Below are 109,969 nucleotides of genomic sequence, written 5' to 3'. Positions count from 1 at the left end.
CAGGCTTGAGCTGCCGGAACACCTTCGTCAACCTGAGAATAGAGAGCAGAGCGGATGCCTTGTATGCCAGTATGCCCAGGGGATGGAAGTACTTGCGGTCGAGGATTGTGAAGGGAACAATCTTGCACGGAATTCCTAATTCAGTCAATGAATCGACGAGCGGGCCTGGTTCAGGGACCAGAACGATGGGCTCAATCTCTTTCGAAAAAGATCTGATCAGATCGAGAAGGGACTTCTCCGCACCGTATTCACCCGCCGAGGCCGAAAGGAGTAGCACGCGTTGTCGAATCATCAGTTGTCCTGCTTTGTCTGCTTTTTTTCTTGAGCCAATATAATGTATGTCTATGGATAATGCCAACCCTCTCCAAATTTCGCTTTTTTCGCAACGTTTTCGTTCGTATATTTGACCCGAAATTGATATCAGGAACCGCGAAGGGAGCACGAGAAGCTTGAGTTCAGAAGCAGATGGAATGACAGCCAGCGGCACATTTCGCAGATCTTTCGACATCGTGAGAGAATTCGCGGTGGCGGACTTTCGTCTCCGATATCACGACTCCCTTCTCGGATATCTCTGGTTCCTCCTGAGTCCCGCCCTGATGTTTGGTGTCTACTATTTTGTTTTCACCAGCGTCATCTATCTTAGAATCCCGGACTTCGCTCTCTATCTGATTCTTGGTATCGTCTGCTATAATTTCTTCCAGGACTGCACCTACAGCGCCATGTACAGTCTCGCTGCGAAGGCGCACATCATCAAGAAGGTGTACTTTCCGCGCTATCTGATCATTATCGCTTCATCAGCAACAGCCGTTTTCTCTCTGATGGTCAATCTGGTGGTTGTTCTGATAGCCGTATTTGTTTCAAAAGGGATTCCAGATCTGCTTTGGCTGGTTCCGATTCCAATCCTCTGTCTCATGCTCTTCTCGACTGGCGCCGGCTTCATCCTTGCAGCCCTCTATGCCCGGTTTCGGGACCTGGGTCAAATATGGGGTGTGCTGGTCGTAGCGATTTTTTGGCTCACACCGGTAGTCTATGATGTCAGTTCGCTGCCGGAGGGGACTCAGATCACGGTGTTCCTGAATCCGCTCTCCCGTATTTTCATGATGATGCGACACTATCTTCTCTATGGGTTTTTCGATATGCAGTTTCTTGTCATTACGGTTGCGGCGTCGTTCTTCACATTCATTCTAGGATTGATCATTTTCCTGCGAATCCAGGACCAATTAGCGGAACAACTGTAGAGCGATGAACGTCATAAATCTCCATAATGTATCCAAGATCTTCTCCATCCCCCACGAGCGGAAACGTACGTTGTTTCACTGGCTGTCATCTCTCGGGAAGGGCCGATACGACTTCGAGCCTCTGTTTGCGCTCAAGGATATCAATCTCCAGATCGAACGCGGAGAATTTGTCGGAATCATCGGCCGCAACGGCTGTGGAAAATCGACGCTTCTGAAGATCATTTCCCGGATCTATCCTCCCTCGACCGGGACAGCGAAGGTGCAGGGAAGTATCTTCCCGCTCCTGGAGCTTGGAGTTGGATTCCAGCCCGAGTTCTCCTGCAAGGAAAACGTTTACCTGTATGGCTCAACCCTCGGGTTTACTCGAAAACAGCTGAGAGCGCGGCTCGAAAGCATAATAGCATTCGCGGAACTGGAGAGATTCATTGATGCCAAACTCTCCACGTTGTCGACAGGAATGATCGTCCGACTTGCCTTCGCGATCGCTGTTCAATCGCAGGCTTCGATCTATCTCGTTGATGAAGGATTGGCGGTTGGCGACAACGTATTCAAAGAAAAATGCAGAAACGAGTTCAAGCGGTTGAAGGAGGAGGGAAGGACCCTGCTGTTTGTAAGCCATGATATGCTTGAGATACAGACATTCTGCGATCGAGTTGTCGTGATGACGGATGGACAAATCATCAACACTGGTGGTGCAGCCGAAATGATTCAATTCTATCTCGAGAACAAACACAAATCTCCATCATGAGAGATCGCAGAACTATGAAGAGAATTACAGCGCCATCAATGCCTCCAGGTTATGAGCTTGATGATGATGGCAGCCCAATGCAACACTATCACGAAGAGCAACGAATTGCATCAAGTTTCGGTCGCATCCGGACGACTATCTGCAGAACATCCTGATCCAGTTTCTTTTTGTGCGCTCCTATGATAAGCTCGAATCCACAACGAAGGATATGCGCGTGGGAAGGGCCGTCGAGGTAGGGGAAGCGCAGCGTCGTTCAGCCGCGAGGTTACAGAGGTTTTCTCCCCCGTGGTCGAGCGTGTTTCGCCGAATCTTGTGCCTGAGCCTGCAACATTCATGAAGACAACCTGCCAATCTCGGGCTGGGCAGGATGCTCGACAGCTTGTTTCGTGATCAAGATCTGATGACGTCGGGGTCGCTTCGGAGGTGTGTGAGCATATCGAAAACCCTGCCGTGGCGCTAGGAGGGTCGGCCCGAGTATCACGCCAGCGCGCTACTATATCTGTTTCGTTCAAACCTTGGGGGCGAATCGACAATATCTTGCCGGGTTCTCGTTGAGGGATATGGGGAAACACCCCCATCCACTTCAATCATCGGGACAAGAGGAGATTTAAGAAGATTCTTTCGCGTGAGTTTCAGAATATGAAGGTCTGTAGGCATTTGTAGTCTTTCCCTGTATGTTTAGGCCTGCGAAGTGGGCGAACGCGTTACAACCAAATTATTCTATCGCGGCAACGGTCTGCGTGACATTCTGTATTGCTTGTGAGAACGTCCGTCGGGACTGAGATTGCATGATCTTTGTGAGGCGACAACAATGGATCCGTACAAACGCGATTTGATGGATAGGAAACTGGTAGAAGGTGAAGTGCATCCTCCAATGGAATTCGGCAGCCGCTGGTTCAAGCCCAAGGATTTCAAATGGCTGCCTTCGCAAAGTGAACTGCGGAAAGCAGGGCTCGATTCAATCATGGAAGGTTGGAAGCCCGCAGAACCGTTTATTCGTCCTGAAACAAAGGTCATTGCGCTGGGAAGCTGTTTTGCGAAGCACTTTGTGCTCTGGCTCGCTGACCATGGATTCAACAAATCAGTTCCCAAGTCGCCGTACAATGCAATCATTCGAAATGCTTTTTCGTTTGAAAGTGTTTCGGTGATCGCACAGCAGTTTCGTTGGGCCTTCGATGAGTTGGGTTCGGACAAGACGTTCTGGGTAGAGAAGAACAAGGAGATTTTCGAAGCGACAGAAGAGCGCCGCCGCCTGGTCAGAGAGACGTTTGAGAATATCGACGTTCTTGTCCTGACCCTTGGTTTGTCTGAGGTCTGGTATGATCAGGTCACGGGCGAGCCGCTCTGGCGGGCGATCCCTGAGAAGTACTATGATCCTGCCCGGCACGTGTTCAGAGTCGAATCGCTGAGCACCACGATAGGCTCGCTGGAAAAAATTGATTGGCTTAGGCGTCAGCATTTGCCTGATCTGAAGATCATATTTACGATTTCCCCGGTCCGGTTAGGTGCTACATTCAGGCCGGTGTCGGCTCTCACGGCAAACTCGGCGTCCAAAGCGGTCCTTCGTGCCGGACTCGACGAATTTCTCCGTTCGAGATGGGACGATGTGAATAAGACGCTGTTCTATTTTCCTTCGTATGAAATGGTCACCGATTACTTCAAAGAGCCTTTTCAGGAAGACAACCGCCATCTCTACGAGCACATACCACAGCAAATCCTCTCTGTCTTCGCGCGCTACTACACGGCCGGCGATCTCACCGATCCCTCGGAGCCCGTTGCCGTGGACGAATCCGGATTGCAGGAGCTTCATACGACCATTCGCCAGCTAGAAGTTGACAGAACCAAGCTGCAACAGATCTGCGATGAGCGGTTGCATGTGATCGAACAGCTCGACGCAGAGTACCATTCAATGACACGAGCGGCCGAAGAACGCCTCAGGCTGATCGAGATGCTTGATGCTGAAGTGAATAAACTCAAAGGAGGCGCTTAACGCCATGGGAGCAGTGCACTTTTCAGTGGATGTAGGCCTGATCGCGGCGCTCAAGAAAATCCTACCTCTTGACGTCTTCGTCGAAACCGGAACATTCGAGGGCGACACGATTGAACTGGTTCTGCCCCTGTTCTCGGCGGTCCATTCAGTTGAACTTTCCGAAGACTACTATCGCCAAGTTATGCTGCGGTTTGGGAAAAACCCTAAGCTTACGCTGCATCTCGGCCACTCAGCAGACATCCTGAAGAAGCTGAGTCCTGAGCTGGAGAGGGCATCGGCCTTGATCTGGCTAGATGCACATTGGTGCGTGGCTGACAAAACCGCGGGGGGAACTTCACAGTGTCCACTCCTCGATGAGTTGGATGCGATTGGAAGTCTTGGTCCCGACAGCGTTGTGCTGATCGACGATGCAAGGCTCTTCCTCTGCCCGCCTCCCTATCCCCACGAGGTCAGCCACTGGCCAAGGTTCCAAAAGGTCATCGAGAAGGTTTTCAGCCTGAGCAAAAGTCATGAGATTGCGATTGCGAACGATGTAATCATGTTCTTCCCATCGAAGGTCCGAAGCGAAGTAGAGGCTTATACCTATGCGCATTCGATCAACTGGCTGACTGTGCTTGACAAGTCGCGGGACTACGATGTTCTTCTAAAACAGTTGAAGGACAAGGAGAAGGAACTGGAGGCGTCTGTTGAGAAAGAGCGTGTCATCGATACACTTCAGCATACAGCGGAAGACCGTCTGAGAGAAGTCGAATCGCTCACGAGTGTCGCGGCAGAGCGCCTTCGAGTGGCTGAGGAAAGACTGCGGTTGATTAACAAAATGGACGAAGAACTCACCGCTATCAAGCAGCACATCATCTACCGTTCGCTCGTGAGGATCAAGCGAATCCTTGAATACATCGGCATCCCGAGAAGGCAGAATCAACAGTGAGCTCATCGCAGACACCATTGGTTACTATCGTCACCCCCTCCTTCAATCAGGGGATTTTCATAGAGAGGACGATTCAGAGTATTCTGTCGCAGGACTATCCATACATCGAGCACATCGTCGTTGACGGTGGCTCGACGGACGAGACTCTTGAGATCCTCAGACGCTACGAGGGAAGGTTACGCTGGATCTCAGAGAAGGACAACGGGCAATCTGACGCGATCAACAAGGGATTCAGAATGGCAAAAGGGGAAATCCTTAGCTGGCTTAACTCCGATGACATTTATCTTCCTGGAGCGGTGACAAAAGCTACAAGATTCATGGCCGAGCATCCTGAGGTGATGACGGTGTACGGGGAGGGGTATATAATTGACGAACTCGATAGAGTCAAGGAGAAATTCCCCTTTACGGAGCCCAAGTTCGATCTCACAAAGCTGATCTACAACGGCGACTATATCCTTCAGCAAACCTCGTTCTTCCGGAAAGCGCTGTTCGAAACGATCGAAATGCTCGAAGTACCCTATCACTACACGATGGATTGGGACCTGTTCATCCGAATCGGTAAGCGCTTCCCTATCGGATACTTGCCCGAAGACATCGCTTGCATACGGGAACATGGGACAGCTAAGACTACTGTGGGGGGGAAAGAAAGATTCCGGGAAATCGTCGGCATGCTTCGCAAGCACAGTATCATGAGATATCCCCCCGCGTATTTCAACTACATGTGGGACGCTTACGGGAAGGACATCTTTGACACTCCAGGAAGCGATGGTGGGGCCGGCTTTAAGGCTCGCATACTTAGCCTCGTGAAGCGTTTCGCACAGTACTTGTTTGATCGAACGGGATTGCAGCGTTACAATGGTTGGTATGCTGATGGTTGGATTGGGCGCAAAGGTTTGATTACCCTGCCCAACTATGAACCATCACAACCGAAGACCATGCTGTACATCCGCGGGAAAGCCGTTGCACCAAATGCCCCGATCAAGATCAAGGTGCGCGTCAATCGGAAGTACGATCATCGACTTCTCGTCAGTAGACCCGGAGTTTTTTCCACGGAGTTCACACTGCCCGAAGTCTTGCAGCGAGATGATGCATTTCATGTGGAACTCCTTAGCGACTCCAGCTACGTTCCTTCCGACTATGGCGTAAAAGAGGATTCTCGCAGGCTTGCGTTCATACTGGAGGAGCTTGCGATTCGATAGCGGAGAGAAAGCAGATCGGAAGTCGATGCTGATGATGAATCAAGTGAGGGTGGGATGAGGGGAGTTCGTCAGATGGATTGCGTTGCCGGATTCCGACGAAATGTACATCCGGCTTGTTCAAGCGATCACGACCGGGGGGGGGCGACGACATCCTGGTGCCAAACATCAATGACCAGGCAAACTGCTTCCTTGGAATCGACGGTGCGATTGCAGACATACTGTGCGTGTGCATCCGAAGTTTTTTTTTTGCATATTGCCACTTGAACAAGTTCATCCAGCCCCAAGTGCCTGAAATAGCTTTCTGATATCATGGGGTTGGTGCCACGGCGAACTAAACCAGAACTGGCCTCGGATCAGGAGATTCAGATGAACAAGAATTTCGCCATCACCGGAGTTGCCGGGTATGTGGCTCCGCGTCACCTGCGCGCAATTCGGGATACAGGGAACCACCTGGTGGCTGCGACCGACCCACGAGACTCCGTTGGCTTGCTCGATCACTACTCCTTCGACGTCAGATTCTTTCCAGAATTCGAGCGATTCGACCGGCATCTTGAAAAACTGCGACGCGGACCGGAAGATTACAGGGTTCATTATTTGAGTGTTTGTTCCCCCAACTACCTTCACGATGCGCACATTCGTTTGGCTCTGCGTACGGGCGCAGATGCCATCTGCGAGAAACCTCTGGTTATAAACCCGTGGAACCTGGATGTCTTGCAGGAACTGGAGAGGGAAACTGGCAAGCGCGTGTTCACGATCCTTCAACTTCGGCTCCATCCATTGCTCATTGAGCTGAAGCAACAATTGTCCAAGGACACCTCCGGACACCGACACAAAGTTGTGCTGACGTACGTTTCGGCGCGAGGTCCTTGGTATGATACGTCCTGGAAGGGAATTGAGGAACGTTCCGGAGGGCTGGCTACCAACATCGGGATCCATTTCTTCGATTTGCTCCTGTGGCTCTTTGGCGCGAGCCAGGGTTTTGAGGTTCATGTCAATGAAAGGAACCGCATGGCCGGTTCACTCGAACTGCGTAACGCGGATGTGTCGTGGTTCCTTTCCGTGACCTCGACAGATCTCCCGTTCGTCGCGGTGCCCGGGGCGAAGTCGACCTATCGGTCGATGCTGATCGATGGCAAGGAAATTGAATTCACCGAGGGATTCGGGGATTTGCACACTCGGGTTTATGAACAGACTTTGCGGGGTCAAGGGTTTGGCATTGATGAGGCGAGGGCCTCCATTGAGCTTGCGTACGCTATTCGCCATTCACCCGTGGAGGTCATGGGAAACAACACTCACCCGTATTTCCTGAAAGGAACACCAAAGGAGAGCGCCTGATGGCATACTTCAAACATGAAACTGCGGTCGTTGACGAGCCCTGTGTCATCGGCGAGGGGACGAAGATCTGGCACTTCTGCCACATACAGAAAGGGGTGAAAATCGGAGAGCACTGTGTGTTTGGTCAGAACTGCAATGTCGCCAACGATGTGGTGATTGGTTCAAACGTTAAGGTACAGAACAATGTTTCTATCTACACGGGCACCACTATTGAAGACGATGTTTTCCTTGGGCCGTCATGCGTTCTCACAAACGTTTCAAATCCGCGCTCGCAAATAAACAGACATAGCCTCTATGAAGGAACAACTCTGCGACGTGGTTGCACGGTCGGTGCCAATGCGACAGTGGTTTGCGGCGTGACGCTGGGACGATATTCGTTCATTGCCGCCGGCGCGGTTGTGACGAAAGCGGTACCTGACTATGGGCTGGTCGTCGGTGTACCAGGCAGGTTGATTGGCTGGATGAGTCGTCACGCCCACAGATTGTACTTTGATAAATCGGGAATTGGGACATGCCCCGAAAGCGGTTTCCGGTACAAACTGGGGACTGACGGCGTGAAATGTCTTGACTTGGTAGAAGACCAACCCCTTCCTACTGAACACTCTTTAGGTACCAAATCATACAGGGACTTCGCGACAAAGGGATAGATGCCACCACGGGATTTCGAACGCCTTGATTTCGCTAGCAACTACAGATCTGGTAACCCTGTCATACGGTTCCTGCTGAGCAGGTTCTACAAGAGACTTGAAACTCTGATTAACTCGCTCCTTGGGAACCTGGCTTCGATACTGGAAGTGGGCTCAGGTGAAGGTTATTCTACTTCCATTATTTCGAACCTCATTCGAGACAGAGGAATTGCTCTGTTCACGTCTGACCTGGTCCCTGAGCTTGTGTCTCGAAATAGGGAGAGGTCAGGGGAAAACAGACTGCTTGTTCAAGATATCACGGAGCTTGCGGTCAAATCAAAGAAGGTAGACATGGCGATAGCCCTTGAGGTTCTTGAGCACCTTCCTGAGCCCGAAATAGGAGTGAAGGAACTGGCACGCGTGGCTCGCTGCCATGTCCTGGTAAGTGTGCCTTTCGAACCGTGGTGGAGACTTGGCAACATCGCCCGAGGTGCATACCTGAGGGATCTTGGCAATACTCCCGACCATTTGAACCATTGGGGTAAAAAGGGTCTACGCAGGCTCTTGGAAAGAGAATTCACCAACGTGAAAATTTATACGACCTTTCCCTGGCTCCTTGCGGTATGCACGCACATACAACCCGAGTGAAAGCATGAAGAGGATCCTTGTAGCAATCCCGGTACTCAACGAAGCGGAGAGTTTGGGGGCTATTCTTGATCGAGTCCGATCGATCAAAATTCGCGGTGCGCGGCTTTCAGTCCTTGTCGTGGATGACGGCTCGACGGATGGTTCGGCGACGATTGCCAAAGGGCATGGCGCAGCATTGATCTCTCACGGCGCAAACCGTGGATTGGGTGCCGCCTTCCGTTCCGCTGTTCGCTATGCTCTCGCGTCCGGTGTCGATGTAATGGCCACTATTGACGGTGACGGGCAATTTGATCCGAACGATTTGCCAAAACTCATCAATCCAATCCTCGAGGACCAATCGGATTTCGTAACTGCCTCGAGATTTCGCACTCTGGAGTACGTCCCGGTCATGCCCAAAATCAAGTTCTGGGGGAATCGTCGCATTGCTCAGATTGTCAACAGGCTAGCGGGAACGGCACTTCATGATGTGTCATGCGGATTCAGGGCCTACTCGAGGGAGTCGCTTCTGGCGCTGGACCTTATCGGAGACTTCACGTACACCCATGAAGTCATCCTCACCCTGGCGTTTCGTGGAATCCGAATGATGGAGGTTGATGTGAAGGTACGCGGCAGCCGGGAACACGGAGAATCCCGTGTTGCAGGGAGCATCGTTCGCTACGCACTCCTTTCGAGCCTGATACTGCTTCGAAATTTCAGGGACTATCGTCCTCTCGCGATTTTTGGTATACCTGCGATTGTCGTGGCCGCGACCGGCATACTCTGTCTTTTCTATTTCTCGATTAGCTCGATCATTCTGCAGGAATTCTATCCGAAAGTCTTGGCATTCATCGGTGCGTTCATGCTTCTGTTCGCGACAATCTTATCTATTACTGCGCTGTTGGCGGATATGTTCACGCGTATCCGGATGCAACTGGAGGAGACGAAAAGGAATCTTCTCAGGTTGAAGCGATGAGGCGCACGATTGAGTGTAAGAGATCAACTTATCAATCGGTAATTGGCGCGCTATGATCGAGGTTCAGGATGTCCCTGAAGCGAGAATAAAAGAGTGGAATGATTTCGTCTTCTCGCATCCGGATGCAACTTATGTCCACCAGTACGGATGGGCTGCTGCGATCGGGCGATCCTACGGATTTCGAGTATTTCATCTCGCAGCTACAAAAGGCGAGCGAATTATTGCGGTGTTGCCCGCCGTAGCAATCAAGAGACCGTTCGCTTCGCCTTCTGCTATCTGTCTGCCTTTTTCTGGCTATGCCGGTCCGCTCCTCGCTCCGGACTACGATGTATACACAGTTTTGTCGATATTTCAGAGGTACCTTCAAATCGAGGGAATCCCGAGACTCGAACTCTGGCAACCGTGTGGAGAGGAAGCCGCGTTCGGTGAAGAGTGTACGCTCAAGCTGAGACTGCCCGATTCTGCGGAGAAGCTCTGGCGGAGCTTCGACTCCAAGGTGCGCAATCTCATCAGGAAGGGAGAACGCTCAGGTGTTACACTCCAGTGGGGCATCGAGCAGCTTGATGATTTCTACGAAGTGTACTCTCAGAACATGTCTCGCTTGGGTACTCCAGTACATTCAAGATTCTTCTTCTCAGAGATCTGTAGCAATCTAGAACAAGGAATTGATGTGCTGACTGTCCGAAAAGACCGACATGCGATTGCTGCGATGGTTGTCGCCAAGTTCCAGCGGAAGCTCGCAGATCCTTGGGCTTCGTCACTTCATCAATTCAACCATTTGTCGCCGAACATGCTTCTGTATTGGGAAGTTCTGCGATACGGTTGCGAAAATGGATACGAAGAGTTTGATTTCGGGCGGAGCAGAAAGGGATCAGGGACATTCAGCTTCAAGAAACAGTGGGGCGCAGTTCCTTTTTCTCTCGAGGTGATCCGGGTGACCGCGCAAGGCGCGAGTCGAACCGATGCAGCACAGATTTATAGGGGGAAGGCCGCGAGGGCGTTCAGTGCCGCATGGATGCTCCTGCCTCTTCCGATCGCAGGTTGGTTGGGGCCAAAACTCAGGAAATTTCTCCCGTAAGTATTACCATCTGTCATTTGCTCGCATATCCAGGAGGCTAGATCAGTAGAGTGCAGAAGTACGGTAAATGGCTCAAGCTTGTCGGGATCATACTGTGGCTGTATATCATACTGCAGCTCGATTTCGGGAAAGTCGTGAAGGTATTCAGTGCCATCGATTTCCGATGGTTCCTTGCTGCGACTGCCTGCTTGGTAGGCACTTACTGCTTCAAAGCACTGAGATGGCGAACCGTATTGACTCTCCAGCGGGTGCATTACGGCATTTTCAAAACGATAGGCATAACCTTCTTGAGCTCATTTTTCGGCCTTGTGATTCCAGGGAAATTGGGTGACGTCATCAAGCTGACTTATACAAAGAGTTCCGGCCTTCCTTTCGCACGAGGTTTGGTGAGCATCGTGCTCGATCGCATCTATGATCTGGCGGTTCTTCTGAGTCTTAGCCTTTTCGGCTTGTTCTATTTCTCAGGTGTTTTTATCTCTGAGGTTTGGGAGATCAGTCTGATTCTGGGAGTTCTGGCACTGATGACCCTGTTGGTTCTTACGCAGAGGATGCGGTTGTTCAAAATGATGAAGAAATTCCTCAGGTTAGTCCTCAGCAGTTCCTCATATGCCACCCTGTCAGAGGGATGGGAAGCGTTCAGGATGGATTTTGGCAAGGTTCTTGGGAAGACTTTTCTTCCTATGCTCGGCCTCTCGGTACTCGCATATTTCTGTATGTTCTGTCAATTCTACGCACTTGCGCGGGGGATCGGACTCAACCCGCCGTTTTCATATCTGGGCCTGAGCCTTGCCGTTGCAACCCTCGTTTCATTGCTGCCGATCTCTGTTGGGGGGCTGGGAACAAGAGAGGCGGTGTTCATCATAATGTTAAACAAGATCTCCATTACTTCGGAATCGGCCGTCCTCCTGTCTTTCATCGATCTTGCTCTTTTTGCAGTCCTCATCCCAGCACTTTTCAGTCTTCCATTTTGGCTGCGGAGGGAAGAATGAAGGAGTCCGCACCAAGGTCTTCCAGTTTCCTTTCCTTCGATGTCGAAGATTGGTACCAAGGATTCATTTACAGGAACATCTCCGGTTGGGAGAAGTATCCTTCTCGGGAAGAAGCAAGTGTCGATCACATTCTTAATTTGCTCAGTGAACATGGAGTGAAAGCGACGTTCTTCGTCGTCGGTCGATACGCCCACGCTCATCCAGACGTTGTGAAGCGGATCGCGGTGAGCGGTCATGAGATTGCTTCGCACGGGTATGAACATCAACCCGTCCCGCTGCTTGGTCGCACTGGCTTCCGTGAAGATGTGAGGCGCTCCCTGGATACCCTCGAGGTGATAACGGGCTCGAAAGTGCGAGGCTACCGTGCCGCAAGTTGGTCAGTCACACCCGAGTGCTCATGGGCGTTCGACGAGCTCGCAGAGATGGGTTTGGACTATGATTCAAGTGTATTCCCAACGAGATTCCACGCTTATGGCTTCCCGGGTGCACCGACGTACCCTCATAGGATTGTCGTACAATCCGGGAAATCGATACTGGAATTCCCGGCGCAGACCTGGTCGCTCGGGCCGCTGAAAATCCCCTCAGCCGGAGGTTTCTATTTGCGCGCCTTGCCTCTATTCATTTCACTTTGGGCTTTGCGCCAGTCCGTCAATAGAGGACGGGCTGGAATGGTGTATCTTCACCCCTATGATCTTGATGATGAGGTCCCGCGGCTGAAAACCGGGTTCGTTTTTCACATAATCCGGTATCACAATCTCGACAAGACCGAGGGTTACCTGAGGTGCTTGCTGAAGGAGTTCAAGTTTACTCCGATCCGTGACTATCTTGACAATCCGTCGGGAGCTATTACCGGCTGACAAGCTGAGCGAGGAGCGAGCGCGCTGCGCGACAGACGATCCATCTTATTTGCCAAGCCTTGGAGTGACCATATGTATAGGAAGAAATGTATCGCAGTCGTAGTTCCCGCCTACAACGAGGAAAAGCTCATTGGACGAGTCGTGGAGACGATGCCGAGATTTGTTGACCATGTCGTCGTCGTCAACGATTGCAGCACAGACCAAACGAGAGGGGTGCTTGAGAAGCTCCGGAAATCTCATCCAAAGCTCGTGCTCATTGACCATCAGCAAAACCGCGGCGTGGGTGGGGCCATCGCTACCGGTTACAAATGGGCAAGAGACAACCGAGTCGACGTCGCCGCCGTTATGGGGGGGGATGCCCAGATGGATCCGAGTGAGCTCGCGAAGCTGGTTGATCCCGTCGTCCGTGGTTGGACTGACTATGCGAAAGGAAACCGCCTCTTCTCCGGAGATGCTTGGAAAATCATCCCGAGAACGCGCTACATCGGAAACTCAATATTGTCATTCCTCACAAAGATAGCTTCCGGTTACTGGCATGTTGCCGACTCGCAATCCGGATATACAGCGATCAGCAAGAAGGCGCTGCAGATGATCGACTGGGACGAGATGTACCCAAGGTACGGCCAACCCAACGACTTGCTTGTCCGACTCAACGTATTCAATTTCAGAGTGGTGGATGTCCCCGTCACGCCGGTTTATAACATCGGCGAGAAATCAGGGATCAAGTTGGAACGTATCGTCTTCACGCTTTCCGTTCTGCTCCTCAGGCGTTTCATCTGGCGCATGAAGCAGAAGTACATCATTCGCGACTTTCACCCGCTCGTTCTCTTCTATGGTCTCGGATTCTTGTTGCTGTTTGTGGCCTTTCTCCTTGGAGTAAGGCTCCTCTTTTTCTTCTTTGCACAGAACTCAACACCAAGCATGAACGCGATGGCATTCCTGTTCACTGCGACGACGGGCTTCCAAAGCCTGTTCTTCGCAATGTGGTTTGACATGTTCTCCAATCGCGACCTGAAGGGAAAGACGTCGGATGAGTGACTCGACATCCCGGCTCGTGATTTCCGTCGATCTCGATGAGTGGTATCACGTGCGATGGGCGACCGGATCTGCGAACTCGCGCTGGGAGGAGCCCGCGGCTTTCTTCAAAGAAGTGTATGGATTGGATCGATGCCGTGGAGACATTGAACGACCGACGAACGAGATCCTCGATCTGTTCGACTCTCAAAACGTAAGGGCGACATTCTTCATCCTTGGCGAAGTCGGTCATGCTTATCCCCATCTCGTGAGGGAGATCGGCAACAGGAAGCATGAAATCGCGAGTCATAGCTTTCGCCATATCGATCTATGGATGCATACACGAGAATCATTTCAGCGGGAATTGAGAGATGCAAAATCCGTGTTGGAGGACCTGTCCGGACAACAGGTTGTAGGATTCCGCGCACCAAACCTTGTTATTGAGGATTGGATCGTGCCGATTCTGAGAGAGGAAGGCTTCCTGTACGATTCGTCGGTCTGCCCGTCGCGAAAGTTGATGGGGAAATTCAAGAATTCTCGAGAGCTCCCTTCGATTCCGTACAGGCTCTCGGCGGATTCTTTTATTCCGGGCGAGGGGTCTATGATTGAGATCCCGATCCCGACATTCCCTTATTTGAGGCTTCCGGCTGCGACCGGAATTGCAACTCGCGTGATTGGCCGGCCATGGACTTCGGTTGCATTGCGAAGTTCTCTGAGGGCCGGAGATTCATTGTACTACTTCCATCCATATGAGCTGACTCTCCCTCCAGCGATCGGAGGACTGACGGCGTACCAGAAGCTCTTCATGAGACGAACTGGATCATGGATGCTTCGAAGTGTGAAGAATCTGCTCTCCGAATTTTCGGGGGTGCGAAAAGCGACGTGCCGTGAAGTGGCGAGGAGCTTTGAACGTGCTCCGCTGTGATGAAGTCCTCTGAAGAAGTCGAAGCACTATTGTTGCTGAGATTTGTTTTGATTGTTCATGCCGGGATCCATGTCTTTGGCAGGATTTCTCGAATGCATTGTTGGTCCGAAAAGGTATCGTGTTGATCAGAGTCTGTGTTGTTACGACGTCATTCCCGCGTTGGAGTGGAGACTTAAGCGGCATCTTCATTGCGTCGCTTACGACAGAGCTCCATCAGGCAGGAACCGAGTTCGACGTCATAGCACCGTATGAAGTTGGCTGCCAGCACGATGAGATTCTCTATGGTGCCGCGGTCCATCGTTTTAGCTACTGGCTACCGGTTGCACGACAGCGGCTGGCGTCTGACTCGGGCATTCCGTCGGATCTTAAGTCGTTTCTGGGAAAGGTGCAGCTCCCGGCGTTTCTTATGATGTATGCCAGGAAGGCCATGAAGTATGCACGGATGTCCGATGTTGTGCACGCTCAGTGGATATTCTCCGGGATGGTCGGACTTGTTCTCGCGCACTTGTATGGAAAACCGCTCATCATTACCGTCCACGGCAGCGATGCAGCTCTCATGCGGAAGGGGAGAGTTTTCCGCTCTGTTGGTCGCTTCATACTCGATAGGGCAGCCAGGATTGTTGTCGTTTCGGACAGGCTCAAAAAGGATCTGATGTCGATCGGAATCGACGACAGGCAACTGACTGTCATTTACAACGGCGTGGACGGCAGGATCTTTTCGAAAACTTCCAAGGCGGACCACACCAAAGGGATACTCTGGGTTGGGAGGATGTCGGTTGAGAAAAATCTGCCGACACTCATGCGGGCGTTCGCACAGGTGGTACGTCAAATGCCTGATGCAACGCTCACTCTTGTTGGAGATGGTGATCGCAGGAACGATGTTGAGAAGCTGATCGGAGAACTCGGTATTACTTCAAATGTCAGATTGGTGGGGATGAAGACACAGGCTGAAGTAGCGGAATATATGAAGGCGTGCGATGTCTTCACGCTCCCCTCCTTGTCGGAGGGCTTTCCACTCACAGTGATTGAGGCGATGTCAATCGGGCGACCGGTTGTTGTGGCGGCCGTAGGTGCATTGCCCGATCTGGTGCGGCACGGCTCCAACGGGTATCTTATCGATCCGCGTGATGATGGCCAGTTGACGGCCGCACTTGTGAGCGTCCTGGCTGATCCGGGCAAGCAGCGCCAAGTCGGGGAAGCTGCAGCTGTGTCGGTTGGAGAACTGAGTTGGGATCGCATTGCGGAAAAAATGAATCAGGTCTACAAAGAAGTCCTGCGCCAGCCTGCAAGCTAGTGGTGTGGGGCGGACGGAGGTGGGTTGCGGTCGGAGAAACCTCGATTGTGCAGGAAAAAGGATCCACTCACCAAGATGTGAAGGAATCTCATCGAGGTCGCGTGGTTCAACGGGATAGCAATCAACTGCTGCAGTGAGGCGGGTACATAAAACATGTGCGGTATTTGCGGCGCGTATAGTATGGTCGGAAAAGCGGTGGACAAGACGATCGTCGGGAGAATGAACGATTGTCAGGCTCACCGCGGGCCGGATGATAGCGGGCTCTACGCTGAACCAACCGTTGCTTTGGGCCATAGGCGACTCTCCATTATCGACCTGAGCGTTGCTGGTCATCAGCCAATGTCGAATGAACAATGTTTCGCCCGACAACGGACCAGCGGTCGTGTTTGGTTTGTGTTCAATGGCGAGATTTACAACTTCCAGGAATTGCGCGCGGGACTGATCGACCGAGGCCACTTGTTTCAATCGCAGACGGATTCTGAAGTCATCCTGCATTTGTATGAGGAAGAAGGTGAACAATGCGTCGAGAGACTGAGAGGAATGTTCGCCTTCGGTTTGTGGGACGCGGGGCAGCAACGGTTGCTCCTCGCGCGAGACCGGAGCGGAGAGAAGCCCCTTCTCTACGGAATTCACAACAGCACTCTTTATTTTGCTTCGGAGATTCAGGCTCTTCTCAGCGTCCCCGGGTTCTCGAGGGAAGTCGATCCCACCGCACTGCGCCAATACTTCAATTTTCTTCACGTACCTCAGCCAGGTTGTCTGCTCAAGGCAATTCGCAAGCTCCCGCCCGCCACCACGCTGACAATAACGAACGGACAAATGAGCGAACGGTTGTACTGGAAGCCGTCGTACCGTGTGAAGTGGCAGAAGAGCGAGTCGGAGTTGGTGGAAGAGCTCCGCTTCCGACTTGACGATGTTGTCAAGACGCGCCTTGTAAGTGACGTGCCCATCGGCAGCATGCTTTCTGGCGGCATAGACTCAACCGCCGTGACTGCACTGGCTCAACGACATGTGGGGGGGCGCCTGCAAACGTTCAGTGCATTTTTCGAGGACGAAGAGGGGAGGGACCCCGATTGGAAGTTTGCCCAGCTGGCGGTGGACAGGTTGGGAGTCGAACACACCAACGTGTTCTATAACGCAGATGACTTGCTCAACATCCTTCCCGTCGCGGTCCGGCACTACGGCGAACCTCATGCCATTATCACAACGCTCGTAAGTCTCTTCTTGAGCAGGCACATCAAAGAGCACGTCAAGGTTGTTCTCTCGGGCAACGGCGGAGACGAAGTCTTCGGCGGATATCTCACGTACAAAAAAGTTCTGCAACTCAGCTCGCCTGCCGTCCAGCGGAGTCTTGACCTCATACCGCACTCACTCTTCCGATGGATGCGCAAACGACTCGCACATACTCATCGGGCAGTGAGTGGAGAGTTTGGGATGATTCTGTATGCGCTTTCTCTTTCGAATGAGATGAGAAGATCGTACAATATCGCCACGAGCGATATTTGGCTGACGACAGAGTTGTTTAGCCGGGGAGCCATGGATTCAGCGGGCGATCCGTGTTCCCATTTTCAATCTGTCTTTGCCAACGCAGATGCGGACCTTCATTTTGACGCGTGGCTGCATACGGACCTGATGTCGCGGATGCAGGAGTATACCGTGATTCAGCCCGACATCTCCGGAATGACGTACGGCCTTGAAATTCGAGCTCCTTTCTTGGACCACGAGCTAATCCAATTCGCGGGTGGGCTCACTCCGGACATGAAAGTCCGGAATGGCCAGATTACGAAGTATTTGCTCCGACGGGCATTGGAAGGCATCATTCCCGATGAGATTGTGAACCGAAGAGATAAGACTGGTTTCAGCGGTGTGACCTATGCCCACCTCATTGGACTGGCCCAGGGCCGCTGGGCTCCGTACTTCAAGGATTCATTGTTCAGCGGAATCCTGCAACATTGCGGTTATTTCCAACCCAGATTTATCGAGAGCACTTGGCGCACGTTGCTGCAGAGCGATCCCCGGAGCGCGAACGCAACCTTGCTGTTCCAGACCATCTGGTCGCTTGTGATCTTCGAGCACTGGTGGCGCGAAATAATGTCTTGAAACGCGAGTTGAACCATCTCACCGATTGACGCTGCTCAATCGGCGAACACGAACGACATGATAAGGAATGAAGTGAGAAGTTCTTGGACTGAATACTTGGCGGATCCCATTACAGGAGGCGCGTTGACACTTGTGGCTTTCGATAAGCAGGGTGATGATGTCGAGAGCGGCTACCTGGTGGAGGCGTCCGGGGCATGGTATCCTATCGTCAACGGTGTCCCCGTTTTCGTCCCAAATGCATTGGACCTTTATCCGGACTTTTTCCAGCAATACAAAGACCGGCTTCCAATTTCCAGCGAAGACAAGGAACGGACACGAAACTTCCGAAAAAAACACGGGCGGATACAAGACAGCTTCAGCTACGAATGGGGACGATACCATCGCTTTCTTCTAACATACGATTCACAGTATGTTTTTGAACCAGACCTGAAGCCATCTGATTTCGCGGGTAAGCTGGTACTGGACGCTGGATGTGGATACGGTCGTCATCTTAAGTTGATTGCCGATATCCCGGATACAAGGGTCGTGGGGATTGATCTCAGTCTTGCCGTGCACAAGGCGCGCGAAATCCTGAAAGGATACAAAAACGTCCTGATCATCCAGGCCGATCTTCATCATCCTCCTCTCAAGCCGGGTATCTTCGATTGGGTGTATTCGTGGGGAGTATTGCACCATACACCTGACACGCGTCGCGCTTTCGAGGGATTGGTGAAATTCAGCAAGGTAGGGGGGGGCATTTCGATCAAAGTATACCAGAACTGGTTCACTCCTGCTCACGTTGCTCAGCAACTCATTCGGCGCGTGACATGCCGTTTGCCCAGAGGATTGCTCTATTGGCTCTGCTATGCGGCCGTCCCGGTGAACAGCTTCTATCAGGTCCTGGGCAGACATGTGCCGGGGTTGGATGAGTTGATACGTTTTTTCATCAAGCCGAATCCGGATTGGAGAATCTGCCATACGGACACATTCGATTGGTGGCATCCGTTCTACAATCACTATCATAAGCATGTAGAAGTAATACGTTGGTTCGAAGAACTCGAGATTGGTGGTATTCACACTTATAAGCCTAACAATGTAGTGCGCGGAAACGTCACGTTGAATTCAGCATCAATCGCTGCTCAGCACCTTGCTGTCAACACGCCGGGGAGCAAATGGCTGTAAAGCCGACGATCCATTTCTTCTGTTTCTATTATCCGCCCTTGGCAAGATCGCGCAGCCGCCAGGTCTTCGCGCATACTCTCGCCAAGCACGGTTTTCCAGTAAAGGTCATTACCATCGCGAATCCTCACGGATTCTTCAACAAATTCGTCTTTGATCGATCGATGCCAGATGACCCGCCCGAAGTCGAAGTGGATCGCGTGCGGTCACGGAATTGGTGGGCGCTGGGGGAGGTGCTCTCGCAACTAGGGCTCTTGTCTGATGCCCAGATGAATTGGGTTTGGGCAGTGCGAAAGAGATTCAGGAATATTTCACAGCAACCCCGCGGTGTGTTGTTTGGACTGTATCCCCCGTTTGCAGATATCATGCTGGCCCTATGGGCCAAAGAACTGACGGGGTGGCCACTGATCCTCGACTTCAGGGATGAATTCCTGGAGGCGTCCGGAACTGGAACGAGTTGGCGCAAGAGGAAGCTGGCTGAGATGGAAGAGCGCGCATTGAAGGCGGCGGATCTTGTCTCTGTTGCTTCGACAACCCTGCAAAAACGGCTTCAGGATAGGTACAGTCTGCCTCCCGAGAAATTCATTGTAACCTACGGCGGGTATGACGATGAGTACAGGAACCTTCGTGAAAAGGGGAGTACCTCTGATGGAAACCTCATGCCCGGAACCGAAACGAGAGTTGTCTATGCCGGTGCGATCTCCCGGCACCAAAGACCCGAAGTCCTTTGCGAAGCATTTCGCCGGTTGTTCGACAAACACCCCGAGATGAAAGGCAAAATCAGCGCAACATTCTATGGCCCTGAAAACTATTACTACCGCCATTTCTTCCGACATCAGCTCAGCGAGGGGCTTCATTACGGTGGATTCCTGCCGTACGGCCAGGTTCAAAACGTAGTGTCTTCCTATGATGTCGGTTTCTTTTCTCTGGCGAGCGAGTTGTACGACTACGCATTGCCGCGAAAGCTCTTTGATTACATTCAGGATGAACTACCTATTCTGGCAGCACTGCCGGACGGCGAGGCGAGACAGTTTGTCGAAAGATACTCCTTGGGCAAAGTCTCTCATTACTCTGATATTGAAACTCTGGCCGATAACCTGTATCGGTATGCAGTCGACAACGGCGAGATTGCAAAGACCAAAGCGAATATCAGAAAAGTGAGAGCTGAGTTCAGTCTCCAAAACCAAATAGGCAAGTTTGCCCAAAGAATCACAGAAATGGTTAGTTGAAAATGGAGTTGAGACACAAACTCATGCAAAGCATCGGGAGGTCATCAAGCCCCCTCTGGTCATATGGCATTTCACTGGTTTGTCCGGGCTTGTATACGAGCGAACTGCATCGGCTTGCGGGACAACATGTATCTCTCTGGAACGGGAAGAGATGTGGTTTCTCGCTTTCCTTTGACGTCGACTTCGAGGAGGATGTCCGGGCGCTCCCGGCGCTTGTCGAGTTGCTTGAGCAACACGGGGTAAGGGCGAGTTTTGCTGTCGTGGGTATCCTGGTCGATAAATTCCCCGCCGAACACAAACTGCTCGCGGACGCCGGACATGAGATTGTGAACCATACTTACAGCCATCCCAATCACATTCTGCTCACCCCGAATCGGTACTTCGACAAAATCACAGTGCAGGAGCAGGAGGTGGAGATCCAAAGATGCGATGAAGTGATACGGAAGTATATCGGTGTCAGTCCAGTAGGATTCCGTACTCCACATTTCGGTAACCAGTACGCAACATCAATTTATGAGATTTTAGGAAAGATCGGGTACCTCTACTCCTCATCGACTGTTGCACCTCACACACCGAGCTTCGGCTATCCATTCATGGAACGGGAAGGGATTTGGGAATTTCCGGTTGGCACTTGTCCGGATCATCCCTTTACGACCTTCGATTCATGGCATGCGTTCCACAGAAAGCTCCCCTTCACAGGGCAAACCGGGTGGCATAGATCGGCCGCCTCGTTCAACAAGCTCTTTACCCGGCTGGTTCAGTTCGGAATTGACAATGGTTCATATGTCAATCTCTATCTAGATCCTCAGGATTTTGTGAAGGCTGATCTGGGAAAAGGGCTCCGATATCTTCAGAAAAGGGAGAGCGAATTGAGAATCCTTGCTTACGATGAACTGGTCAAACAGATCTCGGCGAAAGCGAAACCTGATGCTTAGACTTGCGGTCTTCACAAATGACCCGCTTGGAAGCTACTTCGCAAAAGGAGAAGTGAAGGCGAGGTATTTCAACCCTGAAAATCTATTTGGTGAAATCCATGTTATCACGCCGGCGGAGCAGGATGTCGATGCCGCGAAAGCTCAGGAGCTGGTTGGTGATGCGCGACTGACAGTCCATCCGCTTGGCCGGCCAAGTGCACTGAAACTGCCTGCACTTCTTGATCGGGCGAATCGGCTTGTGAAGAGTCTCAAACCCGACCTGATTCGCGGCCATGGCGTACACCTGGGGGGTCTTCAAGCCGTGTGGTCAGCTCGACGGAACAAAGTCCCTGTGGTCATTTCAGTGCATAGCAACCCCGACGAAGATTTTGTATCTTGGCTGAAGCAGGGACGTATTCGGCTTACATCCGGTTCCGTGCAGCAGTACATCTGGTACAAGCTGTTTCGGCGATACATCCTTCACAACGCTGATCACGTGATTTGTGCGTATCGATTTGCTGAGCGCTATGCGCGACGCCATGGCGCGTCACCAACAACCGTTATCTACAATCGGATTGACACTGACCGGTTCAAGCCCCTGGCTGCTCGATCAAAGCGGAAACGACCGGTTGTGTTGAGCGTGAATCAACAGATCGAAGTCAAGAATCCCGAACCGCTTATTCGTGCTGTGAAGAACCTGGATGTCGACCTCGTGCTCATTGGCGATGGAGTCCTCCACGGCCGAATGATAGAAATCGTCGACTCGTTGGGAATAGCGGGAAAAGTTACGCTGATCAAGGCCGTCCCTCATGCGAAGATTCACGAGCATTATCAGCAGGCGGACATCTTCGCAAATCCGATGCAATGTGGTGGTGTGTCGATGGGAACTTTAGAGGCGATGTCAACCGGGCTGCCGGTCGTACATGCGCGTCCATTGTGGGAAGAGAAGCCGGAGGTTCTTGATGATCTCGCCATCGTTGTCGATGCGTGTGAGGAGGGCTTTTCGGCTGGACTGAAAAGGTTGCTGGATGATCCGTCGCTGGCCCAAGAATTGGGTCGACAAGGTCGGAGGAGACTGCGGGAAATGGATGGTAAGATGATGGAGCAGCGAGAACGTGATCTGTACTCCTCGTTGCTCGGGTGAGTACCCGCGAAAACAGCAGAACCAGGAGTCAGATCGTGGCGCTGTGCCTAGACTGCAATCGTATCTATCTATGTACGCTCTTGCGCTGCCTCCGCGTGCGTCATCAGTGTTCAGATGCTTTCGTGCTCGGCCTGGCTGGCCCAATGCTGAGAGATCAAAAATCCCTCGCCACGTTTACAAATTATGGCTGCTAATCCGAGCTTGGTATTCCGCTTGGTGACACTCCACGTTTGACGATAGAAAAAAGGAAATCCCTCAGATGAAACAAAGCGGAAAGACACATTTGGACTACCTCAGTATCATTGGCGGGACCGCTGCGACTTACAGAAACTATGGCGAGAAGCGATGGAATCAGTACTATTTCAACACATATAAGATGATCGTCAGATGCATGCTAAAGAACGTGCCCCGGGACGAGGTTTTGGATGTTGGCACATCTCACGGCAACTGGCATAGATTCCTCAGAACGGCTGGCTTCAAGGAAGTGATAGGAGTCGAACTGGACGAAAAGCGAGCCGAAGAGGCAAGACAAACTGGTTACGATATCGTGTACAACTGTGACGCTGCGAATGTCCCGCGCGAGAGTTCGTCCTTTTCAGCAGCGGTCTCTAATGATGTCTTTGTTCATATTCTACAGCTGAGTGACAAGATTGCCGTGCTGAAAGAAGTGGAAAGATTGTTAAGGCCCGGCGGAGTGTTCATTCTCAATCACTCGATGTCCACGAGTATCATGAAAGAGGACTACCAGGTGGTTAATCATTGTTCGTTTCTTAGTCTAAACGACCTGATACGAATGATCAGTGAGAATACCTCGTTCAAGTTCATTGATATCAAACCTTCCTACTACCATTTCAGGAAAATGTCTGAGAACTTCTTTGTGAAATATCTGAGATCGGCATTGATCTATGTCCCATTTTCCGTGTCCATTTTCATCTGGTTGGATTCAATCATCTCGAGAAGCCATGCTATCGGAGAGTCTGACTACGTGTATGTGAAACTGCAGAAACCCCTGTAGCCGGTAACGCCGATGTCGCATGGATGTGATCGACAATCCGATTGTTGGGGGGGAGTGTCCAGAATCAAGTGGTGATAGGCCCAGCATCGCAGTGAGTGCCAACTCATTCGAACTGCTCGATTGTTAGAAGAGAATAAGACTGGATGGACTTGAAGCTGGTACATCATTCCCTCGTGGGATTGAAAGGTTTTGTTCTCGGGCTGTCTTTCAGCACGGTCTGCACCTCGGGTTCCAATGGCAATATTAATCACCGGAGAAGAGCATGCAACATCCAACCCGTCCCTGTTTGATGGAATTCGCGAAGGTAGGCGAATCCTCGATCGGGTACATTTCGATAGCTGAGGTCGGCCAGCACGTTCCCTTCGAAATCAAACGCGTCTTCTGGACGTATTTCACGCCAGAAAGCGTGGAGCGAGGAGGTCATGCACATCATTCGACGGAAATGTTGCTTCTCGCTGCGGCTGGCAGGATCCTCGTGAGAACGGAAATGCCGGACGGATACACAGAGTCTTTTCCATTGGATCAGCCTTTTCGTGGGTTGTATATCCCAAAGTACTGTTGGCATACGATGCGGTACTCACATAATGCCGTTCAGTTGGTTCTCGCATCATCGAAGTACGAAAAAGAAGACTACATCAGAGACTATGATGTGTTTAGGAAACTCTGAGGATTGTCACGTATGCTCCTCGAAGGGATGGTCCTGAATGGTGATTTGTGTCGCAGGTAAGAACGATATCGCGGTGGACGTACTTCATTTTCTTGTGGCAAACTACCCCAAGGAATCTGTAAGAGCTCTGCCCAACGGCACCGATAACGGAAACGACGATTGGCAGAAGTCGCTGCTTAAGGCAGCCAGGGCAATTGATGTGGGTGTGACAACGCTGCACGATCTGTATGATGTGGAGGATCTGTTGTTTCTATCGTTGGAGTACGACAGATTATTGGTCCCAACCTACTTCCGATCGAAGAAGCTCTTCAACGTCCATTTTTCATTGCTCCCTGAGTACAAGGGGGCCTTTACATCTGTTTGGCCCATACTCAATGGAGAAGATCACAGCGGTGTCACGCTCCACTTGATCGATCGAGGAATCGATACGGGGGATATACTGTTTCAGCGGCGGATCCAGATTAGTCCCACCGAGACCGCGAGAGATCTCTACTTCAAATATATCAAGGTGGGAACGAATCTGGTGATCGAGACTCTATTCGGGCTCATCAATGGTGACTATGAACCAAGGCAACAACCGTCTATCGGCTCGAGCTTCTATTCAAGGAAGAGCATCGACTTCGCGAACATCAGGATAGATCTGAACAAGACAGCTTTCGAGATTCACAACCAGATTCGTGGTTACAGTTTCAAGGAGTACCAACTACCGGAGTTGTTCGGGAAATCTGTTGCGATGAGCGAAATCCTGGCGGCCAGGTCTGACCAACGCCCGGGAACCCTTATCGCAGAAAATGATGAAGAGATAATTGTATCATCCGTCGATTATGATGTTCGAGCGATAAAGTATCGCGGGTAAGTGAAAACTGCGATGGAGTGCATGCTTGGCTGCTTCGACGAAATCGAAAAAGAATCCCTTGCCGTGCTGGGGCGGCGTGTGAATCATGTGCTTGCACTTCACAACCACCAAATGAACAATTTGGCTCCTCCTTGGGTGGTCCCGCACTATCACTCGATGTGACCCAACGCAATGAGACCGTGGCCGGTGAAAGTGCTTGGGTCAAGGCCCGTGAGTGGACGCACCAAGGGAAATAAGTACGTCGTTCAGCGTGGTACCTCCTTGTTCCGTCTAACTTGTAGACACTTGAACTGAGCGAGCCCCTTGGGAAAATAGAAACTCTTAACAAACTCCGGTAAAATGACACACCAAAGTCAGTCAGGAATAAACCTAGCATGGATTGGCAATCTCGGTAATGTTGGTTTCAATTACGTGAGGCTCCTGAACAGTAACAATGAAAACGCGCGATTGTATGTTCCTGATGATTATCTGACAAAGCTCTGGCCTGGCAATCCGGAATATGAATACAAGGGTGCATCTGGCGAGCAGTTTGTACGCAGGTTCAAGAGGTATGCGGTGCTGAACTTCTTTCTCAGGAGGATAAATCTGCAGATCCCCCTTTCAAATCTATTCTCAGAAATCTCACGAACCTGTAACATCGTTCAAGCGCAGACTGGGCACGAATCTGAAGCATATGAGATCTACAGACGGTTCAAGATTCCTTTCGCCGCTCTAACAACAGGGGCAGATCTCAGTGAATTAGCGTTCTCTTCAACGCGGGAAGGTAGGTTGTACAAGTCGGCGTTGAGTTGGGCCGGGCACATTTTCCTCGTTAACGTTGACCAATTCGACTATCTGGAGCAACTGCAACTTGACCATGTCCCGCATTCATTTCTGCCATTCAACATAAACGCTAACAGTTTTGTGAAATCCCTAAACATTATAAGAGACAAGGTTGTCTTTTTCTCGATTGCTCGATTGGATTGGAAATCGCGAAGGAGAAGGTCGGTGAAGCGAAACGACATCTTCTTTCGTGGCTTTGCGGAATTTGTGCATTCGCGTGGGATGCAGAACTATCAGCTGCAGATCGCCGATTGGGGCGTCGATCGAAAGGATACATACGCGCTCATAAAGGAACTCGGTATCGAGAAGATAACTGAATTCGTGCCCGTCGGAGACAAAAGCTACCTCTATCAAAGAATAGAAGCGTCAAATGTTGTCGTGGATCAATTCAATCTCGGTGCGATCGGTTTGGGAGCATTGGAAGCGATGGCATTGTCAAGGCCGGTAATTGCCTACTGTGCGGAAGACAATGCAAGGCGAGCGTACGGGGAGGCAATTCCTGTTATGAACGCGAGAGATGAAATTGGCGTGCAGAAGGAGCTCAACTCAATATCTCAAAACTATCTGCATGTCAAATCTGAACAATCTTATGATTGGGTGCGAAAACATCATTCAGAGCAGAACATCGTTTCGAAGCTAACAACGGTATACAAAGGTATCTTGAACAATTCAGTACGGCAAACGGCCAATCACGGCAATCGATAGCTTGATAATGAAAACGATTCCGATCAACGACCTTTCTCGCATCGATGACGCCGAAAAGAAGGCTGAGTTAGACGCGATCGCGAGAGTCTATAATAGTGGATGGTACATTTTAGGCCCCGAAGTCAGGAGTTTTGAAGATGAGTTCGCCTCATACATAGGTTCGAAACACTGCGTCGGCGTTGGCAATGGGACAGATGCGCTTGAGCTCGCTCTGCGATCGTTGGGTGTGGGACCCGGCGACGAGGTGGCAACTGTCGCTAATGCTGGAATGTACAGTACAGCAGCGATCTACGCCCTGGGCGCAAAGCCAAGGTACGTCGAGATATGCGCTGACACGATGACCATGGATCCGGAAGATGTCCGTGAGAAGATGGGTGAGTGCACAAGAGCGATCATCGTAACGCATCTCTATGGTCAGATGGCCGACATGCCTGCCATACTCGATGTGTCCAGGAAAACGAATTTGCCGCTGATCGAGGATTGCGCTCAAGCGCACGGAGCTGTACTGAATGGCACGAAGGCCGGGAACTGGGGTGATATCGGTTGTTTCAGTTTTTATCCAACGAAGAATCTGGGCGGGATAGGGGACGGAGGATGCTTGGTCACCAGCAGCGAAGAAGTATATTCGAAACTGATACAACTGCGTCAATATGGATGGAAGGGAAAGTACTGTTCTGAAGTGAAGGGTGGGAGAAACAGTCGCCTGGATGAGATCCAGGCCGCAATCCTAAGGTCGAGATTGCCTCTCCTGGATCATCTTAATGGTCGCAGGAGGAAGATCGCGAGGATCTATTCAACGAAGCTTGCTGAACTGCAGGACAGGCTGGTTTGTACTCAGAACTTTCAGCTGACGAACGTATCCCATCTGTATGTGATCCGCACAAGGGAACGAGAGAATCTGTCACGGTGGCTTATGTCAAATGGTGTTTCGACAGACGTCCATTACCCGATACCAGATCACCATCAGCCTTTTCAGAAATTCCTCCTGAAGGACATTTCGCTGCCCGTGACAGAGAACGTGTGCGAAGAGGTCCTGACATTGCCCTGTTTCCCGGGTCTTGCGGAGCAAGAAATTGACCAGGTTCTCTCGGCAATTAACAAGTATTTTGCGCAATCACGCGTCGGCAACACATCGTACTGATATTCACCCAGAGTCGTTTGCAGGATGTTGTTGGTTCACATTGACTGACCGAAATGGTATCTATCAAAGTATCTACGATCGATGAGGTCGTTGACTGGGAGAAGAATCTGAATTCTGCTGGACGCGAGGCTGGATACTGTCAATCCAGATGCTGGGCCCGGATAATTCAGAAAGTCGATCACGCAACGCCAATCTTCGTCGAGGTCAATGATGGAAACAGACTCATTGCATCTCTGCTGGCTTTTCACAAGATCGCTTGGGACCGACATCAGCAAAGGATCAAGCGAGGAGTCTACGAGATTCTTTCCGGGAGCTACAGAGGTTGGTTGCAGTGGATGGATGGCCCGGTGTTCCATACTGACAGCAAACCTGAGGTTCTCGAATCTCTGGAAGCCATCCTCGCGTGGGCCGACACGTTTCTCTCGGACAGGCATCTGTCAAAGATCATTGCGCTTGGTTTCCCGCCGACAAGTGTTTGGTCAGCCGATGACGATGTCGCGAGGCTCTTTAGGGAGCACGGGTACACTTCGCGGCAAACTGCGACATATCTTGTGGACCTGCAAGATGACAAGGACAAGATATGGCATAACTTGAAACATGCAGCAAGGCAAAGCATTGCCAAGGCTCGCAAGGCAGGACTCGTGATAACGAAGATCGCATCGTTGGAGCAATTCAAAGAAATGTACTACATACCGTACGTTGCCATGGAGAGATCATTTGGACGCACCCCAAACCCCTGGATAACAGAGAGAATGCAGTGGGAGGAAAACAAGGAAAACCTCCATCACTATTATGTTGCGCAGACCCCGGATGGCGAAGTAGTGGCAACGCTGGGGATGTATGTCTTCAATGATACAGCAACTGAAATCGCCTCCTCCATGAGCAGGAGGGCCTTTGAGGAGAAATTGCCCGCCCAGGATCTGATCCATTGGGAAATGATGTTGGAAGCCAAGAAGCTTGGCTGCCACACGTTCAATCTCGCTGGAGTTAAACCGCATCCGTCGAACTCCAAGGAGGCTGGGATCAGGAGGTTCAAAGAAAAATGGGGAGGGGTGTACAAAGAGTATCTGATCTATGAAAAACCGCTGCGCAGGCTCCAGGCTCGTACGGTTCATGCGCTGGAGAACTTATATCAAAAGATGCGGGATAGGTAAATCTCTTTCTGTTTGATATAGACGAGTCTGTCTATATGAACGACGAAGGGTGTCTCAGTCGGTACATAAAGGGACGGTTTGCGTTATGGATGCTACCCAGAAAAAGAAGGTCATACCTTTTGTCGAATACTATCTCAACCTCTTTGCCCTGCCAGGTCAGCGCATTTTGGATGTCGGATGCGGCACAGCTCAATATCGTCACTCTACCAAGGCAGCCTATGTGGGGTTGGATTACACCAATGATCCGTTCCCAGACGGTTTCGCGAGGGACGTCGATATCGTGGCGTTCGCGTCCTCCATCCCAGAACCCGATCAGAGCTTCGATCTAATCTTCGCGGTAGGGGCTTTCTATCAGTTTCCTGAGAGGGATGGGGCACTTGAAGAGTTTTACCGTCTTCTGAAAGTGGGCGGGAGAGTCCTTTTGTTCGACTACAATCGAAGAACACAGAAGCGACTTGAGGCTAGTGAGGCCGAGCAACGCCCTTGCTGGACACAGTGGGAACTTCGCAGTATCGTGGCGGCGGCAGGATTCAAGGACTGTGATCTCCTGGTTCCCCGCGTTTGCCATGAAGTTAACAGGGGGGAGAGATTTCTCCGATTGGTTGCGGAGGAGGCGTTCGGCATGTGGGCGATAGTCACTGGAGTTAGATAGCACTCGACTTACCTTGTTTACGTGAAAGAGACGGTCTTTTGATTCAGGCTGTCGTTTCGTTCACGACATTTTTCTGGCGGGAATCTCTTGTGCAAGTTCTCGACCGGAGTTTGTCCCTCTCAAGTAGCTTCTGACGGCTCGTTGGAAGTCCCTTGAGGAATGCACATTGAACTTAAGCGCGCCCCCGGGGCTCTTCATGGCTTGCTCTGAGGCACGAAGGATCTTTGATCACGCCAAGGCAACTGCTTGAAGAAAACGACTTTCTACCTGATCACTCCGGACAATACCGGTTGGTATACATTGGAGGCCGCATTGTGCGACTTGAATCTCAAAGCAACTGGATGCCCACTATGAAAACATTTGAATACGAGGGGGAGCAAAGGACAATCGAGCACTTCATTCGAGAGATTGAGAAATCGAAAGCAATTCTAAGTGCCAAAGGAGGTCGGCCACACAAGACGTTGAGGATGATAGATCCTGCCGAGGGAGACAAAGTGCTGGACGTAGGATGCAACTACGGGCCTTGGTCTTTCTTCCTGCACGAAAGAGGATTTGACGTCACGGGAGTGGACCTCTTTCAAAACCAGATAGATATTGCGAACGACCTCAAGGCCGAATTGAAGATTGATGCTGATCAATTGCGATTTCGTCAGATGGACTTCTTGAAATCCGATTTTGAGGATGGTTGCTTCGACTATGCATTATTTCTGGAAACTATTGAGCATGTCAAGAATCCCACAGGTTTTCTGGACGAATTTATGAGGGTTTTACGACCCGGGGGTTATCTCATAGTATCCACTCCAAATGCCCTCAACACCTACTACATACTCAAGCAGCTCTATCCGAATCTATCGAAACTGTTCAAGAGCATAGACAGTGAGGACGAGGACACTGGTACTCATCTGGATCACATATACGCTTGGGACATTTTTTCTTTCTATCGTCTCTTGCGCCGGAGTGGTTTCAACTATGTTCAACATGAGTTCGCGGGCTTTGAAGTGCCCTTTCTGCTCACCGTGCCCTTTAACATCCCGGTCCTATCCAGATTTTCGCGCACGATGATTTTCAAGGTGCAAAAACCAATCTTACCAGTACAAGTGTGAAATGGAACTTGACAGAGGCGATGAACACTGATCGGCATAAACTGTATCCCGGCTTTCGGCGGATAGTCAGAGTTACCTTCTCTTCCAAAGTGCTCGACTTGTGCACTCAGACTCTTGAGATCCCCTGACGCAAGACTGTTTGTGATGAGACGCTTGTAAACACCACAGGAGGAATTCCAAAAGTGACTGAGACCAGGCACTATGGTTCAAAAGTCTTGATCTATTCCTATGCAACTTTGGCTTTCTACTTGCTGAAGTTTCTCTTGGTCCCAGTTCTCGCAAGGAACCTTGGACTGGAGGCGTATGGTATCTGGTCTCAGATCTCAGCGGCAGTCGATCTGCTCGTGCCGTTTTGCCTTTTGGCGCTTCCGGACGCGTTCGTCAGGTTTTCGGCGGACAAGACTGCCAAGAGTGAAATCGCGGCAAACTATTACACCGTTCTCTTTTTCATCATCGCTATGGGAGCTTTGGTTTCAACGCTCTATTTGGTCATGTCGGGCTTCATTAGCTCCAATTTCATACGCGCAGAAGGAAAGGTACTCGCTTTGGTGCAGGCTTCATCCCTGGTTCTGTTCTTCAGTTGCCTGAGTCAATTCACGACAAACTTCTTCAGGACTTTTCAACGTGAATTTGCGTACCCACTGTTTCAGTTGTTCCAGGCTGGTTGCACGATACTCATTTTTCTCGTCATGCTCGGCCAGGGATATGGATTGTTTCAGACTATTCTTGTTCTTGCCCTGATGCACTCATCCATATTTTTGGTAGGACAATTCCTCATCCAGAAGGAAATAGGGTGGAAGTTACCAAATCCGAAACTTCTTAGAATGTTTCTGTCCTATAGTTTGCCACTTTTTCCTCTCTCTATATTGGACTGGTTCATCAACGTCTCGGATCGCTATGTGATCGGATATTTTCTTCCAATCACCGAAGTGGCCAAATATTCAGCCTGCTACACGGTCGCGATGGTTATTATGCTTTACTATACTCCTTTTTATGTATTCTTGTCCCCAAAGCTCGTGCAATTATGGCAGGCGGACGACCACCTCACCTTGAGAAAAGTACTGCGGTATTCCAACAAATTTCCGCTCATCCTTGGCATCCCGACCGTATTTGGGTATGCCTTCCTCTCTAACGAAATTCTCAGACTGTTGACGGGGGAGAACTTTTTCATTTCCCCTTGGATAGGGCCATTCATATGCAGCGGTTACATATTCTACTACATCGGATGGTACTATGTGCAGATTTTTGCGCTTTCGAAGCGTACGAAATACACAACCGTCGGCTACATTGTCGCGGCTATTGTCAATTTGGCCGGCAACATCGCACTCGTGCCTCAGATTGGAATCCTCGGGGCAGCATTCAGTACCATGATCACATTTCTGGCGCAGATGATCTACTACATTATACGGTCAAGAAAATTCTATGACATACAATTGAAGTGGGATTTTCTATGGAAACTCTTGGCTTCATCGTGCATCATGCTGCTCTCGATGATTCTGACAAAACCGCTTCTATCGTCTTTCGGTGACCTAGGATTCTTGCTCCTCTCAATCGCAGTGGGCTCTGCTACATACTGCGCCTGCATACTCTTGATGGGAGTAATCAAGACGGAGGAAATCAATTTAGTCAAGAGCCTGATTCGCCCTGGTTGACTTCATGTGACGGTTGTTTGGCACGTCCTGCGTATGTCTTTCCGATCAACCGTGCCTGGGTGGTACCATTAACCAACTAAATCAAATCCACACATGTTCTTGCTGTAGGTTGCAAGGCCGTTCCTCGAGGCCTTTGGTAACCTTGGTGCTGTTGCCACCCCAGTCGCGCTCGGTGTCACTATGTATGCGTCTTGCACAGTTGGTTTCAGGATCTTGACGAAGGAGGACTTCGAACTCGTGCGAAGCATGCCCCCAGCCGGCGTGCTTAGATTGAACGTGAAAGGCTGGTCTGGACGGTTGCCGACGGTACATGGCTGCAAGCCAAAACACCTGAGGTCCCTCGCTTCAGATGTGAATTGCCCGACAGCTGCCAAAGTCTCTGGTTGCTCAGAGCCTTCCAAATAGACGAAATTGAGATGTGAGGAGCCTGATGTCACCGAGGGAGGTCTGCGCGATTCGCCACAGGGCAATGCAAACACGGTTCTGTTTTCACCTCTGCTCGAGTCGTTTTTTTCCTGTAATAGCTCCCGATTTTTCACTACTTTCATAGCGCGGGATTTTGGTTTCCCAGAATTGCCCGGTAGCTCCCATCTCGCGAGTTGGAACATTCACGGTTGGAAGCAATTCAATCGGGTTTCTTTTTGACACACTAACTTGGATCGTTGATGCTTGTCATTCCACATGTGTTGATAGCTTTAGTAATTGTCTTTGTTTGCGGCTTTGGCCTTGTCGCCTTATTGCGTGTGCTCCACAAAGGGGAAAAACAACACTTGGAGGTTGCCCTTCTTGTCCCTGTTGTCGGTTACGCCGCATCGCAGATTGCCTTTTCCTACTTGTACGGCTGGCTCCTTAACTCGCAACGGGCTGCGATAGGCGTTAGCCTCATCGCAGCGTCACTAGGTATTGTTTGTCTCGTCATTTGGGTTTTTGCTCCTAGTCGCTTGCGCGATTCTTCGCGGTCACTGGTCCCATCGAAATCAGACCGGACGCTTCTCCTGGCGCTTGCAGGGATTGTGGTCCTCTCATCCTGGCTCTACATTTACCTTGGCGAAACGCATTACTACCATTCGGGCAATGAGGACTTCTTCGATGCAATCGAGGGAGGAGAGGCCTTTATTCAAAACCGGCCTCTTGAGCAGTTGCAGAATGACTACAAGGGAGACATCAGGCTACAGTATACCAGTCAGGCGTTTTGGCGTCTCGTGCTCGGTGTCAATGGCATGGATGGATTCGCACTTCAATCGATCCTGAACCTCCTTCTCACTGCAACATCCGTCTATTGGTTGGTCCGATATGTTCTCGGCGTCCTTCCCCGGGCTTCTTCTCTGCTGGCATTTTTGTCCGTCGCGGCCAATTTCTACTTCACCACGTATCTTGCTGGACATGTTGGTTCAATGATGTACGGCTCAGTCGCTCCGGTCCTCTTGGGACTGGTGCTGGCTTGGGGCCAGAGAAAATTGTCCGCAGTGTGGCTGATGATGGCGGCCCTTCTCTTCGGATTTCTCTCGATCACATATCCCGGTCCATTCACCTTTCTTCTCCTCCCGCTCATCGCCTGGCTCTTGCACGAGCGGCTATTCAAGCCTCTGGATTTGTGGCGACGGATTGCTGCGATCATCGGGATTGAAACTTCAACCCAAACGGGTTTTCGGATTCAACCGAGACACCTCTGGAGGCTCATCATTCTTGCAACACTCGTCGTGGTAGTCTCAATTGGCTTGGTTGATTGGGCGCGACTCTACCTCCAGGAACACAAACTCTATCAAGCGCTCGTGCTGAGAACACGAGTAACCTGGAGGATCGCATTCGAAAAGGAAATCTGGACAATCCTCTGGGGTCTCTGCCCATCCAATCTTGTGGGCACAGCTTCCTTTCTTCCTTTCTTCGTGCAGAATCCACGTCTTGGAGAAACGGCCCTCGCCATTGCCTTGATCTTGTCTGGACTCACCTTCGTCGCTGCCTGGTCGCTCAAATCCAAGACGGAGTTCCAATATTTTTTTCTCTATGTGTTCCTGATCCCAGCGTTCTATCTCATGATGGCGAACTTCTGGGGCTCGCCTTACTACACTTATAAGTTTCTCTATACAAATTTTTTCGTCGTGGTGATTGCCCTCGGGGTTTGGCTCATTGACCGGGTCTCCTCGGCGGCAGGATGGCGGAAAGTCTTGTGGCTTGCGATCCCGATCCTTGTCATCAGCGTCAATCTGCTCTGGGACGTTTCTAGGGCCGTCCAGCTCATTGAAAGGCCCTATCATCAGAGGGCGAAAATCGCCGATTTTAGATCCCAATTCAAAGATGACCGGCTTCGGACCGATGCAATTGATATTCCGGATCCGACAGATGCTTTGGTGGTTGGTTACATACTTCAGCGCCAGTGGTTTTCCACCCAGCCGCGCACGACGGCTCCTGAGCTCGTCCAACTCGAAAAAGAAAAGTCGGTGGCTTATTCCACCCTTGGACGAGATAGCGTTATCTATACAAATGGAATGCTGCGCATGATCAAGCGGCCTTCGTCGGACGACATCATTCTCACAAGTAATTATGGGACTGACCACTTCTGGCCCTGGAGAATTACCTGGGTGGGGAATGAGATTACCGATTTGTCCGTCACGTTTGGGCAGTTTGTCCGCGAAGCCGTAGACTTCGTCAAGAAATCCGGGAATGGGAATCAGACGTACGTTGACATGCGCATGCCACACATTTATGCTTTGATCTCGCGTGAAATCAAGAACCAAGGACTTGTTCTGCAGGATGATCCCATGAAAGCGATCTGGTTCCTGCGCCAGAAATTCACGCGGTTTTCTCCGGATTGGCAGGTCAGGACGCAGACGTACTTGAAGGCGACGGGAAATGAAAAAGTGGTTTATGAAAACAGGATGTTCGCGGTCGTGGAAAGGCCGCAAGGCCCACCGAGATTTTCACCTGTCGTGAGTCCCAATATCGAGGAGACCACCCTTGCGACCATGCTTCGTGCGATCAGGGAGAGGGGAAACGCCGTTTATATCGACATGCCGCCGAATGAACTCATCACCGCTTCCGTACGCCAATTCCTGCTTGACAAAGGAGTTTCGGTCGTTGAAGCGCACCGGACCACGTTATTCCTTCGGCTTTCAATACACTCTGGCCTTGAGAGCTTCCGCTTCAGATCCTTTATGCATACGAATGAAGAGACGATCTGGCTGAATCCTGACTGGGAGAATACATCGAGGAGAGTCACTGTGGGGTTGCGTTTGGTCAAGGTCCCGTTGGAAGGACGGATTCAAATGGACACGAGGGCACTCCAGTCCATCAGATACTGGTATTTGACCGCAGGCGGGGCGTTTGACTTCTGTGTCTCATTGCTGAATTTGTCTGATCGCGCACACTATCTTAGACTTCTGGTGGCTCCGGGACCTGGTATTGACTTCACCAGTTTTGATCTCCTTTTGCGCGCATCCGATGAGCGTATCTTGAAACGATGGCCCGTTTCCGGTGCGTCAGCCTGCATCGATGTGCGACTGGATGATTCAACGCTCATCTCGAGAAAAGCATCTGTGCTCAATTTCGAAGGTGAGAATCTGATCGGCCATTCGCTGCTGCCGTCGGATGAACGGCTGCTCAATTATGGTGTCCTCGCAGTCGAGCTCACCGATTCGATTGATCACTACTCCGAAGAGATGCTAGCTGCCCTCAATCCGAGGGTCCGACTTCATTTTGATGTCCTGCAGAGCAAGTTGGCGGCGTTGGACAACTACTACGACATCGTCGAGGAAAAGAGCAAAGAGAAGTTGTGGTTGGGTGTCGGATGGTATGATGTGGAGACTCAGAATGACAGACCATTTCGGTGGGTCGGCAGGAGCGCACAGTTTGTTGTCGTGAATCCCTCTCCATCCATGCGATTTCTGAACATAGACCTTGAGCAAGGTCCGTCCCTGAAAGGGAAGGAGACCTTGGTGGATGTGATTCAGGATGGAAAGATCATCGACAAGTTCTCCTTGACAGGGCGAATTACGAAGAAGGTGGAGCTCAAACGAGTCACTGGAAACCAGAGCCTTGTAGTCATCCAAGTGGAAGAATCCGGACGGAAGATCCCCCAGGATCCTCGTCGGTTGGATTTCAGGGTTTTTGAGGCCTCACTATCGCCGCAATGATCGGTTGAAGAGCAACCGAGCTCGCCAGAGGGGCAATGATTTGTCGGCAGGCAACTTCTTGGAGAATGGTCCAACAATGAAGGAACCGGCACCGTCTATCAGTATTGTGACCGCAGTGTTGAACTCGGTGGACAGGATTGGCAGGTCGATTGAGTGTCTTGCATCCAGTAAGCGGGATCAAGTGGAGTACATTGTTGTCGACGGAGGCTCGACGGATGGAACGCTGGATGTCGTGAGAGAGCATGGACAGCAGATTTCAGTCTGGCTCAGTGAACCGGATGAAGGAATAAGCCATGCATTCAATAAGGGAATTCGAATGGCGAAAGGGGAGATTGTTGGTCTCCTCAATGCAGGTGATTGGTACGAATCGGGAGCCCTCGTCGCTGTCGAGGACGCATTCGATGCGAATCCGGAGATCGAGATTCTCTGTGGCGCCATTCAGTTCTGGGAAGCAGGTTCCCGGACGATCGTAGGCCTCCCGGTACCGGACAGACTGGAGCAGGAGACCTCAGTATATCACCCGGCAGTTTTTGTGAGAAAGACAGCGTACATGAAGTATGGCGAGTATGATGAAACCTATCACTACGCGATGGACTATGAACTTTTGCTCAGGTTTAAACATGCCGGAGCCAAGTTTTTGGCAGTGGACAAAGTACTGGCAAACATGAGCCTGGATGGCATATCATACAAGAACTGGTACAAGGGGTTGAGGGAGGTGAGAGTTGTTAGATCGCGATACAGTTCGCCTATCAATGTCGCTTATCGTCATTGGTTTGCCGTGATCAAGAATTTGATTGCACGTGAGTTGAAGTGCCTCGGGTTGGTCAAAATCTACCAGTCCTACTGGCTTATGCGAAACAGGCGGATGGCGAACCAATCACCTTTGAAATGACGCAATGATTTCAAAAACCCTGGCGCTTCGCCTGTTACCGTTTGTGTATTTTCTCGGAGTCTCTTTCCCGCACCACTACGTTTCCGACTTGTTGGAGAAATACCTGTTAATTCCGTTCGGCATGGATGCTGTTCAAGCAGGGGCGAACTGTGCGACTGTCGTGCCGCTGTCCGTGCTTGTGCTGGTGGTTGGGCGCATCGTCTATGTGCAGCGTGCCCGTTCGAAGCAGTTCCTGTTTGCCTGCGTGGTAGCACTTGCTCTGATCTGGATCGCAGATCGTGACCTGCTCGTCAATAACATCGAGCGGATCCACTACGTGCAATATGCGTTGCTTGTTACTCTTCTCGCGTTTTCCTTGCGGGATGAGGTGTTGATCTTTCTCCTTTCTTGTTTTGCCGGCTTCATCGACGAATTGCAGCAATTTGTCTTGAAACCGAGTCACACGAACTACTTTGATTTCAATGATATTGTCTTTAATATTTTGGGAGCGATGTTGGGGATCTTCATCGTACAGAGTCTCTTCAGCCGGGGAGAGCGATCACCAACTGCGTACGACAGAAAAGTCCGGCTCGCTTTCGCCGGCACGGTTGCGGCGCTTGCTTTCGCCGTGATACTGGCTGCGAGCACAGGAAGGATCACACCCTACGCCGATGTGTCCCGCCCCGAGCGTCAGGTTTTCGCGTCGGTGAACGGCAAGATGAGTTTCATACTCTCTTTTGAAAAGAGCGAGAGCTTTTGGACTGTCGCAGACAACAAGAAGGAATTCCATACGCTTAATCCGTACGAAGGGCTGCTTGCCGTTGCGACGCTGTTGACGTTGGGGTGGTGCGGGGTCCGCTTTCTCAGGCGATCCTCAAGAGTAGACCCGTATAGCCAGCATTTCTTATCAGCCACCTGACCAGACTCATGGTATCCGAACAAGACATATTGGTGCTTATTCCGGCATTCAATGAGCAGGACCGGATCGGGGCTGTCATCGTAGATGCCCGTCGTGAGATGCCCAAAGCGAAAGTGCTTGTTGTCGACGACGGTTCATCCGACAACACAGCCGATGTCAGCCGAAGCGCCGGTGCTCAAGTCGTCAGCCATCCATTCAACCTGGGTGTCGGGGGAGCGCTTCAGACCGGATACAAATTCGCTGTCCAACGGGGATTCCGGTATGTCATCCAGCTGGATGGCGACGGGCAGCATTCCCCGGCCTTTCTCCGGACTTTCCTCTCTCAGCTCAATGAGACTGAAGCTGACCTGATTATCGGGTCCCGGTTCATTCGTGGCTATAGTGTGAAGGGCGGCTTTTTTCGCACAGCGGGGAACGCTCTTTTTGCCAAACTCCTTTCCGCGTTGATTCGCGAGAGGTTGACGGATCCCACCTCGGGTTACCGGGCATTGAAAGCTACCGTGCTTCAGTTTTGCGTCCAGGATACGTACGGCTTCGATTATCCGGATGCCGATTTCCTCCTCACCCTTCATCGGGCCGGCTTCAAGATGGAGGAAATACCTATTGAGGTTGCTCCAAGGAGCGGTGGGATGTCCCAGCACAGCGGATTGGCGCCGATCTACTACATGATCAAGATGTTCCTCTCCATATTCATCATCCTGCTGAGAAAAAGAACTGTGAACCGAACGTGATTGGAGGGATCCCATGTCCTTGAGATTGAAAATCTTCGTTACGGTGCTCGGCTTCATGATCCTTGTCGGAATTGTAGAGTTGGTCCGGAGGAGGAAACTCAAAGAGGAATACTCGTTCATCTGGCTCATGACTGGTCTCTTTTTCGTCGTGCTCGCGCTGGATGCGGATGTCCTGTCCTGGATCTCTGAACTCGTTGGAATCGCACTACCCGTCAACACCCTCTTCTTCATGGCGCTGATTTTCATTTTTCTCCTTTGTCTTTATTTCTCCCTTCGAATATCAGCGTTGACTACGCAGCTCAAGAACCTGGCTCAGCAGTTCTCGCTCCTCCACTCTGAACACACAGATGGCAAGAAGGAGAAGGACGCTTGACACGCCCGGGGGATAAGCGACGGATGATGAGGAGACATTGCTAGTGGGAAAACGACACAAAGAGGTGCGCGGGCCTGAAATACAGAAGAGGGGGGGGGCGTGGACCCTTTTCTCACTCGGTCCGGGCCTTCTCGTAATTGCCATTGCAGGCGTGATCGCCTATTCAAATTCCTTCCTGGCGACATTCCATTTTGACGATGAAGGATCCATCGTCAACAACCCGCTTGTTCACACCCTCAGCAACATCGGAGGGATCTGGCACAGGTATCCAACCCGGTTCTTGACCTACCTTTCCTTCGCATTCAATCATAGAATCGGTGGTCTAAATGTCCTTGGGTATCATGTCATCAACGTGCTGCTGCACCTGGGGTGCGGTTTCTTCGTCTTCCTTCTGGTGCGTCGGATTGTTGAGATCCTATCCTCCCAGGGGAGGCTCAGAGGAGACCTTCGCTACGCTCCTCTTTTCGCTGCCCTCGTTTTTGTGCTTCATCCTGTACAAACCCAGGCTGTCACGTACATAGTCCAGCGTGCCACTGTCCTTGCCGCCTTTTTCTATCTGGCGTCTGTTTATTTTTTTCTTGAGGGACGCTGGAGTCAGGTTGTCAGCGGAAAAGTCAGGAACAGAGTTGCCTTCTTTTGGCTTTCCGCTCTCGCCGGATTGATGGGACTCTTGTCCAAAGAGACGATCCTTACACTTCCGTTTGCTCTTCTTTTTGTGGATTCGTTTCTTATTGCTTCGGGTAAAACTTTCAACTGGAAGTTCGGGCTTGGGCTGCTCCTCTTATTCCTGGCGTTTTCGCTTGCCATGATTCGCCTCAATCTTGTCTCGCTCGAAGATGCGCCGACGATCTCTCAAATCAAGTATATCAGTACCCAACCTCAGGTAATACTGACCTATCTACGTCTCGCGATTCTGCCCTACAATCAGAACCTCGACTACGATTTTCGGATAGCACAGTCTCCCTTCGAGGTCGGGACATTGGTGAGCCTCGGTGCCATCATTTTCCTGGTTGTTCTAGCTGTCTGGCTCTTCAACCGCGAGCGGTTGATCTCGTTTGGCATCGCCTGGTTTCTGCTTGTCCTTCTCCCTGAGTCGAGCATCTTGCCGCTTGCGGACGTGATCTTTGAGCACCGGATGTACCTTCCGATGTTCGCGTTTTCCCTGGGGGTTGTTGTGCTGATGGCACGATTACAGCGCATCACAAGCCAGAACATGATCGTAATGTCTCTGATGGTGGTGGTCGTGATTCTTGGATATCTCACGTTCGAACGGAATAAGGTCTGGTCGGATGAGGTGACATTGTGGGGTGACGTTGTCTCCAAATCACCTGCGAAGGCACGTGGGTACAACAACAGGGGGAGAGCTCTCGCCGAAACAAAGAGGTTTCAGGAATCGCTGGCTGATTTCAACCGAGCGTTGTCGATTGACCCTGCAAATTCTGATTCCTATAACAACCGAGCCAACGTACTGGTCCAAAACGGTTATCCGGACCAGGCGATTGCTGATTGTGACAGCGCTTTGAGATATCCTCCACCGCTTGACTATCAACTTGGCATGATCTATTTCAATCGGGGAACCGCCTATCTTCGAAAGAACCAGGTTGAACGCGCGATCACTGATTTCAATGAAGCACTCGCTCTGAGCCCAGGTCACGAATCGGCTCTCTTCAATCGTGCAATAGCATTCGCTGCCATAGGCGATTACGAGCGGGCGATCACGGACAATACGTCCGTGCTTCAAATGAATCCTGGCCACGTCAAATCACTCAACAACAGAGGGATCGCGTATCGGGAACTTGGCAAACTTTCTGAAGCGTTGTCCGATTTCAACTCGGCGATTCGTTTGCAGCCGACCTATGGTCAGGCATATGTGAATCGCGGAATTGTCTGGACCCTCAAAGGAGATCTGCAGCGAGCTGAAGCAGATTTCAATTCCTGCCTTGCCTCGCTTCCGCGAAACGCAGAAGCGCTGTACCGGAGGGGAGTGGTCCGCTTCCGGAAAGGTGATCTGCAGAGGGCGGTTTCTGATTTTGATCAGGCTCTTTCGATTAATCCCGGTTTGACTTCGGCCTCGATCGAACGGGAGCGAGCACTCAAGGAGCTTCAGAGGAGAGGAAGAGTCAATTGACTTTGAATGTACCCGTTCTCGATTCCCTGACCAAAGGAGCCCGACCGCTCCACTTCCGCCTGGTGCTGCTCGTTGGCTTCGAAGTGGTTCTGCACGGGTTTGCTTGCTAAGATCTGGAAGCGTCAAATGCAGCGCGCAAGCCTCGTATTTGGAGGGGGATTCAGATAATTCGACCAGGCAGCGCACTGATTGATCCATCTCACATCTCACCGCAATACCCCCCTGTTTCTAAAAAAAAGCTTGACATTGGTCCTCCCTCCTAGTATCTTGGCATTACCACATTTATCGTGTCAAGTATCGACGTGGTTCCCCAAACCTGCCGTCGATAGAAGTATCAGAGAGTTTGCCTTTCCCCGGAGGCCAGACTCCCGCAACCGGCTTAAATGATATACCTAAACAGTCCCCCGGTTGAAAAAACACTTGACAACAATTCAGAATGTATCTATATTGACGCCACGTTAATGCATCGCGTCATCCTTCTGTACAGTCGCGGCTCTGGTCTGTACATGATGTGTGGAATAGGGAAATCACCAATTAACCATTCACTTTTCATCTAACAGAATCTCAATAGACACTTTGATACACATTCGCACTGTATACAGATACTTGTTGTTCCCCACTTTGAACAATTCACTCGCACTCTAAACTATCAAAGGAGCGTGATCAATGCAGCGTGCTGCTATCAACACTTCGTAAACTAGTCATGGTTTTCCTCGGCACGTCTGCAAAGTGCAGATGAGACGAGTGAATGAGGAAATTGTCTTCGTGACTCCCCGGCATGAGGACAAAGTGGGTAAGAGAAAGTAGTTGGGTAAAAAGTAAACGAGTAAATAAGCAAAGATGTGGTTTCAGAAGTTTTTGTTGTCGCTGTAAATCTAATTAATCTCTAATCGGAGGAACAATGAACACAAAGAACCTTTTTAAGCTTGGCGCGATGGTTGTTGTGTTGCTTGTGCTGGCCTCGGTAAGCGTGTTCGCTCAGCAGTTGTCGACGGTGTATGTCGATGTGACGAACGGCTCCGACACCTACACTGGAGCCAATCAAACCAACTCGCCGGCAGGCACCGGTCCCAAAGCAACGATTGATGGAGGCTTGAAAGCCGTTGCGAACGGTGGCACGATTGTCCTGTATGCGGGCACATATTCAGAAAGCGTCGATATCAAGACACAGACGTCTTATCCTGGTATGGTTGCTGGCAGCACGTTGACAATCCAGCTCGCCACTCTTAATTCCAATGGCGTGGTCTCGGTGACAGGCGCTAGCGGATTCATTTATGAAGTCTCAGGAGGCACGCTCAATATTACCACTGTATCAAGCAGTGAGTCCTTGACTCTTTCGCAAAACATGCAGCTCGGCAACAGCACGAACAATTCGACGATGAATATCGGCAATTCGAATTATTTTGTTTTGGCCAGCGGCAAGACACTTACGATGTATGGAACCTCAAGCTTGTCAAACGCTGCCCCGAAGAAGGGCACAAACCTCACGTTAGTGTACAACGGTGACGGCGATGTAACTGCTGGACCCGAAGCCAATTACGGTTCGTATGGCTCAGGTACTTTGACGTTTAGCAAAACCTCTGGAACAGTGACCATGCCCTATGCTATCACTGCGGCCGGTGGTGTTTCGGTAACCACTAATTACGGTGCGACTTTTAGCGGCACCGTGACGTTGGGAGCTAGCGACATAGTGAATGCCGGTACGGGTACTCTCACATTCAATGGTGCTCTGAACCAGAAACTGGCGTCAGCCGGTGTTGATGGTGACGATATCGGTACTATCGTGAACTCTGCCGCGGGCAAGATCTATGTGAATGCTGGTGCGACATGGACCAGCAGCTGGGGATCCTTGACGACGTTGAACAGCGTTGTCTATCCTCAAATCACATATCAGCGGATGATCGAGAATTCCTCCTCTGGAACGATATCATTTAGTTCCATTGGGCTTGTTTCTTATGATACCGTTGCCACAGTCGTGGTGACAGCTTACAACAATGGTGGTACTCTTACTCTGGGTACTGTGACAGCTACCGCTACTGCCGTTTATGGTGGCACAGTCAATCTTAATGTTAACAACAACGCCGCTGCGGGCACGGTGAATGTCGCGGGTGGCACGTTGCGTAGCTCGCTTACAAACGTAAGTAGCGCGACTGTTAACATGACAGGAAACACGACAGTTGGTGGCGCCGTTTCTAACAGCGGAACGATCGCACTTGGATCAAACACGCTGACGCTAACGGCGACATCTGGCACACAATCGTTGGGCACTATTACAGGAAACGGGACGGTCGCCGTGTCCAAAGCTGGTACGACTCTGAATGCCACGTCGATCCCGACCCTTACCATCGCGGGTAGCACGACGGCCAACGGTATTGCGTCGATGAACAGCTTGACGATTACGGCCGGTACGTTCACTGTTGCATCCGGTACTAATCTAGTGGTCACCTCTGGCTCGACAACGCTGAGTGGCTCTTCGACATGCGGATTGACCATCAACGCCGGTCAGACGCTTACGACTGGCGGTTTCTCGCAGACGAACAGCAGCAGCACTGTCACATTGAACGGAACCTTGGATGTAAAGGGTGATTTCAACCGGACGGTTGGAACCTTTACGGCGGCAGCAACTTCCACGATTTCCTTCACTGGCTCTTCTTCTCAGTCGGTCAATGGCGGAACACTGTTCACAGTTGGTATCCTTACCTTCACGAACACTTCCGGCACAGTTACTCTGGGTCAGTCAATTCGCGCCCAAGGTAATGTGACGATCAACGCCAATACGAATGTTGCACTAGGCACCTTGAACATCATCCTCAAGTCAAACAACGCAGGCATGGTCAATAGCGGCTCATATACTGCGAGCGGCGGTGGTGGTGTTATCTTTGGTGGTGCAACGACCGTCTCCAATGGCGGAACGGCCCCAGTTACTGGTCAAACATTCCGGGGCACGGGCGTCTACTCGTATATAACAGTTGATGTTGGCAATGGCACTGATGTCCAGGCTAATGCCACCGGCACTGATGATGCGAAGTTTAATGGAATTCTGACGCTCACTTCAGGCAATATCAAGATTATGGCAGGCTCGTTTGGCCCAACAGGAACCTCTGCGAAGGTCATTCGTGATATTACCACGGGCTCCGGTAGTGACAAGGGCGTTTATTATACCGCCGGCACGCCGTGGAATACTAACTCTCCTCAAAACTATGATTTGCAGTATACAGGCTCGTTGACGACAACGAACACTCTGAATACTGCCGGTTCGACAGGAGCAGAGCTGAGTCTCGCGTACGTCAACAACCTGACGTTCTCAACGACTCAGACTTCGACGACAACTCCGAACGAGACTCGGTTGGAAATTGCCAGCGCCAGCGGGATCACCATCAATGGTGATCTGACCTTAAGCGCACCAGGCAGCAACAAAGTCAACCAGGTCCTCCTGCCGGCCCAGGACGTCACCCTCAAAGGAACTCTGACGGTATCTTCAGGCGCATCGTTGGGCCTGAATGATAACACGAAGATTTTCTACTTGACGGGCAGCAACAAGACTCACGCAATCGCCGGAACTGTCGGCTTGTTCCATCTTACGGCCAATGGGCAGTACGTTGTGGAGCAGGGCAATAGTTGCGCGATCAACGGCTCGACTGGATCGTCGGATGCCGCAACGTTTGCAGGGATCTCTTTCGAACCTGCCAGCGACGGCTACACGTTCTCGTCAACCAACCTCAAGGCAATCAATGGTGATATCAACGTTCAGAACCTGGCGAATGGCGGAGCGATCGGATCGTTTTCAGGTCCATCCGTCAAGAGTGGCGCGCAAGCAACAATTTCCATGAACGCGACAGATGCCGCTCTGACTGGGAACATTAACGTTGGTAACACAACAGTAACGCCAGCCGTGACTGTCACGATTAATGGCAGCAACTCATCGAGCCATACGGGCGCTATCACGCTTACGAATGGAACGTTGACCTATACGGGTGGCACGGTCACTAGCACCGTAACGCTTAGCAAGGGCACGTTCACGCTTGGCAGCAATATTACTGCCAACGGCTTGGTGACCCTCACTGACGCTACTCTGGCTCTTGGTGCAAACAAGCTCACGGAGAAGGGTGGTTTCACCAGAAACGGCACCCTTAGTACTGTCACGGGCACGGGCTCACTGGTAATGGGAGCCGCAAGTACCCTGATACCCGGCACTACATTCTCGATTGCAAATCTCGAGTTAGCACCGGGCTCAAGTAGCACAGCGACGATCGCCAACTCAATGGAGGTCACAGGTACTCTTACGCACACCTCTGGTAATTTGACATTGAGCGCAGGCGATCTTACAATCTCTGGCAATACTTACACCTACAAGCCGGCCACAGCTACCACCTTCACAACTGTGTCGCTGATCTTCAAGGGTTCGGCCCCCACGCTGACGCTGTCTTCGAGCCCGACTATACAGAAGCTCGAGGTCAATACGTCAGGGACGTTCACTCTGGCATCCGACAAGACCGGATCCGCGAACGTTCGTACCCTTACCGTCGCGACAGCCTTGACACAAACGGCGGGGACGATCGCGATCGGTGACAACACCCTTGCGACATCGGGCACTGCGACGTTTACGTATACCGCTGGCGCGTGGACAATGGGTGCTGGTTACCTGATCTGGGGTGGCAGCGGAGTAGAGACGCTTGGAACTGGCTTCGCGGTTGACAATCTTAAGCTCGCAACGAACAGCAACCTCTCGGCATCCACTGCGTTTACCGTGAACAAGAAGCTCTGGCTGAATTCTGGTACGTTGACAAACTCTGCTGGCAAATTGACGCTGGGTGATGGTTGCACTGTACAGCGCGATGCTGACGGTGCTACGCTGTCCGCGGCGCCGACATTCGCTGGTGCCGTGAGTGTTAGCTATCAGGGCGTCGGCATTGCAACAGCCGCAAATTTCTATGAGTTGAAGTCGTCAGTGACGAACTTCTCTGTTGGAAAGAGCGGAACCACCACGCCTACCGTGACTTTGCCGAAGGCGGTGTCTGTTAGCGGAACGTTGACATTATATGGCGTTCTGAACAACACCTCCACGAACAACATCACGATGGGCAACAACAGCACGATTGCTCTCGGACAGAATGGTACAACAGTTATCAACTCCACGGCTTTGGTCCTCGGCACTGGCGTCAATATCAAGTATGACGGTGCCACGGCAACCACGATCCGTGAGTTGGGAGCCCTCAATTCGGGCAGCACTGCCTATGCGTCAGCGACTGGTAATCTGACCTTTGCTTCAGGTACAGTCGTACTCGACAAGATCCTGACGATCGGCGGCACTGTGACCTTTGATGGCGGTAACTTCAACATGAACGGAAACGCAGTGACAGTCCAAGGGGACGTCACGCAGACCGAAAATAACGGATTCTTCACGAATACCGGCGCAGCTAAGAAGTTGACGTTCGCTGGTGTTAATACTGCCCTTAATCTGAATGCTGCTTGGTCAGTGCCTTCCGCTATCCAGGTCGCGTTGAGTAAGACTGCCTCCTCGAACACCCTCACGCTGTCTGGTGGGAACCTTGATTTCGCGACCAATTCGGCAACCCTTTACTTTGTGAAGGGGCTGTTGGTCACAGGGAGCAAGGTTGTAACGTTGAAGCAATCCAGGTCTGGCGGACAGCCGACCCAGGGCTTTGACCGCTCGGGTGTTGCGACTGGCGACGCTAGTCACGTTGTAGGCAGCGTCACGAAGTTCATTGACAATACATCAACACAATCGATTGATATCAGTAAGGTCGACTTCCCGGTGGGTTCATCGGCAACTGCACCATACTATCGCCCGATGAGCTTCTACTTCAAGAACACGCCGGCAAGTTCGATCAATCTGACAGTCGCTCACTTTGATGTGACACCAGATGGGACGAACGGTATCCCGCTTACGTCGGGAACAAAGCTGATCACGAACTACCCGCCGTTCTACTGGTACGCCAAGACAGACATCGCTCTTGCGCCTTCATACAAGTATGATCTCGAGGCGCAGGCTCAGGGTTACTCAGACTACGCTTCGGATGGAATTCAGAACATCCGGTTCGTACGACGTGACTCTGGCAGCGTGAACAACCAGTGGGTCCTCCAGGGTGCAGATAACACCTATGATAACTCAACGATCGCGTCGAACTGGCCGGTTGTGAAAGTTGTCGATGCAACGGGTGGTATCACCGGACAAGGATCCAGATTCACTTATAGTCAGATGGACAAGCCGCCCGCAGTGGCGATCACCAAGGTCGTCAATGGCGTTACGGTCACCGCAACCAAGAACAACATGAACGAAGGTGACACGCTGCAGTACACCTACACTGCGACGGATCCCGATATCGGCCAGTCTGCAACGTTGAGCGTCCAGTCGACGAACATCACCGGCTATACGTTCAATACGACGACTGGTGTCTTTAAGTGGAAGGCTGGTCAATTCGATGCTGGCACAAAGTACATCACGATTCGTGGAACAAGTTCGAGCAGCACGTCCAGCTTCACGGACAAATCGGACACACTCGTGGTTGCAAATGTGCCTGTAGCGCCGACGCTGGCTGCAATCAGGGATACATCAATTGCCGCACGGCAATCGCTGGCTCTGACACTCGTCGGTGCATCATCTGATACCGATCGTGTTGGTCCTTCCAAGTCAACGAAACTGAAATACTGGTTCGTCAGTGCCTCTCCGGTTCCGTCAGTTGCAGCAGCAGTCGATTCATTGACTGGTGCCTTCAGCTGGACACCGGCAGTCACTGATACATCATCCGCTGGTTTCACATTCTCTGTGAAAGTGAATGACGGCATCGCGGACGTTGTACGCTCCTTCAAGGTTATCGTTGTGAAGGCAAAGCGCGTTCCTTACTATGCGACTGCAAACGTTCCGCCAGCCACTGTCACTGCTGACATGGGCAAGGCGTACAACTTTGCGTATGCAGCTGCTGACTCTGATGGTTTGTCCCTCACATACTCGATCGTGAAAGCCCCTGCAGCTGCGACGATTGCTGCCGGCGTGCTGAACTATTATGTCCCATTTGCAGCTCCCGGGACGTATGTGGACACGATTACGGTGAGAGCAAGCAATGGTACACTGTCAAAAGATGCAACGACACTTCTTACTCGCAACTACAAGAACGCTGCACCGAAGTTCACAGCAAAGATGTCAGACGGGACCCTCAACGTTGGTGACACCCTGCGGTTCACCTATGCAGCGGCTGATTCCAACGGCGACGCCCTCCGGTACTATGGAATTCAATACCCGGGTGGCGCAAAGGTCGATTCTGTCGCTGGTTCGTTCTTCTGGGTAGCAGCTTCACAGCAAACAGCTATCTACGTGATCAAGACCCGTGTTACAGACAACCAGGGCGGCGCCGACACAGTATCCGCACAGATCCTAGTGCAGGTTCTGCAGGTCAACGTCACCGGTTCTGTGACATACAACGGCGGTACGGTACCGGTTAATGGCGTTTCAGTGACGATTACTGGTGGCATCGCGCCTCAGGTCGTTACGACGAACACCAACGGTGCCTATACAACCGATCCTAACAAGCTGAACTCTGGTACCTATACATTCAGCTTCGCGAAGACCGGTGGACATCCGACAGTGTACACGAACGCTGCTGATGCTTTGAAGGCCGCGTTGTACTCAGTCGATGCCACGACGTATCCGCTCGGTGCAAACAATCTGTTGGCTGCCGACGTGAACAACGACGGCAATGTCAACTCCGCTGATGCGTTGCAGATCATGTTGCGCTACGTCGGTTCCGTAACATCCTTCGCCAAGGGCGACTGGATCTTCGTGCCGACAGTAACCAGCAAGACTCTGACAAACGCTGACTTCGTCAACAACGTGGTTGCAATCGCGGTTGGCGATGTCAACAGTGATGCACAGGCAGGTGGCGCATACTTCGCAAAGGTCGATGGTCAAGCATCGGTTGTTGCTGAAGCAGGCAAAGCTCTGCGTGTCAATAGCTCAGATGCGTTCGAAGTTCCAGTTCGAGTGAAAGCTGCAGCGAGCTTCGGCTCCATGTCGCTTGCGTTCCAATACCCGGTTGAATCCGCCACCTTCGTTGGTGTCCGTGGTCCAGAGGGTATGGTCAGCGCAGCGAACAATGGTATGGTCGCCGTTGCATGGTTCAACGCAGAAAATGCAATGAACCTGAAGGATAACGACGCGGTCGTAACACTCCGCTTCAAGCCGACAGCCAGCATTAAAGATTTCAGCTTGACGCTTGATCCGAACAGCCAGGTCACCGATGCCAAGGGCACAGTGCTCAGCGGTATTGGTCTGGAAGTTCCTGCGGTTGATGGTTCGATCCCGACTGCATTCGCAATCGGCCAGAACTATCCGAACCCGTTCAATCCTTCCACCACGATCCAGTACGACCTGCCGGTTGCCGGCCACGTAACATTGGTGGTCTACAACATGCTCGGTCAGGTTGTTGACAAGCTGGTGAATGATCAACAGAATGCCGGTTCATACAAGATTCGCTGGGATGCTTCCAAGATGTCCAGCGGTGTGTATCTCTACCACATCACTGTTGATGCTGGAAAGCAGACCTTCAAAGAGGTCCGTCGAATGGTCCTTCTGAAGTAAGTAAACCAAGCGTCCCGGCTCCAGCCTCGGCTGGAGCTGGGATGTTCTTGAGCAATGATTTTCTCATTATAGGGGAAGTTCAATCATGCGAAAACTTACGACAGTAGGATTGTTACTGTTGGTATTCGTGGGATTGGCGATGGGTCAGGTTACATTGAGCTTACCTACTCAGACGGCCGCTAACGGGACTGCGCTTGCGCTACCTGTTCAGGTGACGGGGTTCAACCACGTTGGCTCCTTTAGCTTGACAATTAGCTTCGACAAGAACGTTCTGACATACACCGGGACTGCGAATCAGCCCACCTTTGGTATTTTCAACGGAACACCGGCCGCAACGGCTAATACCAACGGCACTGTGAGCATCTCCTGGTTCAACGTCAGCCCTGCTCTGAATATTGGTAGCGGCACGCTTCTCAACCTCCTCTTTACATATAAGAGCGGGACGAGTGCGCTGACGTTCACCAGTACGACTCCGAGCAGTATCACGGATTCCCTCGGTACCAATCTTACAGCAACGTATACAAATGGGTCGGTCTCCGGACTCCCATCAACGATCAGTTTGGCCAGGGTTGTCGGTGATCCGGGTGATATCTTTGTCCCGGTTACCGGTGCAAACCTGAAAGGTCTTGGGTCTATTTCGCTCAGGATCGCATATGATACGTCAAAAGTCACGTTTGTCGGCCTGACGAATCCGGCGCTCCCGTTCAACGCGGGAACACCCTCTGCAGGTATCGTGGCGCTGTCATGGTTCAGCACAACACCATTCAGCCTCAACTCCGGCAAGCTGACTGATCTTAAGTTCACATTGAAAAAGGACTCTACGGATCTCACGATCCAGGGAACGAGCCAGGTCACCGATTCCGTTGGCAATAACGTATCCATCACGTATGTCAGCGGCAAAATCGTGAAGACTCCGGCTCCTCCGGTTGGATTAACGTTGGGTTCGGTACGCGGCGTTCCAGGCAAGGATGTTTCAGTCCCGGTAAGCGTCGTGCAAATGAACAACATTGGATCAATTTCGCTGAAAGTCACTTATGATCAAACGAAGCTGACGTTCAAGCAAATCTCCAATTTCGCCGGCAGCGGTTTTGTCACGAACGCCTCCAATGGCGTGTTGTCGTTTGCGTGGTTTGGGACTTCTTTCCTGAATATCGGTACCGGAAAGCTGATGGACGTGGTGTTCACGTATGCTGGCGGCTCGTCTGTGGTTGGCTTCAATGCAGCCCAATCCCAGGTATCCGATGGCGTTGGATCAAATCTGTCAGTGACATTCACAAATGGCTCGGTGGATCAGGATAACGTTCCGAAGTTCACTGTCATTGCAGCGAAGTCAGTTGCACAGGTTGATACACTCAGCTTCAGCGTTCTCGCAACGGATGCGGACGCAGGCGATGCCCTGACCTACACGACTGGGACTCTGCCGGCACGCGCGACGTTCAACGCGACAACGAAGACCTTCAGCTGGAATCCATCACTCTCTACCACACCCGGAGTCTACAACGTGATGTTCTATGTTGCTGACCCTGTGGGTGGAATGGATAGTCTTACAGTACCCATCACAGTCACTGCATCGAATCGGAAACCTTCGTTTGTCAACAAGCTGGCAGACGCCACTGCAACGGAAGGTGTTGCGTTGGCATTTACCTACACAGCGACCGATCCGGATGCCAACACGACGCTCACGTACACCCTGGTCAGTGCACCGGCCGGAGCGACGATAACGTCTGCTGGTGTCTTCGCATTTACGCCGACCGCTGCATCGCCGAGGCTGAGTGCGATTACCGCAGTAGTCAGTGACGGTTCACTCACAGATACGGCAAAAGCTGTGATCACGGTCAATCACAAGCCGGTGTTTGTTGCAAAGACGCCTGCAACGTTGACGACTGCTTCCCAGAATAACATCGTAGCATTTACCGCCCGCGGCAAAGATGTCGATGGCGGAGTGCTGCAGTATACCTGGAAAGTCAACAACGTCGTTGTGAAGGGCCCGGGCACGGACAGCACGTACAGCACCAGATTCACCGATGCACACGGCGCTGCCAAGAACGTCGTCGCCATCTACAAGACTGCAGCTGGCCTCGGCGACTCGACAAGCGCAACGTGGAGCTTCACCATCACGGATGTTGCAACTGATCCCGATGGTATCCCGAAGGAGTTTGCGCTCGGACAGAACTACCCGAACCCGTTCAATCCATCGACGACCATTCGGTATGATCTTCCGAAGGAAGCCCCTGTGACGCTGGAAGTCTACAACGTCCTGGGCGTCCGTGTTCGCACACTTCTGGCCGGTGAAACAGTCAGTGCCGGACGTCATACGATGATGTGGGATGGTCGCGACGATAACGGCAATGTAGCGCCGTCCGGCGTGTATCTCTACCGCGTCAACGCCAATGACTTCCACGCATCGAAGAAAATGACACTGGTGAAGTAAAGCTGTAGCAACACAGTATGATGTATCAGAAGAGGCAGTCCCGGATGCCCGGTACTGCCTTTTCTGTTTTTTGAAGGACCGGATCTGGTCTTTCCGCAGGCTCTGCCTGACGGCAGAGTTTTCGGAAGGGTCACCGAACTTTATGACAGCATCCTTCCGACATATCGTATTCTTTCTCCTGTGCGTGATCGCCGGCGGCCGTTCCTTCGCCCAGCTGACCACCGTATATGTCGACGCCGCAAACGGCTCTGACGTCTATACAGGCGCCAATCCCGCGAATTCTCCTGCCGGGACAGGTCCAAAATCCACCATCCATGCAGCACTGGGCACTATCGCTAACAACGGCACGCTGGTCATCCTGGCGGGCATCTACGCAGGCGATGGTGTTGACACGGACGGGTCGCCCTCTATTATTACAGACAATGCCGACATCGATATCAGCTCGGCAAAGTATCCCCGCCTGACGTCCGGATTGACCATTGAACTTCGCTCTCTCGGAACGAACAACGAAATCAGAATTCAGGTCGACGCCGGGTCTGTTCTCGCGGCAAACGGCGCGTTGATCAACCACGCGGCAGACGATTACATCCCAAGCTTCATTGTCAATATCCCCGGTGGAACCGTTCGGATTACCTCCGCCACGGGTACTGAATACCTCAACCTCGCTGCACAACATACGAGCGGCACTCCGACATCGGGCATCATCCTCAAAGCAGGCGACCTTGGATTCTCCGATAGCTCGCTGGTCCGCCTGAAGAACAATTCCGCGATAGCCCTCTACGGCACTTCAACCTTCACAGACAAGGTGCCTGCGAAACAGGCGAACCTCAGCCTTAGTTATTTTGGGGACGGGACATTCACGGCCGGTCCGGAGTCGCGCTACGGGAATTATGGCTCTGGGGTTCTGCTTGTCAACAAGACCGCGGGGTCAGGAGTGACATTCACGGCTCCGATGTCATTTGCCGGGGTTATCATCCCCACCGGTGGCATCGTTGGCCTCGTGCCGAACAAGGCGATCACTGTTTCCTCCGGCTCGGCGGTTTTTGAAAACGCCATTTCTCTGGGAAGTATAGGCTCATCGACTGCTCCGGCGACCGTGTCTGACATTCTCCTCACCGGTACAGGCTCTGCTACGTTCAACGGCACGGTTTCGCTCGTCGTTGGAGGGGGGGCTGTGTTCGCCGACTATTCTCTCTCTTCCATCGAGAACCAGGGGAGTGGTACCCTCCAGTTCAACGCTCCCGTCACATGGAGTGCTGCCTGGAATGCGGCCGGGTTGCCTCTCTCAAGCCTCACATTTGGGACGGGCTCGGGGACAGCGCTTGCCCGCAACGCGTCGGGCGGGACGATTCGTTTCGGCTCTTCGGTTACGCTGGCAACGAACACAATCGGCGCCCAAACGGGTGACGCATATTTCTCGGTCATCGTCGAGAACGATGGCGGCGGCACACTGTCATTTGACCAGGGCATCGCCGCGCCGAACACGCCGGGTGCGATCTCAGGAAACAGGAACTTCACTGTCCACGCGCTGAATGTCTCGACCGGAACAATGAACATCTCCGGGCAGATCCGGGGCAAACTCTCGAACACGGGAGCCTCGGGCGGGGTTATCAACATCAATGGCCCCACGACTGTCAGTCTCCTTCTGGAGAACACATCGGGGAAGAGAATTGCGCTTGGAACCAACACGCTTACACTCGCCCGGATTGTCGGGCCGCCGTTCCTGAATGATGGCAACGGAGGAACGACTACTCCGCTTACTGTGAACCACAACACGAGCGGTGGGTTGATCACAGGAACCATCGGCACGCTTCTCATGAGCCATGGATTGGGCATTGCCACATTCAATGGCGGTACATTCAGCAGCCTCACCTGCGATGGCATCGGGGGAACCACACAGCTTCTCAGTAATGGTTTCAACATCGACAACCTTCTTGTGACAGGGGGGACGCTCAACATCGGGGTCAACTCGCTCGTGAATCAGTCTGTGTCACTCAGCAATGGGCTCCTCACGCTCGCGGACGGAACGACGCTTCAAACAGGAGGGTTTGCTCAGACCGGCGGAACTTCCGTCATCGGCTCAGGTGCAGGCGGCAGCCTGAAAGTCACCGGGGACTTCACGAGGAGCGGCGGAGAATTCAACGCGAACAACGGATCCACAATCGAAATAGGGGGACTGCGTCCGCTCACGTTTGCCCCGGGATCATCGTTCCAGGTCTACGACATTATTTTCAACAATCCAGGAAGCTCAGTTTCGCTCGTTCAGTCGGCCCGCGTGTCGCATCTCCTTACAGTAAGTTCTGGCACAACTCTGAATCTCTCGTCTAGCGACCTGATCATCAACGGAGACAATGCAACCGTCAACAACGCCGGGATCATGACCGGCGAAAATGGATCATTGGTATTTGGCGGCGCAGCAACTGCTCAGGGGGGGAGATCAATCCCGGGGGCTGTTCTCAACTCGACGGGGCCGGGCCTCTATACTTCTCTCCGTATTGATGTTGGTTCTGGCAACAGGGTGCGGGGGAGCGGGACCATTCGTTTTTCCCGGCTGCTTGACATGACGTCAGGAGCGTTCGAGATTACATCCGGCGACATTTCTCCGTCGGCTGCCACTGCCCGTGTGGTGCGCAATGTTGTCGCCTCGCCGGGCATCATCGCGTCGGGGGGTGCTTTCAATTCTCTCGGCATTTCCTACGACCTCGAGTATACCGGAACGCTTAACTCGACTATTGCGCCCGGAGTGGACCTGACCCCGAGCGTGCGCAACTGGCTTGTCAACGTGAATGCCGACCCGAACCTTGACGGCGACAGCGACATCACGACCGGCACACGATACTATGTTCAGATTCCAGGAACGGCAGACTATAATTTTGACGGCACACTGACGATTGGTCCCTCGGCTGCAGTCCGGCTCGGATCGGGTCCGGGAGTCGCATCGCTACTCTTGAGCGCCTCAAACGCAACCCACACCGTGAGGGGAATTCTCACCACCTCAGACGTGCAAGACCAGATCGTCGTGTCAGGATCGAATGTGACGATTGCTGGAAGCACGGCATCGGCGGAGCCTGCTCTCCTGGGGAATACTACCATCTCTTCCACTTCCTGCACCATCAAGAACATCCAAGGCCTCGCTGGCAACCTGACGACAAATCCCGGAAGTTCTTTGGTCCTCGGTATGGGCTCGTCGACGAGTTCGTCAAGCAAGCTCGCCTCTGAGCAGATTATCGCCGGGGCTGTGACACTCAATGGTTCAAGCTTCACGCTTGCCAGCAACCTGGAAGTGCAAGCTGGTGTGGTGTTTAGCTCCGGCCTCTTCAATTTTGACATATTCAATTTGGCTCTCTCTACATCGGGCAATTTCGTGCAGAATTCAGGTGCAGCCGGATACAACTCAGCCGGCGGATACCTGGTTATGAATAGAGCGAATTCCTCTTTGACCATCGGCAACTCGATCGGCACCGCACTGCCGAATCTCCGTGTTCTGTCAAACATCATATTGGCCGCCCCGGGCAGGATCAACGGCAATCTCGATATCGGAACACCGGCGTCTGCCGGGATACCGGTTGTTCGCCTCGGATCTGCTGGCAACGACCTCACGTTGGCAGGCTCAGCCATCACGCTGTCATCTGATGGCACAGGAAACGCAGCAGCGATACTTTCCGATGGCACGTCGAACGGCACGGCAGGCGGCAAACTCGTCATCGTCAGTCAATCTTCGACCATCATCGCGAACTCCGATTTCAGCATCGAGGAACTGACCTACAATCCGGAGGGCGGAACCGGGACGCTCAGTTTTGTTTCCACGAGCGGTTCCCCGCGCACATTTACCATCAGCGAAATGCTGACGCAGATGGCAGGGGACATCAACCTCGGAGCCAATCATCTTGTGTTGCTTGGTACTGGCTCCAATGTGGGTGTCCGCTCATTCAACAGGACTTCAGGTTCCATACTCGCGACCTCAGGAGAAGTCCGTTTTGAAGGAGGAGCGTTGCAGCGATTCTCCCCCGGCAACGGCCTTGTGTTTCCGAATCTGAAGATCAACAACAGCATTGGCGTCTCAAGCAGCTCACCCGCACAGGCATTCGTGGTTTCCCGATCGCTCGACCTGGCAAGGGGAGCCCTCACCGTTGATCAGGGAGCCCTTCAGATGGCAGACGGCTCAACGATTATCAGGCGGCAATCAGGGGCGCTCCTGAGCTCAGCACCTGCTTTCGGTAACAGTGTCAATATCTCCTATCTCATCGATCCCGCGAACGGTAGTCTCACAACTTCGAGCGAAGTGCCGGTCCAGGGCACGATAGTTCAGCGATTGAGAATCAACAATCCCAGCCTTTCCGCAGGTTCAGCGGGCGTGATCCTTGGCCGCAGCATGAGTATTCGCGACACCCTGTTCCTCGAGGCTGGAGCGCTGGTCAAAGGCCAGAACGAAGTAACTGTTGGCAACGGCGGAACCATCCTCATGGGCGGTGGCAGTTTCGATACAACGGGGACCCGTTCCGGGGCTCCTGCGGTTTCGTCATACAATCTTGTGTACCGCACAGGCACGACCGTCGCGAGCACGGACCGGGACTTCCAGGCCGGCAACGGAATCCGAATCCTGAGCTTGTCCGTCCTTTCTTCGGCGGACAGCAAGCCAACAGTATTTGTGCTGCACGCGAATCGCTCGGTTGGGGATGTTACGATCAACTCTGAGGGGGGGGGATTGGCTCTTGGCCCCGCCGGGTCGCTGGCATCGCGGACGTTCGAGATCAGCGGAAACGTGATCGTGAGAGCCGGCGCGTTCCTCAGTTCAACCGGCAGAGCATCTCTGATAGATCTCGCAGGCACCGCGAAGCAGAGTATCACCGTCCCGCCGTCGGGGCTCCTGCTGACGGGAGGAACATCGTCCATCAACCTCCGCCTCAACAACCCGGCCGGTTTTGTGCTTCAGGGAGGTAACCTCGCGTTTGGCCCGAGTGCGGTTCTGTTCTTCGTCAAAGGTATCCTGCAGACGTCAGACAACGCGCTCGTTCTTTCCCAGACATCGGGCGGTCAGGGATTTGATCGATCCGGGGTTGTTAAGCCGTCTTTGAGCTATGTGCAGGGGAGAGTCAGACACAACGTTGTAGGCGGAGCTGGCAGTCCGACTGTCTATCCGAATGGGAGGTACGAATTCCCCGTGGGGACATCCTCGACGTATCGGCCACTGTCCATAGTATTTGGGACATCATACCCCGCTATCATAGCAACGACGATCGATGTGGAGCAGCAGGATGGGAATCCGGGCGGGTCATCCGGGCTTCCGTTGGACGGGGGAAGTGGGATCCGCATCGGCAACTATCCTTCCTTCTCGTGGGTCGTCACCACGGGGGCCAATGGATTTGCCTCGAACCAGCGTTACGACCTCGAAGTCCAGTCGCCCGATCCTGGTCTCCAATCTGTCCGCACACAGGATCTCCGTCTCATTCATCGGCTCGAAGCTGGGGGCGCAAGCAACCCCTGGTCGCTGCAGGGAGGCGGTTCGAGTTACTTCGGCAATGAAATGGTCACATCCGGTCAGGGTGATACCACGTACGTGGTACGGGCTGCGTTTTCTCTCGGCACTGTTACGATTCAGGGGCAGCGATTGACGCTTGGCGTTCCCACGAAGCCCCCTGTCTTTGTCAAATCTCTGGCTGATACGACGATCGCTGAAGGGCAAAGCCTCGAATTCACATTCGGCGCCGACCCGAAAGATCTTGGCGAGACGATCGCATTCAGCCTCATCAGCTCGCCGTCAGGCGCTTCGATCGATGGAGCCACGGGGCTCTTCAAGTGGCGCCCAAGCTTCGGTCAGGCGGGATCCTATTCCATTGTCGTGTCTGCATTCGACGGACAATTCCTTATCGTTTCGTCTGCCACGGTGACCGTGCGGCGCGTGAACCGTCCACCGGTTTTCACAAGTGTTTTGCGCGATACGACGATTCGCGACACGCGTGACACGCTCCGATTCACCTACGCTGCAACTGATCCCGAGGGGGATGCGGTGCTCTTCACACTCGTCAGCGGTCCCCCCGGCCTGACGTTGACCAATGCCGGTCTCCTCCGATGGGCCGCGACTTCGCAGCAGGCAAACCAGTCGTATCTTGTGAAAGTGATGGTTAGTGACGGGGTCCAAAGTGACAGCACAAGCGCCTTGGTGACCGTGACACGCAACCGGTCGCGCGGAGACGTGGACGGCGATGGGCTCATCACGGCGAACGATGCATCCCTTGTCCTTCGCCATGTCGTTGGATTGATTGTTCTGACCGATCCTGGCGCTCTCTTCGCAGCCGATGCGTCGCGTGACGGTACGATCACCCCGTTTGATGCGTCGTTGATTCTGCAAGCGGCGGCAGGATTGATCGTCATCCCGACGTTCTCGATCCAGACTGCTCCCCCCGGGATAGCGCCTCCGGCTTCTGCGGATGCGCAGAGCTCGACGGCAACGCTCGCCTGGTCTTTGACCCGTGACCCGAAGACTCCTGCGGAAGTTCACATCTCGCTGAACGTTTCATCCTCGAAGGCCGACATATTCGCCGTCCAGTGGAATATTCAGGGTGATCTCACAACGTGCCCGGTTAATGGAGTTCTCCCGACACTCCCCGAGGGTTGGCAGATGATTCATAACTCGACTGACCGCGAACTCAGAATTGTTGCAATCGGGACGACTCCCATATCAACGCGCCAGCTTGCGACTGTTACGCTGAAATTCGCGGGCGGCGCAGAACGGGTGACGCTGGCAGGCAACGGGTGGTTGAATGAAAGAACTCAGACTCTGAGCGCTCTGGAGGTCAGCTCCGTTCCGGTTTCATTTGCACTCGAGCAGAACTATCCGAACCCGTTCAATCCGGGGACGACGGTGAAGTTCAGGGTGCCGGAGAAGAGCCCCGTACAGATCGTCATCTACAACCTGCAGGGACAGAGAATCCGAACGCTCGTGGATGCCGTGCTTGAGCCAGGCTCATTCAATACGACCTGGGATGGCCGGAGTGATACAGGGGAATTGGTGTCATCCGGTATCTATATTTGCCGAATGGTGGCTCGGTCGTTTGTATCAACTCAGAAAATGATGCTCGTTCGCTAGCCGGAGCGTTGCTCTTGAGACAACTGTTTATGAAAAAAGCATCCCACATAACACGAACCGCAGTACTTCTTCTCCTGGCGGGGATATCTGTTTCCAACGCTCAGGTATCGTTGAGTCTGCCTGCGACCGGGGGGCAATCGGGTGCTTCCATGAACATCCCGCTCACGGTGGGATCGGTCACCGGCCTGGGTGTCACGGCATTTCAGTTTGTGCTTACCTACGATACGGCGATCGTCAATGTGACCGGCGTCGACGGATCCGGAACGCTGTCGACGAACTTCACAACTGTCACGAATACCACGTTTCCGGGTCAGTTGCGTGTTGCTTCCGCGGGCATCACTCCGATCGTTGGATCGGGGACACTTCTCGTGCTGAAGGCGCAGTTGAAGAATGCCGGGACGAGCGCACTGAATTTCACCGACTTCAGATTCAACGAAGGCTCACCGCTCGCGGCGACGGTGAACGGAAAGGTCGTCGTGCAGAAGTTGAATCGCGCCCCGGTTATTATCTCCGGAACTCCCGTGGTGAGTGTCGTTGCGCTTAATCTGCCCATCACATTCAAGGTGCGTGCCTCCGACCCGGATGGCGACACGTTGACATTTGCATGGAAGCGGGATGGGAACATCGTTCAGTCGGGGAAAGACAGTCTGTACACAACGACCTTTGGCGGCAAGTACGGCGATCCCCATACGGTTGTATGCGTTGTGTCGGATCCGGGCGGTTTGCAGACCACGACGAGCTGGGCGTTCACAGTCACGGCAGTTGAGAGGGAGGACGGAGCCACGCCGAATCAGTACGTTCTCAGCCAGAATTATCCCAATCCCTTCAACCCCAGGACGACGATTCAGTTTGATGTGCCAGCGACCTCATCGGTAACTCTCGAGATCTATGATCTCATGGGAATTCGCGTGCGCACGCTCCTTGGCGATCGGCGCATGAACCCCGGCCGGCACTCCGAAGTCTGGAACGGCCTCGACGACAACGGCTCGCCGGTCCCCTCGGGAACCTACATGTACCGATTGCGGACCGCGGATCGCTCCTTCTCTCGAAAAATGACCCTCTTGAAGTAATGGTACTTCCATGATCGCGGGTGCTCATTTCACCACGGAGTGGAACTCTCCCGGCTCGTCTCAGGTTTGACTATAAGTAAGATTCAGATTATCATACTGCCGCCGGTGCGGCCTCCCCTTATCAGTCACTTCCTTTTGACAATGTCCACACAAGGGTCCACACGATCGAACAAGCATGGCGAGATCAGGCGTCTCGAGGCGCTCATTCATGCCTCGAAAATCCTGAACTCCACGCTTGACCTGGACAAGCTCCTTTCATTGATACTCGATCTTGCGACGAAGAACCTCCGGGCAGCGCGCGGCACGATCTATCTCATCGATCCGGATCGCAAAGAGCTCTGGTCAAAAGTGCTCAAGGGGAAGAACCTTGTCGAGATCAGGCTGCCGATCGGCACCGGCATCGCCGGCCATGTGGCGAAAACGGGTAAGACGATCAACCTGAAGGACGCGTGGAAGGACAAACGGTTTTTCTCCGGCTTCGATCTGCGAACGGGATTCCAGACGAAGACCATGCTCTGCATGCCGATGAGGGACCGCAAGAAGAAAATCATCGGTGTTTTCCAGATCCTGAACAAAAATGCGGGAGCGTTTACAAAGGAGGACGAGACGTTTCTCGACGCATTTTCTGTCCACGCGGCGTTGGCTATCGAGACAGCGCGGTTGCACAAAGACATTGTCGAGAAGCAGCGCATCGAGAAGGAACTCGAGATCGCCGGTACCATCCAGCGAAGGTTGCTGCCGAAGGAGCTTCCTGCGATCGCCGGCTATCAAATTGACGCAGTTGCGCGCCCTTCAAAACTCGTGGGGGGGGATTACTATGACTTCATTCCTCTCGCAGACGGCAAATACGTCGTTGTGATGGCTGACGTGTCCGGCAAAGGAGTACCCGCGGCGCTGCTGGTGTCCACGTTGCACGCCTCTCTCCATGCGTATATCGAGGGAATAAGCAACCTGGCGAGCCTCGTCGGCAGGCTCAACAACGTCATCTACGGAAATACCGAGGCTGATCGCTACATCACGATGTTCATAGCGATCCTCGACCCGCTCGAAGGAACCGTGACGTATGTGAATGCAGGTCATTGTTTCCCATTTGTTCTGCGTTCGAAGCAGGTATCGATTACTTCGCTCCCCGCCACGGGGCTGCCGGTCGGAATGTTCGAAGGAGTAGCATTCGAGCAGGTCGTGCACAAACTCGAGCCTGCGGATTATCTGGTTCTTTACACAGATGGCGTCACCGAGGCGATGAACAAGTCGTTCGAAGAATACGGAGAGACGAGGTTTCACCAGGCGATGGTGGGCCACAGCAACCAGACGGCATCCGGGTTCCTCGCCGGCGTTGTGGCCGATGTCGAGAAGTTCGTGGCAGGGGAACCGCAATCGGACGACATCACAATGATGGTGCTCAAGCGCGTCTCCTGACGTCTCGTGGCGCTTCCCTTCCTCTCAGTCTTGACATTGAGCCGGGTTTGCTGCGCGAAATGGCGCTGCGTAGATCCGACCGCTGTTAAACCTTCCATACGCTGTATTGTCAAAACTGGGCGAGAATTCTGCCATAGATGACAGTTCGTAGCGATCTTGAATTAATCCAGCTCTTTCAGCAAGGTGATGAATCGTCGTTCAATCATCTCGTTGTGCGTTACCAGGAGAAGGTCTACTGGGTGGCGCGCCGGTTCATCAACGATCATGACGGGGCAGACGATATTGCCCAGGAAGTATTCTGCAAGGCATATGAATCGCTGAAGCAGTTCAGGGGAGAATCCTCACTCTACACTTGGTTGTACAGGATCACCGTCAACATCGCTCTGAACAGTCTACGGCGGCAGAAGGTGAGGGAGTTCTTCCGGATCGATGAGGTGTTCGATGTCGCAGACACCTCGGCCGTCGCTCCTGATGACGCGGTTGAAAAGAAAGAAGAGAAGCAACTGATCGAGCAGGCGATCGGGAAGCTGCCGGAGAAGCAGAAAGCGGTGTTCGTCCTGCGATACTATGAAGAGCTGCCATACGAGGAGATTTCGAAAATCCTTCACACGTCGGTCGGCGGACTCAAGGCAAACTACTTCCACGCGGTGAAGAAAATACAGGAGTATGTAAAGCGTGCGCACGGAACACGTTGAATATCTGTTGCCGGACTACCTGAAAGGGATGCTGGAGGAATCGCTCCGGCCGGGTGTGGAAAGCCATCTGGCGGAATGCGCCGCCTGCCGGGCCGAGTTGGAACAACTGCGGCCGGCGATGGCCCTTCTCGATTCACTCGAAGTCAGGCCGCCATACGAAGGATATTTCTCCGCCATGGTGCCCCGGGTCCGTGAAAGGCTGCAGCGCCGGAGAATTTTCGATTTCGTTACTCATCCGCTCTTTGCGCGTTTCGCTGTACCGCTCGCAGTCGGAGCGTTGCTGTTGGTGATACTCCTCCGTGTGCCCGATGCCGTGCGTGAGGCTGGAGGCGAGCGCAATCCGTTGCAGGCGGTTGTGCACGGTCTTGAAACTGAAGATCTGGTGGACGTCGTCCTGGATCAGCAGGATCGCCAGGCGATTTCCGGCAACGGCGAAAACGAAACGAATTCCATGCTGGCAGTCCCGTTCCTCCAGGGCGATCTCCTGCTCGCCGGGGCGGACCAGCTTCTGTTGTCGAACGAGTCAGTGCTCGATGCTGCAATTCCGGAACACCTCGACCAGCTCAGCCCCTCTGAAGTCGATGTGCTCGTAGCCCGACTGGGTGAAAGGACGATTCTATGAATGCGTTAGTTAGAAAAGCTGCTGTGATGCTTCTCGTTTGTGTTGCTGTCACGCCGTATGCCGCCGCGCAGGACAAACTGCCGGCGGGACAGGGAAGAGCCCTCGAACGGGTGGAGCAATTCAAGAAGATCCGCCTGATGGAAGTCCTGAACCTCGATGAGCAGAATTCAATAAAGTTCTTTGTGCGCTACAACAAGCACCAGGAACTCCTGCGCGAGCTCCGGAAAAAGCAGGTGGCAGCGCTCGGTCAGGCGCAGGTCCTTCGCAAAGGCAAAGCGGCCGACTCCGATTACGGCAGCATGGTCGAGGACCTCCTTTCCGTGGAAAGCCAGATCAACGACGCGAAGTCGAAGTACGTCGACGAACTGAAACAGGTGCTGACGAACAAACAACTGGTCGAGTACCTGGTCTTCGAGACACGCTTCCAGCAGAACCTTCGTGATCTCGTGCGCGATCTGCCCCGCAATCGTCCCGATCCTCTGAACCGGTGACCACGGCGACTGTCATTCAATCCACGAGCCGGCCTCGGAGAGGGGCCGGCTTTTTTGTTGATTCTTCTCTGCGTCGCCCCTATATTCCATGCATATGAAAAGCATTTATCTCGACTATAGCGCAACAACACCGCTTGATCCAAGAGTGCTCGAGGTCATGATACCGGTGTTCTCGGGGATGTTTGGCAATGCTTCCTCGGTTCACTCGTTCGGGCGGGAAGCGCGGGCGATCCTCGAAAAGAGCCGCGAAACTATCGCCCGATTCATCGGTTCGAAGTCGAATGAGGTATTTTTCACGAGCGGCGGGACCGAGGCCGACAATCATGCTATCAAGGGGCTCGCTGAAGCAGGGCTACGGAAAGGAAAGAAGCAGATCATCACGTCTGCCGTCGAGCATCATGCTGTCCTGCATCCTGTCCGGAATCTGCGCAAGAGCGGGTTCGATGTCATCGAACTGCCGGTCGATGAATATGGCAGAGTGGACCCGCAGGATGTGCAGAAGTCAATCACTCCTTCGACAGCACTGATTTCCCTGATGCTCGCGAACAACGAAATCGGGACGCTGAATGATGTCCATGGGATCGGGGCGATCGCCCGACAAGCCGGAGTTCCGTTCCACTCAGACGCCGTGCAGGCCGTGGGGAAGATCGATGTCAACGTGGAAGAACTGAACGTTGACGTCCTCTCAATTTCTGCGCACAAGTTCTACGGCCCGAAAGGGGTGGGGGCGATCTACATCCGCAAGGGGGTTCAGATAGATTCCTTTGTTGAAGGAGGAGCGCAGGAAAGCAATCGAAGGGCCGGGACGGAGAGTGTTCCCTTGGCTGTCGGTTTTGCCAAGGCCGCAGAAATCGCCAGGGAATCAATGGACGCTTCTCTCGTTCAGATCCGCGGCCTCAGGAGTCACCTCCTGGATCGCCTGAAAAATGAGTTCACGGGTCTCCTTTTCAACGGTCATCCGACGGATAGCCTGCCGCACATTCTAAGTGTGTCCTTTGATTCCTCTTTGGTGTCAATCGATGGTGACGCACTTATCATGGGGATGGATCTGAGGGGAGTGGCCGTGACCAGCGGCTCCGCCTGCACGTCGGGGAGCCTTCAGGCGTCACACGTTCTGCTTGCAATCGGACGCGATGAAAACACCGCACGAGCAACGATTCGGTTCTCGCTGGGGCGCAACACGACAAGAGATGAACTGGATTCTGCGATGACGGCGCTGAGTGAAGTTGTAGAGAAGGCAAAGAAGCATTCACCATCACAGTAGAACCCGTTACACGAGTACTGCTGCAAAGCCTCCACAACGTAGCGCTGCGCAAACTGCTCCTTGCATGTGGTTCACATATATGTTAACTTCGGATATGCGATCGATCGAATTCTACCGGACTTCGTCTGGCGCATGCCCACTGGAAGAATTCCTCGACAGCTTGTCAGATCAACAGGCTCAGAAGGTGGCTTGGGTTCTCCGTCTGGTCGAGAGGCTGGAGAGAGTACCAGAGCAGTATCTGAAAAAGCTTGCCGGTACGGACCAACTTTGGGAAATCCGCATACAAGGTGGTGGTAAGAGCTATCGTCTGCTTGGATTCTTCGATGGGCCCGTGCTTATGGTCCTCACCAGCGGATTCGTCAAGAAGCGACAGAAAACGCCTCGCCAAGAGATCGAACTGGCGCAGCGACGGCGCAATGAGTATTTAGAGAGGAAGGGAAGACGATGAGGGACGTTGAACGGTATATTGAAAAGCGAAAAGCCCGCAGTCCGAAGTTTGCCAAGGACTTCGAAGCCGGATACGAGGCATTTGAGATTAGTGTCATGTTGAGAGAAGCTCGAGTACGATCTGGAGTGACGCAAGAGGCAATTGCGAAAAAGCTGCGAACGAAGAAATCAGCGATTTCCCGCATCGAAAACCACGCTCAGGACATACGGCTCTCAACTCTGGAGAAGTATGCAAAGGCGCTTGGCATGAGAATCAAAGTGCAACTCTTCGAATAGGCGAGGACACGTCGGCGACGCAACAGAAGAAAAAGACCCTTCTTGTTGCGAGAGCGGAAGAAGCCTCGCGAGCTCAAGGATGATTTCAGAATTGGATATAGTCGAGATCAGTATCCGAAAGCCCGCGACTCACATCGATCAAGTCCTGGTTTGCTGTTCCGGAATGCCCCGCAACACCATCCCGTAGCGCAATCCTCTGTCGCTCACCGTAATCCCATCTACACCGAGCTTCCTCATCGATTCGATCAAAATCAGTATGCCTGCGACGATGATGTCTGCACGTCCGGACTCGATTTGCGGGAAATCGCGCATCATTTCTGAGGTGTTGAGGGTCTTCAACTGATTGAATATGTGTTCGATTGATACGAGCGTGAGGAAGTGCCCGCTGACAATCGTTCGCTCGTACCGCTCGAGGTTGATTTCGATGGCCGCGAGCGTGGTGACTGTTCCAGCCACGCCGATAAGCCGGGTTTGAGTCGTGAGTCGAGGGAATCTTGACGTAGTGATTCGGACTTCACTGATCGCTCGCTCAAGCGCCGCAGGCGAAGGGGGGGACGCAAGGGGTATCCGTTCTGTGAGCCGAACGCTGCCCACGTCCGTGCTCACTCGCTGCGAAACGCTTGCCCCGACTCCGATGGTAAGCTCTGTGCTCCCGCCGCCAATGTCGAGAACGGCGAGCCGCGGTTCCGCATCCCCGCTCAGAAACTCCGAAACCGCGCCCCGATAGGTCAGCTCCGCCTCTTCCTCGCCGCTGAGGATGGAGATTCCGAAGCCGAGTTCCTGCCTGACGGTATCGACAAACTCCTGGCGGTTGGCAGCGTCCCGCAGAGCGCTCGTTCCGCAGGCGATGATTGCCTCTGAATTCAGAGATTCGGAGATCGACTTGAATTGTCGAAGGTGGGAAAGTACCCGCGTTGATGTTTCAGCTGTGATTCTGCGTTCTGCGTCGACCCCCCTTCCCAGACGGGCGATGATCAGCTCGTCCCGGACAGGTGAGATGACGCCGTCGGCAGAGACGTCAGCGATCAACATCAGAATCGTGTTTGTCCCGATGTCAATTGTTGTTAAACGCATCGGCTCTCGTCAGTGCGATGGCAACCCACTCGTTCTCGTTGACGATTTCCAGCGGAACAATGCCCTGGTGAGAAATGAGGTTCATGAAGTTGTCGAGGTCCGTGACGAGCAGACCCGAAAGTATGATCAATCCCTGGTTTTTCAATCGCTTCACCAGGTATTTCAGCGTCGCGGTAATCGTCGGGAGATCTATGTTCGCGATGATGAGGTCGTAGGAGTGCTTCGGCAGCTTTGTGCCGTCCCCTTCAAGTGCTGTTACCCGCCGGTTGACCCTGTTCCTCGAAATGCTCTCCGTCACATTCTCGATTGCCCACGGGTCGTTGTCGACCGCGAGTGCCGACTTGGCCCCCAACTTGATGGCGGCGATCGCCAGAATGCCGGTGCCGCATCCGAAGTCCAGAACATTGTCCCCGGCATGGAGATACTCCTCCAGCAGCGTGAGCGAGAGGCGCGTCGTTTCGTGGTGGCCGGTCCCAAACGCCATTTTCGGATCGATGTGCAGGACGATCTTTCCCTTGTCCTTCTTCCTGAGCTTGCGCCACGAGGGTTTGATAATGATCCGGGACGTCGCTTCCACAATCCTGATGCTCTTTTCCCACGTCTCATTCCAATTCTTCTCGCCGATGATCCGGCTCTTCCAGGAGAAGTGGCGTCCTTTGAATTCCTCCCCGAAATTGTGGAGGAGTGTTTCCAATTCCCGGTTCGTTCGGTTCTTCCACCGCGCCAAAGGAGCATAGCATGATAAGGAATCTCCCTCCTGGAGAAATCCCTGGAACCCGATTGATGCCAGCTGCCCGACCAGGAGTTCCTGATACGGGGCGGGAGTTGTGATAGAGACTTCAATCCATTGCTTCTTCTTCATGAGGTTACCTGGCTGTTGTCGGACGTTGCTTCCTGAGCAGGGACTCGACCAGGTCGTTGTTGACTTCCAGCCAATATATTTGATCCCTGTAGTTTTCCTGCATCTTGCGATCTGCCTTGTTGTAGCGCACATTTAACAGGTAGATGAGCCAGACGACGGTCGCAAACAAAGAGAGCGTGCTCACGATGCTCCCGTCTGGCGAGCCGTAGGCGAACGAGACGGCCGAAAGCGTGGCCAGAACGGCGAACCAGAGCGAAGTTCTGCGTATCTGGATCATGATGTGATAGATCGTTCCGAAGAAGAATATCTTGTCATGAAAGACCGGAGGGATATGGTTGTTCAAAATGTAGAAATAGAGCTGTCGCGCATCCGTCTCTTCCATCATCGGAAGATCAGCCATCGCCCTGGCCCTGGTTTTCAGGTACAAGCTCGGCTGGTTGTCCTGAAACGCTCTCCTGCGTTTTGTGCTTTCCTTCGCGTAGAGCGTCAGGCCGGCGATCAATCCGACGCCGACGAAAATCAGGAAGAGCTGAAGTCCCTCCAGGAGCAGATGCCTTCCGAATGCCTCAGCGAAAGCCCCCGTGAAGCACATCAGGAGCGTCGCGAAGTAGTAACCCGGCACCAGGATGCGAACCGCTTCGTATCCCCCGAACGATGAAGAAGATTGGTTCATGGCTGTTTCGATTTTAGTGAAGTGTGGGAATACAATACGTGCATAAGTACGTTCCCGACGGCAGCAAGGCTTTCGGCGCTGCACTTGTCCGGAGTGTCAGCGAGCGTGTGCCAGTACTTGTTGGAATCGTCGGGATATGAAAAATCAATCAGATCGATCGTGGGAATCCCGGCCCCGTTGAGAGGAAGATGATCATCCGTGATTTCCTCGCCGGGAGAATCGACAAACTGCGTGATTCCCAGAATCTTCGCCGTTCCGAAGACGAGGTTTTGCACTTCGGGAGCAAGCCTCTCCGAATTCTGCTCCCGGAATATCTTCAGCGAGCGGTCTCCAATCATGTCGATGTTGATGCCGAACTCCGGACGGAACCCGGCGGGCATGTGGGAAGCGAAATACTTCGATCCCGCCGAAAAGCTTTCGGGCTTTCCTGTCTTCCCCAGATCCTCGCCGTCGAAGAGTATGAGGTCTACGCCGGCCGAGGGAAGGCTTGCTCGCAGCTGCCGGGCGAGTTCGAGTATGACCGCGACTCCGCTGGCTCCGTCGTTGGCACCGGAGATCGGTTTGCCCCTGTTATTCTTGTCCGGATCCTGATCGGCCCACAATCTCGTGTCCCAGTGCGCAGAAATAAAAACACGACTCACCGCACGTGTGTTGAAGGACGCGATCAGGTTCGTGAGGTCAACGTTCTTCCCATCAGGAAGTGTGGAAACGAATGTCTGCGATTCGACTCTCTCCGTGTATCGCCGCAGCTCGGTGAGAAGGTACGATAAACACTTCGCGTGGCCCGAAGATCCCGGGCTTCGCGGGCCAAACCGGGTCTGCTTCGTGAGATAGGCGTAAGCCCTATCTCCGTCGAACGCGGGGATGGTCTGTTGTGACAGGCGGGGCGGTGCCGGCCGCGTTTGGGACGCAGACACGCACAGCACGGACGCTGTCGCGCATAAAACCAGTAGTAGTCGACGATTATTCCTCACGCTATCAACGTAGGAAAAAGTCGTTGGAATCTCAACTGCCCGTGGATCGAGGGAGCCGAGTGCGGGTGCTTGTGTGCGAGAGTTTCTGACCAGTCCTCTAGTTGGACGGGAGGGAGGCGGTTCGACCGATGCGGCTGAATCCTGCGAGGAGTGCTCCGATCCTGTCCTGTGCTCGCTGATAGAGCCGTGTCGGAAAAATGAAGTTCTGCATGGTCATGGAAAAAGCGAGCACCTCCCCGTCAAGCGTCTGAACGTAGCCCGAAAGCGAACTCACGCCGCTGATTGTTCCGGTCTTCGCCCGCAAGTTTCCCTCCGCCGGTGTTTTCTTCATCCGGTTGCGCAGCGTCCCATCGACCCCGGCGATGGGGAGCGATGCGCGAAAAAGGGGAAAAAGTTCTTTCTGCAGCGACATGCCTTCAAGGAGTTGGCACAGCATCTCCGCTGTCAGGAGATCGTGATACGAGAGTCCGGAGCCGTCAGCGATGTTGAATGTCGCGGTGTCGATTCCGAGAGAACTGAGGAACCGGTGAGCGACGTAGGCGCCCCCTTGAGCGCTCCCGGGGGTTCCGCCGCTTGTGGTGCCAAGCGTCTTCAGCAACATCTCCGCAGAGAGATTGTCGCTCACTTTGTTCATGTTGACGATGGTCGAATCGATGCCGTGAGAAAGTGCCGCAATTTCAGTGCTGGTTGTCGGGGCCGTGCCAGCGGAAGGTGCCTTTCCGACTTGAATTCCTTTTCGTTGGAGAGCTTCCGTGAAAAGGGTCGCTGCGTAGAGTTCAGGTTTCCAGACACTGATTGTGCGTTCCGTTGGTTTTGCGTTGACGCGCATTTCCCCATCGACGAGAACGGTGTTAAGGCGCTCTTTGAAAAGGCGTGTGACAACGAGGGGGTGCACGATGCTGTCTTGCACGGTTCTCGCTTTGTTCAAAACGGTAATGTATGGAGTCGCTGGATCTACGACGACCTGCACAGAATCTCCCGAAGAAACGCCGGGTGTTACAGTTACGACAACGCAGTTGTCATTGACTGCCAGAGGGGTGATGAATGCGGCGTACGAATACGGCTCGTCATCCCAATTCCAGCCATATCCCCAGTATTCGTCATCGAAAAAAGACACGTCAACGCATACTCCGCCCGCGACGGATCTGATACCGGCCAATTTGACCAGGCCGGCCAGCGAGTCGAGATCGGACGTAACGAGGTCGGGATTCCCCAGCCCCTTCAGATACAAGTTCCCACCCAGAACGCCGTCGGTCGCAGTCGATTCTGCAAGGACGGGAGTCTTGAAGACGTAGTTTTTGCCGAGAACACCGAGGGCCGAGGCGGAGGTCACCAGCTTCATGTTTGAAGCGGGGCGTGTGAGAATCTTGCTGTCGCGCTCGAAGAGGACTTCTTTCCTGTCGAGTGAAATGACCTTGATACTTGGTCTGGCTGGGATGAAGATTGAGTCGGAAAGCACCCGGCTGATGTCGTACCGAAGCCCTTCGACGGGATCACTTGGCCTGCTGTTCGGAAAGAACACGGCACAGCCGGCAAAGAGTGCCGAGAGAGCAAGGAGGGTAAGTTGCTGAAACCGTGAAGAACGATGGAATGAGCATAGTCGGGAAATCGTTGTGGCGTTCAACGCGTAATCTCCGGAGTGATGAAGAGTTGCATGAAAAATTGAAAGAAATGTCACCCGAAAAAGCGTCAAATGCAAGGTGAGGGGGAAAAGGGCGTTTCTTGACTGCGCGACAAAAAAGGGGTATATTTCACAGTTGTTGTCTCTATTCACCCGGTGGAAAGGTATCTATGTTGGATTTTTTCAAAAGGCTGTTTGGTTCCAAGCACGAGCGTGACGTTCGGTCTCTCTGGCCGGTCGTGGCTGAGATCAATTCGCATATTGAAACGCTGCAGGCTCTCTCAGATGATGAATTGAAAGGGAAGACCGCAGAATTTCGTCAGCATATTGATGAGACAACGGCGGAAATAAAGGATGAAATCGCCAAACTGCAGGCGAGCCTCAAGGAAGATATTCCTTTCAGCCAGCGAGAAACCATCTACAGTGAGCTCGATGCGTTGAACAAGCAGCTGGATGCGACGATTCAGGATACGCTCAACGAAATCCTACCCGAGGCATTCGCCGTGGTGAAGGAAACGTGCCGGCGCCTCGTCGGGCAGTCCTGGGATGTTGCCGGAAACAAGCTCGTCTGGGATATGGTCCCGTTTGACGTGCAGCTCCTTGGCGGCATTTCGTTGCATCAGGGGAAAATCTCAGAAATGGCCACGGGTGAAGGCAAAACGCTTGTCGCGACACTCCCCACATATCTGAACGCCCTCCCCGGACGGGGTGTCCACATCGTGACCGTCAACGACTACCTCGCACTGCGCGACAGTCAGTGGATGGGAAAAATCTTCGAATTCCATGGCCTGAAGATCGGCGTCATTCTCCAGCCGATGGATCCGGCCCAGCGGCGGATACACTACAGTGCCGATATCACCTACGGCACCAATAACGAGTTTGGATTCGACTATCTGCGCGACAACATGGTCGTCAGCGCGGAGGAGATGGTGCAGCGCGGACACAACTATGCCATCGTGGACGAAGTTGACTCCGTTCTGATTGACGAAGCGCGGACTCCGCTTATCATCAGCGGTCCTGTCGCGGTCGATGACCACAAGTTCAACGAGATGAAGCCCTACGTCGAGCGGCTTGTTAACGCTCAGAAGAGTCTCGTGGCAAAGGCCCTCGGCGAGGCGGAACAAATGCTCGAGGCCAAGAACTTTGATGACGCGGGCGTGCTGCTCCTGCGTGCGAGTCGCGGGCTTCCAAAGAGCAACAAACTGTTGAAACTCTTCTCCGAGCCATCGAATAAGACCCTTTCCCAGAAGACGGAGAGGATCTACCTCCAGGATCAGTCGGCCCGCATGCACGAAATCGACGATGAACTGTATTTTGCCATCGACGAGAAATCCCACACGATCGATTTGACCGACAAGGGCCGTGATTTTCTTGCCCAGGTTTTTCCGGGGCAGAACAAAGACCTCTTCATTATTCCCGACATCGCAGCGGAGTTCAGTGCACTCGAGGGGAACGAGTCTCTCCCGGTTGATCAGAAGCAGCTCAAAAAGGATGAGATCAACGCGTTGTTTGCTGATCGCAGCGATCGGATTCACACGATTCAGCAGCTTCTCAGGGCGTACTCCCTGTATGAAAAGGATGACGAATACGTCGTTTCCGATGACGGAAAAGTGATGATCGTCGATGAGTTCACCGGTCGTCTTCTCGCCGGCCGCCGGTACTCGGAAGGATTGCACCAGGCGATCGAGGCGAAGGAAGGCGTAAAAGTCGAGCGGGACACTCAAACGCTTGCCACCGTGACTCTCCAGAATTACTTCCGGCTCTATAAGAAACTTGCCGGAATGACGGGAACTGCGGAAACGGAAGCGGCAGAATTCTTCGACATTTACAAGCTTGACGTCGTGGTGATTCCGACGAACCGGCCGATGGTCCGAAACGACGAGGAAGACCAGGTCTTCAAAACCAAGCGTGAAAAATACAACGCCGTCATTGAGGAAATCGAGCACAGCAGGTCTATCAACAAGCCTGTGCTTGTTGGAACGACGAGCGTGGAAGTATCCGAGACTCTTGGCAGGATGTTGAAGCGGAAGGGGATTCCGCACAACGTCTTGAATGCCAAACAACATCAGCGTGAGGCGGAAATCGTCGCGCATGCCGGACTTCCGGGTTCGATCACTATCGCGACAAACATGGCGGGGCGTGGAACGGACATCAAGCTGGGTCCGGGCGTCCGGGATGTCGGTGGATTGCACATCATCGGAACCGAGCGGCACGAAGCGCGGCGCATCGACAGGCAGTTGAGAGGCCGGTCCGGACGACAGGGCGATCCAGGGTCGTCTCGGTTCTACCTGTCGCTCGAGGATGACCTGATGCGGTTGTTCGGCAGCGAGCGGATCGCCAAGGTCATGGAGAGAATGGGATTGAAGGAAGGGGAGGTGATCCAGCATCCTATGATCACCCGCTCCGTGGAGCGTGCACAGAAAAAGGTTGAAGAGAACAACTACGGTATTCGTAAGCGTCTGCTTGAGTATGACAACACCATGAATCAGCAGCGCGAGGTCATCTACTCCCGTCGGCGCCATGCGCTTCTTGGCGAGCACCTGCGAGACGATATCTTCGATATGGTCCGGGATCTCGCGGCGAAGATGACGGAGACTCATTACAAGGAAGGCGACATCGAGGCGCTGAGGAATGACGTGCGCGCCAAATTCCTTGCCGATCTGCAGATCACGCCCGAAGAGTTTCAGAAGATCGGTGAGGAGGGAGTTGCGGAGCGGGTCGTCAAAGCGGCAGAGGAATTCTACCGGCGGAAGGAAGAAAAGATCGGCCGCGACATGATGGGGATGCTGGAACGGATGGCCATGCTCCAGGTCATAGACAACAAGTGGCGCGATCATCTGCGGGAAATGGACGATTTGAAAGAAGGCATTCACCTGCGCGGGTATGGGCAGAAGGATCCTCTGGTCGAATACAAGACAGAGGCATTCCAGATGTTCATGGATCTCATGGAGTTGATTGCCGACGAGGTGGTCAATATCGTGTTCAAGTTCTTCCCCGAAAGTCCGGAGCAGCTGCCGGCCCAAAGAGGACGACGGCCTCTCCGTATTCAGGACATTACGATGACCCACGAATCCGCGCAAGGGGCGGGATTTCAGGGAAACCGGGAGGCGATTCCACAAGGCGCGTCGGAGCAAGGCCCGTCGGCTCGCCCGCCGCAGAAGCCGGCGCCGGTCCATGTCGAGCAAAAAATCGGGCGTAACGATCCATGTCCATGCGGAAGTGGAAAGAAGTACAAGAACTGCCACGGTGTCTGAACCAGGACGTTTGAGGGCTGCATTCGTACTCACCAGTTGACACGACATAACCAGCGCAGGCGGGAACCGGTATGAAGAAAATCGAAGCGATTATTCGCCCCTTCAAGCTCGACGATGTCCGCGAGGCCCTTTCGGAGATCGGCGTCCGCGGCATGACACTCACGGAGGTGAAGGGATACGGACGGCAGAAGGGACATACAGAACTGTACAGAGGTTCGGAATACAAGATCGATTTTCTTCCGAAGATCAAGATCGAGATTATCGCCGCCGATTCGATGGTCGAGAATATCGTTTCGACGATCGTGAAGGGGGCGCGCACAGGACAGGTGGGAGACGGCAAGATCTTCGTCTCGCCGGTCGATGATGTGATCAGAGTCCGGACGGAAGAGTCGGGCGAGGACGCAGTCTGAAACATCTCATCAGCCCTCTTTCGCTGAAGCATCAATCCACGAATGTGAGCGCGTTCCGTTAGAGCAGCAACGGAACGTTTTTGTTTCCAAACCACTATGACACTACAACAAGCACATAAGGCCGGTTACGTAGCGATTGTCGGGGAGCCGAATGTCGGCAAATCGACGTTGTTGAACGCGCTGCTGAACCAGAAGCTCTCCATCGTTTCCGCCCGTCCGCAGACGACGCGGCAGCGGGTCCTTGGAATCCTGAGCACCGATGAAGCTCAGATCGTCTTCCTCGATACACCGGGGTTGCTCCAGCCGAAGTATCTTCTTCACGAAAAGATGGTCCGTTCGGCGCAGCTTGCCCTTGAAGATGCGGATATCGTGCTTCTGTTGACCGAAGCATCGAGAAGGACCGAGCTGCCTCCTGTGGTGGAACAGGCAGTCGCCGGCATCGGCGGAGAGAAGAAGCTCCTCCTGATCATCAACAAGGTTGATACTGTCCCGCGCCAGGAAGTCCTGCCGGTCATCGAACACTTTGCCCGCTCGGGAAAATTCGCCGACATCATTCCGATCTCTGCGCTTAAAGGCGAAAACCTGCCGGATCTTCTCAAGACCATCGTGCAATATCTCCCCGATCATCCCGCGTTCTATCCGGCTGATTCGGTGAGCGAACAACCCGAACGGTTCTTTGCCGCAGAACTGATACGGGAGAAGATCTTCGAACTATTCAGAGAGGAAGTCCCGTATTCCACAGCTGTACAGATTATTGATTTCAAAGAACGGGAGCTCGGAAAGACATATATCCAGGCCGACATTATCGTGGAACGGGATTCTCAAAAGGGCATACTCATCGGCAAGGGGGGAGCTGCGCTGAAGAGAATTGGCCAGCGTGCGCGCGTTGATATCGAGGCGATGGTCGGCCGCCCGGTGTTTCTTGAACTCCATGTCAAAGTGCGTGAGAAGTGGAGAGAAAATGAGGGGCTTTTGAAACGCCTCGGATACTCCGGCGACGAGTAGGACCGCATTCTTCGTTCGTGGCATCTTGACCGTGATGTTCAGAATCGAACCGCGAAGGGCGCGAAGAACCGCAGAGAAGATATTGAGAAATCCCTTATCTCTGTAACTCCACACAATTGGCGCTCTTGTTTACCCCGACGTTTCTTGTCGGGGGCGAGCTTGGCGGTTTATCTTTATTCTTGACCTTGAATGTCAACGACCCGCCAGAATGAAACCTCTCCACTACAGCTAGACGACCGTTGTTATGTTCGAAAAAATATCCCATATCGGTATCGCCGTCAGAGACATCGAGGCGTCGACAGCGTTGTTTCAGAAGATCTTCGGCAAGGGTCCTGACCACGCAGAGGATCTGGACGGACATAAGCTCAGGATTGCGATGTTCACTGTCGGCACGTCAGCCATCGAACTGACGCAAGCGCTCGATCCCGAATCACCGGTTGCGATGTTCATCGCGAAGCGGGGAGAGGGAGTGCACCACGTCTCCTTCGCTGTGGACGATATTGAAGCAGAACTGGCCCGGCTCAAAGCTGCCGGTTTCCAGCTCATCGATGAACAATCCCGTCCCGGCGCCGACGGCTATCAAGTCGCCTTCCTCCATCCAAAGTCCACGAATGGCGTTCTGATCGAAATCAGTCAGAAACTCGCCGGCTGACCGCTCCTTTCCCAGAGACGATCAATGGAAATCAGCATCAACAAGGATGACCTCTCGCTCGGCGAGAAGCTTGACTCGCTTCCGGCGATGCCCGGAGTCTATCAGTTCAAGAATTCGGACGCAAAAGTCATCTACGTCGGCAAAGCCCAGAATCTCCGCAGTCGGGTCCGCCAATATTTTCAGCTCTCGCGTGCGCTCGACGCGAAGCTCGACGCGCTGGTTTCAAAGATCGTCGACGTGGAGCTCATTGTCACCGACTCCGAGGTCGAAGCCCTCATTCTCGAAGCCAACCTCATCAAGAAGCTGAAGCCGCGGTACAACGTCCTTCTCAAGGACGACAAGAGCTTTCCCTACATCGTCATCACGAATGAGCCGTTTCCTCGCGTCTTCGTCACGCGCAGGATCATCAGGGACGGGTCGCGCTACTTCGGACCGTACACGGATGTCAAGACGATGCGGTTTGCCCTGAAAACTATCCGCGACATCTTCATGATTCGGAGCTGTAACTATGACCTGACGCCCGAATCCGTTGCGCGCGGGAGATTCAAGATCTGTTTGGACTATCACATCAGGAAGTGCGAAGGACCGTGTGAAGCCAAAGTGTCTGCAGAGTACTACAACGCGATGATCGACAAGGTAGCAAGAGTGCTCCGTGGAAAGACATCCGATGCGGTAGCTCTGCTGCAGGTCGAGATGGACCAGCTGTCTGCAGACCTCCGGTTTGAAGATGCGGCGAAGACGCGTGATCGTCTCAGGGCGCTTTCCGTGTATAACCAGAAGCAGAAAGTGGTGGACATGAAAGAGGTAGACCGCGACATTATCGCCGTGGCGTTGAAGGACGACGATGCGTGCGGCGTTGTGTTCAAGATTCGCGACGGGAAGGTATTGGGAAGTCACCACTATTACATGAGCAACGTAGAAGGAAAAGATGAGGCGGAAGTTGCTGAGACACTTCTCGGGCGATATTACCTCGACAATGAAGATATCCCCGGCGAAATCTCGATCTCAGGCGAAGTGAACTCTTTCGAGGTCATACAGAGCTGGCTCGCCGGTCAACGGGGGGCTCCTGTCAGTCTCGATGTTCCCAAGGCAGGGGAGAAGCTGAAGCTGGTGGGTATGGTGAAGAAGAACGCTGAATTCCTGCTCGAGGAGCTCCAGCTGCAGAAGATGAAACGGGGAGATCTCGTCCCATACTCGGTGCAATCTCTTCAGCGGGACCTGCGTCTCACCGCACCGCCGCGGCGGATCGAATGTTTCGACATCTCCAATATCCAGGGGAGTGACACGGTCGCGTCGATGGTCGTTTTCGTCGATGCGAAGCCGAAGAAAAGCGAGTACCGGAAGTTTAAAATCCGCACAGTCGCGGGGCCGGATGATTTTGCGAGCATGCGGGAGGTAGTCGAGCGCCGATACTCGCGGCTGATCGAGGAAGGGGGGACGAATCCGGATCTTATCGTTGTCGACGGTGGGAAAGGGCAGCTTTCCAGTGCCGTCGAAGTGCTTGGTCAGCTCAATTTCACCTCCACACCCATTGTTGGATTGGCGAAACGGCTGGAAGAGGTCTTTCTTCCCGGCGAGAGTGATCCGTTGCTGATCCCGCGGACATCCTCGAGTCTCAAATTGCTTCAGCAAATCCGTGACGAGGCGCATCGCTTTGCGATCACTTACCATCGGACTCTCCGTTCGAGGAGAATTCTCAAGACCGAGCTGGATCTCATCAAAGGCGTCGGTAAGACGCGGGCGACGGAGCTGCTGGAGTCGTTCGGCTCCGTGCAGGGCGTGAAGTTCGCGACGGAGGAGCAGATCGCCGAAATCGTTGGGCCCAAACTTGCCTCCGAAATCAAGGAATACTTCACAGACGCGGAACCTGAGGGGAAGCCGGAGCATCCCTCCGAATGAGGATTGGGCACTTTTGGCTTGCCTCATCGTGGCCGGTCGTATCATTGCGAGACGGTCTTCATAGCTGTGAAGCGCGAATCGACGCATGATCTCGGCCGGCTTGTCATTGCCGCGGCGGGATCAAATCCTATGGATGAAGAAGAGCAGGGACCCTTCTCCATTACTCCTGCGCAAACTTAGGACTGGTACCTTGCTTATAAGGGGTTTTTTGTGGTAATTTCAACCGCTATCAACTTTCGGACCCACCGGTTGCGCCTCAGTAAGTAATCTTGAAGGGAATCATGGCAAGTTCAGGAATGCTTCGTGTTCTCATTGTGGACGATGAAGATTCATTCCGTCTCAGCATCGAGATGGCGCTGAAAATGAGCGACAAGTTTTCTGTCCGATCCTGCGGCTCCGGCGAGGCGGCGATGGAATTGCTGAAGACTGAGCAGTTTGACGCGATCCTGCTGGACAATAAAATGGAGGACATGAGTGGGCTCGAAGTGCTGCAATGGATGCACGAGCAGGAAATCCAGACTCCCACGATCATGATCACTGCGGCAGGTTCAGAGACGGTCGCGGTCGAAGCCATGAAGCTCGGCGTGTATGACTATCTCCGGAAGGATCAGCTGGACATCGACCGGCTCCGCCTTGCCATCAAGAGCGTATGCGAGCGATATCTCTTCAAGCAGGAGATGATCGAACGCGAAGCAGAGAAGCGGATGCTGAAAGAGAAGCAGAAGGAACTCGACTCACTGAGGCTCTTTCACGACACGGTGAATTCGGTTGGCCAGCTCCTTGAAAAAAGCCTCACCGATTTGCAGAAGAACCTCGGAGATTTTCAGACCGAGCTTCTCGGATCCGTGACGGACGGCGCGCATGCGCGATTCAAAGAGGTTTTCAAGGAATTGCACCAGAGCGTGGAGGTTATTTCGACAGGCGTCGCGTCGATGCGAAACCTCTCAGCGGTAGTGACGCACCGGTTGGATGAGATTCAAATCGCACCGAGGGCTGAGGGTCCCAAACGAACATAGCGTTTTCTCTGTAATGATCGGAGCTTCTGAACCGAAACGAGTCAACGCAGTACCCTGCCGCCCGACCTTACTGCCCAATGTGGCACTCCCCGACGTTTTCCCGCATGCAGTCGCAGACAACAAAGACCATCGCGGAGCTGTTGCTTAATGCACCGGGGCAATCAGTCTCAAATCGAAGAAAGCACAAGTCTACCACGTAAGCCCCACAAGGAGGATACCATGAGCAAAGGTCAAAACAGCAAGAAAGACTCAAAGAAAGAACCGGCGAAAACCATGAAAGAAAAAAAGTTGGCAAAGAGAGAAAAGAAGAATGAGAAGCTGAACCATGGGATTCTCAATAAATAACATGGTTTAGGTCGAGGCTAAGGATCGCTTGTTGGCAGCAGGGAACGGCGGGTCAACTTCGTTCGAAATGTGCTCGCGAAGGAGGCTCGGCCAATTGCCGGGGCTGTTTGATGTGAGATACTCAGGCTCTTTGGACTCGCGAATTGTAGTTAAATGTGAAAGGTGACCAATGGAAGAAGAACAACAGCAGCAAGAAGAAGTGCAGCCTGTCATGAGCGAGTACCAGGGCAAGCCTGTTTTACGCATCCCAACTGTCGATAGGCCAAATCCCGACACCACCTGGCATTGGATGTCGTTCGGGAAGAACAAAGCCAAGGCGATTGTGAAGTACTTCGACGCAATAAAGAAGTTCGCGGAAACTTGAAGCGTGAAAAGGGAGAGGCGGAGTAATGGCAGACAGCTGTTGACGAAACGAGCAGCAAACCATCAGTAGGTTATGTCAACAAATTAGCGTATCTTATCAATATCACCTCGCTGAACGAGGTTTCTGTTCTGCTGTCGAACGGAAGTGGTTGTTTTCTCAAAAGCTGGGTTTGCACTTCACTTGTCGGGTGAAGTCCCGCAGTACGGGATGCCCAAAAGGCGGCACATAGCGGGTAGTCCGCTGGTGAGAAGAGAATGATTCTTAAAGAACGGAGCAACGACATGGCGCATTCCATCACTCGTATCGTGCTTACCCCTCGCGAAGCTGAGGAAAAGGCGTTGATTGTCGACCAGCTCAGGGCCAATCCCCGCGGCCCGTGGGTGAACGGCAAGAAAATGGGCCTGCCAGCTCCAAGAGATACGACACCGCAAAGCAACAAGAAGAAATAACTGAGATATCGGGTTGCGAATGGAGAATATTGATCCCCCATGCACCCGGAGCTTATCACCTCACCGCGTTTCGGCATACAGGCCGAGAAGCAGGAATTTCGAAGTGGCGTGGTATCTTTCGATTTTCTGCCGCTTGGTATCCAGCTTTCCCCGGCTTTAACTCCCGCCTGCATCCTGAGAAACTGATTTCCACCTTTGTTTCGTTTCGGCGGGCCTCGACTATGTCGGGGCAAACGGCAACTGGTTCAGTGCCTGCACCCCGCACGAAACTGCCTTATATGTCTTCACTCGAGAATTTCCCCAAAACCTTCCTCTGGACTGATTTTCTGAAGATGCTCCAGTAGCCTGGAAATCTCATTCCTTCCCTGCAATCCTAATTTCCACGAACCGCACGACAATACCAAGTCATTTCTTCGAGCAGTCACTCAGAATTCAATCGAGCGCGGCAGGGCAGAAGTTGACGAAGCCGACTAGTTGAAACGCTGCTAGGAGGATGCTGAAATAAAAAAAAAGACCACCACAAGGACACGAAGTCTCAAAAATGTCTTCCTTGAATACTCATATCCTCTCAAAATCGAGTTTCTTAATCCAGATTTTCGCGTCTTTGTGCCTTCGTGGTGAAAGAAACTGGTTTTTCTGCAAACTCCTGGCGTTGTGGCTCGCCAATGGCTGGAGAGATTATATCGCCTGCGATGACACCAACACTGGTCACCAATATCCGCCCTGTTGTGAAGCTGTGGTTACAACTCCTCTATCTCTCAACGCGCGATTTTTGCGTGGTTGTCCGGACCAGGCGTTGCTGTTCTGTCATTTCTAGGAATTCTCTTTTCGGACGAATCCTCCCTCTCTTGAAATGTCTTGATGTTACGGTATTATCACCGTATCGTCACGCACCAACCACCGTGGCATTTCACGCACGCCCTGTTGCATCCGGGTCCATCTCGGCATTGCTTGTCGGGCTGTTCGGACGTAACTCATTTCTCAAATGAAATAGAAGGTGAGCCATGAACAGCTCCGTACAACCCAGTCGTACGTCCTCGTTGTACTTCTCTATCCTGTTTCTTTCGGTACTTCTGTTTTCGTATTCTTCTGCACAGATCACGATTCCGCAGACCGCACTCTCCAACCTGCTGACGGTGGGCACATCGATCAACGGGTACTCGTCGAATGTTGCACCCCGAACTGCAAACATCGGCAAGCGGGGAGGCCCAACAGTGTACGACTTCAGCGGATATGTTTTCGAGCAAACTGGGACCCTGCAAGTATACTCTGTAGGCAGTATACCGGCACTGGCAGCGCGCTATCCGTCCAAGGCAGTAGTCTTCGGACCTTCGGCGACAGACATCGAGAACAACCCCATTTTTCTTTTCGGAACTGATACGATCTTCGTTGTCGGCGAGGCTTCCTTGACTCAACAGCGGCGCTTCTACCACAACCGGCCGTACGAACCGACGTTCGTTTATCCAATCACGTATCCGGCGTCCCGAACCTACACTACCACGCACTATGATACAGTGTACAATGTGTCCGGTTCCATTGCCTCGACGAATGTCAGCATTGGTTCAGACAGCACCAGCATTGACGGATTCGGAACACTTAAATTCCTCGGTCGCCAATTCGAATGCCTGCGCGCGAAAGTGAATCATTACACTTATTCGGACAAGGAATTCATGTTTTTTACCAGGGAGGGCGTCGTCCTCGTCGTCTCGATGGCTTCCTCACAGCGAGATACGGGCCTCGTTCAACCAACTGGAGTCACGCTCCTTGTTCCATCGTCAATCGTTAGCGTAGGTCAGCAAGCTATGATGCCGGCGCACTACACACTTGACCAGAACTACCCAAACCCGTTTAATCCTACGACGACCATTTCCTTCAATATTCCGGCACAATCGTTTGTATCACTGAAGGTATTCGATGCATTGGGAAGGGAAGTGTCGGTTCTAGTTGGAGAAGAGCTCTCTCCTGGCACATACTCACGACAATGGAATGCTGTCAATGCCCCGAGCGGTCTTTACTTCTATCGTTTGCAGGCTGGCGAGTACCTGGAGACAAAGAAGATGATACTGTTGCGATGAGAATCTGGGCGTCAAGAGAAACTGAAGCCGGGCCATCAGAAGTCCGGCTTCTTCATTTTCGGGTCACTTACCACGCTCAAAATCCGATTGTCGATTTCCTCGACTAGCCTCCTGGTATTCATTCGGTGGGTAAGGTCGGAAGTTGAGTGCAGCTGCACAGGGTGAAGTTGCCGCGCGTTCCCATTTTCAGCAACCCTCACCGACTGCACGATACACCTATGCAACCCTTCTAAAATCCCGTTGTCCGTAATTCATGCGACAGGCATCGGTCGGTACTTTCCGGACGTTGACTTTGACTCTAGAAAGTGCATAGTTGTAGCCACTCCCCAAGCACCGTTTGTCCTCCAGGCATACCGTACAAACCAGAAATCCTCAGGAGGAACCGAAATGGACGAACAAGCCACGCCAGTGAAGAAGTTCCAGTGGAAGTGGGTTGGAATTTCAATGGCATCCTATCTCCTGTTCTATATGCTGCCAATTGCCGTAATAGTCCATTCATATTCGCCTGGCGACCCCAGTGTGATGGCTCGTACCGTGCTTGCTGTCTGGAGCTTCGCTGGCATCTTCATCATTGCCGCGATTGTTGGTTATGTCTCAGAAGGTGTAACCCTTTGGGAGCCGGCTTGTTCCGCTGCGTCGGTGATAGTCCTGCTCGGCGTGTACTTCGCTGTTCATATTCTTTCATCTGGATTGTACGTGGAAGTGCGAATGTCTCGATTGTTTCGAGAAACGCTCGTGATGGTGATTGTCTTTATTCTTCTATCCCTCTTGGGCGCTTGGTTCGGGGAACGTGCACAGAAACTCTGGAGGCAACAATGACTAACAAGGTACTCTTCTTCAGTGCGACCTCGTTGATCCTGATCGGACTTGGATGCTCTTCGAGCAACGTTGCGAAGGCTCCCTTGCCGCAAACAGAACTCGAAGGTTCGTGGGTTGGTTCGACCGCCAACCGGCGGGGAGGACTCGGCACCATGGAGGTCGTCGGATCTGAGATGCGGTTTTGGATGAATGGGCGGCTAGTGTACAAGGGATCATTGAGCGCCGAGCCGAATGGATCGCCCAAGCGGGCCGCTTTCATGATCACGGAAAGCCCAAGCCCGAACTACATCGGCAAGACATCGCTCGGGATTTACGAACTCCGCAACGATAACGACAGTTTGATCCTTGCGGCGAATGAACCCGGAATCCTTGAACGCCCGGCAGCCTTTGATATGAGCGAAGCCTCCCGTACGGTAGTCTTCCTGTTTCAACGCAAGAAGTCTGCTGATGACCGGGAGGAAGTGCAGGCAAATTTCGACGCGCTGATTAACTGGACGAACAACCTGGCTGCATTTTCGTACCAGTATCGAATTCGTCCGTCAAGCACGGGCGGGGGCAATGGCGCGTATACCGGACTGGTCTTGCCTAAGAAAATGGCGACGAATGAGGACGGTACCTTCACCTTCATCATCATTGGTCCAGATGAAGTGAAGATCAAGGCAGTGTCGAAAACAGTAGAGGGTGCGGCGATAGAGACTACACTCGACGGTGACGGCCGCCTGAGCAAATGGACTTACTTTGGAAGATTTAAGCGACTGCGTGTGAAAGATAACACCAAGAAGAATAAAAGTCTACCACCATCATGCGCGATGTCTAGTACTAACTCGCGCAAAGTCTATCACTAACTGGAGCATCGACACTCATTTGGACCAATGTTTACGGTACAGAAATGAGCTTTTTCCAGCTATATATATTATTAGATAATATTACTACCATCTCTGCGCAAAGCTGCGAGATGGAGGAAACTGGAAGGCTTCTGCGTAACTCTCCGCGGGATAAGCACTTGCGCGCTCTTGGTAGTGGCCAATCGAATAATAATATTATTTGTTTTGTGGACAGGACCCGGCCAATAGGTCCGAAGATCCTTGTCAATCCAACGTGCGTGGGGGTACGTTGATTTGGGCGGTTTGGACCGTGGATACATTGAGTGTTTTTACCCAACTAGGTGAAAAGCGCTGGCGTGAATCAGCAGATGATTCAGGAAGATGCGGGGCTGTGCGTCTAAAGACGTGGAGCGCTTCGCGTTTTCACACGTGGGAGCTTGGTGTGAGAAATTAGGTCTGATTCGCTTCAAGACGGGAGAAAACCCGTCGGAAGTCGTGTCCGTGCTTCATGCGGCGAACATTCGTCCGGACTTCCCTGACTTGAAACTTCGTCAATGAAGCAGTATTATTGCTCCGTTGTTCCTTGCGCCACACAGTGAGTTCTCACTCGTAAAAGATATTCTGCTTGGCTGGCATGAGAAGACATTGAATTGTCATTGAGTATTTCATCAACGGAGGATTAATGAAGAACCTGTTCCGATGTCTCCTCGCGTCGTTATTCTTTTTGATCGGCACGGATTCATTGCTTGCCCAATGGGTGCAAGCTCTTTATCCTCTAAATAACGTTCCAGTTAAAACAGTAGTAGCAAGTGGAACGAATATATTTGCCGGAACATATGGCAAAGGAGTATATCGTTCAACGAACAATGGAACAAGTTGGACTCAAGTGTACAATAGACTCAATACTTATGGTACATTTGGTACTATTGTTAATGTCCTTTCAACAAGCGGAACCAGTATAATTGCCGGAACTGATGGAGGTACATACTTATCCACCAACAATGGAGCAAATTGGAATTCAGTAAGCATCGGTTTGACTAGTGCTTCGGTGACTGGTCTTTCCGTAAGTGGAACAACCATATTTGCAATTACAAGTGGAGAAGTATTCTTTTCAACAAACAACGGAACTACATGGACTCGCACGGCTTTTAACTTTAACAGCTCTCTATATTCAGTTGCAAGTAGCGGAACAGACATAGTTGCAGGCACTCTTAGAGGTGTATTATATCTATCAACAAACAGTGGAACAGACTGGACCAAGATAAATAATGGATGGGGGAGTTATTCGCAGCTAAACGCGATTGCAGTAAGGGGAACAAATATCTCCGTTGCCATCAAGAATCCCAACGGATTGCAAATTGGAGGAGCGGTATTCTTATCAACAAATTATGGAACAGACTGGACCCAACTAACTAATGGTGGATGGGGAACTGCTGATGTAAAATCGCTGGCAATAAGTGGAACAAATATATTCGCTGGCACTGACAATATTGGCAATAGTGCAACCGGAGTATATGGGGTATACTTATCAACAAATAATGGAACAAGTTGGAATCAAGTTAACAATGGGTTTGCTAAAACTGATACGGTAGCAACTTATGTTAATGCTTTTACACTGGCACTAAACGGAACGAATATGTTAACCGGGGCTGATCATGGAGGAGTATATTCTTCTACAAACAACGGAACAAGTTGGACGAATCTTCCGGGAGATCAATATTGTTTTACTTCTGCGTTTTCATTTTCGGTGAACGGAACAAATATCGTCGCAGGCGCTCGTGACGGTGGCGTAGCTCTATCAACAGATAATGGGGAAACCTGGAGAAACGTAAATATTGGTTTGAGTAATCTAGCTGTATTGTCAGTTGCAGCAAGCTCCAATGGGACAGGTGGAACAAACATATTTGCCGGCACTTGGTACGGATATGTATATAAATCGACAAACAATGGTGCAAATTGGAGCAATGTCGCCGTAAGCACCTCAAAGACGTACGATGTAACATCGCTAGCAATGAGTGGAACAAACTTATTCGCCGGTACAAGGGGTGGTGGAGTGTATCTTTCAACTAACAACGGGACAACCTGGACTCAACCGGGAACTTCATTTACGCTTGGTACTGTCTATGCACTTGCAACAAGTGGAATACATGTGTTCGCAGGTTCTGCCGGCGGAGGCGTATGGCATTCAACAAACAATGGTACGAGCTGGAATGTTACAGATTTTGGAAAGAGCGTAACATCACTCGCAGTAAGTGGAACAAATATATTGGCAGGTTCTATCGGCGGGGGAGTTTATCTCTCTACAAACAATGGAGGAACTTGGACTCAAACGTCCTTGAACAATACTGCTGTAAGATCGCTCTCGCCCAGAACTATCCCAACCCCTTCAATCCCTCAACAACGATTCAATTCAGCGTTCCCAACACTTCCTTCGTTTCGCTGAAAGTATTCAGTGTGCTGGGTGCGGAGATAGCCTCACTGGTAAACGAGAACAAACCAGGTGGCACATATCAGGTTGCTTGGGACGCAAACGGATACTCGAGCGGTGTGTATTTGTATCGTCTAATGGCGGGAGGCAAGGTGTTCACTGGAAAGATGAATCTACTGAAATAGGGTTGACGAGCCGGTCGAAATGATCAGGCCCAATATCGCCGTATTCGTCAGCTCCTGAGAAAAGCGAAATCCATTTCTTCGAGTAGCCAAACAAAGGAGACGCCTCAGTGTGTACAGGCGAGAGACGATTGTGAAGACTATCTGTGCGGGAGCCTCGAACGGAAACATTCCGGGGCAACCGAAGCAGCCACCCGTTAGGCGCAACATGCAGTGTTAATAAGAAATAAGGCATTTACAGTATGAATTCCATAACAAAATGTTTTGCCATCACTTTATTCATAACACTTAGCACGGAACCCGTTTTAGCACAACTAGGGGAATCGATTCCTCAGGGTCTCAGTCCATCAACCATGGCAATTACACAGGATGGAAAATACGGCTATATCGGTTTTGATCTTTCGGAGGTCGTCTTCAAGGTGCGTCTGGCAGATCTTACCGTCGTAGCGGGTGCCGATCTATCCAGGTATTTCCCAATAGAGAGTGAGGATATTGCTCTGGACTCGAGTGAAGAGAAGCTCTTTGTTTACTCCCCCACCTGGCGAAAACTGCTCGTCCTCGATACCAAAACGATGAGTGTGATCCATACTATCGATTCCATCAATGTTTTTGGTATGGTCCGTTCCAAGTATGGCCCGTTCATCATGACATGGGACGGTGGGAGCGTTGTGACCTTTGTCAATACAGAGACTAATGAATTGACAAATTTCCGAGCATCTGGTGAATTCTTTTTAAAGATTCTAGAAAGCAACACAAATCAGGACATTTGGTACGTCGTTAGTGGAAAAGAACCCGGGAACTCAGAGCTCAACGCAGGCATCTACGATCATAAGGCAAAGACTTGGATCCGTAAGGTTTCCCTTCCCACGGAGGCCCGGGCGAGTTCAATTGCTGATCTTAGAGTCCTGCCCAATGAGCATAAAGCCTACGTAGCCATCTTCGGTGGTTGGTATCAAGACAATATGCATGGTTACGGGTGGCTCCATTCAGTTGATCTTGTGAGTGGGGGAGTCAAGGTTGTTCCTATTGATGGCGGTGCTGGGTGTTTGGAGGCAAGCCCGGATAGCCGGTGGCTGTACGTGGGTACCGGCTGGCCTATCCCAAGCACGAGCAACCTCCTGGTAGTTGATACTCAGTCCGATAGCATAGTGAATCAGATATACTTGGGTAAAAACAAGCATAACTGGTACTATACACAGATGAATATCCTGCAGATTGACCCTGCACACCCCAGTCTTCTCTACGCAACAAGTACTGATGGCAATGCGCTCGTCAAGATGGATTTGCACAGCCTCGCTCTCCTCGATGTGCTTGTCTTCAATGAAGAAAGCTTCCAGCCGCAATTCTTCGTCAGGCGGCCCGGTCAAGCCAATGGGTTCATACTTCTAACTAATCGTCCGTACGCCTTTGAGCTTGATCTTGACCAGGCGATCATAAAGCGTAACGTTAGATTCCCCAATATTCTTCAGAATACCGGTACCAATGACATTGCCTTCAATAAAGCTGGAAGAATATTTATAGCCCAAGGTGGATCCTTTCTTGAGGTCGATGCACAAGATATGCGTCTCCTTGTGACTCATACGCTTCCTCCGGGTGCTCCATGGGTGTGGTCTTTTGTCCTTTCAAAAGACGAGAAACATTTATATTCAGTAACTTATAATGATCAAATTGCGAATAAGTTTGTAGCAATGAATACCACAACTTTTCAATTAGAAGCATCCATAAAACTTGAAGGTGGTGTTTTCAATTTCAGACCTTACGAACTGCCGGATGGTTCCAAACTGTATGCTCTTGGTGGACAACAAAATGGACATGTGGTGATTCATGTGATTGAGACGGATACCTACACTATTAAGAAGACGATCACCTATGAGGAGCCCGACAGGCTTGGCATATCTGCCGGGCCTTATTATCCATTTGCCTATGACTCCAATTCGCACACGCTTTTTGTGGGAGCTACTCACGTAGTCCTGGCCATAGATACGGATACAGATGTTATCAAGAAGGTCATCTATTTGGGGGATGCGGCCAGAGCTATCGGTCTTGGACTCCAACAATTGACTTACATTAATGCAATTGGAATGGTTTATAATCCCCGGGAAAACTATCTCTACATAGCGCATCTCGATCGAAGTTTCGTCAGCATTTATAACCTAACCAACGATCAATTTGTACTCAAGGTCATCAACTTGAAGGGATTTTACCCGAGGATCATGTACGCGAACGATGACTTAAGCAAAATCTATAGCATAAATATCCGTTCAGATAACGTTTCGGTGATAGACGTAAACTCGAAAGCTGTTGAAACAATCATTGATCTGCATTCCTTTCCGATTACCAGCGTTAGGGATAAAGAAGTGATTCCGAAAGAATTTAGTTTGAGCCAAAACTTCCCGAATCCTTTCAACCCAACCACGACGATTCGCTACACATTGCCGAGGACAAGGGAGGTTTCGCTCGCCATCTACAATGTGCTTGGTCAACTTGTATCCAGACTTGTGGTCGGGCGCAAGGAGGCAGGTTTCCATGAGGTCCATTGGGATGCCAACGTCCCCAGCGGCATCTACTTCTATCGATTGCAGGCTGGCGAATACTTGGAGACAAAGAAGATGATACTTTTGCGCTGACGAATGTGCACATGGAGAAACACTGAAGCCGGGCTATTCAAGTCCGGCTTCTTCGTTTTCGAGTCGACGCAAGAGCGGCTCTGCAACAGGGGGCGGGTCTCGGATGAATTCTTCCAGTTGTGTTTTTGAACAATAGCTCTTATCTTTCAGGGTAGTGGTTGTACCCGGTTCGGCTTATTGAATATCTGCGCCAGAGGCGCATCCGCCTCCGGCGGAGAACACCGATTAAAGAATATCGAATTTCGAAGGTGGTTTCGAGCTACTTCAAAGTTCTGCGGTTCGCTAATCGATATTCGTTATTCTTCTTTACCCGGGCGCTTAGCTCAGCTGGTTCAGAGCGTACGCCTCACACGCGTAAGGTCGTAGGTTCGATCCCTACAGCGCCCACGGAAAAATTGACTATTGTGGATTGACAACTGTCAATTGACAATCATTCCTCATGTAGGGTCAGCGGTTTCACGCCAGCGATGCTGGATGGTCGTGCGGCAACGTAGAGCGGGAATCAGGTGGAGTGCACGGGAATGGGGCAGTAAAAAGCAACTGTGCGAATTCGGGAAACCGGATTCGCATTTCTTTTTTAAGGAGTCACTGATTCTTCGTCGGATAAGCACAGAGGTTCGCAGCAGCGTCCGCCAACGGATTGCGCGTTCTTTGCGTCCCGCCGCCTTTTGGCAGGACCGATTGCGAAATGCTGTTTGAGGTCGCCGTTTCGTTCGTTTCTTCACTCATTCGCCAGGTTTACTTCTCTCCCGTGGGCTACCGAAATGAAACGGTTACCCTCCCTTTGTTGTTGAGCATTGTAACCTAGCTGAGGAGCCTTGAAGAGCATCGTGAGTATCCCTATTGTCGCCCTTTTTGCGATGATCGGGATTTCTCGTTCGGCGACTGGACACTCGGAATCCACTTCAAAGGATGTAAATCGTATGACGACATCGCGTGATAGCTCTTTCTTTGAGTCAACACTTCACGACACCTATACCAAAGGCACGCCCAAAGTAGTGAAGAGCGATGCCGAATGGAGAAAAATACTCACGCCGGAACAATATCATATCGCTCGTGAACAGGGAACGGAGCGTCCGTTCTGTGGATTGTTGAATGATGAGAAACGACCGGGTATCTATTCCTGCATCTGTTGCGGACTCCCGCTCTTCTCTTCCGATTCCAAATTCCATTCCGGAACTGGCTGGCCGAGTTTCTTTCAGCCGGTGCGAAAAGACCATATCTCTGAAATCACCGACAAAAGCTGGGGGATGGTGCGGACGGAAATCAACTGCGCTCGTTGCGACGCGCACCTTGGGCATGTGTTTGATGACGGGCCGAGACCTACTGGACTGCGGTACTGTCTGAACTCAGATTCACTGCATTTCACTGAGGTGAAGAGGTAGGTCGGATCTGTTGATGAGGATGAAATCGAGGTGACGAGAACAAGCCGCTTCAAAGGGTTGAATCTTCCTTGCGCCTCCTCTCAGAGGTTATCAAGAAAATCGCGGATTGAATCCCAAAACGTGTTCGTGCGCCGAGTCGGATAGGTGTAGCGGCTCTTTTCGATGAGCCCGATCGGTCCTTCATAGATACCGCCGTGCATCCAAACGTCAAGGACTCTTACAGCGATCGTGTTTTCTTTACCCTGGAGCAGCACGGAGGGAGGAACCGTGTATACACGCAATTGCTGATAGTCTTTCGTCATCTCACCTTTGCCTATCCGATGGTTCATATCGCCCGTTTTTCCAATGAGCTGGCCGTTCAAGTACGTTTCATCACAGTCATCGATTTTTCCCATCAGCAGAATGAGTCGCTTACCCGCGAGTTCCTGAGGCACGTTGAATTTCATTCTGTACCATGCATACCCGTCATGGTCCTTGTAGCCCTGAGCGTCCCAGATAAGAGGCGCCTTCAGAATCTGCCATCGTGAATCATCGAATGAACTCTCAGCCCAGGCCTTGCTGTCGCCGACTTTGAATTTCCACTGACCCGACAGATCGAGGCCCGGCTCAGGAGAATTCAATGACTGATAGAATCCTACGTTGCCATGTGTTAATCCCCCGGCTTGCTTGTAGTCGTACACCCGAACAGCTATAACATTGTCTCCGTCGTCGAATAAATAATCCTGTGGAACCGGGCATCGGAAATCGATTCCGTAACCGCTATAGAAGCTGGGGGGGAAGATTCCCACATAACCGATCATCTTCCCGTTCAGATAGATCTCACCGGCGTCGTCGATGTGACCCAGCCGCAGATACAATGGTCGGTCATGAAAGCGGCTGCTCACTTTGAAATGCTTCCTGTACCAGGCGTATCCATTATAGCCCGGGTACCCCTGCTCCTCCCATGGTGAGGGAGCCCGGATCACATCCCACTCTGAATCATCACATTCATATTTGGACCACTCTGCGTTGTCTCCAAGCTCGAATTTCCAACGTCCGCTCAAATCAAGCACTTGTCTCAGCTCCAATGCCTGGCCTGGGGATTGTGCCAGGGATCCGGTCAGGCACAACACTACTGTAAGAGTTCTGGTCAGCATGATTCCTCTGAGTTGCGATAGAATGTGCGTCGTACGATGAGTCAGGCGAGCCATGATGCAATGACGAGCAACGAGCCGAATATCATTGCTCAGTTGCGTCACCGCACAACCAGGTTCGTGCGCGGAAGGATCCTGGGTGCGATCTCCTCAAGGATTCCGTCTCCATTGCCATCCCTGGTTTCAATAAAACGCTGAAATGTTGCCGGCTCACCGAATACTTCAAGAGCTGTGAAGGCTTTGTAGCGTATCTCCCGGGTTGATCCTCGAACTGCGAGCTCTTCCAGTTTTGTATGGATAGAGCCGAGATCCATCTTTGGAAACGCTATGCGCATATACGTGAGGTGACCAAGTGCGGTTTCGACAACTCCCGGCACGTCGGATTCCAGGCATCGCTGGTAGTTCGCGACAATCCGTGCCATGCTCCCATGTCGCTGGCTCCGTCGCTCAGCTGCTTGTTCTCCATGAAGTGCGCCGGATTCTTGCGGCCTTGCTGATGCAGTGGCCACCATGACCATGACGATTGCGACACCCATATACGTTTTCATGATATTCTCCCGGTAGGTTTTGTGACTGCCCCGTGATCTGCGTGCAACACAAGGAAGTTACGGGTCAATTCACCGGGAGGTGTCTCATTCGTGTTTCAATGTTGTAAAAAGATGTCTCCGCTGTTTTGCATCATTCCACAAGGGTACATCGACTCAGTGCACAACGAGTTTGTAGCCTATGCCGTGAATGGTGATAATGTGCCTTGGCGAGCCGGGATCCTTCTCAATCTTCTGGCGGAGCTTGAGCATGAAATTGTCGACCGTTCGCGTGCTGATGGAGTCGTCGTATCCCCATACCTGTGTGAGGAGTTCATCGCGCGACACAGCTTTGTTCCGATGGAGCCAAAGGTACTTCATGATTTCGTATTCTCTGGGGCTCAGGTTGAGGGGCCGATTGTCCCGCGTTGCAGTATATGACGTAAAATCCAGAACGAGCGTATCAACGACCATCCGCTCTGGCGGAGCTCCCATGACTCCTTCGGCTCTGCGGATGACGGCTTTTATGCGGGCCATGAGCTCGCGCACGCCGAAGGGCTTCGTGATGTAGTCGTCCGCGCCAAGCTCAAGGCCAAGGACCTTGTCGATCTCTTCGCCCCGGGCCGTCAGCATGATGATGGGTGTGGAAATTCCCTGCTGGCGAGCACGTTTGCAGACATCCAGACCTGAAAGCCGCGGGAGCATGACGTCAAGAATTATGAGGTCGTATGAACCGTCGATAATCTTTTTGAGCGCTGTTTCGCCGTCGGTTGCAGCATCGACGTGATAGTTCTCGAACTCCAGATTATCCCTGAGCCCACGCAGCATCTCACGTTCATCTTCAACAACTAATATGTGTGACATAGAATTTCTCAGATGGTGATGTGCATTCTCTATGTGACGATGGGGAAGGAGAGCCTGAATGTGCTTCCCATCCCGGGGCGGCTTTCAACAGTGACTTCGCCATGGTGCGCATCCATGATGTGTCGGACCAGGGTCAGCCCAAGCCCGCTGCCCCGCACTTCATGTGTCAGTCCGGTCGAGACACGATAGAATTTCTCGAATATTTTCGCTTGATCTTGTTCCGCGATGCCGATACCGTTATCGTGAACTTCGACATAGACACTCTGTGCCGTTCTCCCGGTGCGTAGTTTGATCCATTTCTCCGCGCCGGCATATTTCATCGCGTTGTCGATGATGTTCAGTAAGGCCTCAGCGACTGCCGGACTGTCCGCCATGATGTCCGGCAGCGGATGGACGAACTCTTTCTCGGCCGCGTATCCCAAGTGATCGAATTGAGACTGGTAGGACGCCAGGACCTGCGTGACGACGGAGTTGATGTCGACGGGTGTGAGGTGATAGGCTTTGTTTCCCGACTCTATCCGTGAGAAGCTGAGCACGTTGTTGATCAGCCCTGTAAGGCGTTCGGTCTCCCGAACGATCGTCGAGTAGTACTCCTGTTTCTTCTCCTCGCTTGGCACGCGACCCATTTCGAGTGTTTCCCCGAACATGCGAATGAGAGAGAGTGGCGTGCGAAGCTCGTGGGAGACATTCGAGACGAAATCGGACTGCATTCGGGCCAGCTCCATTTCGCGTCGCACTGTGCGGTAGAGGAACCAGGCACCGAGCAGAATCATGATGTCAAGAGCAACGAGAAGGGCCAGGTTGCGATAAAATCTGTCCCGGGCGAGTTCTTTGATGGTTTCCCCGTGCATCCGGATTCCGAGCGTGTAACCGGGGAACAGCCAGAGTTCTTTTGTCTGGCGCTCATCCCCGGGATAGAGCGACTCTGTTGCATATACTTGTTGACCATCTGAATTACGCACCACCGAGAGGATGAACTCGGTGCCAGCGGTCTCATCGAGTTTTTGTCGCAGAGAATTCCGGACGAACAGCTCGGGGTCAAGAATGATGATGACGATCTCCCTCACGTTCGCCGGAGCACGTGCAATGAACAAGAGGCCGGTATGTTGTTCACCCCTCGTGTTTTCCACTGAAACGCCTTCGATTTTTCTGTATCCGGTTTCTTCAAGGCGGCTAAGTCGAGTGATGCGGGATTGCTCTGACCGTATCAATTTCAGGACATCGGCCTTGTTCACTACCGTTGAGGTAGTGTCCTCGTGTCTTGAAGCCGAAAGCGTCACCGCTCTCCCAGCACTGTCCACAAGGAACAGCGCTCGAATCCCGCTGCTGGATGAGAGAAATGACGTGAAATCCGCTGCGGATGGGGGCGTGGCTGGAGCACGGCCAGGCCACAGGATTCGATTGATCTCCCGTGCCCATCCATCTGCTATATCCCACGCGTACTGGTTTACCGAAAAGAGAGCTGCATCGAGCTGCTGGCGATATGTGCGCTCGACCAGTTTCTCGCTCTGTGAGAGGGAACTGACCTCGTACGCTGTAAAGAAGACGGCGGGGAGCAGGACAAGAAGCAGAAGGACCGCTGCAAGCGATCTTAGGACATTGTGTTGTCTATTGATCTTGAACACGATGATATGATCCCAATGAACGGACGGATTACTCTCAGAAAGTATGCAATGAAAGGGCAATGCGCAAGCCCTCTGCGATGACTCGCTCTGGTCCTTATCATTGCACGAACCGGATCCAATGAACTTGGCGTGATGCGCACGGGGGCAATGACGAACACCGCCCAACCGGATTGCGAAATTGCTTCGATTCAGAATCTCTCTTCTTCACCGATGTGACGGAGTAGCCGATTCGCAGGCAACTTCTCCCAAATCCTGAGGTTCAAGAGACAGGCGCACGTTTCATAGTCCATCCGGATGAGTTGCTACTCACGTGCCCTATCTTTCGATTGATTTTGCCCCCCTCTTTCAGTACGTTGCCCTCCATCCGTATTCTCTCCTGAAGGAGCGCAATGAGTGACACTGGCAGCAAGGACTCCAACGTCGGTCTCTTCTCGATTCTGAAAAGAAGCGTTCTTAGCCCCCGGCTGATAAAATTCGGTGTTGTTGGCGCCAGCGGCGTTCTCGTCAATGTCGGATGTCTCTATCTTCTCACAGAATTTGCACGAATCCCGTATTTTATTGCCAGCCTCATCGCAATCGAACTGTCGATCATCTCCAACTTCACGATTAATATCCTCTGGACATGGCGCGACAGGTCGGAGAAGGGTACGCTGTCCACAAAGCTCGTTCGCTATCATATCGGCGCGGGAGCGACGGCCTTCCTTGGCAACTACCTGATTCTGGTGGCATTGACCGAGTTTTTCGGGATGCACTATATGATCTCGAACCTCATCGGAATCGCAGTGGGGACCTTTTCCAACTATCTCATCAACGACCTCTGGACGTTCAAGAAGAAGCAGTGAGTGTTTCCTTCTGACTGAAGACTAGGCATGATCGAATCCGTGAAACGCCTCTGGAACGAACGGCCCATGGCGGCAATCGTCCTGATTGCGATCGTCCCGCGCCTCGTCGCAGCCGTGTTCTCTAAAGGTTACGGCATGCACGATGATCATTTCGGCCCCATCGAGCAGCCGTTCATCATCATGAACTATCTGACCTACTGGACTGGGCGCGTCATCCCGCACGGTCACAGCATCCTGTATCCATCAATCCATTACGCGCTCTTCAATCTCCTGGAAGCAATCGGGGTCTTCGATCCCCAGGCGAAGATGTTCGTTGTCCGATTGCTCCACGCGCTCTATTCGCTCCTCGTTGTGGTATTCGGCTACAAGATTGCGGAAGCCGTCAGCACAAGGGAAACGGCGAAGAAGGCAGGGCTCATCCTCGCGTTGTTCTGGGTGCTGCCATATCTGAGTGTCCGGAATCTCATCGAAGTTGTCTGTATCCCTCCGCTGATGGCGGGATTCTACTATTCCCTCAGGTCCCGTGAAAACCTCCGCAATGCGTTCACGGCGGGTTTGTGGTTTGCTCTCGCCTTCGCGTTTCGCTATCAGACCCTCCTGATCACCGGAACCGTGGGACTTGCGTTCCTTTTCAAGAAGGAATACAGGCAGATGATGTGGTGTGCCGTCGGATTTGTCCTCGCCGCGTGTGTCATACAGGGAAGTCTCGATATCTTTGCCTGGGGATATCCGTTTGCGTCCTTTATCGAATACGTGCGGTACAACGCTTCACACGCGGAGGATTACACGACTGGCCCTTGGTACAACTACCTGCTCCTGGTGATCGGGGCGCTGCTCCCGCCGATGAGTGTTCTCTTCCTGTACGGCTTTCTGAAGAACTGGCGCCAGACTCTCCTGGTCGTGGCGCCTGTGCTCGTGTTCTTCATCCTGCATTCGTACTTTCCGAACAAGCAAGAGCGTTTCATTCTCCCCGTCGTTCCCGCAATTCTTCTCCTCGGTGTCATCGGGTGGGAAGACCAAGTCAAAAGATCACCCTTCTGGTCGCGCCACCCGGCAGGCCTGCGGCGTCTCTGGATCTCGTTTTGGGCAACTAATCTGGTCCTCCTCATTCCATTCTCCGTCTTCTACGGCAAGAAATCCAGAGTCGAGGCGATGTACGCTCTGTACGGGAAACCGGTGACCGGGCTGCTCCTCGTGGGGGGCAGGGTCGGCACTTCGCAGCCCCCGTTCTTCTACTCCGGTCATTATCCGGTCACGTTCTACGAGATCAACGACGAAGCCCGCCTTGCAGAAGTGAAGACTGAGCTTGCCCAACCCTCCTCACCAATCAGTCAGGTCATTTTCTACGGGACCGAAGACCTGGACGCACGCATCCGGCGCATCGAAACAACCCTCGCGTTGAAGTTGATGTTCGAAAAGCGCAACGATCCGAGCTTTCTGGACTGGGTTTTTTACCGATTGAACCCGGCGCATAATAAGAATGAGATTACGATGGTGTATGAGGTTGTGAGATGAGAAGTGAGTTCTGGGCTTGAAGATCAGAGTCCCAGTCCAACGCGCACGATACAGCGGTTTGCACTTCACTGTTTGCTGTCCACCCCCTGCGTAGAAGGGGGACAATCGGACGGAGAGTGGAATTATTTGCAGGCAATTCGGGTTATACAGGAAGACCAGTTTTCCACCCGGCCGTGGCTGTTGACAGTGAAGTGAAAACCGTCTCTCACCATTCAATTCAAAGCACGATTTCACCAACCTCCATTCCAGAACCGACGGAAGGGATATTCACATGAGCAATTCCAAACCCGACAAGAAAGAGCTCCAGGGTGAGTTCTATGTTCCTTCTCCAGAATTCGTGGCCCAGGCCAATGTGCCGGACCCGGAGGCCGTCTACAAAGAGGCGGCGGACGATCTGGAAGGCTACTGGGCACGCCGTGCGCGTGAACTGGAATGGTACCAGCCATGGGAGAAGGTTCTCGATGACAGCCAGAAGCCCTTCTACAAATGGTTCGTCGGCGGAAAGACCAATATCGTGCTCAATGCAATCGACAGGCACGTGAAAACATGGCGGAGGAACAAGCTTGCCCTCATCTGGGAGGGGGAAAACGGCGAGGTGCGGACCTTTTCGTACCACGCTCTCAATCGCGAGCTATGCAAGTTCTCAATCGTTCTGAGGAGCATGGGAATCGGCAAGGGTGACCGGGTCACGATTTACATGCCGCGCATCCCTGAAACCTGGATCGCCATCCTCGCGTGTGCGAAAATCGGGGCTGTTCATTCGGTTGTCTATGGCGGCTTCTCGGTCGAGGCACTCCACGGCCGAATCGAAGACAGCGAATCGAAACTTATCATCACTGCGGACGGCGGATACATGGGTGGGAAGGTCATCGAGCTGAAGAAGATCGTGGACGAAGCCCTCACGCGGACTGCCGCTCCGGAAAACGTTGTGGTCGTTAAGCGTGTCGGCAACGATGTCAACATGGAAGCCGGTCGCGATTTCTGGTATCATGAACTGATGAACCTGCCACTGACGAAGAACTCAGGAAAATGTGAAACGGAAGTCATGGACGCGGAAGATCCGCTCTTCATTCTCTACACTTCCGGCACGACTGGAAAGCCCAAGGCGGTCCTGCATACGCATGGCGGATATCAGGTGGGTGTCCACGCGACGCTGAAGGATGTGTTCGACCTCAAAGAGGAGGATCGCTGGTGGTGCACTGCCGATCCCGGTTGGATCACCGGGCACTCCTATATTGTCTACGGTCCGCTCCTGGCAGGAGCAACGACGTTCGCGTACGAAGGAGGTCCGAATTATCCATTCCCCGACCGCTGGTGGTCGATGATTGCGAAGTACGGCATCTCGGTGTTCTATACGACGCCCACGGCAATTCGCGGGCTCATGCGCTTCGGCGAAGCGTGGCCCAACCGGCACGACCTCTCCTCGTTACGCCTGCTCGGAAGTGTCGGCGAGCCGATTAATCCGGAAGCGTGGCGCTGGTTCCACAGGAACATCGGCAAGGAACGATGTCCGATTATGGACACCTGGTGGCAGACGGAAACCGGGGGATTCATGATTACGCCCCTCCCGGCCGTGCCGACGAAGCCGGGCTCCGCAGCTCGTCCATTTCCCGGTGTGGAAGCGGACGTCGTTGACGAACATGGAAAATCCGTTAAGGCGGGTGAAGAAGGATTCCTGGTCCTCAAGCGGCCGTGGCCGGCGATGATGCGGACGATCTATAAGGACCCTGACCGCTACGTGCAGACATACTGGAGCAAATTCCCGGGCATGTACCTTGCAGGGGACTCCGCACGCAAAGATGAAGACGGTTATTTTTGGATCATCGGAAGAGTGGATGATGTGATCAAGGTGAGCGGATATCGGCTTGGCACTGCCGAGCTCGAATCGGCATTCGTCAGTCATCATGCAGTGGCAGAGGCCGCCGTGATCGGTTTACCGCACGAGATCAAAGGCGTGGCAATCCATGCCTACCTGATTCTCAAAGCGGGCTACGAGGGAGGCGAGGCGCTCATCGAGGAACTGAGGAAGCACGTTGCCCATGAAATGGGACCGATTGCCAAGCCGGAGAAGATCGAGTTCGTCAAGGCATTGCCGAAGACGCGCAGCGGCAAGATCATGCGACGAGTCCTGAAAGCGCGCGCGTTGGGAATGCACGAAGGCGATTTGTCGACACTCGAAGAGTGAATTGGTGATTGCGAAGCTTTGAAGACCGAGAAATTGGCATTGAAGCACGAAATCCGAATCCCGAAATTCGAAACAAGTCCGAAATCCAAATCGAAAGACGGACCCTGTTTGGAAGCGGAAGTCCTGAGCAACTGCTTTCGTGCTTAGGATTTGTTTAGGATTTCGGCTTTCGTATTTCGAATTTGTCAGTGGTGATCGTGCATCATCTGCGGCGTTGAGCCTGAGGAGAGCTTGGGACTGATGAACGGAATGCCGAGGTTCAGTCCGCGGACGATGAGGAGAACGCCCACGAATAGAGTAAAAGCGGGGAGTACCCGGGAGATCTTCGAACGAAGTCCGGGTGCGACAAGCCGCGGAAAGAACGAAAAACCAACCATGGCCGGGATCGTCCCCAGACCAAAGCCGGCCATAAACATCATGCCTCGGGACACGTCTGCCGTGACAGCGGCGGTTGTGATCGCGAGATAGACAAACCCGCACGGCAGCAGTCCATTCAGCATTCCCAGCAAGAACAACGGTAACAGAGAATCCTGCTTGAGGAGCGACGCAATGGTTCCCTGAAGTTTCAGCATTACTGTGCCGAAGAAGGGTGGAAAGGGAAGTGATGAGCGGGAAACTCGCTGGACAATGATCGCAAGCAGGATCGCTGTTCCTGCGATGATCGAGACATTCCGCTGAAGGAATGCAAGTGACAAGCCCGCCCCAATCAGGCCTATGACGCCCCCCATGACGCTGTAGGTAACTACCCTGCCGAAATTGTACAGCATCCTGCCAAGCCCGTAACGAAGCATCCCGTGAGTTCCAAGCGGAAGAGCGAGCACGATGGGGCCGCACATGCCGATGCAATGCAGGCTTCCGAGAAAACCAAATACGAAGCCGGCGAGGAGTTCCACGAATCACTTCCTACTGAATAGTGACAGGTTCTTCATGATAATAGGTTTGACTCAGCTGGCTCCACCGTACCTTCACGCGCCAGAGTCCTTTCTGCATTGAGGATGTCCGCACGAATTGTGTGCCGGTGGAATCGACCTTCAGAGGAATGACGAAATCCTTCTTTCGATCCGCCGGCCGGTAGAATGTGAGTGTCCCCGTGGTGGAAGTTGAGAACTTCCGGGGCAGTTGGAGAGTAACGATCCCATTCGAGAGACCTATCCTCGGTTGCTCTGTGAGCACGTTCGACCGCTTTGCACTCTCAATCTGGTCCTGATGTCGAAGCTCCTGCTGATAGTAGTCTTCTGATACGAGATCGACTTCCCGGTTCATCGAGATGAAGACCATGGTCAGGATCACTGCTGCGAAGACAAGGAATGCGATCACGATGCCGGTTCCCCAGTGTAATGTCACTTTCTATCTCTCCTTCTTCTGAACCGGTCCAAGAAAAGAGCTTTGCACAACTGCCACAAGCCGACTACCGGAGTACACCTCGACTTCAAGCGGCGTGTTCATCACCTTGATGTGATCGCGCTTGAGAAGAACAAAGAGTTTCGCTGCATTGGTTTCCTGGCTCTTGAGAACGAGCGAATCTCCCAGGACCCTTATAGCTCCGTCTGTGCTCCTGAGCTTGAACGAGAGGGGGAGAGGAGCGAAGGTCTTGTTCACCGCCTTCACGTCATAGAGATTGCTGACGAAGTCATCAGGTTGTTCCTGGAAAAACATACCGGGGGTCCGGAGGATCGTCACGTCGATATCCGAGCGTGTGGTGATGAAATATGTCAGGAGCGCGACGAGAACTACCAGCACCAGCGAGTATCCGACGCTGCGCGGTGTAACAACCGAACGGACTTTCTTCTCGATCCCTTCGATCGAATCGTAGCGGACAAGGCCGCGGGGCTTCTCGATGGAATCCATGATGAAGTCACAGGCGTCGATGCAGGCAGTGCAATTGACACACTCGAGCTGCGTGCCGTTTCGTATATCGATGCCCGTGGGGCAGACATCGACGCATTGACCGCAATCGATGCAGTCGCCGTTCTTCCGTTCCGTCCCTCTTCGCAGCTTCCCGCGCGGTTCGCCTCGAACGTTGTCGTAGGCGATCACGATGGAGTTCCTGTCGAGCATCACCCCCTGAAGTCGTCCGTACGGGCAGACGAGGATGCAGGCCTGTTCTCTGAACCATCCAAAAAGCCAGTGAAAGATCCCCGAAAACACCACGATGGCGGTCAGGCCGGCCGCGTGCTGTGACGGTGGATCTGTGATGATTGCGAAGAGCTTTTCTGTGCCGATCACCCAGGCAAGGAGGGTGTTCGCGATGAGGAAGGAAAGTGCGAAATAGAGGGCATGTTTCATCCCCTTCTTGCGGATTCTAGTCCCCGTCCAGGCAGACTCGTTCAGCATCCGCTGTTCACGAGGCCCTCCTTCGATCAGGTAGTCGAGCTTTCTGAACACCATCTCCATGAAGACGGTTTGCGGGCATACCCAGCCGCAGAAGAGCCGCCCGAAGACGACCGTGAAGAGGAAGATGAACACGAAGGTGGAGATCATCGCGAGAGCGAGGAGGAAGAAATCGTGCGGGCCGAAAATCAGTCCGGCGATGATGAATTTCCGCTCGGTGATGTCAAACAGCATGAACGGATGTCCGTTCATGCGGAGGAAGGGGACTCCGAAGAGAACTGCCAGAAGCACCCAGCTGACAAAGAGGCGGGCCGTGTGAAATCTCCCCTTGGGTGCCTTGGGGTAAAGCCATTTCCGCTTTCCCTCGTCGGAAACAATTCCGAGATGATCGCGAAATGAATTCTCGCTGGTACCGCTCGACATATCCTTCTTTCACATAATGAATCTACAGCCGTCGTGCAACGTTTGCGCTATCCTTTGGTTGGGGTTTCGGCTCTATGTAGAGATTTCCTTCCGCCTTCTTGGCGTTCGGTGGATTGCTGTCCTTCAGCGATAGCACGTAACTGGCGATTTGCTGGATTTCTTTGGGGGTGAAGATAAGCTTCCAGCTGATCATACCCTTTTCAGGAACGCCGTTTTTGATGGTTGTGTACACGTCACGGATGCCGCCGCCGTGAATCCAGTACTGGTCGGTGAGGTTCGGTCCGACGATCCCTTCGGCGCGGGTACCGTGGCACGTGACGCAATTCCTGAGAAATCTATCCTGACCCGATTTGATCGAGGCCTCATCTGCGAGAGGGTTCAGAGCGTCTTCATTGATCGTTCCTTCTGACGCCATGCGCACCCGGCGCGAAAGGTCGGCCGCAGCAACCTCTTCGGCATACTCAGCAAGCGGCAGCGGACTGGACTGCCATATGTGGTAGTTAAGGAGATAGATCACGGCAAAGACAATAGTACCTCCAAAGAGGTAGTTAAACCATGGAGGAATGAGATTATCCATCTCGGTGATTCCGTCGTGGCTTTCGTCGAGCGGAACTGCTGCACCGGCCGATTTCGGTGCGATCGAATTGTAGATTGTCTTCAGCCCCCGTGTTAGCGGCTCCACGTCACCGTCGAGAACGAAGATGATGAACAGGACAAGCGCTACGAAGAGCAAAGTCATCAGGCCGGTGAAGATGAGCGCTGAACTAGTTCCCTCCTCGGCGGCCTGAGTCTGTGCGCGCAGATCCCCCAGGGTCAGGAGCACCAACACGCTGACGACGAAGAAACGGGAAAGGAATTTCATGGAATGAGAGCTAAGGTTCACGGTTACACCTGCGTTCATGGTCAGGTCCATCAGTTCAGTGGCAGTTGGCTCATTTTGTCGACGTCTTCCTTTTTCATCCTCATAACGTAAATCAACACCCCGATGAAAAACGGAACAAAGATCAGGAGCGAGGCCAGAGGGTAGGTAGCAATGCCCTCAATCGTTTCGAGATAATGTGAGAACATGTGCGGCTTCCCTCCTAGCGCTGAACCGCGATATCAGTTCCGAGCCGCTGCAGGTAGGCAATCACGGCCATGATTTCCTTGTCGGGATCCGCGGGCGCGTTTTGCTTCTGCAGGTCCGCCGCGATCCCGGCGGCCTGGGCTTGCATATCTGCGACGGCCTGCTTGTCGTAGTCTTTCGGATACGGTACACCGAGTCTCTGCATCGCACGGATTTTTGCATCGACGATGGACTCATCGGTATTCTGAACATACAACCATGGATAGGCAGGCATGATAGAGCCCGGAGAAACCGACCGCGGGTCGTCCATGTGCATGAAATGCCAGAGGTTCGGATACTTCTTTCCTACGCGGTGAAGGTCCGGGCCCGTCCGTTTCGACCCCCATTGGAACGGGTGGTCATACACGAATTCACCGGCTTTGGAGTAGTCACCGTATCGCTCCGTCTCAGATCGGAAGGGCCTGACCATCTGGGAATGGCATGTATAGCATCCCTCCCGCACGTAAATGTCACGGCCTTGGAGCTCGAGCGGCGTGTATGGCTTGACCGAGGCAATCGTCGGGATATTCGACTTGATGAGGAACGTTGGCACGAGCTCAACGATGCCGCCGATCAGGACTACAACTGTAGCGAGCAGCGCGAACTGAATAGGCCGGCGTTCCAGCCATTTGTGCTTGGTTTCCCGGACCGGACGTTCTTCCCAATGCGCGGGGACCTGCACCTCTTCATCGCCGACCAGCTTTCCCTGCCGTGTGGTCCGCACCAGATTGTAGATCATGAGGCACGCACCCGCGAGATAGAGAGCTCCTCCCAGAGCCCGGATAATGTAGAAGGGGAGTATCTGCGTGACCGTCTCGAGGAAATTGGGATATTGAAGCACGCCCGAAGTCGTGAATTGCTTCCACATAAGGGATTGCGTAATGCCCGCCCAGTACAAGGCGCTCGCATAGACGACGATGCCGAGCGTCCCCATCCAGAAATGAAGATTCGCGAGCATTCGGGAATAGAGTTTGGTGTTCCACATCCTTGGGATGAGCCAGTAGAGTATCCCGAATGTCAGGAACCCGTTCCATCCAAGAGCACCGATATGGACGTGTGCGATTGTCCAATCCGTATAATGGGAGATCGCATTGACGTTCTTCAATGAGAGCATCGGACCTTCGAACGTCGACATACCATAGGCGGTTATGGCAATGACCATGAATTTTAACACAGCATCTTCACGGACCTTGTCCCAGGCGCCGCGAACCGTCAGAAGCCCGTTGATCGCTCCGCCCCACGACGGGGCAAGCAGCATGATTGAAAAAACTGTTCCAAGTGATTGTGCCCAATCCGGGAGCGCAGTGTAGAGAAGATGATGCGGGCCGGCCCAGATATACAGGAAGATCAGGGACCAGAAGTGGACAATGGAAAGTCGGTACGAATAGACCGGACGTTCTGCAGCTTTCGGAAGGAAGTAATACATCAACCCGAGGTACGGCGTTGTGAGGAAAAATGCGACAGCATTATGTCCGTACCACCACTGGACAAGCGCATCCTGCACACCTGCATAGACCGGATAGCTTTTCAGATAGGAGACAGGAAGTTCGAAGGAGTTCACGATATGCAGGACGGCAATGGTCACAATGCCTGCGACATAGAACCAGATGGCGACGTACATGTGTTTCTCTCGCCGCTTGATGATTGTCCCGAAGACGTTCACGGCGAAGACGACCCAAATGAGCGTGATGAGTATGTCGATCGGCCATTCGAGTTCGGCGTACTCTTTTCCAGTCGTGAAGCCTAGGGGAAGAGTGAGTGCCGCCGAGAGGATAATGGCCTGCCAGCCCCAGAAGTGTATGGAGCTGAGAAGGTCGTTGAACATCCGGGCTTTGCAGAGGCGTTGGAGAGAATAGTACAAGCCCATGAAGATCCCGTTGCCGACAAATGCGAAAATGACGGCGTTTGTGTGCAACGGGCGAATCCGCCCGAACGTGAGGTACTGAAGCTTGAAATTGACGGCGGGCTCGAACATCTGCAGAGCGATGATCAGTCCGACGAGCATTCCCACCGCCCCCCACAGCATCGTCGCCACGGCGAAGTTCCGCACGATCCTGTTATCGTACTTGATGGTTACCATCTCCATTCGATGTAGATCCTTCCTCTGTGGACGTGTTTTGCTGGTTGAAAGTACTAGTTTTCTGTTCTTCCTCAAAGAGAATTCTCACCGAGGGCGTGTACTTGTCGTCGTATTGTCCGGTTCGTACAGCCCAGATGAACGCAACGAGAAATCCAAGAGCCACCGCCACGCTGAAGCCGACAAGAATCCAAATGACAGACATCAGAGAATGCCTTTCTTTTTTGCAAGCCGCCGGATCGTCGTTGTTGAGAAAATCACCACCGAGATCGAGCTCAGAGGCATCAGGATCGCGGCAAGAAGAGGGGAGAGCGATCCCTGAACCGCAAACCACAAGCCCACGATGTTGTAGAGGACGGACAATCCGAAGGCTGTATAGACCACACGCAAACTCGTGTCCGCGAAATCAACAAAACGGTTCAAGGAGCCAAATGAGGATGCATCCAGCATGGCGTCGCACGCAGGCGAAAAGGAGGTCACGTTTTCTGTCACCGCAATTGCCGCGTCGCTTTGCCACAACGCTCCTGCGTCGTTGAGACCATCTCCGATCATCAGGACCTTTCGGCCGGCGTCCTGTAGCTCACGAATGAATGCCAGCTTGTCCGCGGGCTTCTGATTGAACCGCATCTCGGCGAACCCATCGTAGAATGATCGCAGCCTCTCTCGTTCCCTGTCGCCGTCACCGGAAAGAATCATCAGAGATCGTTTGTTTCCGAGGTGCGATAGTACGTCCCTAACACCTTCCCGGTATGCATTTTCGAAAGAGAACCATCCGCGTTTCTGACCCCGCAGCGATAGATGAACCCTTGTCTCTGCCGCGCCAGTGTCGTCGCTCGATCCAGTCCCGTTCACGAAATCCGCCGAGCCCAGCTGAACACGAGTACCCTCGACGCGCCCGCGTATTCCTTCTCCTTCGATCTCCTCGAAGCTGCTGACCTCCGAAAAGTCACGCTGAGCGAGATGCTCTGCGATCGTCCTGCTCAAGGGATGAGTGGAACTGCGCGCCAGCGAGGCCACCAGCCTGATCTCCTCTTCGTTCAGTGGACTCCCCTCAAATCGAATTGAGGAGTGAGAAGTTCGGGTGAGCGTCCCTGTCTTGTCAAAAACGATTGTGTCCACTTTTGACAATGATTCAATAATTCCTGAGTTCTTCAAATAGAATCCCCGATTACCGAAAATGCGCATGGTTGTTCCAAATGCAAAAGGAGCAGCCAGAGCAAGCGCACAAGGACAGGCGACGATAAGTATCGCGGTCACTGCGGTGAGGATGACGGCGGGATTGAGTATCCACCAGGCGAACCCTGTCGCGATGGCAATCCCGAGAATTGCGAACGTGAAGTATTTGCCGACGCTTGATGAAAGCGTCAGCAGTCTCGATTTCGTTTTTCCGGAACCGCCAAAATCATTCCAGAGCTGAACAAGTTTGCTCTCAGAGACTTCCTTGATGACTTCCAGTTCCACAGTCGCGCCAACTTGTTTGCCGCCGGCGAACGCGAGTTCACCTGCTTCCTTGGTCACGAGGTTCGATTCTCCTGTCACGAAACCGTAGTCAATTCTTGCCGGTCCCTTCATCACAACGGCGTCTGCCGGAATGATCTCATTGTTGCGGAGAACAATGCGGTCGCCGGGACGGAGCGAGGTGATCGGAACAGTGCGCTCCTCGCCGTCTTTCCGAACTGCAGCGGCGAGAGGAAAATAGGATTGATACCGGCGTTCAAAGTTCAAAGCGTCGTACGTCTTGTTCTGGAACAATCGACCGATGAGCAGGAAGAAGACGAGGCCGGTGAGCGAATCGAAATAGCCGGGACCGGTGGAGAGAAGAACCTCTACCATGCTGCGGATGAACACCACTGCTATCCCGAGCGCGATCGGGACATCGATGTTGATGATTCTTTTTCGAAGACCTTGCCATGCCGAGACGTAAAACAGCGAGCTGCTGTAGAGTGCGACCGGAAGAGAGAGAAGAAGATTGAGATAGCCGAACAGGCTGCGCGACGAAAAGTCTGCACGCGATCCCGCGAAGTACTCTGGCAGGCTGAAGAGCATGATGTTGCCAAAACAAAATGCCGCTACGCCGAGTTTGAGGTACAGACTGCGGTTCAGTGACTGAGCCGGTTGTTTCTGGATGCTCCCGAGGTTGAGCTCGGGTTCGTAGCCGAGAGAAGAGAGAAGTGAAACGGTTTTCCGGATCGTCGTTCGTTGTTTCGCGAAGCGTATCAGGAGTGTCTTCCTGAGAAAGTCGACACGGGAGAAAACGATCCCCTCATCAAGCCTGTGAAGATTTTCGAGAAGCCAGATACATGAACTGCAATGCATCTGAGGAATCCGGAGGGTCAGCACGGTCACGGAATCGTCAGAGAAATCGACGAGCTGTTGCGAGACGGACGGGTCTTCGAGGAATTCAAAGCGCGGAGCCGGCTGAACCGGAGGGGTGCTTCCAGGGGTCTGTTCAAAACTGTAATACTGACAGAGCCGGTTCTTTGACAGGATCTGGTACACAGCACGGCAGCCGGCACAGCAAAACGGCTTCCCGTCTTCCTCGATGCCGGAGTTTTCGGCGGGTGTCCCGCAGTGAAAACAGACCGTCTTGATCTTTTCGCCGGTAGCGGTTATCATCTGGTACTAATAATAATGTAGAAGAATTCAACTGCGGATGCTCTGTATTGACAACATAGCATTCAATGTGAGGAACTTCAACCTTGGGGCTGAAGTCCCCGTGAGCAGCATGGTTGCACGATCGATCCGCCACGAGACTCCGGCCGATCCTCGGAGTGTGGGGTAGAGGAAGCCCCTTCCGGGGTGTGGAAAACAACCGCCGCTTTCTAAAATAATTGCATCGCAATGGAACTTTTCTTAATATTGAGTATGTTTTTCTGCAGTGCAATGGCTTTCCAGTGCTTTGTACAAGGGCTTTTCCGATAAACAGCGGCCTTTCCAATTTTCCTGCCAGACTAATAATGAGCGTCCTGCGAGTTGATGCATGAAAAAATCGCTGCTTGACTACACGTTGCGGGTTCGTGTTCCTATCGTCGTGTTCGTTGCGGCAGTGTCCTTCATCGCCACCTACTTTCTTTCCAGAGCTGAGCGGGACGGGGTTGGATACGCTCCTCCTCAGCCTATTCCTTTTTCGCACAAGCTCCACGCGGGGACTATGCAGATTGACTGCAAGTACTGCCACACTGCAGTCACATCGTCTCCTCATGCCTCAGTGCCAGCCGTTTCCATCTGCATGAACTGTCACGCCGTTGCCCGCAAAAACCGTCCCGAGATCATCAAGCTCACAAAATACTATGAGGAGGGGGTCGGGCTGCCGTGGAGGCGCGTGCACAAGGTTCCGGATTATGCGTACTTCAACCACAGCGCCCACGTGAACCGGGGCATCGATTGCGCGAACTGCCACGGGCAGGTACAAAATATGGATGTGGTAACCCAGGTATCGGAATTTACCATGGCGGCGTGTCTGAAATGTCACAGGAACGCGCCCGAAACACTGGCCAATGTTCCCGGCATCAAAAAGGGATCCGACTATTGCAGCACATGTCACCGTTAGCAGAGAACGAACGGACGAGACTATGAGCAACAACGCAGACGAAAAACACGCCACGGGCACTCCCCGCCGGGTATTCTTTGGTCAGATGCTGACTGCGGTGGGAGGCGGGATCCTGGGAGGAAGTTTGCTGCAGAAGCTCTTCGGTTCACGGACCAGGGACCGTGAAAACGATCGCCCTGTGAATATCAGCATCAATCCGCTGGCGGTCCCGAGATCAAAGGAAGGCTCCACGTCGAATGTCTAACGAATCGAACTACTGGAAGAGTCTAAGGGAGTTGCACGACAAGGATTCTGTGAGCGACGCAAAAGCGCACGAGTTTATGGCCGGCGTCACGGACGACTTTCAGCTTTCAGAACTCTCTGCGATGTCGCGGAAGCAGTTCCTCGCGCTTCTGACGGCATCTGCTTCCTTCGCGGCTGCGGGCTGCAGCAACTACCGGGATCGCGGAGAAATTGTCCCCTACAGCAAAAAGCCCGAAGAGGTGACACCCGGCGTCCCGAATTACTACGCTTCAACCTGCAACGGATGTGCGCAATCGTGCGGTATCCTCGTGAAGACGCGTGAAGGCCGGCCGATAAAGATCGATGGCAACCCGGACCATCCGGTCAATCGCGGAAGGACTTGCGCAACGGGGCAGGCGAGTATCCTGAATTTATACGATCCGAACCGGCTGCGCGGTCCGGTGTTTGGTGCCGCATCGGGGAAATCCGGTACCATCACCTGGAAACAGGCTGACGCTGAGATCGCAGGCCACCTTGAGAATAGCGCGAAGGCTGCCAGAGAAATCGCGGTGGTCCTCCACTCCGTCCAGTCGCCAACGGCCGCGAAGGTTCTAGCGGAGTTCCGGGCGAAGTATCCGACAACGCGTCTGTACGTATACGATTCCTTCAACGACGCGAACCGCCGCCATGCCTGGGAGCTCTCGTACGGCACGCGTGAGATTCCCTCGATCAATTGGGACAAGGCGAAGATCGTGCTGTCGCTTGAATCAGATTTCCTGGGAAACGAAGGAATGACGCTCGAGCAGATCCGGCGTTTCACCGACGGCCGTGATGTCATGAAGACGACGGACTTCAACCGGCTCTATGCTGTCGAGGGTGCGATGAGTCTGACCGGTGCGAATGCCGATTATCGGCTCCGGCTGCGGCCTGATGAGCAGCTCTCGTTCGTTCT

Annotated in this window: 86 protein-coding genes and 1 tRNA gene (1 of these 87 only partly in view); 68 read left to right on the top strand and 19 right to left on the bottom strand. The window is 52.7% G+C overall.

Going from position 1 to position 109,969, the window contains the following annotated elements; all coding sequences use genetic code 11:
* Positions 1 to 292: hypothetical protein (locus tag NTU47_16915; protein MCX6135489.1), on the bottom strand; the 292-nt coding region annotated here is incomplete at its 3' end.
* A 157-nt stretch (positions 293 to 449) separates the two neighbouring features.
* Between NTU47_16915 and NTU47_16910 the strand changes: the two genes are divergently transcribed.
* The 46 genes from NTU47_16910 to NTU47_16685 all read left to right on the top strand — a co-directional run bounded on the left by NTU47_16910 (position 450) and on the right by NTU47_16685 (position 65,683).
* Positions 450 to 1,238, top strand: coding sequence for an ABC transporter permease (locus NTU47_16910; GenBank protein ID MCX6135488.1), 789 nt, complete (start codon positions 450 to 452; stop codon positions 1,236 to 1,238).
* A 4-nt stretch (positions 1,239 to 1,242) separates the two neighbouring features.
* Entirely contained in the window at positions 1,243 to 1,986 is a 744-nt protein-coding gene (locus tag NTU47_16905; protein MCX6135487.1) for an ABC transporter ATP-binding protein, read from the top strand.
* 811 nt (positions 1,987 to 2,797) lie between these two features.
* Positions 2,798 to 3,976: a GSCFA domain-containing protein gene (locus NTU47_16900; GenBank protein ID MCX6135486.1), complete on the top strand. Its 1,179-nt coding sequence runs from the start codon at positions 2,798 to 2,800 to the stop codon at positions 3,974 to 3,976.
* Positions 3,977 to 3,980: 4 nt separating this feature from the next.
* Positions 3,981 to 4,904, top strand: a complete 924-nt coding sequence (locus NTU47_16895; GenBank protein MCX6135485.1) for a hypothetical protein — start codon at positions 3,981 to 3,983, stop codon at positions 4,902 to 4,904.
* Positions 4,901 to 6,103: a glycosyltransferase family 2 protein gene (locus tag NTU47_16890; protein MCX6135484.1), complete on the top strand. Its 1,203-nt coding sequence runs from the start codon at positions 4,901 to 4,903 to the stop codon at positions 6,101 to 6,103. Before NTU47_16895 ends, NTU47_16890 begins: the two co-directional genes overlap by 4 nt.
* A 366-nt stretch (positions 6,104 to 6,469) precedes the next feature.
* Entirely contained in the window at positions 6,470 to 7,438 is a 969-nt protein-coding gene (locus NTU47_16885; GenBank protein ID MCX6135483.1) for a Gfo/Idh/MocA family oxidoreductase, read from the top strand.
* Complete coding sequence (locus NTU47_16880; protein ID MCX6135482.1) at positions 7,438 to 8,085, top strand: acyltransferase; 648 nt, start codon at positions 7,438 to 7,440, stop codon at positions 8,083 to 8,085. Before NTU47_16885 ends, NTU47_16880 begins: the two co-directional genes overlap by 1 nt.
* Positions 8,086 to 8,712 (top strand): class I SAM-dependent methyltransferase, encoded by a 627-nt coding sequence (locus NTU47_16875; protein ID MCX6135481.1) that lies wholly within the window; start codon positions 8,086 to 8,088, stop codon positions 8,710 to 8,712.
* A gap of 4 nt (positions 8,713 to 8,716) precedes the next feature.
* Positions 8,717 to 9,664, top strand: a complete 948-nt coding sequence (locus tag NTU47_16870) for a glycosyltransferase family 2 protein (GenBank protein ID MCX6135480.1) — start codon at positions 8,717 to 8,719, stop codon at positions 9,662 to 9,664.
* A 52-nt stretch (positions 9,665 to 9,716) separates the two neighbouring features.
* Entirely contained in the window at positions 9,717 to 10,742 is a 1,026-nt protein-coding gene (locus NTU47_16865; protein ID MCX6135479.1) for a GNAT family N-acetyltransferase, read from the top strand.
* A 50-nt stretch (positions 10,743 to 10,792) separates the two neighbouring features.
* Positions 10,793 to 11,731 carry a lysylphosphatidylglycerol synthase transmembrane domain-containing protein gene (locus NTU47_16860; protein ID MCX6135478.1) on the top strand — a complete coding sequence of 313 codons (939 nt, stop codon included), beginning with the start codon at positions 10,793 to 10,795 and terminating at the stop codon, positions 11,729 to 11,731.
* Positions 11,728 to 12,588, top strand: a complete 861-nt coding sequence (locus NTU47_16855; GenBank protein ID MCX6135477.1) for a polysaccharide deacetylase family protein — start codon at positions 11,728 to 11,730, stop codon at positions 12,586 to 12,588. Before NTU47_16860 ends, NTU47_16855 begins: the two co-directional genes overlap by 4 nt.
* Positions 12,589 to 12,660: 72 nt before the next feature.
* Entirely contained in the window at positions 12,661 to 13,626 is a 966-nt protein-coding gene (locus tag NTU47_16850) for a glycosyltransferase family 2 protein (GenBank protein ID MCX6135476.1), read from the top strand.
* Positions 13,619 to 14,527: a polysaccharide deacetylase family protein gene (locus tag NTU47_16845; protein ID MCX6135475.1), complete on the top strand. Its 909-nt coding sequence runs from the start codon at positions 13,619 to 13,621 to the stop codon at positions 14,525 to 14,527. Before NTU47_16850 ends, NTU47_16845 begins: the two co-directional genes overlap by 8 nt.
* 118 nt (positions 14,528 to 14,645) lie before the next feature.
* On the top strand, positions 14,646 to 15,821 hold the full coding sequence (locus NTU47_16840) for a glycosyltransferase (protein MCX6135474.1): 1,176 nt from the start codon (positions 14,646 to 14,648) through the stop codon (positions 15,819 to 15,821).
* Between the two features lie 153 nt (positions 15,822 to 15,974).
* A complete protein-coding gene (asnB, locus tag NTU47_16835) occupies positions 15,975 to 17,921 on the top strand; it encodes an asparagine synthase (glutamine-hydrolyzing) (GenBank protein ID MCX6135473.1) in 1,947 nt (648 codons plus the stop codon).
* Between the two features lie 72 nt (positions 17,922 to 17,993).
* Positions 17,994 to 19,082: a class I SAM-dependent methyltransferase gene (locus tag NTU47_16830; protein ID MCX6135472.1), complete on the top strand. Its 1,089-nt coding sequence runs from the start codon at positions 17,994 to 17,996 to the stop codon at positions 19,080 to 19,082.
* Entirely contained in the window at positions 19,073 to 20,308 is a 1,236-nt protein-coding gene (locus tag NTU47_16825) for a glycosyltransferase (GenBank protein MCX6135471.1), read from the top strand. The genes NTU47_16830 and NTU47_16825 overlap by 10 nt, the downstream gene beginning before the upstream one ends.
* A gap of 23 nt (positions 20,309 to 20,331) precedes the next feature.
* Positions 20,332 to 21,243: a polysaccharide deacetylase family protein gene (locus NTU47_16820; protein ID MCX6135470.1), complete on the top strand. Its 912-nt coding sequence runs from the start codon at positions 20,332 to 20,334 to the stop codon at positions 21,241 to 21,243.
* Positions 21,236 to 22,366 carry a glycosyltransferase family 4 protein gene (locus tag NTU47_16815; protein ID MCX6135469.1) on the top strand — a complete coding sequence of 377 codons (1,131 nt, stop codon included), beginning with the start codon at positions 21,236 to 21,238 and terminating at the stop codon, positions 22,364 to 22,366. Before NTU47_16820 ends, NTU47_16815 begins: the two co-directional genes overlap by 8 nt.
* 259 nt (positions 22,367 to 22,625) lie before the next feature.
* Positions 22,626 to 23,381, top strand: a complete 756-nt coding sequence (locus NTU47_16810) for a class I SAM-dependent methyltransferase (protein ID MCX6135468.1) — start codon at positions 22,626 to 22,628, stop codon at positions 23,379 to 23,381.
* Positions 23,382 to 23,643: 262 nt separating this feature from the next.
* Entirely contained in the window at positions 23,644 to 24,048 is a 405-nt protein-coding gene (locus NTU47_16805) for an FdtA/QdtA family cupin domain-containing protein (GenBank protein MCX6135467.1), read from the top strand.
* Positions 24,049 to 24,085: 37 nt separating this feature from the next.
* Complete coding sequence (locus NTU47_16800) at positions 24,086 to 24,904, top strand: formyltransferase family protein (GenBank protein ID MCX6135466.1); 819 nt, start codon at positions 24,086 to 24,088, stop codon at positions 24,902 to 24,904.
* 987 nt (positions 24,905 to 25,891) lie between these two features.
* Positions 25,892 to 26,431 (top strand): glycosyltransferase, encoded by a 540-nt coding sequence (locus tag NTU47_16795; protein MCX6135465.1) that lies wholly within the window; start codon positions 25,892 to 25,894, stop codon positions 26,429 to 26,431.
* A gap of 7 nt (positions 26,432 to 26,438) precedes the next feature.
* Positions 26,439 to 27,572, top strand: coding sequence for a DegT/DnrJ/EryC1/StrS family aminotransferase (locus NTU47_16790; protein ID MCX6135464.1), 1,134 nt, complete (start codon positions 26,439 to 26,441; stop codon positions 27,570 to 27,572).
* A 53-nt stretch (positions 27,573 to 27,625) separates the two neighbouring features.
* A complete protein-coding gene (locus NTU47_16785; GenBank protein ID MCX6135463.1) occupies positions 27,626 to 28,726 on the top strand; it encodes a peptidoglycan bridge formation glycyltransferase FemA/FemB family protein in 1,101 nt (366 codons plus the stop codon).
* 85 nt (positions 28,727 to 28,811) lie between these two features.
* Positions 28,812 to 29,378, top strand: coding sequence for a methyltransferase domain-containing protein (locus NTU47_16780; protein MCX6135462.1), 567 nt, complete (start codon positions 28,812 to 28,814; stop codon positions 29,376 to 29,378).
* 224 nt (positions 29,379 to 29,602) lie between these two features.
* Positions 29,603 to 30,481 (top strand): class I SAM-dependent methyltransferase, encoded by an 879-nt coding sequence (locus NTU47_16775; protein MCX6135461.1) that lies wholly within the window; start codon positions 29,603 to 29,605, stop codon positions 30,479 to 30,481.
* 182 nt (positions 30,482 to 30,663) lie between these two features.
* The gene (locus NTU47_16770; GenBank protein MCX6135460.1) at positions 30,664 to 32,133 is read left to right on the top strand and encodes an oligosaccharide flippase family protein; all 1,470 of its coding nucleotides are present in this window, start codon (positions 30,664 to 30,666) and stop codon (positions 32,131 to 32,133) included.
* Positions 32,134 to 32,903: 770 nt separating this feature from the next.
* Entirely contained in the window at positions 32,904 to 36,263 is a 3,360-nt protein-coding gene (locus NTU47_16765; GenBank protein ID MCX6135459.1) for a hypothetical protein, read from the top strand.
* Positions 36,264 to 36,339: 76 nt separating this feature from the next.
* Complete coding sequence (locus tag NTU47_16760; GenBank protein ID MCX6135458.1) at positions 36,340 to 37,155, top strand: glycosyltransferase family 2 protein; 816 nt, start codon at positions 36,340 to 36,342, stop codon at positions 37,153 to 37,155.
* 4 nt (positions 37,156 to 37,159) lie between these two features.
* Positions 37,160 to 38,053, top strand: a complete 894-nt coding sequence (locus NTU47_16755; protein ID MCX6135457.1) for a VanZ family protein — start codon at positions 37,160 to 37,162, stop codon at positions 38,051 to 38,053.
* A gap of 8 nt (positions 38,054 to 38,061) precedes the next feature.
* Positions 38,062 to 38,784, top strand: coding sequence for a glycosyltransferase family 2 protein (locus NTU47_16750; protein ID MCX6135456.1), 723 nt, complete (start codon positions 38,062 to 38,064; stop codon positions 38,782 to 38,784).
* Positions 38,785 to 38,797: 13 nt separating this feature from the next.
* Entirely contained in the window at positions 38,798 to 39,157 is a 360-nt protein-coding gene (locus NTU47_16745; protein MCX6135455.1) for a DUF2304 domain-containing protein, read from the top strand.
* A gap of 43 nt (positions 39,158 to 39,200) precedes the next feature.
* Entirely contained in the window at positions 39,201 to 41,285 is a 2,085-nt protein-coding gene (locus NTU47_16740) for a tetratricopeptide repeat protein (protein ID MCX6135454.1), read from the top strand.
* 901 nt (positions 41,286 to 42,186) lie between these two features.
* Positions 42,187 to 49,881 carry a T9SS type A sorting domain-containing protein gene (locus NTU47_16735; GenBank protein ID MCX6135453.1) on the top strand — a complete coding sequence of 2,565 codons (7,695 nt, stop codon included), beginning with the start codon at positions 42,187 to 42,189 and terminating at the stop codon, positions 49,879 to 49,881.
* Positions 49,882 to 49,966: 85 nt separating this feature from the next.
* Positions 49,967 to 52,312, top strand: a complete 2,346-nt coding sequence (locus NTU47_16730) for a T9SS type A sorting domain-containing protein (protein MCX6135452.1) — start codon at positions 49,967 to 49,969, stop codon at positions 52,310 to 52,312.
* Positions 52,313 to 52,454: 142 nt separating this feature from the next.
* Complete coding sequence (locus tag NTU47_16725; GenBank protein ID MCX6135451.1) at positions 52,455 to 59,399, top strand: T9SS type A sorting domain-containing protein; 6,945 nt, start codon at positions 52,455 to 52,457, stop codon at positions 59,397 to 59,399.
* 29 nt (positions 59,400 to 59,428) lie between these two features.
* The gene (locus tag NTU47_16720; protein ID MCX6135450.1) at positions 59,429 to 60,469 is read left to right on the top strand and encodes a cohesin domain-containing protein; all 1,041 of its coding nucleotides are present in this window, start codon (positions 59,429 to 59,431) and stop codon (positions 60,467 to 60,469) included.
* A gap of 141 nt (positions 60,470 to 60,610) precedes the next feature.
* Entirely contained in the window at positions 60,611 to 61,888 is a 1,278-nt protein-coding gene (locus NTU47_16715) for a PP2C family protein-serine/threonine phosphatase (protein MCX6135449.1), read from the top strand.
* Between the two features lie 137 nt (positions 61,889 to 62,025).
* Complete coding sequence (locus NTU47_16710; protein ID MCX6135448.1) at positions 62,026 to 62,583, top strand: RNA polymerase sigma factor; 558 nt, start codon at positions 62,026 to 62,028, stop codon at positions 62,581 to 62,583.
* On the top strand, positions 62,564 to 63,205 hold the full coding sequence (locus NTU47_16705; GenBank protein MCX6135447.1) for a zf-HC2 domain-containing protein: 642 nt from the start codon (positions 62,564 to 62,566) through the stop codon (positions 63,203 to 63,205). The genes NTU47_16710 and NTU47_16705 overlap by 20 nt, the downstream gene beginning before the upstream one ends.
* Positions 63,202 to 63,696 (top strand): hypothetical protein, encoded by a 495-nt coding sequence (locus NTU47_16700; protein ID MCX6135446.1) that lies wholly within the window; start codon positions 63,202 to 63,204, stop codon positions 63,694 to 63,696. Before NTU47_16705 ends, NTU47_16700 begins: the two co-directional genes overlap by 4 nt.
* A 94-nt stretch (positions 63,697 to 63,790) precedes the next feature.
* Entirely contained in the window at positions 63,791 to 64,960 is a 1,170-nt protein-coding gene (locus NTU47_16695; GenBank protein ID MCX6135445.1) for a cysteine desulfurase family protein, read from the top strand.
* Positions 64,961 to 65,054: 94 nt separating this feature from the next.
* Entirely contained in the window at positions 65,055 to 65,408 is a 354-nt protein-coding gene (locus NTU47_16690; GenBank protein ID MCX6135444.1) for a type II toxin-antitoxin system RelE/ParE family toxin, read from the top strand.
* A complete protein-coding gene (locus NTU47_16685; GenBank protein MCX6135443.1) occupies positions 65,405 to 65,683 on the top strand; it encodes a helix-turn-helix transcriptional regulator in 279 nt (92 codons plus the stop codon). Before NTU47_16690 ends, NTU47_16685 begins: the two co-directional genes overlap by 4 nt.
* A gap of 138 nt (positions 65,684 to 65,821) precedes the next feature.
* Here NTU47_16685 and NTU47_16680 read toward each other — a convergent pair whose 3' ends face one another.
* The 5 genes from NTU47_16680 to dacB form a co-directional block, all read right to left on the bottom strand.
* Positions 65,822 to 66,757 carry a Ppx/GppA phosphatase family protein gene (locus tag NTU47_16680; GenBank protein ID MCX6135442.1) on the bottom strand — a complete coding sequence of 312 codons (936 nt, stop codon included), beginning with the start codon at positions 66,755 to 66,757 and terminating at the stop codon, positions 65,822 to 65,824.
* Complete coding sequence (gene prmA / locus NTU47_16675) at positions 66,738 to 67,619, bottom strand: 50S ribosomal protein L11 methyltransferase (GenBank protein MCX6135441.1); 882 nt, start codon at positions 67,617 to 67,619, stop codon at positions 66,738 to 66,740. The genes NTU47_16680 and prmA overlap by 20 nt, the downstream gene beginning before the upstream one ends.
* 4 nt (positions 67,620 to 67,623) lie before the next feature.
* A complete protein-coding gene (locus NTU47_16670; protein ID MCX6135440.1) occupies positions 67,624 to 68,292 on the bottom strand; it encodes a hypothetical protein in 669 nt (222 codons plus the stop codon).
* Positions 68,289 to 69,209, bottom strand: a complete 921-nt coding sequence (locus NTU47_16665) for a M28 family peptidase (protein ID MCX6135439.1) — start codon at positions 69,207 to 69,209, stop codon at positions 68,289 to 68,291. Before NTU47_16665 ends, NTU47_16670 begins: the two co-directional genes overlap by 4 nt.
* A 154-nt stretch (positions 69,210 to 69,363) precedes the next feature.
* Positions 69,364 to 70,890, bottom strand: coding sequence for a D-alanyl-D-alanine carboxypeptidase/D-alanyl-D-alanine-endopeptidase (gene dacB / locus NTU47_16660; protein ID MCX6135438.1), 1,527 nt, complete (start codon positions 70,888 to 70,890; stop codon positions 69,364 to 69,366).
* Between the two features lie 167 nt (positions 70,891 to 71,057).
* Between dacB and secA the strand changes: the two genes are divergently transcribed.
* The 15 genes from secA (at position 71,058) to NTU47_16585 (ending at position 89,623) form a co-directional block, all read left to right on the top strand.
* Positions 71,058 to 74,141, top strand: coding sequence for a preprotein translocase subunit SecA (secA, locus tag NTU47_16655; protein MCX6135437.1), 3,084 nt, complete (start codon positions 71,058 to 71,060; stop codon positions 74,139 to 74,141).
* 71 nt (positions 74,142 to 74,212) lie between these two features.
* The gene (locus NTU47_16650) at positions 74,213 to 74,551 is read left to right on the top strand and encodes a P-II family nitrogen regulator (GenBank protein MCX6135436.1); all 339 of its coding nucleotides are present in this window, start codon (positions 74,213 to 74,215) and stop codon (positions 74,549 to 74,551) included.
* Between the two features lie 96 nt (positions 74,552 to 74,647).
* On the top strand, positions 74,648 to 75,556 hold the full coding sequence (era, locus tag NTU47_16645) for a GTPase Era (protein ID MCX6135435.1): 909 nt from the start codon (positions 74,648 to 74,650) through the stop codon (positions 75,554 to 75,556).
* A 244-nt stretch (positions 75,557 to 75,800) separates the two neighbouring features.
* Complete coding sequence (gene mce, locus NTU47_16640; GenBank protein MCX6135434.1) at positions 75,801 to 76,208, top strand: methylmalonyl-CoA epimerase; 408 nt, start codon at positions 75,801 to 75,803, stop codon at positions 76,206 to 76,208.
* A gap of 24 nt (positions 76,209 to 76,232) precedes the next feature.
* Positions 76,233 to 78,107: an excinuclease ABC subunit UvrC gene (gene uvrC, locus NTU47_16635; protein MCX6135433.1), complete on the top strand. Its 1,875-nt coding sequence runs from the start codon at positions 76,233 to 76,235 to the stop codon at positions 78,105 to 78,107.
* Positions 78,108 to 78,388: 281 nt separating this feature from the next.
* Positions 78,389 to 79,123 carry a response regulator gene (locus NTU47_16630; GenBank protein MCX6135432.1) on the top strand — a complete coding sequence of 245 codons (735 nt, stop codon included), beginning with the start codon at positions 78,389 to 78,391 and terminating at the stop codon, positions 79,121 to 79,123.
* 219 nt (positions 79,124 to 79,342) lie between these two features.
* Positions 79,343 to 79,468 (top strand): hypothetical protein, encoded by a 126-nt coding sequence (locus NTU47_16625; protein ID MCX6135431.1) that lies wholly within the window; start codon positions 79,343 to 79,345, stop codon positions 79,466 to 79,468.
* A 169-nt stretch (positions 79,469 to 79,637) separates the two neighbouring features.
* Positions 79,638 to 79,832 carry a hypothetical protein gene (locus NTU47_16620; GenBank protein MCX6135430.1) on the top strand — a complete coding sequence of 65 codons (195 nt, stop codon included), beginning with the start codon at positions 79,638 to 79,640 and terminating at the stop codon, positions 79,830 to 79,832.
* Between the two features lie 254 nt (positions 79,833 to 80,086).
* Complete coding sequence (locus NTU47_16615) at positions 80,087 to 80,281, top strand: hypothetical protein (protein ID MCX6135429.1); 195 nt, start codon at positions 80,087 to 80,089, stop codon at positions 80,279 to 80,281.
* A 1,004-nt stretch (positions 80,282 to 81,285) separates the two neighbouring features.
* Positions 81,286 to 82,356, top strand: a complete 1,071-nt coding sequence (locus tag NTU47_16610; protein MCX6135428.1) for a T9SS type A sorting domain-containing protein — start codon at positions 81,286 to 81,288, stop codon at positions 82,354 to 82,356.
* Positions 82,357 to 82,743: 387 nt separating this feature from the next.
* Positions 82,744 to 83,175: a hypothetical protein gene (locus NTU47_16605; GenBank protein MCX6135427.1), complete on the top strand. Its 432-nt coding sequence runs from the start codon at positions 82,744 to 82,746 to the stop codon at positions 83,173 to 83,175.
* A complete protein-coding gene (locus NTU47_16600; protein ID MCX6135426.1) occupies positions 83,172 to 84,020 on the top strand; it encodes a hypothetical protein in 849 nt (282 codons plus the stop codon). The genes NTU47_16605 and NTU47_16600 overlap by 4 nt, the downstream gene beginning before the upstream one ends.
* Before the next feature lie 661 nt (positions 84,021 to 84,681).
* Positions 84,682 to 86,442, top strand: a complete 1,761-nt coding sequence (locus NTU47_16595; protein ID MCX6135425.1) for a hypothetical protein — start codon at positions 84,682 to 84,684, stop codon at positions 86,440 to 86,442.
* Positions 86,443 to 86,962: 520 nt separating this feature from the next.
* Positions 86,963 to 89,236 carry a T9SS type A sorting domain-containing protein gene (locus tag NTU47_16590; GenBank protein ID MCX6135424.1) on the top strand — a complete coding sequence of 758 codons (2,274 nt, stop codon included), beginning with the start codon at positions 86,963 to 86,965 and terminating at the stop codon, positions 89,234 to 89,236.
* Positions 89,237 to 89,548: 312 nt separating this feature from the next.
* Positions 89,549 to 89,623 (top strand) — tRNA-Val (locus tag NTU47_16585).
* A gap of 198 nt (positions 89,624 to 89,821) precedes the next feature.
* Here the strand turns inward: NTU47_16585 and NTU47_16580 are convergent.
* Positions 89,822 to 89,965 carry a hypothetical protein gene (locus NTU47_16580; protein MCX6135423.1) on the bottom strand — a complete coding sequence of 48 codons (144 nt, stop codon included), beginning with the start codon at positions 89,963 to 89,965 and terminating at the stop codon, positions 89,822 to 89,824.
* Between the two features lie 194 nt (positions 89,966 to 90,159).
* On the opposite strand from NTU47_16580, the gene msrB reads away from it, so the two are divergent.
* Complete coding sequence (gene msrB / locus NTU47_16575; GenBank protein MCX6135422.1) at positions 90,160 to 90,621, top strand: peptide-methionine (R)-S-oxide reductase MsrB; 462 nt, start codon at positions 90,160 to 90,162, stop codon at positions 90,619 to 90,621.
* Positions 90,622 to 90,701: 80 nt separating this feature from the next.
* On the opposite strand, the gene NTU47_16570 is transcribed toward msrB, so the two are convergent.
* From NTU47_16570 to NTU47_16555, 4 genes are all read right to left on the bottom strand, one after another.
* Positions 90,702 to 91,757, bottom strand: a complete 1,056-nt coding sequence (locus tag NTU47_16570) for a beta galactosidase jelly roll domain-containing protein (protein ID MCX6135421.1) — start codon at positions 91,755 to 91,757, stop codon at positions 90,702 to 90,704.
* Positions 91,758 to 91,855: 98 nt separating this feature from the next.
* On the bottom strand, positions 91,856 to 92,302 hold the full coding sequence (locus tag NTU47_16565; GenBank protein MCX6135420.1) for a hypothetical protein: 447 nt from the start codon (positions 92,300 to 92,302) through the stop codon (positions 91,856 to 91,858).
* 153 nt (positions 92,303 to 92,455) lie between these two features.
* The gene (locus tag NTU47_16560) at positions 92,456 to 93,142 is read right to left on the bottom strand and encodes a response regulator transcription factor (GenBank protein MCX6135419.1); all 687 of its coding nucleotides are present in this window, start codon (positions 93,140 to 93,142) and stop codon (positions 92,456 to 92,458) included.
* A gap of 29 nt (positions 93,143 to 93,171) precedes the next feature.
* Positions 93,172 to 94,767 carry a HAMP domain-containing sensor histidine kinase gene (locus NTU47_16555; protein ID MCX6135418.1) on the bottom strand — a complete coding sequence of 532 codons (1,596 nt, stop codon included), beginning with the start codon at positions 94,765 to 94,767 and terminating at the stop codon, positions 93,172 to 93,174.
* 389 nt (positions 94,768 to 95,156) lie between these two features.
* Between NTU47_16555 and NTU47_16550 the strand changes: the two genes are divergently transcribed.
* From NTU47_16550 to acs, 3 genes are all read left to right on the top strand, one after another.
* Positions 95,157 to 95,609, top strand: a complete 453-nt coding sequence (locus NTU47_16550) for a GtrA family protein (GenBank protein ID MCX6135417.1) — start codon at positions 95,157 to 95,159, stop codon at positions 95,607 to 95,609.
* Between the two features lie 27 nt (positions 95,610 to 95,636).
* Entirely contained in the window at positions 95,637 to 97,124 is a 1,488-nt protein-coding gene (locus tag NTU47_16545) for a glycosyltransferase family 39 protein (protein ID MCX6135416.1), read from the top strand.
* Between the two features lie 271 nt (positions 97,125 to 97,395).
* Positions 97,396 to 99,309 carry an acetate--CoA ligase gene (gene acs, locus NTU47_16540; protein ID MCX6135415.1) on the top strand — a complete coding sequence of 638 codons (1,914 nt, stop codon included), beginning with the start codon at positions 97,396 to 97,398 and terminating at the stop codon, positions 99,307 to 99,309.
* A gap of 185 nt (positions 99,310 to 99,494) precedes the next feature.
* Here the strand turns inward: acs and NTU47_16535 are convergent, their stop codons facing one another.
* Genes NTU47_16535 through NTU47_16500 form a run of 8 tightly spaced genes read right to left on the bottom strand, consistent with a single transcriptional unit; the run spans position 99,495 to position 107,861 of the window.
* Positions 99,495 to 100,202 (bottom strand): sulfite exporter TauE/SafE family protein, encoded by a 708-nt coding sequence (locus NTU47_16535; protein MCX6135414.1) that lies wholly within the window; start codon positions 100,200 to 100,202, stop codon positions 99,495 to 99,497.
* Between the two features lie 10 nt (positions 100,203 to 100,212).
* Positions 100,213 to 100,653, bottom strand: coding sequence for a FixH family protein (locus NTU47_16530; protein MCX6135413.1), 441 nt, complete (start codon positions 100,651 to 100,653; stop codon positions 100,213 to 100,215).
* Between the two features lie 3 nt (positions 100,654 to 100,656).
* Positions 100,657 to 102,063, bottom strand: a complete 1,407-nt coding sequence (gene ccoG, locus NTU47_16525; GenBank protein ID MCX6135412.1) for a cytochrome c oxidase accessory protein CcoG — start codon at positions 102,061 to 102,063, stop codon at positions 100,657 to 100,659.
* 22 nt (positions 102,064 to 102,085) lie between these two features.
* Entirely contained in the window at positions 102,086 to 102,964 is an 879-nt protein-coding gene (locus NTU47_16520) for a c-type cytochrome (GenBank protein ID MCX6135411.1), read from the bottom strand.
* Positions 102,965 to 102,975: 11 nt separating this feature from the next.
* On the bottom strand, positions 102,976 to 103,131 hold the full coding sequence (locus NTU47_16515; protein ID MCX6135410.1) for a cbb3-type cytochrome c oxidase subunit 3: 156 nt from the start codon (positions 103,129 to 103,131) through the stop codon (positions 102,976 to 102,978).
* A gap of 14 nt (positions 103,132 to 103,145) precedes the next feature.
* On the bottom strand, positions 103,146 to 105,254 hold the full coding sequence (ccoN, locus tag NTU47_16510; GenBank protein MCX6135409.1) for a cytochrome-c oxidase, cbb3-type subunit I: 2,109 nt from the start codon (positions 105,252 to 105,254) through the stop codon (positions 103,146 to 103,148).
* Entirely contained in the window at positions 105,226 to 105,450 is a 225-nt protein-coding gene (ccoS, locus tag NTU47_16505) for a cbb3-type cytochrome oxidase assembly protein CcoS (GenBank protein MCX6135408.1), read from the bottom strand. The genes ccoN and ccoS overlap by 29 nt, the downstream gene beginning before the upstream one ends.
* Positions 105,450 to 107,861: a heavy metal translocating P-type ATPase metal-binding domain-containing protein gene (locus tag NTU47_16500; GenBank protein ID MCX6135407.1), complete on the bottom strand. Its 2,412-nt coding sequence runs from the start codon at positions 107,859 to 107,861 to the stop codon at positions 105,450 to 105,452. The genes ccoS and NTU47_16500 overlap by 1 nt, the downstream gene beginning before the upstream one ends.
* 364 nt (positions 107,862 to 108,225) lie before the next feature.
* Here NTU47_16500 and NTU47_16495 point away from each other — a divergent pair, with 364 nt between their 5' ends.
* The 3 genes in view from NTU47_16495 to NTU47_16485 are tightly spaced (at most 22 nt apart) and all read left to right on the top strand, a layout consistent with a single transcriptional unit that may run on beyond the window.
* The gene (locus NTU47_16495; protein MCX6135406.1) at positions 108,226 to 108,795 is read left to right on the top strand and encodes a cytochrome c3 family protein; all 570 of its coding nucleotides are present in this window, start codon (positions 108,226 to 108,228) and stop codon (positions 108,793 to 108,795) included.
* 22 nt (positions 108,796 to 108,817) lie between these two features.
* On the top strand, positions 108,818 to 109,039 hold the full coding sequence (locus NTU47_16490; GenBank protein MCX6135405.1) for a hypothetical protein: 222 nt from the start codon (positions 108,818 to 108,820) through the stop codon (positions 109,037 to 109,039).
* On the top strand, positions 109,032 to 109,969 hold the beginning of the coding sequence (locus tag NTU47_16485) for a TAT-variant-translocated molybdopterin oxidoreductase (GenBank protein ID MCX6135404.1). Its footprint extends 2,128 nt past the window's final position; only the first 938 of its 3,066 coding nucleotides appear in the window; the start codon lies at positions 109,032 to 109,034; the stop codon falls past the right edge of the window. The genes NTU47_16490 and NTU47_16485 overlap by 8 nt, the downstream gene beginning before the upstream one ends.

Source organism: Ignavibacteriales bacterium (assembly GCA_026390595.1).
Taxonomy (GTDB): domain Bacteria; phylum Bacteroidota; class Ignavibacteria; order UBA10030; family UBA10030; genus UBA9647.
The sequence above is the reverse complement of the archived record's forward strand: the minus strand, read 5'-3'. Positions and strand labels throughout refer to the sequence as shown.

What these genes read in the sequence shown, in the direction of transcription:
- NTU47_16905 (MCX6135487.1), top strand. Translation starts at nt 1,243, where the DNA reads ATGAACGTCATAAATCTCCATAATGTATCCAAGATCTTCTCCATCCCC.
- NTU47_16900 (MCX6135486.1), top strand. Translation starts at nt 2,798, where the DNA reads ATGGATCCGTACAAACGCGATTTGATGGATAGGAAACTGGTAGAAGGT.
- NTU47_16895 (MCX6135485.1), top strand. Translation starts at nt 3,981, where the DNA reads ATGGGAGCAGTGCACTTTTCAGTGGATGTAGGCCTGATCGCGGCGCTC.
- NTU47_16885 (MCX6135483.1), top strand. Translation starts at nt 6,470, where the DNA reads ATGAACAAGAATTTCGCCATCACCGGAGTTGCCGGGTATGTGGCTCCG.
- NTU47_16880 (MCX6135482.1), top strand. Translation starts at nt 7,438, where the DNA reads ATGGCATACTTCAAACATGAAACTGCGGTCGTTGACGAGCCCTGTGTC.
- NTU47_16875 (MCX6135481.1), top strand. Translation starts at nt 8,086, where the DNA reads ATGCCACCACGGGATTTCGAACGCCTTGATTTCGCTAGCAACTACAGA.
- NTU47_16870 (MCX6135480.1), top strand. Translation starts at nt 8,717, where the DNA reads ATGAAGAGGATCCTTGTAGCAATCCCGGTACTCAACGAAGCGGAGAGT.
- NTU47_16865 (MCX6135479.1), top strand. Translation starts at nt 9,717, where the DNA reads ATGATCGAGGTTCAGGATGTCCCTGAAGCGAGAATAAAAGAGTGGAAT.
- NTU47_16855 (MCX6135477.1), top strand. Translation starts at nt 11,728, where the DNA reads ATGAAGGAGTCCGCACCAAGGTCTTCCAGTTTCCTTTCCTTCGATGTC.
- NTU47_16850 (MCX6135476.1), top strand. Translation starts at nt 12,661, where the DNA reads ATGTATAGGAAGAAATGTATCGCAGTCGTAGTTCCCGCCTACAACGAG.
- NTU47_16845 (MCX6135475.1), top strand. Translation starts at nt 13,619, where the DNA reads ATGAGTGACTCGACATCCCGGCTCGTGATTTCCGTCGATCTCGATGAG.
- asnB (MCX6135473.1), top strand. Translation starts at nt 15,975, where the DNA reads ATGTGCGGTATTTGCGGCGCGTATAGTATGGTCGGAAAAGCGGTGGAC.
- NTU47_16825 (MCX6135471.1), top strand. Translation starts at nt 19,073, where the DNA reads ATGGCTGTAAAGCCGACGATCCATTTCTTCTGTTTCTATTATCCGCCC.
- NTU47_16820 (MCX6135470.1), top strand. Translation starts at nt 20,332, where the DNA reads ATGCAAAGCATCGGGAGGTCATCAAGCCCCCTCTGGTCATATGGCATT.
- NTU47_16815 (MCX6135469.1), top strand. Translation starts at nt 21,236, where the DNA reads ATGCTTAGACTTGCGGTCTTCACAAATGACCCGCTTGGAAGCTACTTC.
- NTU47_16810 (MCX6135468.1), top strand. Translation starts at nt 22,626, where the DNA reads ATGAAACAAAGCGGAAAGACACATTTGGACTACCTCAGTATCATTGGC.
- NTU47_16805 (MCX6135467.1), top strand. Translation starts at nt 23,644, where the DNA reads ATGCAACATCCAACCCGTCCCTGTTTGATGGAATTCGCGAAGGTAGGC.
- NTU47_16800 (MCX6135466.1), top strand. Translation starts at nt 24,086, where the DNA reads ATGGTGATTTGTGTCGCAGGTAAGAACGATATCGCGGTGGACGTACTT.
- NTU47_16790 (MCX6135464.1), top strand. Translation starts at nt 26,439, where the DNA reads ATGAAAACGATTCCGATCAACGACCTTTCTCGCATCGATGACGCCGAA.
- NTU47_16785 (MCX6135463.1), top strand. Translation starts at nt 27,626, where the DNA reads ATGGTATCTATCAAAGTATCTACGATCGATGAGGTCGTTGACTGGGAG.
- NTU47_16780 (MCX6135462.1), top strand. Translation starts at nt 28,812, where the DNA reads ATGGATGCTACCCAGAAAAAGAAGGTCATACCTTTTGTCGAATACTAT.
- NTU47_16760 (MCX6135458.1), top strand. Translation starts at nt 36,340, where the DNA reads ATGAAGGAACCGGCACCGTCTATCAGTATTGTGACCGCAGTGTTGAAC.
- NTU47_16755 (MCX6135457.1), top strand. Translation starts at nt 37,160, where the DNA reads ATGATTTCAAAAACCCTGGCGCTTCGCCTGTTACCGTTTGTGTATTTT.
- NTU47_16750 (MCX6135456.1), top strand. Translation starts at nt 38,062, where the DNA reads ATGGTATCCGAACAAGACATATTGGTGCTTATTCCGGCATTCAATGAG.
- NTU47_16745 (MCX6135455.1), top strand. Translation starts at nt 38,798, where the DNA reads ATGTCCTTGAGATTGAAAATCTTCGTTACGGTGCTCGGCTTCATGATC.
- NTU47_16735 (MCX6135453.1), top strand. Translation starts at nt 42,187, where the DNA reads ATGAACACAAAGAACCTTTTTAAGCTTGGCGCGATGGTTGTTGTGTTG.
- NTU47_16730 (MCX6135452.1), top strand. Translation starts at nt 49,967, where the DNA reads ATGCGAAAACTTACGACAGTAGGATTGTTACTGTTGGTATTCGTGGGA.
- NTU47_16725 (MCX6135451.1), top strand. Translation starts at nt 52,455, where the DNA reads ATGACAGCATCCTTCCGACATATCGTATTCTTTCTCCTGTGCGTGATC.
- NTU47_16720 (MCX6135450.1), top strand. Translation starts at nt 59,429, where the DNA reads ATGAAAAAAGCATCCCACATAACACGAACCGCAGTACTTCTTCTCCTG.
- NTU47_16715 (MCX6135449.1), top strand. Translation starts at nt 60,611, where the DNA reads ATGTCCACACAAGGGTCCACACGATCGAACAAGCATGGCGAGATCAGG.
- NTU47_16710 (MCX6135448.1), top strand. Translation starts at nt 62,026, where the DNA reads ATGACAGTTCGTAGCGATCTTGAATTAATCCAGCTCTTTCAGCAAGGT.
- NTU47_16700 (MCX6135446.1), top strand. Translation starts at nt 63,202, where the DNA reads ATGAATGCGTTAGTTAGAAAAGCTGCTGTGATGCTTCTCGTTTGTGTT.
- NTU47_16695 (MCX6135445.1), top strand. Translation starts at nt 63,791, where the DNA reads ATGAAAAGCATTTATCTCGACTATAGCGCAACAACACCGCTTGATCCA.
- NTU47_16690 (MCX6135444.1), top strand. Translation starts at nt 65,055, where the DNA reads ATGCGATCGATCGAATTCTACCGGACTTCGTCTGGCGCATGCCCACTG.
- NTU47_16685 (MCX6135443.1), top strand. Translation starts at nt 65,405, where the DNA reads ATGAGGGACGTTGAACGGTATATTGAAAAGCGAAAAGCCCGCAGTCCG.
- NTU47_16680 (MCX6135442.1), bottom strand. Translation starts at nt 66,757, where the DNA reads ATGCGTTTAACAACAATTGACATCGGGACAAACACGATTCTGATGTTG.
- prmA (MCX6135441.1), bottom strand. Translation starts at nt 67,619, where the DNA reads ATGAAGAAGAAGCAATGGATTGAAGTCTCTATCACAACTCCCGCCCCG.
- NTU47_16670 (MCX6135440.1), bottom strand. Translation starts at nt 68,292, where the DNA reads ATGAACCAATCTTCTTCATCGTTCGGGGGATACGAAGCGGTTCGCATC.
- secA (MCX6135437.1), top strand. Translation starts at nt 71,058, where the DNA reads ATGTTGGATTTTTTCAAAAGGCTGTTTGGTTCCAAGCACGAGCGTGAC.
- NTU47_16650 (MCX6135436.1), top strand. Translation starts at nt 74,213, where the DNA reads ATGAAGAAAATCGAAGCGATTATTCGCCCCTTCAAGCTCGACGATGTC.
- era (MCX6135435.1), top strand. Translation starts at nt 74,648, where the DNA reads ATGACACTACAACAAGCACATAAGGCCGGTTACGTAGCGATTGTCGGG.
- mce (MCX6135434.1), top strand. Translation starts at nt 75,801, where the DNA reads ATGTTCGAAAAAATATCCCATATCGGTATCGCCGTCAGAGACATCGAG.
- uvrC (MCX6135433.1), top strand. Translation starts at nt 76,233, where the DNA reads ATGGAAATCAGCATCAACAAGGATGACCTCTCGCTCGGCGAGAAGCTT.
- NTU47_16630 (MCX6135432.1), top strand. Translation starts at nt 78,389, where the DNA reads ATGGCAAGTTCAGGAATGCTTCGTGTTCTCATTGTGGACGATGAAGAT.
- NTU47_16625 (MCX6135431.1), top strand. Translation starts at nt 79,343, where the DNA reads ATGAGCAAAGGTCAAAACAGCAAGAAAGACTCAAAGAAAGAACCGGCG.
- NTU47_16620 (MCX6135430.1), top strand. Translation starts at nt 79,638, where the DNA reads ATGGAAGAAGAACAACAGCAGCAAGAAGAAGTGCAGCCTGTCATGAGC.
- NTU47_16615 (MCX6135429.1), top strand. Translation starts at nt 80,087, where the DNA reads ATGATTCTTAAAGAACGGAGCAACGACATGGCGCATTCCATCACTCGT.
- NTU47_16610 (MCX6135428.1), top strand. Translation starts at nt 81,286, where the DNA reads ATGAACAGCTCCGTACAACCCAGTCGTACGTCCTCGTTGTACTTCTCT.
- NTU47_16605 (MCX6135427.1), top strand. Translation starts at nt 82,744, where the DNA reads ATGGACGAACAAGCCACGCCAGTGAAGAAGTTCCAGTGGAAGTGGGTT.
- NTU47_16600 (MCX6135426.1), top strand. Translation starts at nt 83,172, where the DNA reads ATGACTAACAAGGTACTCTTCTTCAGTGCGACCTCGTTGATCCTGATC.
- NTU47_16595 (MCX6135425.1), top strand. Translation starts at nt 84,682, where the DNA reads ATGAAGAACCTGTTCCGATGTCTCCTCGCGTCGTTATTCTTTTTGATC.
- NTU47_16590 (MCX6135424.1), top strand. Translation starts at nt 86,963, where the DNA reads ATGGCAATTACACAGGATGGAAAATACGGCTATATCGGTTTTGATCTT.
- NTU47_16580 (MCX6135423.1), bottom strand. Translation starts at nt 89,965, where the DNA reads ATGAGTGAAGAAACGAACGAAACGGCGACCTCAAACAGCATTTCGCAA.
- msrB (MCX6135422.1), top strand. Translation starts at nt 90,160, where the DNA reads ATGACGACATCGCGTGATAGCTCTTTCTTTGAGTCAACACTTCACGAC.
- NTU47_16570 (MCX6135421.1), bottom strand. Translation starts at nt 91,757, where the DNA reads ATGCTGACCAGAACTCTTACAGTAGTGTTGTGCCTGACCGGATCCCTG.
- NTU47_16565 (MCX6135420.1), bottom strand. Translation starts at nt 92,302, where the DNA reads ATGAAAACGTATATGGGTGTCGCAATCGTCATGGTCATGGTGGCCACT.
- NTU47_16560 (MCX6135419.1), bottom strand. Translation starts at nt 93,142, where the DNA reads ATGTCACACATATTAGTTGTTGAAGATGAACGTGAGATGCTGCGTGGG.
- NTU47_16550 (MCX6135417.1), top strand. Translation starts at nt 95,157, where the DNA reads ATGAGTGACACTGGCAGCAAGGACTCCAACGTCGGTCTCTTCTCGATT.
- NTU47_16545 (MCX6135416.1), top strand. Translation starts at nt 95,637, where the DNA reads ATGATCGAATCCGTGAAACGCCTCTGGAACGAACGGCCCATGGCGGCA.
- acs (MCX6135415.1), top strand. Translation starts at nt 97,396, where the DNA reads ATGAGCAATTCCAAACCCGACAAGAAAGAGCTCCAGGGTGAGTTCTAT.
- ccoG (MCX6135412.1), bottom strand. Translation starts at nt 102,063, where the DNA reads ATGTCGAGCGGTACCAGCGAGAATTCATTTCGCGATCATCTCGGAATT.
- NTU47_16520 (MCX6135411.1), bottom strand. Translation starts at nt 102,964, where the DNA reads ATGAACGCAGGTGTAACCGTGAACCTTAGCTCTCATTCCATGAAATTC.
- NTU47_16515 (MCX6135410.1), bottom strand. Translation starts at nt 103,131, where the DNA reads ATGTTCTCACATTATCTCGAAACGATTGAGGGCATTGCTACCTACCCT.
- ccoN (MCX6135409.1), bottom strand. Translation starts at nt 105,254, where the DNA reads ATGGAGATGGTAACCATCAAGTACGATAACAGGATCGTGCGGAACTTC.
- ccoS (MCX6135408.1), bottom strand. Translation starts at nt 105,450, where the DNA reads ATGTCTGTCATTTGGATTCTTGTCGGCTTCAGCGTGGCGGTGGCTCTT.
- NTU47_16500 (MCX6135407.1), bottom strand. Translation starts at nt 107,861, where the DNA reads ATGATAACCGCTACCGGCGAAAAGATCAAGACGGTCTGTTTTCACTGC.
- NTU47_16495 (MCX6135406.1), top strand. Translation starts at nt 108,226, where the DNA reads ATGAAAAAATCGCTGCTTGACTACACGTTGCGGGTTCGTGTTCCTATC.
- NTU47_16490 (MCX6135405.1), top strand. Translation starts at nt 108,818, where the DNA reads ATGAGCAACAACGCAGACGAAAAACACGCCACGGGCACTCCCCGCCGG.